The organism is Glutamicibacter sp. BW78 (assembly GCF_002332245.1).
Lineage (GTDB): Bacteria > Actinomycetota > Actinomycetes > Actinomycetales > Micrococcaceae > Arthrobacter_H > Arthrobacter_H rhombi_A.
The window spans coordinates 172,500-287,319 of record NZ_NRGU01000030.1; the positions used below are offsets into that span (position 1 = coordinate 172,500).

The following is a 114,820-nucleotide window of genomic DNA, read 5'->3' on the forward strand; positions in this document are numbered from 1 at the left end:
CCCAGAGCGAACTCCAGGTTGCTGCCCTTGGCCAGCACGCGGTAACCGGTGCCGTGGATTTCCAGCTTCTTGGAGTAGCCGTCGGTGACCCCGGTGATCATGTTGGAGATCATCGTGCGGGTCAGGCCATGCAACGAACGCGATTCGCGCTCGTTATCCGGACGCGACACCGTGAGGACATTGTCCTCCAGGGCAACCGTGATCGGGGAGACAACGGTGAAGTTGAGCTCGCCCTTGGCGCCCTTGACGGCAATCTCGGATCCGTTGACCTTCAGGTCGACGCCGGCAGGGATAGTGATTGGAAGTCGTCCAATACGTGACATGGTGCTTCTCCCTTCCCGTTACCAGACGTAGGCGAGGACTTCCCCACCTACACCCTTCTTGGCTGCCTGGCGGTCCGTCAGGAGACCCGAGGACGTGGACAGAATGGCGATGCCGAGTCCACCAAGGACATGCGGCAAGTTGGTGGACTTCGCGTAAACGCGGAGGCCCGGCTTGGAAATACGGCGGACGCCAGCGATGGAACGCTCACGGCTCGGACCGAACTTCAGGTTGATGGTCAGGTTTTTGCCTACCTCGGCGGCCTCTTCGACGAAGTCGCCGATGTAGCCTTCCGCCTTGAGGATCTGGGCAACGCGCACCTTCAGTTTTGAAGACGGCATGGACACGGTGTCGTGGTATGCCGAGTTCGCGTTGCGCAGACGAGTCAGCATGTCTGCGACAGGATCTGTCATTGTCATTTGGGCTGAGGCCCTTCCTCGCTACGGTTTCCGCTCCCGCGGACCTGCAACGTAGTTGATCTAGTTATCGTCGGTCCTGAACGGGAAGCCCAACGCCTTGAGGAGCGCGCGGCCTTCTTCGTCGGTCTTGGCGGTGGTCACCACAGTGATGTCCATGCCGCGGACCCGGTCAACCTTGTCCTGGTCGATTTCGTGGAACATTGCCTGTTCCGTGAGACCGAAGGTGTAGTTGCCGTTTCCGTCGAACTGCTTGCCGTTCAGACCGCGGAAGTCGCGGATACGCGGCAGAGCCAAGGTGACCAGGCGGTCAACGAATTCCCACATGCGATCGTTGCGCAGCGTGGCGTGGGTGCCAATCGGCATTCCCTCGCGCAGCTTGAACTGTGCGATCGACTTGCGGGCCTTGGTCACGAGCGGCTTCTGGCCTGTGATGGCCGTCAGGTCGCGAACAGCGCCTTCGATGAGCTTGGAATCCTTGGCTGCCTCGCCGACACCCATGTTCACAACGACCTTGACCAGGTTCGGGACCTGCATCACGTTCGTGTAGCTGAACTCGGTCTGCAGAGCTTCGCGGACCTCGGAGCGGTACTTCGCCTTCAGGCGCGGCTGAACCTTTACTGCTGTTTCAGTCATTAGAGTGCCTTTCCGGAAGCCTTGGCGTAACGAACACGCACAGTCTTCTTCACGCCATTCGTTTCCACGGTTTCTTCGCGGAAGCCAACGCGGGTCGGCTTCTTCGACTCGGGGTCAATGACCGCGACGTTCGAAACGTGGAGGGGAGCCTCAACGACCTCAATGCCGCCCGTGGAGGCGCCGCTTTCGGTCTGGCCGGCCCGAGTGTGCTTGGTGACGCGGTTGATGCCCTCGACGAGCACGCGGTTCGCCTCGGGGAACACCTTCAGGACCTTGCCCTGCTTGCCGCGGTCTCCACCGCGATCGGCCTTGGCGCCGGTGATGACCTGAACCAGGTCACCCTTCTTGATTTTTGCGCCCATGGTTACAGCACCTCCGGAGCCAGCGAAACGATCTTCATGAACTTCTTATCGCGAAGTTCACGCCCGACGGGACCGAAGATACGGGTACCCCGCGGCTCGGTGTCCGCCTTGAGGATGACCGCTGCGTTCTCGTCGAACTTGATGTACGAACCGTCGACGCGGCGACGTTCCTTCTTCGTGCGGACGATGACGGCCTTAACCACATCGCCCTTCTTGACGTTGCCGCCAGGGATTGCATCCTTGACGGTGGCGACAATAGTGTCGCCGATGCCTGCGTAGCGACGTCCGGATCCACCGAGAACACGGATGGTAAGGATTTCCTTAGCACCGGTGTTGTCAGCCACCTTGAGTCGCGACTCCTGCTGAATCACTTTCAACTCCTGTCGTCTCGCCGGTTCTCCTAGGGAGCCTTGCGGAACGGATATGGTCCATCTGCGACGCTCGCTTACCCCCATCTCCAACACAGGCAGGATTCACGGGGAATCCGATGCTGCTGGGGAAATCGGGCCGAGGCGAAATGCCGCAGAGCCGTGCCGCGCACCGAGCCCGGATCAGACCGGGCCGCGCACGAATGCCTGCCATGAAGGTGGATAGTCCTCGCAACAGAGCGCACAGGCTGTCGAGTCTACGCCAGAGGTGCGCTGAGGACCAAACCCGTGATATGGGGGCCACGCAAGCGGCCTCTTAACAAAAGCACGACGCCGGTGCGCTCCCCTCTCGGGGCGCTCACCGGCGTCGTGCTTTAGATCCCTGCGGATCGGGAGGAGGCTACTTGGCCTTCTCCACGATCTCGACCAGGCGCCAGTTCTTGTCCTTGGACAAGGGGCGGGTCTCAGCGATGATCACCAAGTCGCCGATACCGGCGGTGTTGGCTTCGTCGTGAGCCTTGATCTTCTTATTACGACGCATGACCTTGCCGTACAAGGCGTGCTTCACACGGTCCTCGACGTCAACGACGATGGTCTTCTGCATCTTGTCGGAAACCACGTACCCGCGGAGGGTTTTGCGGTAACCGCGAGCTTCTGCTGCTTCAGCCACTGCGTTCTCCTTCTCGCTCATTACTTGGCTTCCTCAGGTGCATCGGCCGGCTCGGCCGTCTTCGAGGACTTCTTGGCCTTCTTATCGGCCTTGACTTCCTCGACGGGGGTCGAAACCTCCGCACGAATTCCGAGCTCACGCTCGCGCATCACGGTGTAGATGCGTGCGATATCGCGCTTGACCGACTTCAGACGACCATGCGACTCGAGCTGACCGGTGGCGGACTGGAAACGAAGGTTGAACAACTCTTCCTTCGCCTTTTTCAGTTCCTCGACCAGACGGGCGTTATCGTAGCCATCCAGCTGTTCGGTGGCGAGATCCTTGGATCCGATTGCCATACCTATTCACCACCCTCACGACGCACGATGCGTGCCTTCAGCGGCAGCTTGTGGATCGCCAGGCGCAGGGCCTCGCGAGCTACCTCATCGGTAACACCGGAGAGTTCGAAGAGAACCCGTCCCGGCTTGACGTTTGCAACCCACCACTCAGGTGAACCCTTACCGGAACCCATACGGGTTTCGGCAGGCTTCTTGGTCAGCGGGCGGTCCGGATAAATGTTGATCCAGACCTTACCGCCACGCTTGATGTGACGGGTCATGGCAATACGGGCAGCTTCGATCTGACGGTTGGTCACGTAGGCCGGTGTCAGGGCCTGGATTCCGTAGTCACCGAAGGAGACCGTGGTGCCGCCGCTAGCCATGCCCGAACGATCCGGGTGGTGCTGCTTGCGGAACTTTACTCGGCGTGGGATCAGCATTTAAGCCTGCCCTCCTTCTGCGGACGCCGGAGCCTGAGCCGCCGGAGCAGCTTCGGTTGCCGGAGCGCCGGTGTTGCGGTCGTTACGACGACGGCGATCTCCACCCGGTCCACCCGGACGTCCACCGCCACGCTCGCCACGGCCACGGGCCGGGGCAGCAGCGTTCTGTGCAGCAAGTTCCTTGCTGGTCAGGTCGCCCTTGTAGATCCAGACCTTCACGCCAATGCGGCCGAAGGTGGTCTTCGCTTCGAACTTGCCGTAGTCGATGTTCGCGCGCAGGGTGTGCAGCGGCACACGACCTTCGCGGTAGAACTCCTTGCGGGACATTTCCGCACCGCCCAGACGACCAGCGCACTGGACACGGATGCCCTTGGCGCCTGACCGCATGGCGGACTGCATGGCCTTCTTCATCGCACGGCGGAAAGCCACGCGTGAAGCAAGCTGTTCGGCGATGCCCTGGGCAACCAGCTGAGCTTCGATCTCGGGGTTCTTGACCTCGAGGATGTTCAGCTGAACCTGCTTGCCGGTGAGCTTCTCCAGCTCGCCGCGGATGCGATCGGCTTCGGCGCCGCGGCGGCCGATGACGATGCCCGGGCGGGCGGTGTGGATGTCAACGCGGACACGATCGCGGGTGCGCTCGATCTCCACCTTGGCGATGCCGGCACGGTCCATGCCGGTGGTCATGAGCTCGCGGATCTTGACGTCCTCGCGGACGAAATCCTTGTAGCGCTGACCCGGCTTGTTACCGTCGGCGAACCAGTGCGACACGTGGTCCGTGGTGATGCCGAGACGGAACCCGTTTGGGTTGATCTTCTGTCCCATTTACTTTTCCCCACCCTTCTCCGGGCTTGAAACAACCACGGTGATGTGGCTGGTGCGCTTGTTGATGCGGTAGGCGCGGCCCTGGGCCCGCGGCTGGAACCGCTTCATCGTCGCACCTTCGTCAACGAAGGCTTCGCTGATGAACAGCTCGTCCTCGTTGAACGCAACACCATCACGGTCGGCGGCGACACGGGCGTTTGCCACGGCCGACGCAACTACCTTGAGTACCGGCTCCGAAGCACCCTGCTGGGCAAACTTCAGAATCGCCAGAGCCTCATTCGCCTGCTTGCCACGAACAAGGTCGACGACGCGCCGGGCCTTCATAGGCGTTACGCGGATATGGCGCGCAATTGCCTTGGCTTCCATTGCTTTCCTTCTCTCGTCTATCAAAGGGATGCTCAGCGCTCAATAACCCTTGCGGGTTAGCGGCGCTTACCCTTCCTGTCGTCCTTTACGTGGCTGCGGAATGTCCGCGTCGAGGCGAATTCGCCGAGCTTGTGCCCGACCATCGACTCAGTGACAAACACGGGAATGTGCTTGCGTCCGTCGTGTACGGCGATCGTGTGCCCGAGCATGTCGGGGATGATCATCGAACGGCGGGACCACGTCTTGATGACGTTCTTGGTGCCCTTTTCGTTCTCAGCAGCTACCTTCACAAAAAGGTGCTGATCGACGAAGGGGCCTTTCTTCAGGCTGCGTGGCATGTCTCCAGGCTCCTATCGCTTGTTCTTGCCAGTACGACGACGACGCACAATGAGCTTGTCGCTTTCCTTGTTCGGACGGCGGGTACGGCCTTCCGGCTTGCCGTTCGGGTTGACCGGGTGACGACCGCCACTGGTCTTGCCCTCACCACCACCGTGCGGGTGGTCGATCGGGTTCATAACCACACCACGCACGGTCGGGCGAACGCCCTTCCAGCGCATGCGGCCGGCCTTGCCCCAGTTGATGTTCGACTGTTCGGCGTTGCCGACATAGCCGACCGTCGCACGGCAGCGAACGTCCACGTTCCGGATTTCGCCGGAAGGCAGGCGGAGCTGCGCGAAGCGGCCCTCACGGGCAACCAGCTGGACCGAAGCGCCAGCCGAACGTGCCATCTTGGCACCCCCGCCTGGACGCAACTCCACTGCGTGGAGCACGGTACCGACCGGAACGTTGCGCAGCGGCAGGTTGTTGCCCGGCTTGATGTCGGCGTTCGGGCCGGCTTCAACCGAGTCTCCCTGGGAGAGCTTGTTCGGAGCGATGATGTACCGCTTGGTTCCATCAATGTAGTGCAGCAGCGCAATGCGGGCGGTGCGGTTCGGGTCGTACTCGATATGAGCGACCTTGGCCGGCACGCCGTCCTTGTCATGACGACGGAAGTCGATCAGACGGTATTGGCGCTTATGTCCACCACCCTTATGACGGGTAGTGATCTTGCCGGAACTGTTGCGTCCACCGGTCTTGGTGAGCGGGCGGAGCAGCGACTTTTCCGGGGTAGTCCGGGTAATTTCTGCGAAGTCGGCCACGCTCGAGCCACGCTGGCCCGGGGTAGTCGGCTTGTATTTACGGATTGCCATGTTTTATTCCTCGTTAAAGTGGTCTCCGCTTATGAAAGCGGACCGCCGAAGATGTCGATCGTGCCTTCTTTAAGGGAGATGATCGCTCGCTTGGTAGCTTTGCGGGCTCCCCATCCGAAGCGGGTGCGCTTGCGCTTACCTGCACGGTTGATGGTGTTGACGGAGTCAACCTTGACGGAGAAGATGCTCTCCACCGCCAGCTTGATTTCCGTCTTGTTCGAGCGCGGGTCGACCAAGAAGGTGTATTTGCCTTCGTCGATCAGGCCGTAGCTCTTTTCCGAAACGACCGGCGCCAGGATGACGTCGTGCGGGGACTTTGAGAAGGTGGCGCTCACTTGGCGTCCTCCTTGTTGACCAGGGCATCGAATGCGGCCTTAGTGAATACCACGTCATCGGCAACCAGAACATCGTAAGTGTTCAACTGGTCGACGTAGAGAGCGTGGACGTCCACGAGGTTGCGCACGGAGAGTGCTGCAACATCATTGGCGCGGTCGATGACTACGAGCAGGTTCTTGCGCTCGGTGAGAGCGCGCAGGGTGGCCAGTGCTTCCTTGGTGGACGGCGTGGTGCCGGCAACCAGGTTCTCGATCACGTGAACGCGATCGTGACGGGCACGGTCCGAGAGGGCTCCGCGCAGGGCGGCGACCTTCATCTTCTTGGGGGTGCGCTGCGAGTAATCGCGAGGCGTCGGTCCGTGGACGATGCCACCACCGGTCATCTGAGGTGCACGGATGGAGCCCTGACGAGCCCGGCCGGTGCCCTTCTGCTTGAACGGCTTGCGACCTGCACCTGAAACCTCGGCGCGGGTCTTGGTCTTGTGCGTACCCTGACGGGCGGCAGCAAGCTGACCTACGACGACCTGGTGCAGCAGCGGAATGTTGGTCTGGACATCGAAGATCTTGCCCGGGAGCTCGACCTTGAGTGCTGTGTTAGCCATTTGCTTATGCTCCCTTCACGGCGGTGCGCACGAGGACGACCCGGCCGCGGGCGCCGGGAACGGCACCCTTGATCAACAGGAGGTTCTTCTCGGCGTCGACTCCGTGAACCGTGAGGTTCATCGTGGTCACGCGCTCGTTGCCCATGCGGCCAGCCATGCGCTGTCCCTGGAAAACGCGGCCGGGCGTGGATGCCCCGCCGATGGAACCGGGCTTGCGGTGGTTCTTATGTGCACCGTGCGAGGCACTGGCGCCGTGGAAACCGTGGCGCTTCATGACGCCGGCGAAGCCCTTGCCCTTGGAGGTGCCCACGACGTCGACCTTCTGGCCGGATTCGAAGACGTCCACGGCCAGTTCCTGGCCCAGGCTGTACGTATCGGCATCCGCGGTACGCAGCTCAACGACGTGGCGACGCGGGGTGACCCCTGCGGCCTCGAAGTGACCGGCCAACGGCTTGGTGACCTTACGCGGGTCGATCTGGCCGTAGCCGATCTGAACCGCTGAGTAGCCATCCCGTTCCGCATTGCGGAGCTGGGTGACGACGTTGGAATCTACCTGCACGACAGTGACGGGGATGAGGTTGTGGCTCTCATCCCAGACCTGGGTCATGCCGAGCTTCGTGCCCAGCAGGCCCTTTACATTACGGGTTGCGGTCATAGTTTCTCAGCACCTCCCCTAAAGCTTGATTTCGATGTTGACGTCCGCCGGCAGGTCGAGACGCATCAGCGAATCAACAGCCTTCGGGGTCGGATCGACAATGTCGATCAGACGCTTATGCGTGCGCATTTCGAAGTGCTCACGGCTGTCCTTGTACTTGTGGGGCGAACGGATCACGCAGTACACGTTCTTCTCCGTCGGCAGCGGCACTGGGCCGACTACGGTTGCGCCTGCGCGCGTGACCGTCTCAACGATCTTCCGGGCAGAAACGTCAATGACCTCGTGGTCATACGACTTCAGCCGGATGCGGATTTTTTGTCCCGCCATGGCGTCATGCCTCTTTCTAAGTAGCACTCTCTGTACAGTTACTGTGCACTAACGGGCCCTTACGGACCGGCACACCTCGCACGGGCTGAATCCGGGTAGACCCGGGTTCCTCACCCCGCCGAAGCTCCGACCCCCGCGGTCGGGCGTGTCGCCTAGATTTGGCTTCACGCTCCACAGGAATGGGGGCGGGTCATATTTGGTCCTCGATATTTCCGTCGTATCCGCCCCTGCTCCGGGCATTATCCCGGACGGGACGCAATCTCGGTCGAAACCGGCCCCTGCCCCGGTATCGGCGAACCGATCGGCGAGCACAAGGCACAAAGAGGCGCTTGAACAACTTATCCAGTGTGTCAGAAGTTCGCTGGATTTACCAATCAGGCGAGGTTGGGGGTCTAGCTCTTCGTCTGGCGGCCGTCTACCTCTTCTGCTGCTCCGGGGCCGGCACTCCCGTTTGTTTTTCCTGCGTGGGAGCCGGAGGCGCCGAATCCGGTCCCTCCGGTTCCGGGACGGGAGCCTGCGGCACCTCCTTGTCCTTCCCCAGCCGTTGGAGTCGCCAGATAGCCAGGGCAATCAACCCGGCAGCCAGGAACGCGAGCAGCAGGATCGTGAATCCACGCAGGAACCACAGGATCATCAGTGCAGCGGCAACGGCACCCCACACCACATACAACCGTCGGTTGAGCAGGAGTCCGGCTGCCAGCAGCAGGACATGAGCCAAGAGAAGCCAGGCCTGTCCCCACCCTTGTTCCAGAGCCAGACCGAAGGGTGCCGAGCCGGAGAGCAATACCGCCGAGGCGATCAGTGGGTAGTCGGCGTCCTTGCGTCGACCAGCCCTGATTTCGTAGGCCGCAAGCAGAGCGAACAGGATGACCCAATACTGTGTCATCCAGAACCAGCCGGGTTGCCCGTAGGCCAGATGCCAGGCATGTTGGGCACAACCGGCAATCACCAGGGCGGCGACCTCGCCGCTTCGTTCACGGTGCCTGCGGGGGAATTCCGCGACGGTAGCGACTGCGGCAACGGCAATCATGAAGGTCCCGATGTAGGCCAGTGTCGTTGCTGGTCCTGCGGGGCCCTCACGGGACTGCATCACGTTGGCTTCGAAACCGTCAATGAACAACACAACGATCGCCCCGCCCGTCAAGAAACGAGCATGTAACCAGGACCAGCTGCGCGGTGCGGTAATGAGACCCGATTCATCCCGCGTCTGTGGACGCTGTAACCATCCGGCGGCATAAAGCAGGACGGCCGATGACACCGCCGAGATCATGTACACCTTCGACAGGACCACCCTACTTTCGGGATCCCCGACCCACTGGGCCAAGGCCAAGGATACCGCCCACGGCAGGAACACGATGGCCCCCGAGAGCAGCAACGGCAGTCCCCTCGTCACCGCGAACACCACACAACCGGCGGTTGCGGCCAACAAGATCGCCGCAAACCAGAGGTCGCCCCCCGGAACCGTTGCCGGGTTGGAACCTGCAGAGGTGTTTGAGCCGCCGAGGACGACTGCGGCGGCGAAGCCCAAATAGCCGGCCACGGCAATAGCCCGCGCCATCGGATGGGCGCTGTTCTCGGGGCCGGGGCCGGATCGGCCCAGCAATCCAGCCCCTTCCCTTCCTGCCAGGAGCGAGGTGACACGTCGGCGTAGGGCAGTATCGGGAGCCAGCGCTTCGAAACCAATCATGAGCACGGAGAACATGAGCAGCAAGACCAGCAATACCTTTGTGTTCCACAGCGGCTCCGTCAACCAACCACCTTGGCGTAAGGAAATCAGGCCCGAGGGAATGAGCAGCAGCCAGACCCACGCATAGGCAACCACCAGGATCTGCATCCTGGTCACGGTCCGCCACATGCTCGAGGCGGTGTTCGGCGCCGCCACATCGGTGCGCCACTTCAGCAGCCCCACGGACAGCAGACAGAAGTACTGCACCAGAAGCGAGACCATATCCACCCCGGATCCCGGGCCACCATGGATTCCGAAGTACACCAGGGGCCCCAGGAACAGCAGCACGAGGGTCGCGTTCGAAATCGTCGAGCCGTAGGTCGACGGGGTCCCATCGCCCCGCCGACGCGTCCAGAGCCGTGCCGTCTGCCCCACGGCCAGGCTGATGGCAAATACAGCCCACCGTACGTGTGCGTCAGCATGTAATTGGTAGGACAGTTCGAGGATCGAGAGGGAGAAGAACAGCTGCGCCGTCACGGCATAAGCCAGTCGTTCCTTCGCCCCGACGGCTCGGAACAAACGCCAGGCAGCGTGAGACAGTGCTGTCAGACACACGGCAAGAACCAGCCAGCGGTTCTCGATCTCGAAGCTTGCCAACCAGGTGCCGACAATGACCAGTGGTGCCACGCCCTGGGCGATGAGGCTCTTGCGTCGCGCGGCACGTCCGCTCCCCCTGGAGAGTGTTTCCAAAAGGGTGTTGGAGCCGAGGACAGACAGCACTAGGGCGGCCAGGGCCACGGCGGTCGTCCACGGGTCACCGCCGGACTCCAGCGAGCTCAGGCGGACTTCGGTGACGACCACCACGACCAAGCTGCTCAACATGAAGCCAGCTTCCAACGTCCAGGCCGCCAGTGCGGCGAGTGCCATCCACGAGATCACAAAGATGAGGATGGCGATGATCATGAGGTCTCGGGTCTCAGTTCCCCCTTCGGCCCACCGGCTGGGGTCACCGAAGAACCAGGCAGTCAGGCTCGGTCCCGATGTTGAGGTCGTGACGAGGAATCCGCTGGCGGCCCAGGCGCCGATCGCTGTAAGCCCGATCGGCAGGACGGCGAGGATTCCACGACGCAGCCTGCGGAAATGGCGGCCAACGGCCAGCCGGAGACCGGGGACCGCGCAGGCCAGCCCCACCACCAAGAAGGCCACCTGGCGCCACGGTGAGAGCACAACGCCGGGTTCCAGAAGGCCTGCCAGCCCCATGAGCAGGGCAATCCATGGAAGGAATTTTCTGCCCCGCGCGCTCAGTGCCGCCGAGCTCAGCGCCACCAAGAGGAGCAAGTAGTTGATCGAGGCCCAGCCGGTGGAACCACCGCCGTTGAATGCTTCGTTCAGCACGAGCACCAATGCCGCTGCCCCGGCGAGCAACCCTTGGATTTCGATGCCAACCAGCGCGCGAACCTGCGGGGCCACGAAGCGCCGGTACCGCTCCCCCGCATAGTGCACGGCGACGGCTTGGAGCAGGAGGACGATCCCCAGGGTACGTGCCATCCCCCAGGGGCCAGCACCAAACACGTATGCGAGCAGCACGATGGCTCCGGTGGCACAGACCCGTCCAGCGACCAGATTCAGGGCGCGTTCTGCGGCCGGGCCGAAAATGGTCACCGCCACGTAGTAAATGGTGCCCGCGATCAGGAGCAGGCTCAGGTCCTCGGCGCCGAGCGTCTGCCCCAGAAGAATTGCGGCGAGCAGGGTGGCAGGTGCGAGGAAGCGATGGGTCTCGGTGAAGGCCCTGAGATACAAGTTGCCCAGCCAGCCCGGGCGCCCGTAGGCCAACGCCGTGCCAACCGCGGCCAGCACCATGGAGAACATGAAATACCAGAACAGCCCCCGGTTCAGCACCGCACCACCCGCCCATGCCGAGGAGACCAAGAAGGTGAGGCTGAGATAGGCCACGACGCGGCTGTCCAGTCTGGCGGCAGCATAGACGAACGCGGCGGTCCCCACGAGCGACGTGACCCACCACGCCGTCACCGGGTCATGCACCACCAGGGCAGAAAGTGCCAGACCGCTCACGGGAATCAAGGCCAGCCCCGTCCCGGCGAAGGCCATGCCTGCGGGGCGAAGCCGCTCACTGAACGCGTGGATCAGTAGTCCTGCGACATAGAACATGGTGGTTACGGCGACCAGCCCGCCGAACTTGGCCAACGGCGGCATGGCCAGACCGATGAAGAGCGAGGCTGCTGCCACCAACAGCAGAGAGGCCGCGTAGAGAGTGATGTTGATGTTGCGCAGCGTGGCCTTCTCACGTTCTTGCGCGGACCGCGGTGGAGGTGGCTGCCGAACGCCCACCATGGGAGGCGTTTGTCCAGGCGCGGGAACCTGATGATGGCTCGGAGCTAGGGGAGACGGATGGGTCTGATACCGCTGAGCAGGAATTCCGTCGACGTTCGCCATAGCGTGCACCGGTTTTGGCCCGTCCTCTAGTGGGCGCGGAAGGACGGGAGGGAAGTCGCCATCTTTGGCCAGGGCGGTGGCTGGTGTGAAGTCGCCGGGGGCACCTGTCTCTACCGTCGGCAAAGACGCGGAGGCCTCTTCACGGAGAGCGGAGTCGCGTCCCTCTTGCCAGGCTTGCGCCAGTGCAGACGGCTGGATGCCGCCGGAGGTGACCTGCGCTTTGCCATGCCGGGAACCCAACAGCCAGCCAACGAAGCCACAGGCCACTAAGGCCACCAAAACCAGAACGGATCCCACGCAGACTCCCACGCCGTCGAAGATATTTATTCACAAGACTAGTGAAACCCTACCTTGACTCGTGGGGATACCGGCGGACAGCGCCCCGGCCACGGATGGGCCCTGTTCAAGATGGTCAGGCACACAGACACGAAAAGGCCCCGCTGTCGAAACAGCGGGGCCTTTTTTGACCAATGGTCAGATCATTAGGTAGTGACTACTTGGTGATCTTCGTGACGCGGCCTGAGCCAACGGTGCGGCCACCCTCACGGATGGCGAAGCCGAGGCCGTCTTCCATGGCGATGGGCTGGATCAGCACAACGCTCATTTCGGTGTTGTCGCCCGGCATAACCATTTCCGTGCCCTCGGGCAGGGTGATGACACCGGTGACGTCCGTGGTGCGGAAGTAGAACTGCGGGCGGTAGTTCGAGTAGAACGGGTTGTGACGTCCGCCTTCATCCTTGGAAAGGATGTAGACGTTGGCCTCGAACTCCGTGTGGGGAGTGATCGAGCCCGGCTTGACGATAACCTGTCCACGCTCGACATCGTCGCGCTTGATGCCGCGGAGCAGCAGGCCACAGTTCTCGCCGGCCCATGCTTCGTCGAGCTGCTTGTGGAACATCTCGATACCGGTGACCGTGGTCTTCTGGATCGGACGGATACCGACGATCTCGATGTCGGAGTTGATCTTCAGCGTGCCACGCTCGGCGCGGCCGGTGACGACCGTGCCACGACCCGTGATGGTGAAGACGTCTTCAACCGGCATCAGGAACGGCTTGTCCTTATCGCGGACCGGGTCCGGGATGTACTCGTCCACTGCCTGCATCAGGTCCTCGACGGACTTGACCCACTGCGGGTCGCCTTCAAGAGCCTTCAGCGCGGAGACACGCAGGACCGGGGCGTTGTCGCCGTCGAACTCCTGCGAGGACAGAAGTTCGCGAACTTCCATCTCCACGAGGTCCAACAGCTCCTCGTCCTCGACCATGTCGGACTTGTTCAGCGCGACCAGCAGGGTGGGGACACCAACCTGGCGGGCCAGCAGAACGTGTTCGCGGGTCTGAGCCATCGGGCCGTCGGTTGCTGCAACCACGAGGATCGCACCATCCATCTGGGCGGCACCGGTGATCATGTTCTTGATGTAGTCAGCGTGACCCGGCGCATCGACGTGTGCGTAGTGACGCGCTTCCGTCTGGTATTCGATGTGCGAGATGTTGATCGTAATGCCGCGCTGGCGCTCTTCCGGGGCGGAGTCAATCGCCGTGAAATCACGCTGGTCGTTGAGATCGGGGTACTTGTCAGCAAGCACCTTCGAAATGGCAGCCGTCAACGTCGTCTTACCGTGGTCAACGTGACCAATGGTGCCGATGTTAACGTGCGGCTTAGTCCGCTCGAACTTTGCCTTCGCCACAGGTTCCTCCTAGAACGTTTTCAGAAGACTTACCCCGCCTGCGCGGTTCGCAGGCGAAACTTAATAAAGTCTACTGGGGGCTTGTTTACTTTTTGAAATTGCGGTTTCCGTCCGGCCCCGCTATGGGAACCCTTCGTTCGCCTTGGGGAGGCCAGCCGGACATTGCTGCCCGGCTGGCAAACCCGGTGTCGCTCACCTTTCGGCCTGCGACTAGTTTAGTTCCCTGGGGTGATTACTCGCCGCGGGACTTCTGGATGATCTCCTCGGCAACTGCCTTGGGGACCTCTGCGTAGCTCTCGAACTTCATCGAGTACACGGCACGACCTTGGGTCTTGGACCGCAGGTCGCCAATGTAGCCGAACATCTCCGAGAGCGGAACGCCGGCCTTGATGACCTTTACGCCCGACGCGTCTTCCATCGACTGGATGGAGCCACGACGGGAGTTCAAGTCACCAATGACGTCACCCATGTACTCCTCAGGAGTGCGGACCTCAACGGCCATCAGCGGTTCCAGGATGATCGGGTTGGCACGACGTGCGCCCTCCTTGAATACCTGGGATCCGGCGATCTTGAAGGCCATCTCCGACGAGTCAACGTCGTGGAAGGCACCATCGAGAAGCGTTGCCTTGACCCCGACCATCGGGTAGCCGGCCAGGATGCCGAACTGCATGGCGTCCTGGATGCCTGCGTCAACCGAGGGGATGTATTCGCGAGGGATACGTCCACCGGTGACAGCGTTCTTGAACTCGTAGAAGGTCCCGTCGCTGGTGTCCAAGGGCTCGAAAGCCATCTGGACCTTAGCGAACTGGCCGGAACCACCGGTCTGCTTCTTGTGGGTGAAGTCGACCTTCGCGACCGAAGACTTGATCGTTTCGCGGTAGGCAACCTGGGGCTTGCCCACGTTGGCTTCCACACGGAACTCGCGCTTCATGCGGTCCACCAGGATATCCAGGTGGAGTTCTCCCATGCCGCCGATTTCCGTCTGGCCGGTGTCTTCGTTCAAGGAAACGGTGAACGTGGGGTCCTCGGCCGAGAGCTTCTGGATGGCGGTGGAGAGCTTCTCCTGGTCACCCTTGGTCTTCGGTTCGATGGCCACGAAGATCACCGGGTCCGGGAAGGACATCGACTCAAGCACGATCGGCGCATCCAGAGCCGACAAGGTATCACCGGTAGTGGTGTCCTTGAGGCCAATGGCTGCGTAGATGTGCCCGGCATGTGCTTCCTCGACCGGGTTTTCCTTGTTGGCGTGCATCTGGAAAAGCTTTCCGATGCGCTCCTTCTTGCCCTTGGTGGTGTTCATGACCTGAACACCCGGGGAGGCCTTGCCGGAGTAGACGCGGATGAACGTCAGCTGACCGAAGAACGGGTGCGCTGCGATCTTGAACGCCAACGCCGAGAACGGCTCGGTCTCGCTCGGCTTGCGCGTCATCGGGATTTCCTCGTTGCGAGGATCGTGCCCGATCATCGGCGGCACGTCGATCGGTGACGGCAGGTAGGAGATGACGGCATCGAGCATCGGCTGGACGCCACGGTTCTTGAATGCTGAACCGCAGAAGACCGGGTAGGCCTCAGAGTTGACAGTCATCTTACGGATGCCGGCCACCAGTTCCTCGTTGGTGATTTCCACACCTTCGAGGTACTTCTCCATGAGCTCATCGGAGGACTCGGAAACATCCTCAATCAGCTTGGCCCGGTACTCCTGGGCCCGCTCCTGCAGGTCCTCGGGGATCTCGCGGGTCTCGTAGGCGGCACCCATGGTGACATCGCCCTTGGAGTCGCCAGGCCACACGAGTGCCTTCATCTTGATCAGGTCAACGACACCGATGAAGTCGCTTTCGGAGCCGATCGGCAGCTGCATGACCAGCGGCTTGGCACCCAAACGCTTAACGATGGTGTCGACCGTGTAGTAGAAGTCAGCGCCCAGCTTGTCCATCTTGTTGACGAAGCAGATGCGCGGAACGACGTACTTATCGGCCTGGCGCCAGACGGTCTCTGACTGCGGCTCGACGCCTTCCTTGCCATCGAAGACGGCAACGGCGCCATCGAGTACGCGCAGAGCGCGCTCGACCTCGACCGTGAAGTCAACGTGGCCAGGGGTGTCGATGATGTTGATCTGGTTGTCGTCCCAGAAAGAAGTCACGGCGGCAGACGTGATCGTGATACCGCGTTCCTTCTCCTGCTCCATCCAGTCAGTCGTCGATGCACCGTCGTGCGTTTCGCCGATCTTGTGGTTCACACCCGTGTAAAACAGGATGCGTTCCGTAGTAGTGGTCTTACCGGCATCGATGTGCGCCATGATGCCGATGTTGCGGACCTTCGTGAGGTCGGTGAGCACGTCCTGTGCCACGTTGTCTCCCTTTGTCTATGGTTTCGAGTCACACGGCGGCGAGGCACCGGGGTGCCTCGCCTCGCCGTCGTACAAGAGGCGATTTACCAGCGGTAGTGGGCGAATGCCTTGTTGGATTCAGCCATCTTGTGAGTGTCTTCGCGGCGCTTAACAGCGGCACCGAGACCATTCGAGGCGTCCAGGATCTCATTCATGAGACGCTCTACCATCGTCTTTTCGCGGCGGGCCTTGGAGTAGCCAACGAGCCAGCGCAACGCCAGAGCCGTCGCGCGGCCCGGCTTGACCTCGATCGGCACCTGGTAGGTTGCGCCACCAACGCGACGGGACTTGACCTCAATGGAAGGACGGACGTTGTCCATGGCCTTCTTCAGGGCAACCACCGGATCGGCATTGGTCTTGGCCTGCACGCCTTCGAGGGCACCGTAGACGATGCGCTCGGCGGTGGACTTCTTGCCATCGACCAGGACCTTGTTGATCAGCTGGGTGACGAGCGGTGATCCGTGGACGGGATCGGAAACGAGGGGGCGCTTGAACGCCGGACCCTTACGAGGCATTACTTCTTCTCCTTCTTGGCGCCGTAGCGGGAACGAGCCTGCTGACGGTTCTTCACGCCCTGCGTGTCGAGCGCGCCGCGGACGATCTTGTAACGGACACCCGGGAGGTCCTTCACGCGACCGCCGCGAACGAGCACGATGGAGTGCTCCTGCAGGTTGTGGCCTACACCGGGAATGTACGCGCTGACTTCCACGCCGCCGGCCAGGCGCACACGGGCAACCTTACGCAGTGCGGAGTTCGGCTTTTTCGGGGTGGTGGTGTACACGCGGGTGCACACGCCACGACGCATCGGGTTGCCCTTCAGGGCAGGGGCCTTGGTCTTGTTGACCTTCGGCGAGCGGCCCTTCCGGACCAGCTGCTGAATAGTAGGCACTTTCGTGTCCTCCGGTTTCTTGGTTCTGCTGCGCCCGACGCCCACATGCGGCGTTCCGGACACTGCGCTTTTGGTCGTTTCATCGCAGCGCTTGCGGAGTCGACCGTAGGCGTGCAAAAGTGTGGCATTTGTTGCGCAAGTTCCCCGCAACCCGGACCGTGTCCATTTGCCACACATAAAAACAATTAGTCGTAGCTTATCACGCCGTCCAGTCCGACCGTAACCAGCAATCACGAGGCCTCGATCACGCCCCGCTGCTGGGCACCGTCACCATCACGGGTCGCAGGTCACTCATCATCCACCGCCCATCGTGACGTCGACGATGAATAGTCGTCTTTACATCCAGTGGACTACTCCCCTATCCATACGATGTGTTGTGATTCGCAGGGACCTGTTCGCCCAGCACCGCGTCCAGGCCGCTGCCAGGGTCCCGGTTCGTGGAAGGCTCGGAACCAGGGACAGTTTTGTCCCCGCCCCCCACAGACGACTATGGCCGGCACCCCGCGAGGGATGCCGGCCATGATGCCGATCAGCTGATCAGCTGGTGCCTAGCGGAAATCGTTGCCGAGATCGTAGTCATCCATCGGGATGGCGTGGAACTCCGGGCTCATACCCGGCTCGACACCTTCATAATCGAAGCCCGTGAAGGCGCTCGGACCCGTGAAGAGGTTGGCCTTGGCTTCCTCCGTCGGTTCCACCGAGACCTGCGTGTAGCGTTCCAAGCCGGTACCGGCCGGGATCAGCTTACCGATGATCACGTTTTCCTTCAGGCCCAACAGCGGGTCGCTCTTGCCTTCCATCGCGGCCTGAGTCAGAACACGCGTTGTCTCCTGGAAGGAAGCGGCCGAGAGCCAGGAATCCGTGGCCAACGAGGCCTTGGTGATGCCCATGAGCTCGTCACGACCCGATGCCGGAGTCTTCCCTTCGGAAACCGCCTTGCGGTTTTCGCTGGTGAAGCGGGCACGGTCTGCCAACTCGCCCGGCAGCAGCCCGGTGTCGCCGGATTCGATGACCGTGATGCGGCGAAGCATCTGGCGCACGATGACTTCCACGTGCTTATCGTGGATGCCCACACCCTGGGACTGGTAGACCTCCTGGACTTCGCGGACCAGGAACTTCTGGGCCTCGCGGGGTCCGAGGACACGCAGCACCTGCTTCGGGTCGATGGCGCCGGCCACCAACTGCTGGCCCACCGCCACCGAATCTCCGTCGGCCACGAGCATACGTGAACGCCGAAGCACCGGGTAGGCGCTTTCCTCGGAGCCGTCATCGGGGGTGATGACGATCCGCAGCTGCTTCTCGGCGTCCTCGATGGTGACTCGTCCAGCAACTTCAGCGATTGGCGCGACGCCCTTGGGGGTCCGTGCTTCGAAGAGTTCCTGAATACGGGGCAGACCCTGGGTGATGTCATCCGCGGAGGCGACACCACCGGTGTGGAAGGTACGCATGGTCAGCTGGGTGCCCGGCTCACCAATCGACTGTGCGGCAATGATGCCCACCGCTTCGCCGATATCCACGGTCTTGCCGGTGGCCAACGAACGGCCGTAGCACAGGGCACAGGTGCCGACGGCGGATTCGCAGGTCAGAACCGAACGGACCTTGATCTCCTGGACGCCCGCTGCAAAGAGTTCGTCGATGAGGATATCGCCCACATCAGCGCCGGACGCTGCCAGCACCTTGCCATCGTCGCCAACAACGTCGACGGCCAAGGTGCGGGTGTAAGCCGAGTTCTCAACGGTCTCGTGCATACGCACGGTACCGATCTCGTCGACGTAGGCAATCGGCACATTGAGGCCGCGTTCGGTGCCACAGTCCGCTTCACGGACGATGACATCCTGCGAGACGTCCACCAGACGACGCGTCAGGTAGCCCGAGTTAGCGGTCTTCAGCGCGGTATCCGCGAGCCCCTTACGGGCACCGTGGGTAGCGATGAAGTACTCGAGAACCGACAGACCCTCACGGTAGGAGGACTTAATCGGCCGCGGGATGATCTCACCCTTCGGGTTCGACACCAGTCCACGAATACCTGCGATCTGGCGCAGCTGCAGCCAGTTACCACGAGCCTTCGAGGTCACCATGCGGTTGATGGTGTTCAGTTCCTCCATGCCGGCCTGCATGGCCTCGGCTACCTCGTCGGTGGCCTTGGTCCAGACATCGATCAGCTCCGAGCGACGCTCGTCATCTGCGATCAGACCCTTGTCATACTGCGACTGGACCTTCAGCGCCTGCTCCTCGTACGGGGCGAGGATGGACTTCTTGTCCATGTTCGAGGTGATGTCAGAGATGGCCACGGTGATACCCGAGCGGGTCGCCCAGTTGAAGCCGGAGTCCTTGAGATTGTCCAGCGTTTCCGCGGCGACGTTCTTCGGGTACCGCTCGGCTAGATCGTTGACGATCTCCGAGAGCACATCCTTGCCGGTGACCTGGGCAACCCAGGGGTAGTCGGCGGGGAGCGTCTCATTGAACAGAACCTGCCCGAGGGAAGTCTCGATCAGCGCCGGGGTGCCTTCTTCCCAACCTTCCGGGGCCGGCTGCTCGGAAGAAGGCACGAAGCCATCCACGCGCATCTTGACCAGGGCGTTCAGGTGAAGGTCGCCGCGGTCCATGGCCATGATCGCTTCAGCCACCGAGCTGAAGGCATGACCTTCGCCGGCTTCCCCGGGACGCTTGGTCGTCAGGTGGTGGAGTCCAATGATCATGTCCTGCGACGGCAGTGCCACGGGGCGTCCATCGGAGGGCTTGAGGATGTTGTTGCTCGAGAGCATCAAAATCCGTGCCTCGGCCTGGGCCTCGGGGCTCAGCGGCAGGTGTACTGCCATCTGGTCACCGTCGAAGTCGGCGTTGAACGCTGCACAAACCAGCGGGTGCAGCTGCAGGGCCTTGCCCTCCACCAGCATTGGCTCGAAGGCCTGGATACCCAGACGGTGCAGGGTGGGTGCACGGTTGAGCAGCACCGGGTGTTCGGTGATGATTTCTTCGAGCACGTCCCAGACCTGCGGGCGGTACCGCTCGACCATGCGCTTGGCGCTCTTGATGTTCTGAGCGTGGTTCAGATCCACCAGACGCTTCATCACGAACGGCTTGAAGAGCTCCAAGGCCATCTGCTTGGGCAGACCACACTGATGCAGCTTCAGCTGCGGGCCGACCACGATGACCGAACGGCCGGAGTAGTCGACACGCTTGCCGAGAAGGTTCTGACGGAAGCGTCCCTGCTTGCCCTTGAGCATGTCGGAGAGCGACTTCAGCGGACGGTTGCCCGGTCCGGTGACCGGGCGACCGCGACGGCCGTTGTCGAACAGCGAGTCAACAGCTTCCTGGAGCATGCGCTTTTCGTTGTTCACGATGATCTCGGGAGCACCAAGATCCAGCAGCCGCTTCAGGCGGTTGTTGCGGTTGATCACGCGACGGTACAGGTCATTCAGGTCGGAGGTCGCGAAACGGCCACCGTCCAACTGGACCATGGGGCGCAGCTCCGGCGGAATCACCGGGACGGCGTCCAGGACCATGCCCATGGGGCTGTTGGTCGTCGTCAGGAACGCGTTGACGACCTTCAAACGCTTCAGGGCGCGGGTCTTACGCTGGCCCTTGCCGTTCTTGATGATGTCGCGCAGCAGTTCGGCTTCGGCTTCCATGTCGAAGGAGGCCAGACGCTTCTGGATCGCCTCGGCGCCCATGCAGCCTTCGAAGAACAGGCCGTACTTCTCGCGCAGGACGCGGAACAGTCCTTCATCACCTTCGAGGTCGGCGACCTTGAGGTTCTTGAAGCGGTCCCAGACCTGCTCGAGACGCTCGATCTCGGCGTCGGCCCGCTTGCGCACCTGGGCCATGGTCTTATCGGCGAGGTCGCGGACCTTCTTCTTCTCGGCAGCCTTGGCACCTTCGGTTTCAAGCCGCGCGAGGTCGTTCTCCAGGTCGCGGGCGATGGCCGCGATATCGGAGTCCCGGTTGTCCACGAGCTGCTTGCGCTCGACGTCGTGCTGGGCCTGCAGGTTCGGCAGCTCAGCGTGACGACGCTCCTCGTCAACCGAGGTGATCATGTAGGCGGCGAAGTAGATGATCTTCTCAAGATCCTTCGGTGCCAGGTCCAACAGGTAACCCAAACGCGAGGGCACGCCCTTGAAGTACCAGATGTGGGTGACCGGGGCGGCGAGTCCGATGTGACCCATCCGCTCACGACGCACCTTGGCACGGGTCACCTCGACGCCGCAGCGCTCACAGATGATGCCCTTGAAACGAACACGCTTGTACTTGCCGCATGAGCATTCCCAGTCGCGGGAAGGACCGAAGATCTTTTCGCAGAAAAGACCGTCCTTTTCCGGCTTCAGGGTGCGGTAGTTGATGGTTTCCGGCTTCTTGACCTCGCCGTAGCTCCAATCGCGGATCTCTTCCGCGGTGGCCAGGCCAATGCGCATATTTCCAAATGAGGATTCGCTGGACATATGGTCCCTGTCTCTCTCTTGTTCTGAAGAAGTCTAATGTTCTGCGGCGGGCACTAGGCCCGCTGGGGTGGGGAAAAGGAAAGCGGTCGACGACGGACGCCCGGCATGGATGCCGGGCCCCCGCCCGTCGTGCTAAACCTCGTCGACGGAGCTTGGCTCGGCCCGGGAAAGGTCGATGCCCAGCTCTTCCGCAGCCCGGAACACTTCTTCGTCCGAGTCCCGCATCTCAATGGGATTGCCATCGGTGGAGAGGACCTCCACGTTGAGGCAGAGTGACTGCATTTCCTTGATGAGCACCTTGAAGGACTCCGGAACACCCGGTTCCGGGATGTTCTCGCCCTTCACGATGGCCTCGTAAACCTTCACGCGGCCGTGGATGTCATCGGACTTGATGGTCAGCAGTTCCTGCAGCGTGTACGCCGCGCCATAGGCCTCGAGGGCCCAGACTTCCATCTCACCGAAGCGCTGGCCACCGAACTGTGCCTTACCACCCAGCGGCTGCTGCGTGATCATGGAGTACGGTCCGGTCGAACGAGCGTGGATCTTGTCGTCGACCAGGTGGTGCAGCTTCAGGATGTACATGTAGCCCACGGACACCTGGTCCGGGAAGGGCTGTCCGGAGCGGCCGTCAAACAGCTTGGCCTTGCCGGAGTTGCCGATCAGGCGATCGCCATCCCGGGTGACATTGGTGTGGTCCAGCAGTCCGCGGATCTCGTCTTCCTCTGCACCGTCGAACACCGGAGTGGCGACGGTCGTGGGGCCTGATTCGCGGGGCAGGTTGGGCAGTTCCTTCACCCAGTCCGGCTCACCCTCGATCTTCCAACCCTGCTTCGCTGCCCAGCCAAGGTGGATTTCCAGGACCTGTCCGACGTTCATACGGCCAGGAACACCCAACGGGTTCAAGACGACGTCGACCGGGGTGCCGTCCTCCAGGAACGGCATGTCCTCGACCGGCAGGATCTTGGAGATGACGCCCTTGTTGCCGTGACGCCCGGCCAGCTTGTCGCCGTCGGCGATCTTGCGCTTCTGGGCCACGTAGACGCGGACCAACTGGTTCACGCCCGGAGGCAGTTCGTCGTCGTTATCCCGTTCGAAGATCCGGACCCCGATGACGGTGCCGGATTCGCCGTGGGGAACCTTCAGGGAGGTGTCACGCACTTCGCGTGACTTCTCGCCGAAGATGGCCCGCAGCAGGCGCTCTTCAGGGGTCAGTTCCGTTTCGCCCTTGGGGGTGACACGGCCAACGAGGATGTCACCGGCCTCGACCTCGGCACCGATGTGGATGATGCCACGTTCGTCGAGCTGTCCCAGAATTTCTTCGGAAACGTTCGGGATGTCTCGGGTGATTTCCTCGGCACCAAGCTTGGTGTCGCGGGCATCGACCTCGTGCTCTTCGATGTGGATGGACGTCATCACGTCGTCGGAAACCATCCGCTGGGACAGGATGATGGCGTCCTCGAAGTTATGTCCTTCCCAGGACATGAAGGCCACCAGCAGGTTCTTACCCAACGCCAGCTCACCATTGTCGGTGGACGGGCCGTCGGCGATGATCGACTGGTATTCCAGACGTTCGCCTTCGGAGACCCGCACCCGCTGGTTGTAGGCGTTGCCGTGGTTTGAACGGGCGAACTTCATGATCGGGTAGGCGGAGTCGGTTCCGTCGTCGTTCATGACGGTGACCAGATCGGCGGACACCTCGGTGACCACGCCCGGCTTGGCAGCGGTGATGGAGTCGCCGGCGTCGACCGCCACGTACTTCTCCATGCCGGTACCCACCAGCGGGGCTTCCGAAGCCAACAGCGGCACGGCCTGGCGCTGCATGTTCGCACCCATGAGGGCGCGGTTGGCGTCGTCGTGCTCCAGGAACGGGATCAGCGCGGTGGCCGCGGAGACCATCTGGCGCGGGGAGACGTCCATGTAGTCGATTTCGGCCGGTTCGACGAGCACGGGCTCGCCGCCGCCGCCACGCTCACGGCAGAGGACCAGGTCCTCGGCGAAGCGCAGGTCATCGGTCATCGGTGCATTCGCCTGGGCGATAATGCTTTCGAGTTCCTCGTCGGCGGTCAGGTAGTCGACCTGGTCGGTGACCTGGCCGTTGACGACCTTGCGGTACGGGGACTCGATGAAGCCGAAGTTGTTGATGCGGGCGTAGGTAGCCAGCGAACCGATCAGGCCGATGTTCGGGCCTTCGGGGGTTTCGATGGGGCACATACGGCCGTAGTGCGAGGGGTGCACGTCACGGACTTCCATGCCGGCTCGGTCACGGGACAGACCACCCGGGCCCAGCGCGGACAGTCGACGCTTATGCGTCAGTCCGGCGAGCGGGTTGTTCTGGTCCATGAACTGCGAAAGCTGTGAGGTTCCGAAGAACTCCTTGATCGCAGCGACCACGGGTCGGATGTTGATCAGCGTCTGCGGCGTGATGGCCTCGACGTCCTGGGTGGTCATCCGTTCACGGACGACGCGCTCCATGCGGGACAGGCCGGTCCGGACCTGGTTCTCGATGAGTTCGCCGACGGCGCGGATGCGACGGTTGCCGAAGTGGTCGATGTCATCGACCTCGACCCGGATATCCGCCTTTACGCCCTTGCGGACGCCAGGAACGGTGGGTTCACCGGCGTGCAGAGCAACGAGGAACTTGATCATCGCGACGATGTCGTCGATGTTCAGCACCGATGCGTCAGCAGCGTCCAGCGGGGTCTCCACGCCGAGCTTGTGGTTGATCTTATAGCGACCAACCTTGGCCAGGTCGTAACGCTTGGAGTTGAAGTAGAGGTTGTCAAGCAGCGCTTCAGCGGCATCGACCGTCGGCGGCTCACCCGGACGCAGCTTGCGGTAGATGTCCAGCAGCGCCTCCTCCTTGGTCTCCGTCGCGTCCTTTTCCAGGGTCGCGCGGATGGAGTCGTACTGGCCGAACTCCTCGAGGATGCGGCCTTCGGTCCACCCGAGGGCCTTCAGCAGTACGGTTACTGACTGCTTGCGCTTGCGGTCCAGACGCACGCCGACCTGATCGCGCTTGTCGATTTCGAGTTCGAACCAAGCACCACGGGACGGGATGATCTTCGCCGTGAAGATGTCCTTGTCACTGGTCTTGTCCGGGGTGCGCTCGAAGTAGGCGCCCGGGGAACGCACCAGTTGGGAGACCACGACACGCTCGGTGCCGTTGATGATGAAGGTGCCCTTGCCGGTCATCAACGGGAAGTCACCCATGAACACGGTCTGCTGCTTGATTTCGCCCGTGTTGTTGTTCATGAACTCGGCCTTGACGTACAACGGCGCGGCGAACGTGGCGTCGCGGTCCTTGCACTCGGCTTCGGTGTACTTCGGGTCCGCGAACTCCGGTTCCGAGAAGCTCAGGGACATGGTGCCCTGGAAGTCCTCGATCGGGGAGATCTCTTCGAAGATCTCTGCCAGACCGGACGTGTCGGCGACACTGGTGATGCCCTCGGCACGCGCCGTCTCCAGACGGGCCTTCCAGTTATCGTTGCCGACGAGCCAATCGAAGCTCTCGACCTGCAATGCCAGCAGGTTCGGCACATCCAGAGGTTCGTGGATCTTTGCGAATGAAATTCGGCCAGCCGCTTCAGCGGTACGAGCCGAACTAGCGGTTTGATGATTTGAGGTGCTCGAGGCGACCAAGAGGGATCCTTCCACAGACCGTCAGGTTTCCGGCGCCAACCCCCGCCCGGGATGAGGAACCCGGAACACCACCGAACATCGGGCCCACCGCTATATGAAGGCCGATTGGAAAGAGGGAAGACGCAAAGATCCACAGTACACGTCCGTAGAGAATCTGTCTACCATACTAGATGCTCGCAAGAAATGCCCGTAGGCCGGAAAAATAATTTCCGACCCCGCCTTCAGTCTGCGCCATCTCCGAGCGAAGCAGCCCGCTTTGGTCTTTATGCTCCACGTCACGATAATTGAACATGAAGTAGTTCCCCCAGCGAAAGCGAGCACCACCATGTCCGATCCACGTGAGGCAGTCCTCGTTTCAGGAGCCCGGACCCCCTTTACCCGCCTCAAGGGCCAGCTTGCGGGCTTTAGCGCCGTAGAGCTCGGCGCTGCCGCCATCACCGGCGCCCTGGAGAAGGCCGGCGTTCCGGCCGCCGATGTGCAGTCGGTCATCATGGGCCACGTCGTCCAGGCCGGCTGCGGACAAAACCCTGCCCGGCAGTCGGCCATCAAGGCAGGCATTGGATGGGACGTGCCCACCGTGACCATCAACAAGGTCTGCCTTTCGGGCCTGGCCGCAATCACCGACGCCGCCCGCATGGTCCGCCTGGGTGAAGCAGACGTCGTTGTGGCCGGCGGTCAGGAATCCATGACCAACGCCCCGCATATTCTGCCCGGCAGCCGCAAGGGGTGGAACTACGGAAGTTTCACGGCCATTGACTCCGTCGATCACGATGGGCTCACCGACGCCTTCGACGGCCAGTCCATGGGCGTCAGCACCGAGACCCGGAACGGCGAACTCGGCATCGATCGGGCCTCACAGGACGAAGTCGCCGCCGCGTCCCACACCCGGGCAGCAGCTGCCCGTGAAGCCGGGATCTTCGACGAAGAGATCCTGTCGCTCTCCGTTCCGCAACGCAAGGGCGATCCGCTCACGGTCGACTCCGACGAGGGTATCCGGCCGGACACCACGGCCGAGAAGCTCGGTGGCCTGCGCTCGGCTTTCGCCAAGGAAGGCACCATTACTGCCGGAAATTCCTCCCCGCTCTCCGATGGTGCCGCGGCAGTGGTGGTGGCATCGCGCGAATACGCGGAAAAACATGGCCTGGAGATCTTGGCGGTCATCGGCGCTCCGGGGCAGGTTGCCGGCCCGGATACGTCCTTGCACTCACAACCTTCCAATGCCATCACCGCGGCCCTGGGCAAGGCCGGCTGGACGGTATCGGACCTGGACTTCATTGAAATCAACGAGGCCTTCGGTTCGGTCGCCTGCCAGTCGCTCAAGGATCTGGACTACCCACTGGAGAAGACCAACCTCCACGGTGGCGCCATCGCCTTGGGCCACCCGATCGGCGCCTCGGGTGCCCGGCTGGCCTTGCATGCAGCACTCGAGCTGCAACGCCGAGGTGCGGGCAAGGCAGCTGTCAGCCTCTGCGGCGGCGGAGGCCAGGGCGAGGCATTGCTGCTCTTCCGTGATGCCTGATAGGTAGGAGCATTCCGCCTTCGGGCGTCAGGGAGCGGTCCGCGGCTGGTTGTCGCGGACCGCTTTCAGTTTCTTTTCAGTTCCTGGCCTCCCCGGCCGGTGCATGGCCACGGCACCCCGGGACCGCCAACCTTCCAGTCCGGCCTCGGCTGGTCCGGCTCGATGCGGTGGCGGAACGCTGCCGGGGTGAACGCCTTGCGCCGTTGCCCGTTTCCGCATCACCCCCTCCGGCTAAAGGCCCCGAGTGATTCCTCCTTGGGTATGGGGAACCACGCGGGCGGCCGACTGGCGCCGGGCGTCGGCTCGATTGACCCGTTCGGCGAGTCCCCTCCCCCTGTCCAGCAAGACTGTCAGGTCATCGACCCGCGCGGTGACGGCTTTGCCCAGGCGCCGGCCCAGTGTCTGCTCGACGAACCGATACACCAGATAGGCGGCCACCGCCGCGGCCCCCATGGCGATCATCAGGACCACCGGCCGCGGGAGGTATCCGCTGAGCTGGTCGATGATCCACCAACCCCAGATCTCGTGCAGCAAATAGATGGGATACGTCAGCGCCCCCGCCAACGCGAGTCCAGGAAGATTGACCCGACTCAAGGGCGTCAACGTCAGCAGGGCGATCAGGGCGAAGATTCCGACGACGATAGCCCAGTAGGCCTGTTCCGGGATCTGGTATCCGACAAGGCTGGCGGCTTCCTCCGCCCCCTTCTGACCGGTCAGCACCGCAGCTTGGACCACGTTCAACCCCAAGGCAGCCCATCGCATCGGCGTGTGGCCGAACCGGTAGATGAGGAAGAGGCAAATGCCGCCAGCAAAAAGGGCAGCATGTTCGGGGATCAGTGCCTGCCGAACAAAGTTACTGGGAATCAGTGGAGCTAGGAGGCCGACCAGCGGCCAGATCACGGCAAACGCCAGAATCCGACGACACGTCACCCAGCCCAACATCATCAACAACAGGACCAGCCCGTAGAAGCGCATTTCGGCCCAAAGGGTCCAGTAGACGCCGTCGACATACGGGACGTTGAAGCCGCGCTGCATCATCGTCAGGTTCACGGCCCAGTCGGAGAAGGAAAGCCGCTTGCCCATCACTGGCCAGATGAAGAAGATGAGCACCCCGGTGGCGAGCACCGCCACCCAGTAGGCGGGAAAGAGCCGGCCGACACGTGAACCGATAAATTGTGCCGGCCGCTTCCCATAGGCCGAGAGCAGGATGACGAAGCCGCTGATGACGAAGAACAGCTGGACTCCCATGTTCCCGAATACTGACAGACGGGAGAGATTTGGCCAGGCGGCCTTGGCCGGCTCGACGCCCCAGTAGCCGTGGTGCCATGCCGTGTAGTGGTAGAGGATCACTCCCACGGCGGCTACGAGACGTAGCCCGTCAAGCAAAGCCATACGAGGTTTGCCGCGGGGAGCTTGTCCCGGATCCGGCGGAGTACTGCCAGCCTCGGCTGCCGTGGTGACAACCCCGGTGGGGGCCTGCTTTTGGAGTGTTGCCGTGCCGTAGTCCATGCCGCCCACTCCTGTCGCTCTCCGTCTACGTTATCAAGTCGTTACATGTCACGCTAGCAAAGCGGAGTAGAACTTCTTCAACAATATGACGGGCGTCACGAGGGCTGGCTCCTTCTGGCCACCGGTTAAACAGCGTTGCCCCGCCCACCTGGTCGGTGGACGGGGCAACGCTCATGTTGCTTGCTGGTTACTTGAGAGTAACGCTAGCGCCGGCGGCCTCGAGGGCCTCCTTGGCCTTGTCGGCAGCATCCTTGGATGCGCCTTCCAGGACGGCCTTCGGGGCGCCGTCAACGAGGTCCTTGGCTTCCTTCAGACCCAGTGAGGTCAGTGCGCGGACCTCCTTGATGACTGCGATCTTCTTGTCGCCGGGGCCTTCGAGGATGACGTCGAATTCGCTCTGCTCCTCGGCTGCCTCAGCGGCACCGCCGGCCGGGCCGGCAACAGCAACGGCTGCAGCGGTGACGTCGAAGGTCTCTTCGAAGGTCTTAACGAACTCGGAGAGCTCGACGATGGTCATTTCCTTGAAGGCCTCAAGGAGCTCTTCTGTGCTGAGCTTCGCCATGATGTGGCGTCCTTTCAGTGGGGCGGCACGCTATGGTGCCACGAGATTTTTGGTGGTTTGAAGAGCCTTTAGGCTTCTTCGGTGGCAGCGTCGGCAGCAGGTGCTTCCTCGGCCTCGGCGGCAGAAGCTTCGGCCGGAGCCGACGCTGCACCACCTTCTTCACGCTTGGCGCGCAGTGCATCGATGGTGCGGACTGCGGCGGAAGCCGGAGCCTGCAGGACACCGGCGATGCGGGCCAACTGGTGTTCGCGGGACTCAAGCGCACCGAAGGCGACCACCTGAGCGGCGTCCATGGACGCACCCTCGAAGTAGCCGGACTTGACGATCAGCTTTTCGTTGGACTTCGCGAAATCCGTCAGGCTCTTGGTCGCGGCCACTGCATCGCCCTTGATGAAGGCGATGGCGGTCGGGCCGGCCAGCTGGCCATCGAACGAATCGATGCCGGCTTCCTTGGCTGCGATGCCCGTCAGGGTGTTCTTCACAACCGAGAACTTGGTGTCTGCACCAAGCGCACGGCGCAACTCCTGGAGCTGTGCAACGCTGAGCCCACGGTATTCGGTCAGGACAGCGGCGCTCGACTCCTTGAAGTCGTTGATGATTTCCTGAACTGCTGAAATCTTGATTTGCGTTGCCATAACCCTCCTTCCGGGGATTGTTTATGAGTCGGTCTGACCGGTCCACGAGCCCGGAAGGGCTGGCATAAAAAACGCCCCGCGCAGATGCACGGGGCTTGGCTTTTTCCGACGGGTAATCGCCAGCAAAAGAAAGGCTTCGTTCACCTGCGTAGGCCGCCCAGAAGCTGGGACTTTCGGATGGTTTCCCATGCTGGCACGGGCTACCACCGACCGACGGTCTTTGGTTCGTCTAGTTTATCTGTAGACCTACCCGAGTACCAAATCGGGTCTGGGTGGCGCCGTCGAGGTTCCGCGGGCGCCACCCCATCCATCAGCGCAGCAGGCTAATGAGGATGCCGCCGACGGCGACGATGCCTGCAATGACCACGAAGACGTTGGAGGCCCTCCCCCGGAACCGGGCCAGGGCGGGAACCTTGTGGATGGCGTACATGGGCATCAGGTAGAGCACAGCGGCGATCACGGGGCCAGCCAACGATTCGATCAGCGACAGGATGCTTGGATTGAGGATGCCCGCTACCCAGGTCGTGACGATAAGGAAGGTGCTCACCCCGATTTTCAGGGCACGGTCGCTGATGCGCTTCTGTTGCGGATCCACCATGGTCCGGACGATCGCCGTGGCTCCTTCGGCGGCACCTAGCCAATGGCCGAAGAAGGAGGAGGCGATGGCGGCAATGGCCACCGCTGGGCCCAGCCAGGCAATGATCGGCATGTCCATGACATTGGCCAAGTGGGAAAGGACCGGCAGATTCGCATCCTTGGCATCCTGTAGCCCCGCCGGGCCTAGGGCCAGGACGCATGACCATACGAAGCCCATCGTGAAGACGACCAGCAGGGTTGCGACCCCGCGCAGGATCGATGAGGCCTTATCCACCGACCCGACGCCATAGCGTTCGCGTAAAGACACGGAAAACTGGGAGATGGCCGGGGAATGGTTGAAGGAGAAGACCAGGACAGGAATCATCAGCCACAGCGACATCGCGAAGTCGCCAACTGCGGGAAACGCACCGAACCCTTCGAAGGACCAGGACGGGATGAGCAGGAGCGTGACCGCCAAGAGCACGGCGATGAGCGGGTAGACCAGCCATTGGGTGACGACCAGCATGACTTTCTGACCGGCGACCATCACCGAGGACAGCAGGAGGATGAGCAGCCCGGCCAAGAGCCAGCGAGGCCACGGGTCCATCCCGAGCTGATTGACCATCAGGCTTTCGACGGTATTGGTGATGCCCACCCCGTAGATCAGCACAATGGGGTAGATCGCCAGGAAGTACAAGAACGTGACCACGCGGCCGGCGTTCTCCCCGAAGTAGTTCCGCACTACCCCGGTGATGTCCTGGTCCGGGTTCGGCGAGGCGCAAACGATACGGGATAGCGCCCGGTGGGAATAGTACGTCATCGGCCAGATCAACACCGTAGCGATGAGTAGCGGCCATAACCCTCCCAGCCCGGCGTTCATGGGCAGGAAGAGAATGCCTGCGCCGACCGCGGTACCGAACAGGCCCAGAGTCCAGCTGGTGTCGAACCGGTTCCAGGCCGGAACGACGGCCCGCCTGGTGGAAACCGTCTTCTCGGGAGGGACGGGTGGTTGGCTCGTTGACATGGGAGAACTCCTCCGTTGGCGGTTCTTCAACATTTGGCATGGAGCCCCGAAGACCAACAGAGTGTTGGGCCTGGGCAGCAAGGGGACTTTCATCTGCCGGTGGTGTGGGACCTCGGGATCTGACCGATGCCGCAGCATTGGGTCGCAGAAGGCTCCGCTGCCATCTTCCCCCAGAACGGACCTTGAACGCCATTTAGCCGTTGGGGGGCAGGGGCACCCCCGAGGTCCGGGTCCATTCGCCTTCGACCATGCAGGCGGCGAACCCGAGGGCCTCATTGACGTGGAGCATGTAGGAATTCTCCGCAGCATTCCAGGTATAGATGCGCTCGACCCGGGGCAAGGCGTCCAGGATCCGCCGATGGTTGGCCGCCTTGACCCGTAAACCGAGGCGGTGGCCCCGATGTTCCGGAAGAACGAGTGTCCCCTCTTGGAAGGCGATCCGTTCCTGCCCGTCGAAGACCACCAGCTCCGTATAGGCCACGAGTTGGCCACTGCCGAGGTCCCGGGCGACCGTGACCACGGAGGTGGTTCCCTGCTTCCGTCGCCGCGCCTCCATCGTGCGCAGCCGATCGCCGTCCCAGCGCGAGGGTTCGAAGCTCAGTCCACCTGCTGGAGGGTCGATGTCCATTCGCTCAATAATCCTGCAGTAATCTGCCACGTGGGCCTCGGGAACCGGCCCCGTCCAGGATTCGAGAACGTACCCGGGCCCGGCCACGGCAGCTTGCTTTTCCAGGCGCACCAACGAAGCACCGTCTGCTGCGCTGATCCCCACTCGGCTGCCACGGTCCACCAGGCCCAGCGTGAAGCCGTGCCGGTGGGCAAAGGCGGGCCCCGGCGCCGCGGTGCTGATCCATCCGGCCCCCGAATCCGGCCTCAGGATTCCCTCCGCAGGGTCCGCGGCCACCCCCTCGCCGCCGTTTTCCAGCGAGACTCCGGTATAGAGGTTCAGTACGGTGCGGTTGTCTTCCAGGCAGAGGTCGGCAACCCGCCGAAGGAGCCGGCTGCCCAGCCCGTGGGACCGCCTCGGCCCAGCCACGACGAGATCGATGTCGGCCGACTGGCGGTTTTCGGCCAGCGGCAGGAAAACGATGGCCGCAGCAATAATGTCCGCTCCCGGCTCCTCTCCGTCACCAATCATGTGGATCATATGCCTGCCGTAGGCGCTGGGTTGGACACGGGCGATTTCGACGGCGTCCCCGGTGACCAGGTCATCGTGTCCGAGCTCTTCAATCCCCGACTGTCGGAAGAGGCTGCGGATGGCCGAGAACTCGGCGCCGCCGGGCCCTTGCAGGGTGGCCGGAATGGGCAGCTCTCGAAGCGTGAGTTGTTCTGGCATGGCGGCCTTCCGCTGGTGGTCAGAGCGGCAGACAGCTACATCAAACCACTGATTGGCACTTCTCAATCAATATTCTAGCGAGTCCGGTCCTCCCGGGTAAAGGGGCCGGCCGATCCACTTTCCGCTCGCACGGGTTAACCCAAAAACCCCCGCACCGTGAGGTGCGGGGGTTCCTGCGGTTCCACCTGATCGGGGAGCCTCTGCCAATTAGGCGTCGGCGATGACCTTGGTCACGTTCGGGTCCACCGGGATGCCGGGGCCGAAGGTGGTGGCCACGGTCGCCTTCGAGATGTAGCGGCCCTTGGAAGCCGAAGGCTTCAGGCGCAGAACCTCTTCGAGCGCTGCTGCGTAGTTCTCCGCCAGCTTGTCGGCGTCGAAGGACACCTTGCCGATGATGAAGTGCAGGTTGGAGTGCTTGTCGACGCGGAAGTCGATCTTGCCACCCTTGATGTCGTTGACGGCCTTGGCGACGTCCATGGTCACCGTGCCGGTCTTCGGGTTCGGCATCAGGTTACGCGGGCCCAGGACCTTGCCCAGACGTCCAACCTTGCCCATGAGGTCAGGGGTGGCCACGGCGGCGTCGAAGTCGGTCCAGCCGCCCTGGATCTTTTCAATCAGGTCGTCGGAGCCAACGAAGTCGGCGCCGGCGGCGATGGCCGCTTCGGCCTTATCGCCGTTGGCGAAGACCAGCACGCGGGCGGTCTTGCCGGTGCCGTGGGGCAGGTTGACCGTACCGCGGACCATCTGATCGGCCTTACGGGGATCGACGCCCAGGCGGAAGGCGACCTCTACGGTCGAATCCGTCTTCGCGGAGCCGGTTTCCTTGGCCAAGGCAATGGCCTCGGTCGGGGAGTACAGGTTGTCGCCATCAATCTTGGCGACAGCTGCCTGGAATGCTTTGCTGCGCTTTGCCATCTGCTTGTTCTCCTTATGCAGTCGTGGTCATTCGTGGATCGCGCTGGACCCTGCCACTAGGACGTCGGTGGCTGCCACCGGTTGGAGGCTTCCGACGTCGTTCTTTGATGTTTGGTGGGTGTTTCCGCCGGGACGGAAACGGTGAGGCGGTCTTAGCCTTCGACGGTGATGCCCATGGAGCGGGCAGTGCCGGCGACGATCTTTGCGGCGGCCTGGACGTCGTTGGCGTTCAGGTCCTCCATCTTGGTGTTGGCGATCTCCTCGACCTGTGCGGCGGAGAGCTTGCCGACCTTATCGGTATGCGGCGTGGAGGAGCCCTTGGCAACGCCCGCAGCCTTCTTGATGAGCTCAGCAGCCGGCGGCGTCTTGGTGATGAAGGTGAAGGAACGGTCTTCGTAGACCGTGATCTCCACCGGGATGACGTTGCCGCGCTGGGATTCCGTGGCGGCGTTGTACGCCTTGCAGAACTCCATGATGTTCACGCCGTGCTGACCAAGTGCCGGACCGATCGGCGGGGCCGGGTTGGCGGCACCTGCCTGGATCTGCAGCTTGATGAGGCCGGAAACCTTTTTCTTCTTCGGGGCCATATCGGGACCTTCTTCTCATTGCGTTTCCCGCGGAACACAGGAGCGTGTTCCGGGGTGGTGGCCGCCGTGGCGCGACGGCCTTGGTCGTTTCCAGCTGCGGAAAGCGGCCGCGCTGGGAACGAAGTCTTCGGTGATCCCTACTGGATCTTCGTGACCTGGCTGAACGACAGCGTCACCGGGGTCTCGCGTTCGAAGATCGACACGAGGACCACGAGTTGCTGGGACTCGAGCTTGATCTCGCTGATCGTTGCCGGGAGGGTTTCGAACGGACCATCGTTGACGGTCACGGACTCCCCCACGGTGAAGTCGACGTTGACCTCGGTGATCGGGGCGCGCCCCGGCTTCGAGGAGCCGCCTTCCTGCGCGGGTTCCTCGGTCACGATGGTGTGCTCGAGCATGGAGAACACCTCGTCGAGGCTCAGCGGTGTCGGGTCATGGGCGTTGCCCACGAAACCTGTGACACCGGGGGTGTGACGTACGGTGCCCCACGATTCGTCGGTCAGCTCCATGCGCACCAGGACATAGCCGGGGATGCGCACGCGGCGAACGATCTTCCGGGTCGTGTTCTTGATTTCCACGACCTCTTCCATGGGGACCTGGATTTCATAGATGAAATCCTCCATGCCCAGGGTCTGGGCGCGGGTCTCCAGGTTCACCTTCACACGGTTCTCATAACCGGCGTAGGAGTGGATGACGTACCAGTCACCGGGCTGGCGGCGCAGCTTGGTCCGGTATTCCTCCTTGGCGGCCGCAACGGCCTCCTCGGGGGACAGTTCGGGAGCCCCTGCTGCTTCGTCCTCGCCCGTGGCGGTGGATTCATCGGCGTTGGAGGCGTCGTCCGCGGTTTCCTCGGACGCCTCGGCGGCCGGGGTCTGTTCCGAAACGACGGAATCGACCGGCGCCTCTACGGCGTCGGCCTCGGTTGCCTGCTCAACGGCGTCGTCGTTGGCCTGCGGTTCGAGTTCCTGCTCGGACACTGCGGTTCCTGCTTTCTTTGACTGGTAAACCAGAACATTTCATCGTGGCTGGGCCGAGGGATACCGACATCGCCCTCTTCGGGGGCGTCGGCAGCCGCTACTGCTCCGGTGGGTTGGTGAAGACCAGGATCGCGCCGTTTCCGAACAACAGGTCCAGCCCGCTAACGATCAGCATCACCAGGATCACGAAACCCAGAACGGTCAGCGTGTAGTTCACCAACTCGCTACGGGTCGGGGTGACGACCTTCTTCAGCTCGGAAATGACCTGGCGGAAGAACAAGGCGATACGCGCAAAGAAACCGCCCTTGGCGGGCTTGCCGCCTCGGGGGGAGCCCGTGGAGCGTCCCGTTGTTGCTTCGGTCACTGTGCCTCGATTCGAGTTCTTCGCATCTTGAAACAATCACGGTGTACCGCGGCCTGTCGGCCGCAACACACCGTGACGTGGATTTCGCCGAGCCCCCACATCCAAGATGTGGGTTGCCACTGCGCAGGGCAGACAGGACTCGAACCTGCAACCTGCGGTTTTGGAGACCGCTGCGCTACCAATTGCGCCACTACCCTTCGGATTGGTCGTCCGTCCCGCCGTGGTGGCCCTTCAAGCACACCGCGTCGAGGCGTAATCCAACACCGAGGGAACAGTCTACGCATTGACCACCCACAAGTCGAACCGGATCGACCTCGCGGACCGACTGTCTTGGCCTGACTTCCATGGGCCTGGTGACGCATTCTGTGCCGCCCGGCGGAGCGCGGCTAAGCTGGAATCAGCTAGGCCCCACGCCCTCGACCCCAGGAAGCGAACCCATGTCACGCATTTCCCGACGCATCGGATCGATCGCCGAATCAGCCACGCTCGCCGTGGACGCCAAGGCCAAGGCGCTTAAGGCCGCCGGGCGTCCCGTCATCGGGTTCGGTGCCGGCGAACCCGATTTCCCGACGCCCGACTATGTTGTGGAGGCCGCGATCGAAGCGGCCCGCAACCCACGATTCCACCGCTACTCCCCCGCCTCGGGCCTGCCGGAATTGAAGGCAGCCATAGCAGCCAAAACCCTGCGGGATTCGGGCTATGCCGTGGAGGACTCCCAGGTCTTGGTCACCAATGGTGGCAAGCAGGCGGTGTACAACACGTTTGCGACCCTGTTGGATCCTGGCGACGAAGTCATCGTCCCCACCCCCTATTGGACGACCTACCCCGAAGCGATCCGCTTGGCGGGCGGCGTGCCGGTGGAGGTCTTCGCAGGTCCCGAGCAGGGGTACTTGGTGACAACCGAGCAGCTCGAGGCAGCGCTGACCGAGCGCACCAAGATCCTGGTCTTCGTTTCCCCCTCCAACCCGACCGGCGCCGTCTACCCTCCGGAGATGGTCGCCGAAATCGGCCGGTGGGCCGCGGCGAAGGGCCTATGGGTCGTCACCGACGAGATCTACGAACATCTGACCTACGACGACGCGAAGTTCACCTCGATCGCCACCGCAGCCCCGGAATTAGGTGACCGGGTCGTCATCCTCAACGGCGTGGCCAAGACCTATGCGATGACCGGTTGGCGGGTGGGTTGGATGATCGGCCCCTCGGATGTCATCAAGGCGGCCACCAACCTGCAGTCCCATGCGACGTCGAACGTCGCCAACGTCCCCCAGATGGCAGCTTTGGCTGCCGTCGCTGGCCCGTTGGATGCCGTGGATGAGATGCGGACTGCCTTCGACCGTCGGCGCAAGGCCATCGTTGCTGGGCTGAATGCCATCGACGGGGTGGAATGCCCCACCCCGAAGGGCGCCTTCTACGTCTACGCCGATGTCCGCGGTCTTTTGGGCCGGGAGATTGACGGCGTCCGCCCGCAGACATCTGCCGAGTTGGCGGCCTTGATCCTGGAAAAGGCCGAGGTGGCCGTGGTCCCCGGGGAGGCCTTTGGTCCCTCGGGTTTCCTGCGCTTGTCCTACGCGCTCGGTGATGACGATCTGGCCGAAGGCATCGGTCGGATCGCCACCCTCCTGGGCCGCGCCGCCTAGGTGCACCGGTCCCCGGTCGGGCCGTGGAGCCCAGGATCAGAGAATCCGGCGGTCCACGGCCCATCGGGTGAGTTCGTGACGGTTGGACAACTGCAGCTTCCGCAGGACCTTGGAGACGTGGGTTTCCACGGTCTTCACGGAGATGAATAGTTCCTTGGCCACTTCCTTATAGGTGTATCCCCGGGCGATGAGTCGCATCACCTCCAGCTCCCGGTCGGACAGCAGGTCCAGTTCGTCCTCGGCGCTGACGCCGGCCTGGGTGCCGAAGGCGTCCAGGACGAAGCCAGCCAGTCGCGGGGAGAACACCGCGTCTCCTGCCGAAACCCGGATCACAGCGTCGGAGATCTCGGCACCGGAAATCGATTTGGTCACGTAGCCGCGGGCCCCTGCCCGGATGACGGTCACGACATCTTCGGCCGCATCGGAGACGCTGAGCGCCAGGAAACGCACGTCGCCGAGTAGTTCTGAGCATCCCGCCAAGACTTCCGCACCTCCGCCCCCACGGCCGCCGGGCAGGTGCACATCGAGGAGGACGACGTCTGGACGTCGCTCGCTGACGGTCCGGATGGCCTCTTCCACGGTGGCGGCCTCGCCGACCACCCGCAGCCGATCGTCCAGATCGGATTTCAACCCGGAACGGAAGATCGCGTGGTCATCGACCACCACGACACTGATCTGCCGAGCTGCCGCTGTCGGTTCGAGGGTATTCACCGGTTCTGCTCCTCCATCGGTTCGTGCTTTATGGCCAGGTGCACTTCGGTGCCCCCGGTGGTGCTGGAAATCGTGGCGGTACCTCCGTTGCGGTGCATCCGGCCGATAATTGATTCCCGCACCCCCAGCCGGTCCTGTTCCAGGTCCTCTGGATCGAAGCCGGGTCCGCGGTCACGGATGAAGACATCGACCCTTCTCGGCGAGGCCTCCACATAGACGGCAACCGTCCCCCCGGCATGTTTGGCAGCATTCAGCATGGCCTCGCGGGCCGCCTGCACCACGGCATCGTGCCCTTCGAGACCTTCGAGGTCCCCCACGGCGACGACGTCGATCACCGCGTCATGGGACTCCTCAAGCCGGGCAGCTTCGACGCGGATGTCCTCACAGATACCGCCCTCCGCCCGCGGAGTGTCCCGGTAGAGCCATTGACGCAACTCCCGTTCCTGGGCCCTGGCTAGCCGGAGTACTTGGGCCTCGTCTCCGGCGCGCATCTGGATCAGGGCCAGGGTTTGCAGGACCGAATCGTGGAGATGTGCGGCAATTTCTGCTCGTTCCCCGATTCGGACCCGACTCGCCCGTTCGGATTCATAGTCCCTCCAGAACCTCAGGCCCCACGGGGCGAGGACCAGCAACACCCCAGCCAGGACGATGACCGCGACGAAGACCCCGTTCCACAACGCGTCCAGGCTGACGGCGCCGGAGACCAGGAAGATCAGTCCCAGCACGACGAGGGCAACACCGCCCACCAAGCGCACCACTCCTGCTGCCCGCTCGGCCCCAGCGGCCTTGCGTAAACCTTGCCGGCGGACTCCGTCGAGTTGCAGCCAGGCCAGAACGGCACCGGCGATAATCAGCACGGCAGGCCAGATGAGCCCCCACGCCACCGGCAGGCCCTGCATCTGGGCGAAGAGCAACAGGCTCAGCAACAGCAGCCCGGCCCCGGCCAGGACCTGACGGCCTGCCAGGCCGCCTAGACGCCAGTGCAGCCAGGCACCGGTCCCCTGCGGGGCGGCAGGATCACCGGTAGCCTGCTGTTCCCCTCCTGCCCCGGTCCCGAGGAAGCCCCCGGTGTCGGTGGCCAACGAGATCGGTGCCCCGGCACGGGAGCGTTCGGCATCCTCGAGGGCGTCCTCCCGTGAGGGGACCATGACCCACAGCCAGCCATACAGGACAATCCCGGCACCGGCGAAGAGGGTCAGCAGAGCCATCCCGAACCGGATATTGCGCACCGGGTACTCCAGGTGGACCGCCAATCCGGCGCAGACTCCGCCCAGCACGCGAGGTTCAGCACGCAACAGGGGCGGGCGGCTGCGCGTTTCGGTCATGACCCCATACAAACATGCCCCGGACCGTTCGCTGGTCCCACTCAGGGGAATCGGGGGAAGGATCAGGGGCCGTTCAGGGCAGACCCCGATGGTGGCAGGAGCCCTAACAGGCAAGGATGAAAACATGAATCACGCACCTGTAGAAAATTCCTTCTTCCGTTGGCTCCGGGGGCTGGGCGTCGAGCGCGGTGAACACCACTGGATTGGTGGTGTCTCCTCGGGCTTGGCGCGGCGCTTCGGCATCGACACAGCCCTGGCCCGCGGCCTGCTGCTGATCGTCGTCATCTTCTCCGGAGTCGGGCTCCTGCTGTATGGCTTGGCGTGGGCCCTGCTGCCGGGCCCCGATGGACGTATCCATCTCCAGCAGGCAGGACGCGGGCAGTGGAGCAGCGGGATGACCGGTGCGCTGATCTTCGTGGTCATCGGACTGGTCAACGGGCCCTCCTTCTTGGGCGGATGGCGCTTCGACACCAGCGATTCATGGTGGAGCAGCCTCATCTGGACCGCCGTTTGGGTGGGGGCCATCATCTGGTTCTTCTCCACACGGTCGTCGCGTCGACAGAAGCGTCTGGATCATCAGGGCCTCCCGGCCGACGGCGTCCCGGGCCAGCCTGCGCCCGGTACGGACCCCACCCAGGGCCCCTCCGGGTCCGCTGCGACTCCTCAGGCTGGCGCGGGTGCGGACTCCGAAATGAATACGGGCATCACCCACCCAGGAAAGGCCCCCACGGCCAAGAACCGCCAGCCCCGGCCATCCCGGGTCCGCCCAGCCATTCCGGGTCACCATGTCGCGATCTTGCTGGGCGTGGCCGTTCTGGTCGCCGGGGCCGTCATGCTCACCGCGATGGAGGCGATCTTGGACTACGGCGGCCGCGAGGTCACAGTGGCTCTGGCTGCCGCACTGACGGTACTGGGCGCCGGCCTGGTCGGCGCCGCCCTGCGCTCGTTGCGTGGAGGGGCCCTGACCGGATTCACGATCGCGCTGCTCGTCCCCACCCTCCTGGTCGGCGGAATCGGCACCCAGTACGCTCCGAGCACCAGCTGGCCTGGACCAGTCGTGCAGCGCTCTGGCAACGAATACACCTACGTCTTCAACAACGGAACCCTTGACCTGAGTCGGTACGGGCAGGACATGACGGAGGACACGAAGCTGAAGGTGAACAACGTCTTCAGCAGCCTGAAGGTCATCGTTCCGGACAACCTCCCGGTGAAAATCACCGCCGACTCAGCCTTCTACTCGCTGCAGGTACCTGACGGCGAGGGGGTCCGAAAATACTCGGGGATCGCCAGTGGAGACACCATCAACATCAACCCAGAAGCCGATGGCCCGATCCTGCACCTCGACATCGACGGGGCCTTTAATTCCATCGACATCACCTCCAAGGAGGTCACACCATGAGCGATCCCAGTACCGGACATGAGCCCGAACAGGGCCCGGTAGAATCTCAGCCGGAGCAGCCGACCCGTCCCATCGGCCCCCCGGAACATCCGACGACACCGATCGGCAGTACCGGGCCGACCCCGTCTCCGAAGGAACCCGGCCCGATGCCAGGGGAACCGACGACGAACGCCGACTTCTTCACGGCACGACCCGGGCCGCTGGGCGTCCCTGCCGAAGAAGCACCGCCGATGGCCCCAGAGAACCACGGCATGCCGTTGGGGACGTTCGTCTTCGGGCTCGTGGTCATGGCCATCGGACTGTTGATCCTGGTTTCGGTCTTCTACAACATCACCCTGAGCGGAAGTACGGTGGCCATCGTCCTGTTCCTCGGTGCTGGTCTGGTGTTGATCGTCGGCGGCCTGGTGGCCGCACGCCGTTCCTCCCGGACACACCCCGCCCGCTCCTGATACCGTCACAGTCCAGCAGCACACCTTGAAAGGAATCCCCATGGAATCCGTTTATCAGTCCCTCCGGGCCATCCGCTTCCGCCGCGGGCCGAAGCGGATGGCCGGCGGCATCGCCGGCGGAATCGCCCAGGCCACCGGCTGGGATGTGACGATCGTCAGGATCGCCATCCTGCTCAGTTTCCTGCTCCCGTTCATCGGGGTGCCGCTGTATCTCGTGCTGTGGCTCATCCTGCCCTTCCACGACGACAGCATCCCACTGGAGCGCATCATCAAAACGGCCCGCTCGTAGCGTCGCCGGCTGCCCTGCCCCGCTGAACGGGGCAGGGCAGTGTGACGCGTTCCGACATCGCTGTGGTGGCCGTCTCATGGGCCAGTTGCTAGCATCGAGGTGTTGAGCTCAACGTCGCGCTCCCCTGAAGGTCCCACAGTGGGACGAGAACCCGACGAAAGCACACACATCACCATGCGCATCGGAATCCTGACCAGCGGCGGAGACTGCCCGGGGCTGAACGCCGTCATCCGCGGGGCGGTCCTGAACGGCATCAAGAGCCACCACCACGAATTCGTCGGTTTCCTCGACGGCTGGCGTGGAGTCGTCGAAGGTGATGTGGTCGATTTGCCGCGCGAACGCGTCCGTGGCATCTCCAAACAGGGCGGCACCATCCTGGGCACCTCACGCACCAACCCCTTCGATGGGGAAAATGGTGGACCCGAGAAGATCCAGCAGACCCTGGACCGGCTGGGTATTGACGCCGTGATCGCCATCGGCGGTGAAGGAACACTGGCCGGGGCCAAACGACTGACCGATGCCGGGCTGAACATCGTAGGGGTCCCCAAGACCATCGACAACGACCTCGACGCCACGGACTACACCTTCGGCTTCGACACCGCCGTCGCCATCGCCACCGAGGCCATTGACCGGCTTCGGACCACCGGAGAATCCCATCACCGCTGCATGGTGGCCGAGGTCATGGGACGGCATGTGGGCTGGATCGCCCTGCACTGTGGCATGGCCGCTGGTGCCCATGCGATCCTCATCCCCGAACAGCACACCACCATGGAGCAGATCAACGCCTGGGTCCTCGAGGCCCGGGACCGCGGGCGTGCTCCGCTGGTCGTCGTCGCCGAGGGATTCGTCCCCGAAGGCTCTGAAGAGGCCTACTCGGATCGCGGCCACGATTCCGTCGGCCGCCCCCGGCTGGGCGGGATCGGCGACCAGTTGGCCTACCGCATCGAAGCAGACACCGGCATCGAAACCCGGGCTACCGTCCTCGGACATATCCAACGGGGTGGCGTTCCCAGCGCCTTCGACAGGGTTCTGGCCACCCGGCTGGGCATGGCCTCGGTGGACGCCGTGGAGGAGAAGGCTTGGGGGAACATGGTGGCCCTGCGCGGCACCAACATCCACCGGGTTCCCTTCCAGGCCGCCCTGAACAACCTCAAACGGGTTCCGCAACAACGCTACGACGAGGCCTCGCTGCTTTTCGGCTAGCCCAATGGGACTGAAGGCCCGGCGATCAGTAGTGTGGTGATCATGGAACTGGAGACCGGAACGCTGGCCATCATCGCGTTGGCGTGGGCCCGACGACTGCACATGGAGGACTCCGCCCTCGCCTCCGTGGCGATGGGCGGTGACACCCCGCTGCGCATCAACCACATCGACGAAGAGTCCTCAACGGTGACGTTCCTGCGCTTCGGCGCCGGGTCGGTGCTCTGCGGTCCCGACTGGCTGCTCCGGGCCGCCGCCGAGACCTCGGATGAGGAGCTGGCGGCCGAAGCGGTCCTGCTGGGCCTGCTGCGCGACCACGGCGATGTGTCGGCCAGGGGGTTGGGCGAATCGCTGCTGTACCATGCCGACCAGCCGCCGGAAATCGCGGAATCGACCACGACCCTAGTCTCCGATGAGGTATCCACCGCCGTCGAGCTCGAGGAGTTGTGCCCCCGTGACGATCTTGCCGGGGTGCGTCTTTCCCACCAGGACAAATCCTTCACCCTCATCTCCGAAGAGGGCCAAGCCCCTCTAGCAGGCGCCGGGTATTCGGTGTGGGAGGGTCTCATTGCAGATCTGGCGGTTCTCACGGCGCCCTCCCTGCGCCGGCACGGATTGGGGACCTATATCGCAGCGGTGGCCGCCGACGATGCCCTCAGTGAGGGGTTCGTCGCCCAGTTCTCCGCGGATGTGAACCATAAGGGTGCCCAGCGGCTGGCCGATGCGTTGGGCCTCGTGCTTTCCGGTTCCCTCACCCGGGCGAGCCTGGGCGGAGAATAACACGGACGACGACGGAGCGCCGCGGAAGGCCTAGCGGCGCGGGCGAAGGAAACCGGTAGCCCGGCCCACGACTTGACCGGCGTCCGGAGTCACGATGGTTTCCTGGTTCACCGGGTACTCCTCTTCACCGTCCAGCACGGTCAAGACCGCTTCGGGGTCGGTATTGCGGCGTACGACGGCCAGGGCGACCGGCCCGGCTTCGTAGTGCCAGGCGACGGAAGTGACCTTGCCGACGGTCTTCTCCCCCAGCTTCACCTCGCTCCCGGCGGCAGGATGGGAGTGCATGCTGCCGTCCAGGTGGAGGAAGACCACACGCCGCGGTGGACGGCCGAGGTTGTGAACCCGGGCGATCGTCTCCTGGCCCTTATAGCAGCCCTTATCCATATGGACCGCGGTGCGCAGCAGATCCAGTTCGTGGGGAATCGTCTTTTCGTCGGCGTCCACGGCCACCCGCGGGCGCCATGCCGCCACGCGAAGCGCTTCGGCTGCCATCGTCCCGGACAGCCGGAGCTGACCGACGGCGACTTCCAGTTCGACCCGCGGAACCAGATATTCGATCCATACCCGGCCGGCCGCCGGATGGTCGGGGGTCGAGTAGGCGTAGCCGCCGGCGCTGATACCGGGCCAGGGGTCATGCCAGGCGGTGAAACCGGCCAACGACTCGATGGGGGCACCCGCGCCGACAACAGCCCAATCGGCCGTGGCATCGTGGACTTCGACGCGCAAGGTGAAGCGCATGGAGTCCAGCCATGCGGCCAGTGGAGCGGCATCGGCAGCCTCCACCAAGAGCCAGGCCGTCTCGCCATCGTCGACGACGTGGCAGGCGTATTCGATGCGTCCCTGCACGGTGAGCAGGAGTGTTTCGGCGCCTTCTCCCGGAGCCAGGCCGAGCAGCAGCTGACTCGAGAGGGTGTTCAGCCACGACAGCCTGTCGACACCGGCGACGGTGACGACCCCGTGATGTGACAGATCGACGACGGCGTCGCCCTCGTCGAGTCGGCGTTGTTCGGGCAGCGGTTCGCCATAATGGGCGGCGACACCTGCGTCGATTCCCGTGCCTTCGATGGCCCCGTCACGTCCGAGCAACGGCGATTTCCACGTCATGTCATGCCTCTTTCGTCAGGGCGGCAGAAGCATGCGCCGCCAAGGCAGTACCGCCGGCCGCGACATCCCAACGCCAGAACAGCTGTCCGTTGACCAAACCGAACATCCGTGTGGCCGCAGAAAACTCCTTGGAGTTCGAACCGCGGACCACCATATCCGTGGCCAACTCGATGCGCGGCCCGTTGATGCTGCCGTAGTACAGCTCACACACTCCACGCGGGTGGGCGATGTTCACCACGATATTGAACCCGCCCTCGGGCGCGCGGAGCGCCTCGACGTCGTCGGCGGTGCGCAGGGTGGGAACGATATCGCCGGGGATCAGGCCGGGACCGCCGTCGGAGTCCTCCAGCGGGCGGTCCAGCCCCCAATAGCCCTGTTCGGTGGCCAGCGGGCGCAGCTTATTGCCCTTTTCGTCGCTCAGCCAGCTCTCGGCCCGGTAGGACAAATAGGGCGTGGAGTCGTGGGTGAACTCGACACGCTGCACAAAGTGGGCGTCCTCGCCCTCGCCTTCGCCCAGTCGACCGGCACCTTCCCAGGTGCCAATCAGCCAGGAGAGCGGGACGAGCTCGGGGGTCAGGTCGGTAGGTAGCTCAATGGGCATGCAGCGTGGTCCTGCTACCTCTGGCCCTTGAACAGGCGCGTGACGACCAGACCGGCAAAGCCGGCCATCCCCAGCCCGGCAACCACCAGCAGGGTGATGAAGAAGATCTCTAGTGCCATGTAATTCGATTCCATGCCACCATCCTAACGCCGTGTCGGCACGAAAGGGATTCGGTGTCCGGCACGGGGGTCGCCACTTAGTGCAGGAGCAGGCGTTCCACGTAGTAGACCAGCGCCCCCGAGGCGATGACCGAGGCCACGCCCACGGCAATGGCCCCCCAGATACCCAGGACGCCGGAGGGGGCCACCGTCGCGCCCTCCGGCGAAGAACCCGGAGTGCCCGCGGCTTCGTCGGCTGCCCCGGCAGGGGCACCGGGCACCCCCGGGGCCACGGCTGAGAAGGAGCCTGCCCGCAGCACCTGGGCCTCCGAAACCACGAGCACGTGGAAGCAGACGACGACCGAACCCACCACGGCCCCCACCACCACGGCAGGGATCACGGGAACATCAGCGACCAGAACACTGGCGACCCCACCGACCAGGATGGCGGCCAGCAGGCCCAGCGGCGCCGTGAGTCGCTCGGGCCACGGAATGGCGCTGACCAGGACGGCGGAGGCAATACTCAGTCCCGAGAGCAGCATCATGGAACCGTTGGTGGCGTTGGGGGTCAGCCGATCGGCGGCGACCCATCCGCTGCCGAAGACCACCACGAGGACGCCCGCGCAGCCGCCCAGGGTCGATTCGAGGCGTTGCCGCTGGCCCGTCCCGCGCACTAGTTGGGTCACGAAGACCAAGATCACCCCGACGGCGCCGAAGGCCCCCATCCACTGCAGCGGAGAGGGCATCGGGGCCACGGTGGCCGCCGTCGCCGCTCCGATGCCGGCGAGCGCGATCACCGTGCTCACGGGCAGCGGGGCGGGCATCCCGACCAGACGGGGATATCCCCAGGCAAACACGAGGATGCAAGCACAGACCACCGCCCAGATGGCCCAGCTCCCGGCTCGGTCCGGGCCGATGTAGCTGGAGGCGACAAGTGCGGCGACCGCCACGAGCGACGCTGCGGCAAAGGTTTTGGTTCTCACGCCTTATATCCTGCCCTATATGAGCCCGGTCGTGGCCAGCACGGTGTCCTGTCCTCCGAGGTGACGTCGAACCACGACGCGCCCCGACAGGGGTCGCGGGCTGCACAAGCAGGTCCAGCGGGGATATGTTGGGTGCATGAGCGCGACCCAGAACACCGATTGGACCATCACCCTTGTCAACGGCAGGCCTGATCAGGACCTGCTGCGGCGGATCACCGCCCTAGCGGCGGAGGCCGAGGACAGCGACGGTAATCCGCCGCTGAGCGACCAGACGATCGTGGAACTGCGGACCGGGGAGGCCTCCGAGGGCCTCATGGTTGTCACCGCTTGGCTCTGCGACGACGATGGCGCGGTTTCCGGGGAGTTGGTGGGCGTCGCCGTGGCTGTTTCCACCGGCGATCCGACCCCCGGGACCCTTGAGCTGGTGGTCCACCCCGAATACCGTAACGATGGGATCGGTGCCGCACTGCTGGCCTCCCTCGATGCCCGTTCCCCCTTGGAAGCGATGCAGGCGTGGTCGCACGGCAACCATGCTGCTGCGTCCCGGCTGGCGCAGCGCCACGGGTTCGTGCCCATTCGTGAGCTATGGCGTATGCGTTTGATGCACGACGCAGGACTTCCGGCCGCCGAGATGCCTCCCGGGTACCGGCTGCGCCGGTTCGTTCCCGGACAGGACGAGGAAGCCTGGTTGGCGGCCAATGCCGCGGCATTCGTGGACCATGCGGAGCAGGGTTCGATGACCCGGGCAGACCTGCTGGCCCGGATGGACGAGGACTGGTTCGACCCCGAGGGCTTCCTGATCGCCGAGGCTGGGGACGGTTCGATCGCCGGCTTCCATTGGACCAAGGTCCACCCGCCGTTGAAGGACAGTGCCACCGGAGCGCACCAGAGCCTGGGGGAGGTCTATGTGGTCGGTGTGGTCCCCGCAGCCCAGGGCACCGGGCTGGGCAGGGCCCTGACCATTGCCGGCATCGAGCATTTGCGCTCTCGTGGCCTCCAGGCCGTCATGCTCTACGTCGATGCCGACAACACCGCCGCCGTCGGGCTCTATAACAAGCTCGGTTTCACCCGTTGGGACGTGGACGTGATGTATGCGCACGGCACGACGACCGCCGGGTAAAGTAAAGCAGGAACGCACCGTCGCGCCTGCGCCGGAATCGTGGGCGCCCCGGAGCTTGTCGCAACTCCACACATTTGTACGTTAGGACGGACCCGATGGACAGCACCTCCGTAGCCGCAGCGAGCTTTGGCGACGGTGATGTGCCATCGGCCCGGGCGACCCAGGACCGCATCGAACTACCGCTCTTCGATCCGCCGCTGGGTCCTGAGGGGGATTTCACTCTCGACCGTTTCCTGGACCGTGAGGTCAGCTGGCTGGATTTCAATGCCCGCGTACTCGAGCTCGCGGAGGATCCCGACCTGTACCTGCTGGAGCGCATCAGCTTCCTGTCGATTTTCGCCTCCAACCTCGACGAGTTCTTCATGGTCCGCGTCGCCGGTCTCAAACGCCGGATCGCGACCGGTTTGGCGGTCCCTTCGGCCGCCGGGGTGAGCCCCATCGACCAGCTCGAGGAGATCCTGGTGATGGCCAAGGATCTGCAGTTGCGTCATGCTCGGGTCTTCGCCGAGACGCTGCGTCCCGCGCTGGCCGCCGAACAGATCGAGATCACCCGCTGGAACCAGCTGGACCAGTCGGCACAAGAGGAGATGCGGCGGTGGTTCGTCGCCCAAGTCTTCCCGATTTTGACTCCCCTGGCCGTGGACCCGGCCCACCCGTTCCCCTACATTTCGGGGTTGTCGCTGAACCTTGCGGTGATCGTGCGCAACCCGGTCAGCAGCAAGGAGCTCTTCGCCCGGCTGAAGGTCCCCGATATGCTGCCGCGGCTGATTTCGGTGGACGGGCCCCGCGCCGGAAACACTGCAGGACGACTGGCCCGGTTCATCCCCCTCGAAGATGTCATCGCCCAACACCTGGAATACCTCTTCCCGGGGATGGAGGTCGTCGAACACCACACGTTCAGGGTGACCCGCAACGAGGACCTTGAAGTCGAGGAGGACGACGCAGAAAACCTGTTGCAGGCCCTCGAGAAGGAACTGCTGCGCCGTCGTTTCGGCCCTCCGGTCCGCCTCGAAGTCGCCAGCGACATCAACCCCACCATCCGGGACTTGCTGGTGCGGGAGCTCGGGGTCGAGGAGGACGAGGTCTTCGAGGTACCCGCGCCTTTGGACCTGCGTGGTCTTTCGGTGATTGCCAACATTGATCGCGCCGACCTGCACTACCCCAAGCAGTTGGCCCACACCAGCCGCGATTTGAACCCGTCGGAGACCTCGAAGGCCGCCAATGTGTTTGCTGCGATGCGCCGCCGGGACATCCTGCTGCACCACCCCTACGATTCATTCTCGACCTCGGTGCAGGCCTTCCTCGAACAGGCAGCCTCCGACCCGAAGGTCCAGGCCATCAAACAGACCCTGTACCGCACCTCGGGGGACTCCCCGATCGTCGATGCCCTCATCGACGCCGCCGAGGCGGGCAAGCAGGTCTTGGCCCTGGTGGAGATCAAGGCCAGATTCGATGAACAGGCAAATATCTCGTGGGCCCGGAAGCTCGAAGAGGCGGGCGTCCATGTGGTGTACGGGATCGTGGGCCTAAAAACCCATTCCAAGCTGTCCCTGGTCATCCGTCGTGAAGGTGACCGGCTGCGTCGCTATTGCCATATCGGCACCGGCAACTACCACCCGCGCACGGCCAGGTACTACGAGGATCTCGGCCTATTGACCACCGATGAGCAGGTCGGAGAGGATCTCTCCCGGCTGTTTAATCAGCTCTCTGGCTATGCTCCGCGTTCGACCTTCAAACGCCTGCTGGTGGCTCCCCGATCACTTCGTTCCGGACTGATCGACCGCATCGACCAGGAGATTCAGCACCGCGAGGCGGGGCGTGAGGCCCGGGTGGTCATCAAGGTCAACTCCATGGTCGACGAGGCCATCATCGATGCCCTCTACCGGGCCAGCCAGGCCGATGTGAAGGTCGATGTGATCGTCCGGGGCATCTGTTCGCTGCGCCCCGGGGTACCCGGGCTGAGCGAAAACATCAGGGTCCGCTCCATCTTGGGCCGTTTCCTGGAGCATTCACGGGTCTTTGCCTTCCATAATGATGCGGACCCGGTGATCTACATCGGCTCTGCAGATATGATGCACCGCAACCTGGACCGCCGGGTAGAGGCCCTGGTCAGAATCTCCAATCAGGAGGACGTCGCAGAGTTGCAGCGCATCCTGGACCGGTATCTGGACGAGGGGACCGCCAGTTGGCATCTTGACTCGGACGGTGATTGGACCCGCCACCACCTCGGCCCGGACGGGGAACCGCTCTCCGACGTGCAGTCGTGGCTGCTGGAATCCCGCCAGCGCTGGACGGCCCGCCGCTGATGTCACTGGTACTGCGCTCTTCCGATGACCCCCTCGTCACCGGCGGGACCGTCAAGGTGCTCGCGGGCGGGGCGATCCCCTGGCGGATCTCCGAGGGAAACCTCGAGGTTCTCCTGATTCACCGGGAGAAGTACGACGACTGGTCCTGGCCCAAGGGCAAGCTCGACGATGGTGAAACCCTCCCACAGTGCGCCGTCCGGGAAGTGCAGGAGGAAGTGGGCCTCCGGATCACCCTGGGCATCCCGCTTCCGGCGATCCGCTACCCCGTGAAAGCCGGACAGAAGGTCGTCTACTACTGGGCGGCCCACGTCCCCAGCGAGCACTTCGCGCCCGATGGCCACGAAGTCGATGCCGCACGCTGGGTTTCCTGCGCCGAGGCAAGGCGCCAGCTGACGAACCCTTCGGATATCGACCCACTGGATACCCTCGAGGGCGCCTATATCAATGGCCGTCTGGCCACGGTCCCCTTCATCGTGGTCCGCCATGCCAAGGCGAAGCCGAGGTCGAGCTGGACGAAGGAAGAAGGCAAACGCCCGCTCGCCGCCACCGGTAAGCGACAGGCATTGGAAGTGGACGCACTCCTGTCCTCCTGGCGCCCCGAACGGGTCGCCAGCAGCCCCTGGACACGATGCATCCAGACCGTCTCCCCGTATTTGAAACGCCACGACCTGGGCGTGAAGCTGGTTCCTGCGTTGACCGAGCATGAGGCCAAACGCCGACCGTCCACGGCACGCAAGGCAGTGTTGAAGCTGCTCAATAAGGGTGTCCCGCAGGCCGTGTGCACCCACCGCCCGGTCTTGCCCCTCGTGTTCGACGCGTTGGCCGAGCGGCTCCCCGGGCCCTTGGCCCGTTTCCTGCCGGCCGCAGACCCTTATCTGCGCCCCGGTGCCATGGTTGTGTTGCATCTGCCGGTGACGAAACTCCGTAAACCGGTATCCGTTGAGGTCTTTGAAACCTTCGATGACTGATACCCGGCCGTTGGGCAGGTAGTGCCCGGGCGGGGCGCCGAGTAGGCTCGGTGAACAGCTATCCGCCGTTCCAGGAGGTAATGTGACCGCCGACCACGAGCAACAGCCCGCAGTGCCGGGCTGGCGTCCGGAAAAGATCGTCCATGAGGGTCTGCGTCTGGAACATGACGCGGACCGCGGCCGGTATGCGCTCTGGCAGGGCGAGGAATTCATCGGCTTCCTCGGCTACAGCACCGACCCGCAGAGCGGGATCGTGACGCTGCAGCACACCATCATCGATGAGGCCCATGGCCGCCATGGGTATGCCCGGGCCCTGGTCACCCTGGTGCTGGACGAGCTACGTGCGGCACGGCGCCGAGTCATCGTCGAATGCAGCTACATCCAGGACTATCTGGATCGCTACCCCGAATATCAGGACCTGGTCCTCGAATAACCGAATCAGAACGACGTCAGCAGGCGGGCAGCCAACGCCGGACCCCCTAGGATCGAAGGCATGGGGATGACGATCACTGACAAAGAGTTGACCCGCGGTCGTGGAGGAATTTGGCTGACCTATCTGGTGGGGCTGCTGCTTCTCCTCGCCACCCAGCTGTACGGCTTGAGCCTGTATGCGGGGTTGCCCGAAACGGTCCCCACCCACTGGGGACCCTCCGGCGCCCCGGACGCCTTTGCGGATAAATCCCCCGGCGCCGTTTTTGGCATGTTGTGGATCGGCGCGGGGGTCATCGTCGTGCTGGCTTTCATCGCCGCAGTGGTCCCTGCGATGTCACCGGCTCGTACCCGGGCCTCCGAATATCGCCGCGTTCGTCGCGAGGGGATGATCCGGGGAACCATGAACGCCTTGGGCGTGGCCTCGATCGCCCTCGCTGCCGTGTTCTCCAGCCTGGCCCTTCAAGGCTGGCTCAGACCGGAGCACGTGGGCGGTTGGTTTGCCGTCTTCCTCGCGCCGATCCTGCTCGTTCCCATCGGCTGGGCCATGTGGCGGGGTTCGCGCTGGGGCCAACGCCGCGTCGTCGAACTGGGCATCCACCCGGATGAGGACGAAGCCGCCGAGGAACGCCGCTGGGTCGCCGGCGGGCTGTTCTACAACGATCCGGTCGACCCGCAGATCCTGGTCCCCAAACGGGAGGGAACGGGGACGGGGTTGACCATCAACATCGGCAATCCGAAGGGAAAATGGGCCATCGTGATCTTCCTGCTCGTGATCCTCGGCCTGCCCATCGCCATGTCACTGGGCATCGCGGCGGGCACCGCCTAGGCCCCCTGGAGACCGGTAGACTTTGGCCATGGCTATACCCACCCCCTATGAGGATCTGCTCCGCGATGTGCTGGAAAACGGCACCCCGTCCCCGGATCGAACCGGAACCGGCACCCGCAGTGTCTTCGGCCGGCAAATTCGTTTTGATCTGCAAGCCGGATTCCCGCTGATCACCACCAAGCGCGTCCACTTCAAATCGGTGGCCGCCGAACTCTTGTGGTTCCTCCGCGGGGAATCCAACGTCTCCTGGCTGCAGGAACAGGGCGTGCGGATCTGGAACGAATGGGCCGACGAGAACGGCGACCTCGGGCCGGTGTACGGGGTGCAGTGGCGCTCCTGGCCCACCCCTGATGGTGGACATATCGACCAGATCACCCAAGTGGTCGACGCCCTGAAGACCAACCCGCATTCCCGCCGCCATCTCGTCTCGGCCTGGAACGTGGCCGAACTGGAGAACATGGCTCTGCCGCCCTGCCATGTCTTCTTCCAGTTCCATGTCTCCAACGGCAAACTCTCCTGCCAGCTCTACCAGCGCAGCGCCGACACCTTCCTCGGGGTCCCCTTCAATATCGCTTCCTACGCCCTGCTCACCCATCTGGTAGCCCAGCAGGTCGGCCTCGAGGTCGGGGAGTTCATCTGGACCGGCGGGGACGTACATATCTACGACAACCACCTCGACCAGGTCAACGAACAGCTCGGCCGGGAACCCTACCCGGCTCCCCGGCTGCGGTTGACCCGCACCCCGGAGTCCATCCTGGACTACCGGCTCGAGGACTTCGAGATCCTCGACTACCAACACCACCCGACCATCAAGGCACCGGTGGCCGTATGAGCCGCCACTCCGCCGACGCGACCACGGACGCTACGCCGGCAGGCCAGACCGGTGCCGCCGGGCGCATTGGCATGATCTGGGCCCAGACGGTGGACGGGGTGATCGGCCAGGAAGGCACCATGCCCTGGCACCTGCCCGAGGACATGAAGCATTTCAAGAACACCACCATGGGCCACCCGGTCATCATGGGCCGGCGGACCTGGGCCTCGATCCCACCGAAGTTCCGCCCCTTCTCGGGCCGTACCAACATCGTGCTGACCTCCGAAGCCCAGACGGCATCCGAGGTAGCCGAAGCTGGCGCCTCGGTGGCCGGATCCCCCCAGGAGGCACTGGATATCGCGGCCACCGCCGAGGGCCCGGCCGAGACCTGGATCTGCGGCGGTGGTGAGGTCTACGCCGCCTACGAGCCGTTGGCCGACACCGCAGTGGTCACGGTCATCAACATCGACGCCGCGGGCGATACCCGGGCTCCCCGGTTGTCTCCCGTCTGGAAATTGACGCTCAGCGAACCGTCGCAGGGATGGCTGACTGCCGCCAACGGGACCGAATACCGCCACGAACTTTGGGAGCGCAGCTAAGTGAAGGAAGCTTTCAAGGAACTGACGACGAAGCCGGAACCGCTCTTCGCGATCGGTTTCATGCTCTTCCCCCTGTTGGCCCTGATCTGTGCCGCACTCGGGCTCTGGATGATCATCACCGGCCAGGTCATCGGCGGGATCATCGTGTTGTTCACGATCACCCAGGCCTTTGCCCTGGGTGCCTTCTGGGCCATCAACCGCCGCGCCAAACTGCTCTCCGATCAGTAGCCCAGGCCCCACGAAAAAGAGTCAGGATCCGGCTGGGAAGCCCGGCATGGGCGGCTGGGCGAAGTAACCCGGCTGGGGTTCGACCCCCTGCCCACCGTACGATGGTTGAATGACTTCTACCGTTGGATTCATTGGATACCGAGGCATGGTTGGCTCCGTGCTCATGCAACGCATGCTCGACGAAGGGGACTTCGAGGGCATCGACCCGGTCTTCTTCTCGACCTCAAACCCGGGTGGCCCCGCCCCCTCGTTCGCCGCGGGTGCGGACGTTTTGCAGGATGCGTACGACGTCGACCAGCTGGCCAAGCTGCCGATCATTGTCACGGCCCAGGGTGGTGACTACACCCAGCGCGTCCATCCCGAACTGCGGGCCCGGGGATGGAAGGGCCTGTGGATCGATGCAGCATCCACCCTGCGCATGAACGACGACTCGATCGTCGTGCTGGACCCGGTGAACCGCAATGTCATTGACGCCGGACTGGCCGGCGGCACCCTGGACTTCATCGGCGGCAACTGCACCGTCTCGTGCATGCTCATGGGCCTGGGCGGACTGTTCCGCAACGGGCTGGTCGAATGGGGTACGGCGATGACCTACCAGGCGGCCTCCGGTGGCGGTGCCCGCCACATGCGCGAACTGCTCAACCAATTCGGTGGGATCCATTCCTCCGTAGGCACCGAGCTGGCAGATCCTTCCTCCGCCATCCTGGAGATCGACCGCAAGGTCCTCGAGGCCCAGCGCAGCGGCTTGGATGCCTCCGAGTTCGGTGTTCCGCTGGCCGGCTCGCTCATCCCGTGGATCGACGCCGATCTGGGCAACGGCCAGTCCAAGGAGGAATGGAAGGCCGGAGCGGAGACCAATAAGATTCTGGGCACCACCGCGGATAACCACATCATGCTCGATGGTCTCTGCGTTCGCGTCGGCGCCATGCGCTCGCATTCGCAAGCCCTGACCCTGAAGTTGACCGAGGACCTGCCGCTGGATGAAATCGAGCGCATCCTCGCCGAAGACAACGAGTGGGCCACCGTGGTCCCCAACTCCAAGGAGGCCACCATGGAGCAGCTGACCCCGGTTTCCGCTTCGGGAACGCTGGACATCCCGGTTGGACGTCTCCGCAAGATGGAAATGGGCCCGAAGTACCTCTCGGCCTTCACCGTCGGCGACCAGCTGCTCTGGGGTGCCGCCGAACCGCTGCGCCGCATGCTGGCCATTGCCCTGGGGCGCCTCTAGTCCCTGAACCCGCCACGACGACGGCTGCCCTCCGGGAGCCGTCGTCGTCGTTTAAGCGGGGCTGCAGCCCAGCCTGTTGCCTGCACGGCTGCCCGGGTCCAGACTGGCCTGACCAACCAGTTGTGGAGGTGGCCATGTGCCGCTGGCTTGCCTATGTGGGATCACCCATCACCATGGATACGGTGCTGACCAGGCCAAATCATTCACTGTTGGACCAGAGCCTGCTCGCCCGGGATCTCCAACTGCCCTCGCTGGCCATGTCTTCTCAGTTCCGCGACCATGCCTTCCCCACCAACGGGGACGGGTTCGGCTTGGCGTGGGCGGGCGTCAACGGCACGCTGGGGCAGTACCGGGAGATCACTCCCGCCTGGGACAGCCAGAACCTTCGTCATCTTGCGGCGCAGATCTCCTCCGGATGCTTTCTGGCCCATGTGCGTGCCGCCCCCGGGGGAACCATCGCCCAGGACAACTGCCACCCCTTTGTCCATGCCGGGTGGATGTTCCAGCACAACGGTGACATCAACGGCTTCAGTGCCGTCAAACGTGAACTGACCTTCGATGTGGCCCCCGAGCTCTACCCCTTCATCCGCGGTAATAGCGATACCGAGGTCTGCTTCTTCCTGGCCCTCACCTACGGATTGGCTACCGACCCCGTCCGGGCACTGACCCGGATGATCCTCCGGATCGAGCAGGCCCGGAAGGACCGGGGCCTGGCCGAGCCGTTCCGGGCCACCATCGCCGCCTCGGATGGGGAGCGGCTGTACGTCCTGCGGTGGGTCAGCCCCGACGCCCCGGCGGTCAAGGCCCCCTCGCTCTTCCACTCCTCTGGAGCGATGACACTGCATGTCGGCGTCGGCTTCGGGGCCGGCACCGGAGAGTTGGAGATGCTGCCCGCCGACGCCCAGCTGGTGGCCTCCGAACCGCTGGAGCTGCATTGGAGCAAACGGCACTGGGTTGAAGTTCCCCCGGCCACGGTGGGGGTCTTCACCCGCGGCCACGACCCGGTCTTCACCGCCTTGGAAACTACCGGCGGCTAGGCCTGCCGCCGGCTAGGCCCCGGCCACCCGGGCCCGGGAGACGCGAAGGGCGGGGGTACCAGCGGTTCGACCCGCGGTACCCCCGCCCTTCGAGGCATAGCCAACCGGCTCGCGTTGACTCAGGTGTCGTGGCGGGCGCGTCCCACATCCTCATGTGCCGTGTCATAGAGTCGCTGCAGCGAGGCCATCCGCTCATCGCTGATCTCCCCGGCAGCATGGGCCGCCTTGCCCTGGTCGAGCAAGCGTTTGGCTTCCTTCATGTTGCCTTCGGCCAGATCCATCGCGTGTTCCAGGCTCGTCTCGTGTTCCATGCCTCAATAATGCGTCAGTTCAGCCCTAAAAGTCCACGATGACTTGCACGGGGAGGAAATGTTAATCCTTCCGTGTCCTTAGAGCTCAATACCGATGAGCAGCGACTCGTTATGCAGGGTGACCCCGAAACGTTCGCTGACGCCGTCGCGAACGGCCCGGGCGATGGCCAGCAGGTCCTGCGCGGTGGCCTCACCACGATTAGTGATCGCCAGGGTGTGTTTGGTGGAGAGCGAAGCCCTCCCCCCGGCCAGTGAAGCGCCCGGGGTGCCGGGGAGCCCGAAACCTTTGGCGAAGCCGGCTCGGTCGATCAACCAGGCCGCAGAGAGCTTGGTTCCGCCCTCGGCGGGGAAACGCGGTGCGTCCTCGGGCAGGGATGCAGCGGTCTCGGCATCGACGATCGGGTTCGTGAAGAAGGACCCGGAGCTATAGGTATCCCGGTCGGAGGGGTCCAACACCATGCCTTTTCCTGCGCGCAAGCCCAGAACGGTGGAGCGGACGGCAGCTGCCTTCGCCCGGTCGCCCGCTGACACGCCCAAGGTCCGGGCGAGCTCGGCATAGGCGATCGGTGCTCCCCATTCGGAGGTCTCCAGCACGAAGCTGACGTCCAGGACCACGTAACGGGGGGAACCCTCCACCGTGGTCGCCTTGAGGAGGGAGTTCCGGTATCCGAAGTCCAGATCGGCGGCACCGAAAACCACCAGGCGGGCTTCCTGCCGGTCCCAGGCCCGAACAGATTCCAGTGTTTTGGACACATCGGTCCCATAGGCGCCGACGTTTTGTACCGGGGTGGCGCCTGCCGAACCGGGAATCCCCGACAAGGCTTCGAGCCCTACCAGGCCGGCGTCGAGGGTGCGCTGGACGACGTCGTCCCAGGGGTGCCCCGCTTGTACCGTGACTCGGGTCCCACCGGGTGCGCTGGCAATATCCACGCCCCGGGACACCACCCGCAGCACCGTGCCCGGGTAGCCGTCGTCGGAAATGACCAGATTGGAGCCCCCGGCCACCAGCAGGAGCCGGTGGCCGGCGTCGTCGGCTTCCCGCACAGCGGTGACGAGCTCCTGCTCGGTCCGTGCCTCGAGGTAGGTACCGGCGGGCCCCCCGACCCCATTGGTGGTCAGAGTGGACAGCAGTTGGCCCATCAGAGACGGACCAGTGCCTGCGCCTTGACCAAGACCTTTTCGCCACCGGCCATGACCGTCAGGTCCACGCGGGCCGTGCCTGCCTCGAGATCCAGCGCCCCGATCACACCGGTGACGTCCAAGGCGGTGCCCTGCGCGTCGGAGGGGTTCGTGCCGGCCGGATCCTCGACGATGACCGGCTTCGTGAAGCGACTCTGGTAGTCGATGACCGCTCCGGGGTCACCGACCCAGTCCTCCACGAGGGTGACGGCGGCGCCCATGGTGAACATGCCGTGGGCGATGACCCCGGGCAGCCCGACCTCGGTGGCGAAGCGTTCGTTCCAGTGGATCGGGTTGAAGTCACCGCTGGCCCCGGCATAGCGCACCAGATCGGCTCGATTCACGTGCAGCGTGCTGCTGCCGATCTCCTGGCCTTTTTCCAGGGTGGCGACATCGATGTTGCTCATGCTGCTTCCTCTCCGCGGACGAGAATCGACGAAATGGTGGTGGCGACGGATTCCCCGCCGGCCGTGGTGATTTCCGCGCGCGTGGTGATCATCGCGCCGGTTCCCATACCGCGGACCTTGTCCACATGCAGTTCGGCCACCAGTTCATCGCCGGCAACGATGGGGCGGTGCAGGGTGAAGCGCTGGTCGGCGTGGACCACCCGGGAGAAATCGATGCCCGACTCCGGATCGGCAATCAACTGGGCATCGGCCCGTTGGGCGACGATGATCGCGAAGGTCGGCGGCGCCACGAGATCGGCGTGGCCGAGCGAGGCTGCGGCTTCAAGGTCGTAGTGGGCGCCGTGGGTGGCCTTCGTGGCCGTCGCAAATTCGCGAATCTTCTCCCGGGAGACCACATAGGTCCCTCCCGCCGGATAGCTGCGCCCTTCAAGGGCCGGATTGATGCTCATATGTCCTCGCTGTCAGGCACGTCGATGGCTGGAACTGCTCGGCCTCCAGCCTATGACACCGGGCCCCGGCAGGGGGCGAACGATGGTGGAACGTGGCTCGTGTTCCCGGCCACGCCCCCTCCGGTATGATGGATTGATCAAGTCAGCGAGTTGTGGTGAAAGGCGACATGTTCCTGGACGATGAGCAACGGCCCCTATATGAAATCAAGGCCAACCTTTTCAAGGGCCTCGCCCACCCGGCACGCATCCGGGCCCTGGAAATCCTGTGCGCCGCCGAGGGTGGGACGGCCACGGTGTCCGACCTCTTGGAGCAGATGGACATCGAGTCCAGCCATCTATCCCAGCATCTCAGGGTGCTCCGTCGCCACCAGGTGGTGACCTCCGCACGCCGAGCGAGCCACGTCTATTACTCACTCGCCCACCCGGGGATCTCTGAATTGCTGGATATTGCGCGGATCTTCCTGAACGACCGGACGAGCGCGGGACCACGATGAAGGCCATGCGGCGCATCCACTCGTTCCTGCCGACCCTGAACGATTACGCCGAACTCCCCACGACCTGGCGCGCCGACATCCTGGCCGGGGTGACGGTGGGGATCGTCGCCCTTCCTCTCGCCCTGGCTTTCGGCGTGACCTCGGGAGTCGGCGCGGCAGCCGGACTGGTGACGGCCGTCGTCGCCGGATTCGTGGCGGCCATCTTCGGTGGCTCCCATGTGCAAGTTTCCGGCCCCACGGGGGCCATGGTGGTGATCCTCGCGCCCATCGTCGCCACCCATGGGGCGGGCTCGATCGCCCTGCTCTCGGTGATGGCCGGAGTGATCGTGCTGGCCGCAGGATTCCTGGGGGTGGGCCGCGCCGTGGCCTACATCCCGTGGCCCGTGGTGGAGGGGTTCACGCTCGGCATCGGGACCATCATCTTCCTGCAACAGGTCCCGCTGGCCACCGGTACCACGGCCCCCGCCGGACTCAACACCGCGGTGGCTGCCTGGTTGGCCGCCTCGACCTCCCTGTGGCCCACGGCAGCCATCACCCTGGGGATCGTGCTGTTGGTCGCCGCATTGATGGTGTTCGGCCCCCGGATCCATCCAGGGCTACCCGCTAGCCTGGCCGCCGTCGTGCTCATCACCGTCGCCGCCGAATGGCTCCAGCTGGATATTCCCCGGATCGGGGAACTCCCCTCGGCGCTCAGTGCCCCCTCCTTCCCCGGCTTCACGGTGCCCCTCATCGCCGATCTGGCCGGCCCCGCCCTGGCCGTCGCGGCCCTGGCAGCCATTGAATCGTTGCTCTCCGCGCGGGTCGCCGCCGGTTTGGTGGGCCCCAACGGCTCCGCCACGGGCCCATACCAGCCCGATCGCGAGCTGTTTGGCCAGGGCTTGGCGTCGATCGCCGCGGGGCTCTTCGGGGGCATGCCAGCCACCGGGGCGATCGCCCGGACCGCGGTGAATGTGCGCAGCGGTGCTCGCACCCGTTTGGCCTCCGTGGTGCACGCCCTGCTGCTCCTGGTGGTCGTCTATGCGGGGTCCCAGCTGGTGGGACGCATCCCGCTGGCCGTCCTGGCCGGGATTCTCATGGTGACCGCTACCCGTATGGTCTCCCGACACACCATGGCCTCCATTCTGCGTTCGAGTCGAGCCGATGCCGCCCTGTTCGTGATCACCGCGGTCGTCACCGTGGCCTTCGACCTGATCGAGGCCATCCAGATCGGAGTGCTCGTGGCCGCATTCTTTGCCCTGCGCACCGTCGCCAAGGCCTCGGGAGTCGCCAGGGAACCGTTGGAAGGCCCCGCAGCGGAGGGCGACGAACGGATCGCCATCTTCCGGCTCGACGGGGCCATGTTCTTCGGGGCAGCAGAGAAAATCCTGCAGGACCTGCAATCGGTGACGGGAGTCGAGGTGGTGATCCTGCGCCTGTCACGGCTGCGGATGCTCGACGCGACCGGCGCCCACGCCCTGGTGGAGATCATCGGGGCGCTGGAACGCCGCAAGGTCACCGTGTTGATCAAGGGCATCAAACCCGAGCATCTCCAGCTCGCCGATACCGTCGGGGTGATCGCCGCCCTGAGGCACTACCGCCACTCTTTCGATGAGCTGGAACCGGCGATCGACCATGCCCGCAAACATGTACGTGAGAACCGCGAGGCCGACGAGGCCAGCTGAGCGTGTCTTAGCGCCCGGATTTCTGTTGGGGGGCCGGCGGGTTCTGCCGCCGATAGGCCTTCACATCTCGGCCACGGACCATCAGACCCCCCACATGGGTCAGCAGGCCGACCAGGATAATGGCGACCGCCGTGTACATCAGCGGACGGTTGGTGGTGTTGGCGCCGACCAACGCCAGGATGATGCCCAGCCCGGAAATGGACATGGAGGCGATCACCAGGAGCTTATAGAGGCTCGACGCCGATTCCCAGGGTGTGCTGATCATGCCCTCCAGTGTATCGGGGTCAGAACAAGGAGTCCTGCGCGGCGGGTATCGCCGTGGAGTACTCGCCCGGGGTGACCCTGCGCCCCTTGAGCACCGCGGCATCGGCGGCGTAGAGACGTTCCGAGCCCTCCAAACGCACACCCAGGCTCTGGCCCAGCACGGATTCGACGACGAAACCGTGGGTACTGGCGCTGAGCCATCCGGGGTAGGCATAGAGCTCCCCGGCATCCCAGGCAGCCAGCATCATCCGAGCCTGTCGGGGCGGGGCGAAGGCCTCCTCCGCGGGTTCGACCTCGAGCTCGCGGACCGCGGGATCCTCGGCGAGCAGGGCCAGCACGCGCTCCGCTGCCTCCTGGTGCACCCCGGCCAGCGAACCGGCGTCGTACACTCCAGTGGCAGAGGGGCCGCCCTGCCCCGGCTCGGTCAATCCCGAGGTTTTGGCCGAGGACCGCACGGCTTGGCTCAGACCGAGTCGTTCGGTGACCAGGTCCTCGAGTACGCGGACCACACGTCCGTCGGCTGCCAACGCCACGTAGGTGCCGTTGACGGCACCCTGCTGGGCGAGCCGGCGCCACTTATTGCCCTCCCCCGCGGTACCGACCTTGGAGGCCCCGTTGGCGAAGGTGGCGACGTAGAGCCACTGCGGGCGGGCCAGATAGGCGCGTAAACCCGGCGGGGCGATCCCCGAACGGTGAAAGTCGTGCATGAAGCGGGCTTCGTCACGCGCCACGCAGGACCCACATTGGGTTCCGCGTTCGGCACGTGCGGCGTCGGGGCAATCGACGTGTTCCCACCCCTCGGTTGCGTGGACCAACGTATGGCCCAGGCACCAGCGTCCGGGGGCCACGGCGAAGGAGCAGCTTGTTCCCGGTTCCAACACGATGTCGGCTCCTGCGCCGTGACGGGTGCGCCGGGTCCAGGAGGGGGTGGTGCCATCGGCGGGCCATTCGATACCGCTACTGAGCAGGGCCGGTGATTCCATCCCTCCAGCATAGATGGAGGGGTTCGGGATGCTGCGGCCGCGTTAACGACGAAATCCGCCCCGCGAACGGGACGGATTCCTATGGGTAGCGGTGCCGGGACTCGATCCCGGGACCTCACGATTATGAGTCGTGCGCTCTAACCAGCTGAGCTACACCGCCACGAATGTGAAATGCCCGCGTCTGCGTCGGTTTCTCTCGCGAGTCGACACGGACGCGGGCTTTCCATTCAGAGCCCCCCACCGGAATCGATCCGGTGACCTCGTTCTTACCAAGAACGCGCTCTACCACTGAGCTAGGGGGGCAACGGAGAAAAACATTACCAGCATTTCCCGCCCGGATGAAATCGGGGGCACTCCTTGTGTTGGACGCCACATAATGAGCGCACGCACGGACCTCATCGGACCGACGACTACCCCGTCACCGCGGGCCCCTGGACGGACTGAAGGCCGGGCATCCCCGTGGGGACACCCGGCCTTCAAACCTTGTCAGTCGGCGGGCCGCAGTGGGCCCTGCGGCTGCTAGTAGCTGCGGCCGCGGCCGCCTTCGAAGCTGCGCTGGGAGCTACGGGGCTTACGCGATCCGCCGGAGCCGCCACGGCTTCCCTCGTCCTTGCGGTAGCCTCCGCCGCCGCCACGGTTGCCGTCGAAGCCGCCACGGTCCTTGCGGTAGCCGCCCCCGCCGCCTTCACGTTCGCGGCGTGGCGCACGGCCGGTATCCAGCTCCAGGCGGATCAGCTCGCCACCGATGCGGGTGCGGGACAGCGAGTTCCACTGGTCCTTGGACAGTTCGGCGGGCAACTCCACCAAGGTGTGGTCGGCGCGGATATCGATCCCGCCGATCTGGCCGGAGTTGAAGCCGCCCTCATTGGCCAGGGCACCGACGATCGATCCGGGCATCACGCGTTGGCGACGTCCGACGGCGATCCTGTAGGTCGCGTTGCCTTCGGTGAGGGTGCGTGTCGGCCCGCGGGAGCCGAAGCCATCCTTGGCGCCCTTGGACATGCGTGCCTGCTTGGCCGGCGGGGTTGGCAGTTCCTCCATCAGCAGCGGGCGTCCACCCTGGGCCATATGGGCCAGGGCTGCGGCGACCTCCACTGCCGAGACGTCATGTTCGGCCTCGAACTTCTCCACGAGGTTGCGGAAGACGCCCAGCTCCTGGGAGGCCAGGGTTTCGGAGATCTGGCCGGCGAAACGCTCGAGGCGCTTATCGTTGACGATATCGACGCTGGGCAGCGCCATGGCCTCGACCGGCTGGCGCGTGGCCCGCTCGATGGCGCGCAGCATGTGCTTTTCACGCGGGGTCATGAACAGGATCGCGTCACCCTGGCGTCCGGCCCGGCCGGTGCGGCCGATGCGGTGCACATAGGACTCGGTGTCGTGCGGGATGTCGTAGTTGAAGACGTGGCTGATGCGTTCGACGTCGAGGCCACGGGCCGCAACATCGGTGGCGACCAGGATATCGATCTTGCCGCTGCGCAGGTTCTCGACCGTGCGCTCGCGCTGCTGCTGCGGGATGTCGCCGTTGATGGCTGCGGTCGTGAATCCGCGGGCCTTGAGCTTATCGGCAAGGTCCTCGGTGGCCATCTTGGTGCGCACGAAGGCGATGACGCCCTCGTGGGCTTCGGATTCCAGGATCCGGGTCATCGCGTCGAGCTTATGCGCGCCCATCACCTGGACGTACCGCTGGCGGGTGTTCTTGCCGGTGGTGGTCGAGGACTTCACCGACACCTCCTGCGGGTTGCGCAGGTACTGCTTGGAGATCCGGCGGATGGAGCCGGGCATCGTGGCCGAGAAGAGGGCCACCTGCTTCTCCTCGGGGGTGGCCTCGAGGATCTTGTCGACCTCTTCGGCGAAGCCCATGCGCAGCATCTCGTCGGCTTCGTCGAGGACGACGTACTGCAGATGCGACAGGTCCAGGGACCCCTTGTTGATGTGGTCGATCACACGCCCCGGGGTGCCGACGACGACCTGGGCGCCACGGCGCATGGCCGAGAGCTGCGGGCCGTAGGGGGAGCCACCGTAGACGGGCAGGACGGTGAAGTCACCCATGTGCTTGGCGTAGGAGGTGAAGGCCTCGGCGACCTGTAGCGCGAGTTCGCGGGTCGGGGCCAGGACCAGAACCTGGGTATTGCGGGCGGTCCCGTTCTGATCGGCCAATTCGGCCATCCGTGACAGGGCGGGGATCGCGAAGGCTGCGGTCTTGCCGGTGCCGGTCTGGGCCAGACCGACGACGTCGCGGCCTTCCAGGAGCATCGGGATGGTCGCGGCCTGGATCGGGGTCGGGGTCTCATAGCCGAGGTCCTCGACGGCTGCGAGGACGCGGCCATCGATCCCGAGGTCGGAGAACTTCACCGGGGTCTCTTCGGAGGGGGTTTCGGGCGTGTTGGTGGACATGTCGGAAGACACGGGGCATTACCTCATTCATAGGGGCGGATAACCCGTGGCTCTGACGAGGCGGGATCCGCGGCACATTCGGACTCAAACACCAGTCCGGCCGCTCCCCTATGAAGAAACTGCCCACTATTTTGCGGACTCACACACGATGAGCTCCTGCCTCAAGAATTGGGCAGGATGCGAGGGAAGCCGGATATCGGTGAGATCCCAGTCTACAGGAGGGTGCGGCACGACGACGGGCCGAACGCTGTGCGGTTGGGCACACCCAGTAAGCTGGCAGGCGTGAACAAACTTCCCCTCACCCTGCGACTGGCCGTCGGCTGGTGGACCGTGCTGGCAGCCGCCCTGCTGGGTCTGGGCATCGCCTCGTGGGGGAACTCCAAACTCTTGGACGACCGCGGCCCGTCGGGGCTCGTGGCACTCGGAGTGCTGCTGGCCCTACTGGGCCTCGGCGTTGGTTACGGCGCCTGGCGCCTCTCCCGCGGAAAACTGGCTGGGCGCGCCTGGCTGACGACCATCGGACTCATCGGCGGGGTTCCACTGATCCTGCGCGGCCCCCGACTCGGGGTCATCGGGGCGACCCTGCTCATCGGCGTCGTCCTGCTCTGGTTGCCGCCGAGCCTGGCCTATTTCAAGGAGCAGTCCAGGGCAGCACGGGCCGAGCGCAAGGCCCAGCGCCGTGCCCTGCGCAGCCTTCCTCCGAAGTAGCTCGAACACACCGTGTCGCAGCTCACGGTGGGGCGATAGGCTCGGGGCATCCCGTCACCGCTTCGAAAGGGCTTCACCCATGAGTCTGCTGGCCATCATCAACGCGCACGTCGTCCCCATCGAGTCCGAACCCTATGACGGGGCGGTCATCGTCCGTGACGGCAAAATCGAGGCCAGCGGCCCAGATATCGTCGTTCCCGCCGGCGCGGACATCGTCGACGCGAACGGCCAATGGCTGCTGCCGGGGTTCATCGACGCCCACGTCCATTTGGGTATGCACCCCGAAGGGGAGGGTGGCGCCAGTGCCGACGTGAACGAAATGACCGACCCGATCATGGCGGCGGTCCGCGCCATCGACGCGGTGGATCCTTTCGACCCCGGCTTCGACGATGCGCTGGCCGGGGGCATCACCACGGTCAACGTCAACCCCGGATCCGGGAACCCGGTCGGCGGGCTGGCCGTGGCCATCCACACACATGGCCGCTATATCGACGAGATGGTGCTGCGCTCCCCCAGCGGCCTGAAGTCGGCCCTCGGAGAGAACCCCAAACGTGTTTACGGGGAGAAGAAGCAGACCCCTTCCACCCGGCTGGGCACCGCCATGGTGATCCGCAAGGCCTTCATCGAGGCACAAAACTACATGGCCAAGGCCGACTCCGAAGCCATCGATCCGCGCATGGAAGCCCTGGCGATGGTGCTGCGCCGAGAAATCCCCTGGCGTCAGCATTGCCACCGGACCGATGATGTGGCCACCGCCATCCGTTTGGCCGATGAGTTCGGTTACGACCTGGTCATCGACCACGGCACCGAGGCCCATCTGATTGCCGACCTGTTGGCAGAACGCAAGATCCCGGTGTTGATTGGTCCGTTGTTCACCACCAAATCCAAGGTCGAATTGCGCGGGCGTTCACTGGCCAACCCGGGAAAATTGCACGACGCCGGGGTAGAGATCTCCGTGATTACCGACCACCCGGTGGTGCCGATCAACTTCCTGGTCCACCAGTGCACCCTGGCGGTGAAGGAAGGGCTGGACCCGGTGACGGCGCTGCGCTCGATCACCATCAACCCGGCCCGCGTGCTCGGCCTCTCGGATCGCCTCGGTTCCATCGAAGCGGGCAAGGACGCCGACCTGGTGTTGTGGTCGGGGGACCCGTTGGACGTGATGCAGCGGGCCCAGCAGGTGTTCATCGGTGGCCGGAAGGTCATGGAGTTCGATGCCAGGACCCGCCTTCCAGTCGTCGTCGACCGGGCTGTGGCCCGCCCGTAGTTTCTCTCCACTCTTTCGAAAGGAGCCCTCGTGTCCCCCACGAATGCACCGTCCCCCTCGACCGCCGGCGGCCCGTTGGCCGGCTACACCGTTCTGGATCTGACCCGGGCGTTGGCCGGACCTCATGCCGGCATGATGCTCGGAGACCTCGGGGCCCGGGTCATCAAGGTCGAAACCCCCGATACCGGGGATGACACCCGGATTTGGGGCCCACCCTTCGTGGGTCCCGAGGACGACCCGCAGGCCACCTATTTCCTGTCCTGCAACCGCAATAAAGAATCCCTGTCCCTCGATCTCAAATCCGAGGAGGGCCGGGCCACGTTGACCGCGTTGATCCGCCGGTCGGACGCCCTGCTGGAAAACTTCAGGTCGGGGGTGCTCACCCGGTTGGGGTTCTCCATGGAGACGTTGCAGGAGCTCAACCCCCGGCTCGTCATCCTCTCCATCACCGGCTTCGGCCATGACGGTCCGGAGGCGAAGCGCAGCGGCTACGACCAGATCGTCCAGGGGGAGGCGGGGCTGATGTCCCTGACCGGTTCCGGGCCGGATGATCCCCAACGCGTCGGCGTGCCGATCACCGACCTGCTGTCGGGGATGTACGGCGCCTACGGGGTCTTGGCTGCCCTGCTGGAACGGGAGAAGACCGGTCGCGGCCAGGTCGTGCGGACCTCGCTCTTGGCATCGGCCATCGGTGTGCACGCTTTTCAGGGCACCCGGGCCACGGTCGCCGGGGAGGTCCCGAGGGCCCAAGGTAACCACCACCCCTCGATCGCCCCCTACGGTCTTTTTGCCTGCCGCGGCGGCAACGTCCAGATCAGCGTTGGTAGTCATAAACTCTGGAAGGCCTTGACCGGGGCCTTCGGCATCGATGGAGAGGACCCCGACTTCGCCACCAATGCCGAGCGCGTCCACCACCGTGAGAAGCTCATTACCGTGATCGAGGACGCCTTCAGTGCCTATGCTCCTGCCGAGCTGTTGGAGAAGCTGAACGAGGCAGGGGTGCCTGCAGGAAAGGTCAGGACCCTGGATGAGGTTTATGCCTGGGAGCAGGTGAAATCCCAGGGTCTGCTGGTCGACGTCGAGCATCCGGTGCTCGGGACGATCCAGCTGCCCGGCCCGCCGCTACGGTTCTTCGACGCGGCGACCGCCGAGGAGACCACCCGCACCGCCCATACGTCCCCTCCCCTGCTCAACGCCGATGCCGAGTCCATCCGGTCATGGCTCGAGGAGGAGAACCCCGCCCCGTCGGCCGGGGTCCCGGACGCCACGGATTAGGTTCGGCTGCCCCGCTCTGGGGGCGGGGCAGCCGGTTCGGTTACAGCTGGCTGAAGGCGCGTTCGAGGTCGGCGATCAGGTCCTGAACGTCTTCGATCCCGCAGGACAGGCGCAGCAGGTTCGCAGGAACCTCCAGTTCGGTGCCTTTCACCGAGGCGTGGGTCATCTCCGCCGGGTAGTTCATCAACGATTCGATGCCGCCGAGCGATTCGGCAAGGGTGAAGACCTGGGTGGACTCCGCAATTTTCCGCGCGGCCGTCTCGCCTCCGGTGAACTGCACCGAAACCATGCCACCGAAGCCGCTCATCTGTGATGCCGCCAATTCGTGGCCCGGATGGTCCTTCAGACCCGGGTAGAGGACCTTTTCGACTTCGGGACGGCCCAGCAGCCATTCGGCGACGGTTTGTGCGTTCCGGCAATGCCGATCCATCCGCACCCCCAAGGTCTTCAAGCCACGAGTGGTCAAGAAGGCGTCTAATGGTCCGTTGACCGCCCCGGCGGCGAACTGCAGGAAACCGATCTTCTCCGCCAGCCCGGCATCCTTGACGATCACCGCTCCGCCACCGACGTCGGAGTGTCCCCCGATGTATTTGGTGGTCGAGTGGACCACCACATCGGCTCCCAGATCCAACGGCTGCTGCAGGTACGGCGATGCAAAGGTGTTGTCCACGACCAGCAGGGCACCGGCGTCGTGCGTTGCCTGCGCGACGGCGGCGATATCGGTGATCTTCATCATCGGATTCGAGGGCGTTTCCAGCCAGACGAGGGCGGTCTGGCTGGCCGCGATGGCTGCGGCCAGCGTCTGGGGGTCTGCCATGTCCACGGGGGTATTGCCGATGCCCCAGTCCCCGAAGATGCCTGAGATCAGTCGGTAGGTTCCGCCGTAGGCGTCGTTGCCGAGCACAATGTGGTCTCCTGGGCGGGTCAGCGCCCGGATCAACGAATCCTCGGCGGCCAGGCCGGAGGCGAACGTGAAGGCGTGGGCCCCGTTTTCCACGGCCGCCAGCTGCTCCTGCAGCGCATCACGGGTCGGGTTGGTACCGCGGCCGTATTCATAGCCGTCGCGCAATCCGCCGATGCCGTCCTGGGCATAGGTGGTGGAGAAATGTACGGGCGGCACGACGGCGCCGGTGCGCGGTTCGAAGGCTTGTCCCGCGTGGATGGCACGAGTGTTGAAGCCGTTGGTCGGGCTGCTCATGGAAGTTCTGCCTTTCGCTGGAGGGGTGGGTCAGTGGTTCAGGTGGTTCAGCAGGTCCTGTCGGGTCAGCACGCCCACGGGGCCGCCGTTGTGGGTGACCAGCAAAGCGTTGGCTTCCTGCAAGTGGAGACGAGCAGCACCGATCGTTTCTCCGGCACCAATCAGCGGAATGGGATCGCCAACATGTTCGGAGACCGCCTCGGTCAAGGTGGCTGCACCGGAGAAGAGCAGGGCGGTGAGCTCACGTTCGTCGACGCTGCCAACGACTTCTCCCAGACGCACCGGGGGCTCGGCGGAGAGGACGGGCAGCACCGAGACACCGTACTCGTTCATGATGTTGATCACGTCGCGCACCGATTCCCCCGGATGAGTGTGGATCAACTCCGGCAGGGTGCCGGTCTTGCCGGCCAACACCTCCGCCACGGTCCCCTCCTCACCGTCGGTGATGAACCCATAGGACTTCATCCACGAGTCGTTGAAGATCTTCGCCAGGTAACCGCGTCCGCCGTCGGGCAGGATGACCACCACGACGGCGTCTTCCTCGAGGTCCTGCGCCGCCCGCAGCGCGGCCACGACCGCCATACCGGAAGAACCTCCGACCAGCAGGCCTTCCTCGCGGGCCAACCGGCGGGTCATCGCGAACGAGTCAGCGTCGTCCACGGCGATGACCTCATCCGGGATCGCGGGGTCGTAGTTCCCCGGCCACATATCCTCCCCGACACCTTCGACGAAATAGGGCCTTCCGGTTCCCCCGGAGTACACGGATCCGTCGGGGTCCGCGGCAATGACCCTGACCTGACCGGTGGTGCGGTCCGCCGAAACCTCCTGGAGATAACGCCCGGTACCGGTGATGGTTCCCCCGGTGCCGGCGCCGATGACCACATGGGTCACTTTTCCGTCGGTGTCGTTCCAAATCTCGGGGCCCGTGGAGGCGTAGTGGCTGGCGGGTGCCGCGGAATTGGAGAACTGGTCTGGTTTATAGGCACCGGGGATGTCCCGGACCAGCCGGTCGGAGACCCCGTAATAGGACTCGGGTGAATCCGGGGCCACCGACGTCGGGGTCACCACGACCTGGGCCCCGTAGGCGCGCAGGACATCAAGTTTTTCGGCGCCCACCTTATCGGGGGCCACGGATATCGTCTGATACCCCTTGGCTTGGGCCACCAGGGCCAGTCCGACGCCGGTGTTTCCCGACGTCGGTTCGACCACCGTGCCGCCGGGTGCCAGTTTTCCGGATTTTTCCGCGTCCTCGATCATCTTCAACGCAATCCGGTCCTTGATGGAGCCTCCCGGATTCAAGTATTCGACCTTCACCAGGATCGTGGCCCGGACACCCTCGGTGACCTTGGACAGCTTCACCAACGGGGTGTTGCCGATGAGCTCCAGAACGGATTCCGCGTATTTCATGGAACCGACTCTACCGCCGGGCTACCGCGGTTCCCGGGTCGGACGAAACCCTAAGTCATGGACCGGGCACGCACCACCGGCTGGGTCTTGGCGCGCGTCGGTGGGATCATCGGGGGATGACCCCCAGTGCAGCTCCCGGCTACCCGGCACCGGCCGCCCTGCTGCGCCCGACCGGCCCGGTGGACGCCCCGGAGGCCTACGGCCAGTGGTCCGCTCCGCGGGGATACGACCTGGCAGCGACGCTCGGTGTCCTCCAGCGGGGCACTCATGATCCGTGCACCCGGGTGGGCGCGGACCGGGCCTGGTTGTGTTTCGAAACCGGGGAGGGAGCGGCCACCTTGCTGGTGATGCTGCACCGTAGCGGCGCCCGGCAAGCCGATGGTCCCCTTGAGGGGCCGAGGATTTCCCTGCGGGCTTGGGGTCCCGGGGCCTCCCGGGCCGTCCTGTCGGCCCCTGCCTTGCTGGGCGCGGAGGATGACTGGTCAGGTTTCGACGTGGGCCCGCGGGAAGATTTACCCGACTGGATCGGCGAGGCACGACGGCGGAATCCCGGCTTCCGCCTGCCCTCGACGGCGCGGGTCTTCGACGCCTTGGTGCCGGTCATCCTCGAACAGAAGGTCACCACCATCGAAGCCCGCCACGCCTGGCGGTATCTCGTCTCCCATTTCGGTGCCCCGGCTCCCGGTCCGGCGCCCGAGGGGTTGGCGATCGCCCCCGGGGCCCGCCGCCTGCGCCTCATCGGAGGATGGGACTGGCATCGGGCCCGGGTTGACGATTCCCGCCGTCGGACCGTGCTCCGGGCGGCCGAAGCGGCAGCCGGCATCAACCGGCTCGGCGCCCTCGACCTCGCTCAGGATCCGGGTGGGAAATTGCAGTCGCTTCCGGGGATCGGCCCGTGGACTGCCGCAGAAACCGTGCAGCGCAGCCATGGTCACCCCGATGCTGTGTCCATCGGTGATTTCCATCTGCCTGCCTACGTCGGCCATGCACTGGCCGGCACGGCGACCGACGATGCGGGGATGCTACGGCTGCTGGCCCCCTACTCTGGGCATCGCCAACGCGTGGTCCGACTGATCGGGCTGACAGGATTCCGCAAATCGTCCTTCGGACCCCGGCTGGCGCCGATGGATCACCGTGACCGCTAAGGTCGGCACCGCGGGCTAGTTCCCGGCGACCATCCTGATGGCTTCCTGACGCATCTCCACCTTGCGGATCTTCCCGGAGATCGTCATCGGAAAACTGCTGCGGATTTGTACGTAGCGGGGGATCTTATAGTGGGCGATCCGCCCGCCACAGTATTCGCGCACCGTTTCCAGGGTCATCTCCGGGGCCCCTTCGTGCAGAATGATGCAGGCCATGATCTCCTCCCCGTATTTCTCGTCGGGAACACCAATGACCTGGACGTCCTGGACATCGGGGTGTCGGTAGAGGAACTCCTCGATTTCCCGGGGCGAAACATTCTCGCCGCCACGGATGATCAGGTCCTTGATTCGCCCCTCGACCCGAAGATAGCCGTCCTGGTCCATCGAGGCCAGATCCCCGGTATGCATCCATCCGTCGGCGTCGATCGCCGCGGCCGTTTTCTCTGGTTCCCCCCAGTAACCCTTCATCACGGCGTAGCCCCGCGTGCACAATTCGCCGGTCGAGCCCCGGGGAACCACCTTTCCGGAGACCGGGTCAACGACCTTGGATTCGAGTTGGGGCATGGTCCTGCCGACGGTCTGGGTGCGGCGTTCCAAGGAATCGTCGGTGCGGGTCATCGTGGAGACCGGCGAGGTTTCGGTCATTCCGTAGCAAATGGCCACTTCAGTCATGTTCATCTCGGAGATCACCCGCTCCATCACCTCCTCCGGGCAGGTCGACCCGGCCATGACCCCGGTACGCAGGGTGGTCAGGTCGTAGTCGGCGAAATCGGGAAGGGCGAGTTCGGCGATGAACATCGTGGGCACCCCGTACAGGCTGGTGCCTCCATGGGCCTGCACGGCGTGCAGGGTCTCCTCTGGTTTGAAGGCCCGCCCCGGCAAGACGGTTGCCGCCCCATGGGAGAGCGCCCCCAGGTTGCCGATCACCATGCCGAAGCAGTGGAAGAACGGGACGGGCAGCACCACCCGGTCGTTCTCGGTGTAGCCGAGCAATTCGGCGATATGGAAGCCGTTGTTCAGGATGTTGTGGTGGCTTAAGGTCGCACCCTTGGGAAATCCGGTGGTCCCCGAGGTGTATTGCAGGTTGATCGCATCATGGGGATCCAGGGACTTCAAGGTCGCTTCAAGGCTCGCCTGCGGTGTTTGATCTGCCAGCTCCAGTAAGGACTCCCAAGTGAACTCCCGTCCGGGGTTCTGGGCGACATCCGCCGAAGCATCCCATCCGGTGGGATCAAGGCCGTCCGGGCGCGGCAGATGGATCAGATCCTGCAGCGGGTTGTCCTGTGCGGCCACGGTCCGGGCCATCGCGGTGTAGTCACTGCTCTGGTCCGAGGGTGCGACGGCCAGAGCCCGCATGCCGCATTGCCCGACGACGAAGGAGAGTTCCTCCAGGCGGTAGGCAGGGTTCACATTCACCAGAATGATGCCCGCCTTGGCGGTCGCGTATTGCAGCAGCGTCCACTCGGCACAGTTCGGGCTCCAGATACCCAGCCGGTCACCGATGCCGATCCCCGCAGAAATCAAGGCTCGGGCGAGCTGGTCGGTGGCCCGGTCCATCTGTGCATAGGTCCAGCTGCGTCCCGTTGCTACCTCGATGACGGCCGGATATTCAGGGAACCGGGCCGCCACCGATCGGAAGTTCTCCCCGATGCTCTGCTCCAGAACCGCGGGAACGTTGCCCCCGTGAGTGTAGGAATCGGCGCTAGCGGGGTTCTCGGTATCCATCATCGACGGCACCTTTCAGGGATTGCGGTCCAACTGTCTGTGATCCACAACATATCAGCCCCGAGCTGGCCTCTCGCGCCCCTCCCCGAGGGACGTCCTACGCTACTGGCCGGGGGTCTGTTCGGCGAGCTGGGCATGGACTTCCTGCATGTCGATGCCCTTGACCGCCTCGATCAGGTCATCGAACTGGGAGGACCCGATGGCGCCGGGCTGGGAAAACACCAGCACGCGGTCGCGGAAGGCCATGAGCGTGGGAATCGAGGTGATCCCCGCCGCCGCTGCTAGGCCTTGCTCGGCTTCGGTGTCCACCTTGGCGAAGGTGATGCCGTCATGCTTTTCCGAGGCGGCGGCGAAGATCGGGGCGAACTGCTTGCAGGGTCCGCACCAGGAGGCCCAGAAATCGACGAAGACGATGTCGTTGTCCTGGATGGTCTGCTGGAACTGTTCTTCGGTGATGTCGATGGTAGCCATACCTCCACGGTAGCCTCCCGTCCTGCCGCATGTCTGCCCCGGCGTCGTTCGGTGGAGGGGTTTTCCACAGCTTGGCGCTCCCCCTGTGCCGGGCCATGGCATCTACCTAGGCTCATTTCTAGAGGGAATCGACCCTGAAGGAGGAACGCACATGCCACGCTGCACACTGCTGTTCGTGATTGAAGGTGAACTTCTGCGGGAGTCCATCCGGGCCAGCTGCGAACTGGCCGATGAATATCAACGACTCATGCCTCAGGTGATGGAGGTATCCAAGTCCGAGATTTTTGCTGTCGGTGAAGCCCCACGAATCCAACGACGCATGCGGCTTCCCCATCCGCTGGACGACTGCTCCTCGGCTGCCACGAGCGCCGGCCCGATCCACGCCCTCTGGTCTCCTGCCGGGTGGTGGACCCCTGGCGATTGTCCCCCGGCTCCCCCGGATTCCAATGGTGCGACCGCGTGGCAATGGGCCCACTATGGGACCGTCATGAAAGCCAGTCGGGATGCACATCTCATCCTGTGGGATCTGTACATCAGGCACGTCGGCAACGAGCTGGCCGCCTGAAGCTCGTCACTTGACCTATCTCTGCGCGGGCCGGTTCCGGACATGAGAAAACCCCGGACTCGTGAGTCCGGGGTTTTCAGCGGTCCGCGCTGGGACCGTGGGTGGCAGATACTGGATTCGAACCAGTGAAAGCGATGCTAGCTGATTTACAGTCAGCCCCCTTTGGCCACTCGGGAAATCTGCCCGAAGTTCCGTAATGGAACGAGTAGAAACTTTACCGAAATTCCTGCCAAGAATCGAATCGGCTTTCCAACCGGGCTCCGGCGACGTGCTGAAGCCTGGCTCCCGGCGCCTTGATGGGGTGCCCCAGTGCGCCCCTGCCGATAGGCTGGAGGCCAATGCAGGAAATCAACTTGAGGAGGACTTGTGGCCAGTGAATCCACATTCGATGTCGTGAGCAAGGTCGACAGCCAGGAAGTTTCGAACGCGATGAACCAGGCCCAAAAGGAGATCTCGCAGCGCTATGACTTCAAGGGCGTCGGAGCCGAACTCGACTTCAGCGGCGACAACATCTTGTTGAAAGCCAGTTCAGAAGAACGTGTCAAGGCAGTGTTGGACGTCTTCCAGTCCAAACTGGTCAAGCGAAAGATCTCATTGAAGTCCTTGGACGCGGGCGAACCTTACGCCTCGGGCAAGGAGTACCGGATCGAGGCCTCCATCAAGGAGGGGATCGCCCAGGACGTCGCGAAGAAGATCAATAAGCAGATCCGTGACGAAGCACCCAAGGGCGTGAAGTCCACCATCCAGGGCGACGAGCTGCGGGTCTCTTCAAAGTCCCGCGATGATCTGCAGGCGACGATGGAGATGCTGCGCAAATTCGAGGATGTTGACTTGCAGTTCGTGAACTTCCGCTAGCTCTTCACCTCACGCACGCTGCGGGGCCGCCGTCCTGCTGGATGGCGGCCCCGCAGCATCTGGGCTTCAGGTTTAACGAGAGATCAGTTGATGGCCCCGGCCGTTAGTTGTCCGTCTCCGGTGGGGAGGTCAACGTCAAGGTTTCGCCGTCCGGACGCGGGATTTCAATGCCGCCCAAGTCATCGGCGGTCTCAGTACCCATGGCGAGCGTGATCGAGTGATCAACGTTGTCCATGATTTCCACGGGTGGCCGGAGGTCCTGATGGTTTCCGGGGATCGCCAGAATGGTCTTTTTCACTTGTGGCATCTCCATGTCCGGTGGGAGCAGGTGGGCCACCAGACCATCAGAGCCCTCGCCCTGATCCACGCGTACTGAGAGCCCCTGTTGCTGGACCTCCGGAATCGTGCTGCATTGGATTCCGGGGCTTCCGTAATCCACCGGGGTAGCATCCCCGTGGCCCGGGGTCGCCCAGGCGATGAAGCAGAGGTTGTCCTCCGAGTCGGTGGCTATAAATTGTGCGGTATACGACGAACTACCCAGCCAGCGAACACTGTCGCGGTTGATGTTTCCGAGGTCGGCCTTTGCGGGCAGCTGATCATCCTCACCCGGTGTGCGTTTCAGGGCGGGGTAGAGCTCTTCCGCTTGGGGTGGGGGCGTCTGCTGCGCTGTTTCGGTTGCCGGTCCAGAGGAATTACTTCCCTGGACTTCGCTCGAGCTGGCTGGCGCGGATTCGGGTTCTGAAATACAGGCGCTGCTACCGACGAGAACAGCTCCCACCGACAATGTGCTGATGATGAGTCTTGCGTGTTTCACAATCATCGTCTCCTGAGCGTTGTCGCGGACCTACCGTCGTCTCCGTAGGACCGCACCGTGCGTTAATTGCCGCCGTTTTCCAATGATTCAACACACTGAGTCTAGGAAGTTACTGCCGCCACTTCAATGATGCATTACTACGGAATACCAGTGACAGTTTTTGCTCCTGCCTACGAGTGTTTGCGTTATATGGCGCACCGTCGGGTGCTGTCAGGAGCAGCGGCGCGGGTATGGGACAGAAGCAACGGATCAATCTCGCGTGCACCCACTCGCGAGAGACCTCCGGCCACTCATGAAACCTGGCTTCGACGCGATTTTACGTCGCTGACTTGAACAGGCCTTCGCCCAGGTAGCCATCCGGGTCGGTCACCCCTGGGGGAACGGCAAAGAGACCTGACCCCGTGTGTTTCAGATACTCAACCAGTAGATCGTTCTTGGCCATGGCCATTTGCATCGGCACGTAGTGGGTACGCGGATCCACCACGTAGGCAATGAAGAACAGACCAGCGTCGAGCCGCCCCAGACCATCGGAGCCGTCCGTGTAGTTGAATCCGCGGCGCAGCATCCTCACACCCCCGTTCCGGCTCGGATGGGCCAGGGCGACATGTGAGTCCCCCGCAATCAATGGACCTGCGGAACCCTTCATATCGAAGTCGGGTTCGTCGAACTCGGCGCCGCCCGAAAGGGGTGCACCTTCTCGTTTGGTCCGTCCGATGTCCAGTTCTTGTTCGCGCAACGAGGTGCGGTCCCAGGTTTCAATGTGCATCCGGATCCGGCGAGCCACCATATAGGTCCCGGCATTCATCCACGCTTGTCCGCCCGTGGCCCCTGAGACCCACACGTGGTCGGCCACGGCCTGGGTTTCCTGCGATTTGACGTTCGCGGTCCCATCTTTGAAGCCGAAGAGGTTTCGTGCGGTGACCTGGTCGGTCGAGGTGGAGGACGTGCGTCCGAAGCCGATTTGGCTCCACCGCACACGAGCACGACCGAAGCCGATCCGCGCCAGGTTGCGGACGGCGTGGACGGCGATTTGCGGATCGTCGGCGCAGGCCTGGACCACCAGATCACCATCACTACGGTGTTCTTCCAGCGCGTCACCGGGAAAGTGCGGTAGCTCGATCAGCGCCTCGGGCATCCGATCGCCCAACCCGAAACGGTCCTTCCCTCCGTGGGTGAAGAGGCTGCGTCCAAAGCCGATGGTCACGGTGAGGTGGCTCGCGGGAAGATCCAACGCTTCGCCGGTGTCCTCCGGTGGAGCGTCATAGGCGCCCCCCGTGGCCCCCTTTGGGCCCCCGACCGGCTGGCCAGCGGTCATCGATTCGATCGCGGCCGTCCAATCCTTCAGCAGCGAGATCAGCTCGTCTCGGTCAGCTGTCGTGACGTCGAAGGCGGCCGTATGCATCCGGTCCTGTGCTTCGGTCTCGATTCCCGCCTGGTGCTCCCCCCTGAAAGGAACGACGTCTTGTTGTGCTTTCGGAGTGGAAACACGTTCCACGGCGGCGGCCCCCGTGGCACCTGCTGCAGCACCGACCACGCCGCCGATGCCTGCGGCTGCGAACAAGGTCCGGCGTCGTAGACCACGGGCCGGCGGCCCCTGCTCCTGGACCGTTGCCTCTTCGAGGTGTTCTTCCTCCACGGCTGCTACTTCACCACCGCGGCGGTGAGCCGGGATAATGGTTCCGCCAAGGCGTCGACGCCAGCGGCGAGTTCCTGGGTCTGGGTTTCGGTCAATTCGTCGAAGTACACGAACCCGTCTCCACGTTTGTACTGGTCCAGGAGCTTCTGCAGCGCGGTGAAGTTCTTTTCGAGGCTGGCATCGAGCTTCGCGTCGTCCTGGTCGAGCAACGGTTTGAGATCCTCGTAGGCGATGCGGGCCCCGTCGACGTTGGCTTGGAAGTCCCAAAGATCCGTGTGAGACCAGATCTCCTCTTCACCGGTGACCTTCCCCGTGGCCACCTCGTCAAGGAGTTCCTTGGCCCCGTTGGCCAGCGCATCCGCAGTGAACTCGACTTCCAGGGTGCGGGCCTGTAGCTCCTCGGTATCGGCGACCATCTGGTCGGCGATCTTCTGGCGTTGGGCGGAACTCATGTCCTGATAGTCGCCCTTCGGCGGCCACAGGTCCTTCTCCGCCCGGTGCCAACCGGTCCACTCCTGCCCCGGCTCCAGATCGGCTTCTCGGGCGTCAAGGATCGGGTCCAGGTCGCCGAATGATTCGGCCACCGGCTCGATGCGTTCCCAGTGCATACGCGTCGATGCGTAGAGCTTCTTGGCCTGTTCCGTGTCACCTTCCGCGAAGGCCCGGGCGAACTTTTTGGTACCTGACAGCAGCTGGTCGGTCTGATCCTTGACGTAGGCGCTGTACTGCGTGGTGGCGGTCTCCTGCAAGGCAGCCCGGTCGGCGCTGATCTCCTCGCCCTCGGGCACCGGTCCCACAGCAAAATCCGCCCGGATGCCGTCGCCGACCATGCCTGGTTTGCAAGCAGTAGCGTAATTTCCTTCCGGAGCCACCACCACCAAGTCCCGGCTCAGACCGGGCCCGATATTCTCCACCTCTCCAATAATGCGCAGACCGTCTTCTGCCAGCAGATAAAATTCGGTGACCTGGGATCCTTCGTTTTTTACCGAGAATTTAAGCGTTCCCCCGGGCACGCTTTCGGCGCTCACCTCGCAGGTGTCATCGGTGCTGGTCACCGCAATGGTGCCGTCCTCGCCACCGGCTGCGGTCGCATTGTTATCGGTGCAACCGGCCAGAGTGAGCGCGGCTACCGCTAGGGCGGCGATAGCGGGGAGGGCGCGGTTGGAGGTCATGGGGATCCTTGTAGGGTCGAGGCGAATTCGCGGAGGCGACGTAAATTTAGGCGTTTGAACCGACGGCGGTATCGGCCGATGAACTCGTCCGGGCCTTCGGGCTCCCGCGGCGCAGGCCCCGGAAGTAGAAGTAGAAAACGGGGACGACATAAGCTGTCCATGCGGTCGCCTCAAGCCAGGTGGTGGCCGGGGAGAAATTGAAGACCCCCTTGAGTACGGTGCCGTACCAACTCGAGGGCGGGATGATGTGGGAGACGTCGAAGGCCAGGCGATGCAGCCCCGGTAGGATGCCGGCTTCCTGCAGATCGTGGATGCCATAGGCCAGGACACCTGCAGCAACGATGATCAACGCCGCGCCGGTCCAGCTGAAGAACTTGGCGAAGTTGATCTTGACGGCACCGCGGTGGATCAAGGCGCCCAGGACGACGGCGACGGCGAGGCCAAGCCCTGCACCGGCGATGGGTTCCCACGTCTCGCCGGTGGCGCGGGCTGCAGCCCAGATGAACAGGGCAGTTTCCAAGCCCTCCCGGCCAACGGCCAAGGCGGCAACGAGGACGAGCACCCAGGCCTTCCCATCGGCCGCGCCGTCTACTTTATGGCGCAGGTCGGTGGCCATGGACCGTGAGGTCCGGGCCATCCAGAAGATCATCCACGTGACGAACCCGACGGCGACCAGGGAGAGGGTCCCGCCGATGGCCTCTTGCGCTTCGAAGGTCAGGCCGCGCGGGCCGAAAGTCAGCAGCGCCCCGAAGGCCAGCGATACGGCTACCGCGACGCCGACACCTGCCATAATCCGCGGTACCAGATGGGTCCGCCCGGTCTTGCCCAAGTAGGCCAAAAGGAGCACGACGATCAGAACGGCTTCGAGCCCTTCCCGCAGGCCGATCAGAAAATTCGCGATCATTATGGTGCTTCCGGATGGGCGTCAAAGTGTCTAGGTAAGCCTTACCTATGCCCATGACGATACGCAACCCTTGCCCAATGACCAAACGGGCGTTCCAGGGTCAAGGACCTGCCAACGCCCACCCGCCGTTGACGTCAGTGATCCATCCGGCTATTCCAGCGGGCGACCTGCCATCTTTTCCAGCCGGGCAATCCTGTCGGCCATGGGCGGGTGCGTAGCAAAGAGCTTCTTCGCGCCACCGAGGAAAGGATTGGCGATCATGAGGTGGGAAGTGTTGACCAGGTTCTGCTCCTCGGGCAACGGGGCCCGCTGGACTCCCGTTTCAAGCTTTCGCAACGCAGAAGCCAGGGCCAGCGGATCGTTGGTCAACGTGGCACCGTCTTCGTCGGCGTCGTATTCACGGGTCCGACTGATCGCCATCTGGATCAGCGCCGCTGCCAGCGGGGCCAGCAACGCTGTCGCGATCATGGCCAGTGGGTTGGCATTGCGGCGGTCACCTCCGCCGAAGAAGAGCATGAATTGGGCCACGGAGGTCACGACCCCGGCGACCGCGGCCGCCACCGAAGAGGTCAGGATGTCCCGGTTGTAGACGTGCATGAGCTCATGCCCCAGCACTCCGCGCAGTTCACGTTCGTCCAGCAGGTTCAGGATGCCCTCGGTGCAGCAGACGGCCGCGTTTTGCGGGTTCCGACCGGTGGCGAACGCATTCGGGGCCGCCGTCGGGGAGACGAACAACCGCGGCATCGGCTGGCCGGCACTAATGGAGAGCTGGTTGACGATTCGGTACATCGCCGGCTGCTCCTGCTCGGTCACCGGATAGGCCTGCATGGAGCGGATGGCGATCTTATCGCTATTCCAATACCCATAGGCCGTGGTCCCCAGCCCGATGAGGGCGAAGATCCAAATGAACGACGAGCGGCCCGTCCCGGAGGCGATCAGCGATCCGATGACCAACAGCAGGGCGAACATGCCGCCAAGCAGGGCGGCCGTCTTGAGACCGTTGAAATGGTTGTGCACCGGGTTCCACTCCTTGATAGTGCTTCTGACCATCGAGATGACGGCCGGGTTAACTGGTTAACGGCCCGCTTTCCCCCGGTGTTCCGGATGAGCCGCGGATCACACCGCGGGAGAGCCGGAGTAGCGGGCACACCGACCCTTGATCCTATGACACCCTCCGGGGCATCACACAGCCCCCTTGATCAATGGCGGTCGACTTAGCGTGCCCTATCTTGACTTCATCAAAATAGGGAGTTGAATAGGGGTATGGATCACACGGAGCAGCTACACGAATTGGGACTGCGCGTGACACGCCAGCGCCTGGCCGTGCTGCGCTTCTTGGAAACGAATCCGCACTCCTCCGCCGACACGGTGGCTTCCGGGGTGCGTGAGGAGTTACCCGAGGTGTCCATGCAGTCCGTCTATAACGTGCTGAACGACCTCACGGCGCTGGGGATGTTGCGGCGGTTTACTCCGCCCGGCTCCGCGGCCCTGCACGAGACGCGCGTGGACGACAACCACCACCATGCGGTGTGCATGGCCTGTGGACGGATCGAGGATGTCGAGTGCGCGGTGGGCCACGCCCCCTGCCTCTCTCCCTCCGATACGCATGGCATGAACATCCAGATCGCTGACGTGGTCTATCAGGGGGTATGCGCTTCCTGCAGGGAATCTGCGCAGGCCACCGAAGTTGCCGGTTCCGGGGCTCCGGTTCCGGAGAACGTCGCCTGAGACCGCCCAGCCATCGACCAGAAACCATCACCTGAAGGAGAACCTCTTGTCTGAGAACTTCACCACCACACAAAGCGGTGCCCCCGTCCCCAGCGACGCGCATTCGCTGACCACCGGCGCCAATGGCGTCACCGCCTTGCATGACCGTTACCTGGTCGAGAAGCTGGCCTCGTTCAACCGCGAACGTGTCCCGGAGCGCAACCCGCACGCCAAGGGTGGCGGCGCTTTCGGCGAACTGACCATCACCGAGGACGTCTCGAAGTACACTCGTGCCGCGGTTTTCCAGCCCGGTGCGAAGTCCGAGACCCTGGCCCGCTTCTCCTCCGTGGCCGGCGAGCAGGGCTCCCCCGACACCTGGCGTGACGTACGTGGATTCGCACTGCGTTTCTACACCACCGAAGGCAACTACGACATCGTCGGCAACAACACCCCGGTGTTCTTCATCCGCGATGGCATCAAGTTCCCGGACTTCATTCACTCGCAGAAGCGCCTGAACGGCTCAGCCCTGCGTGATGCCGACATGCAGTGGGATTTCTGGACCCTCTCCCCCGAGTCCGCACACCAGGTCACCTACGTCATGGGCGACCGCGGCCTGCCGACTTCCTGGCGTGAGATGAACGGCTACGGTTCACACACCTACCAGTGGATCAACGCCGAAGGCGAGCGCTTCTGGGTGCAGTACCACTTCCAGTCCCGCCAGGGCGTCCACAACATGAACAACGAGGAGGCAGAGAAGCTCGCGGGCTCCGACGCCGACTTCTACCGCCGCGACCTGTACGACAACATCGAGGCCGGAAACTTCCCGACCTGGGACGTGTTCGTGCAGATCATGCCGTACGAAGACGCCAAGACCTACCGCTTCAACCCCTTCGACATCACCAAGGTGTGGCCGCACGCCGACTACCCGCTGGTGAAGGTCGGCCACTTTACGCTGAATCGCAACCCGCAGAACTTCTTCGCCGAGATCGAGCAGGCCGCCTTCTCACCGTCGAACATGGTTCCGGGCACCGATATCAGCCCCGATAAGATGCTGATGGCCCGCGTCTTCTCCTACCCGGATGCCCAGCGCAACCGCATCGGAACGAACTACAACCAGTTGCCGGTCAACCAGCCGCACGCTGCCCACGTGAACACGTACATGCACGAAGGCAACATGCAGTACCACTTCAACGACGCGACGACCCGCCCCTACACCCCGAACTCGTACGGTGGAGCGGCAGCCGAGCCGGAGCGTGCCGGCGAAGGCAGCTGGGAAACCGACGGCACGCTCGTTCGTGCCGCGCAGACCCTGCGGAGCGAAGACAGCGACTTCGGCCAGGCCGGAACGCTGTACCGTGACGTTTTCAGCGCCGAGTCCAAGGAGCGCTTCCACGACAACCTACTCGGCCAGGTCGCAGGAATCACCCGTGACGACATCCGTGAGCGCTTCTTCCAGTACTGGACGAACGTGGACGAGAACCTCGGTCAGATTCTGCGCGATGGCTACGCAGCAGGCAATCAGGGCACGACCGATGGCGCGTCGGAGCAGTCCGGCAAGGCCTAAGCACCCCGCCACCGGTACCCATCGGTGACCCGCAGAAAAGCCCGGGATCCCTTCAAGGGGATCCCGGGCTTTTCTCGTGGCCTCGCGGAACTACTGTTGCTGGGAGATGCGCACCATCTCGTCGCGCTCCACCACTTTGACCCGCTCGCGGGACACGGGCCCGCGGCTGGTTTCCACCGTGCCTGCCGCCTCGCCCAGCGCATGCTCATGGGCGTCCAGCGCGACCCAACCCTCCCAGGTCGTATAAGCGACTTCGCGTTCCGCGAGTAGTTCGATGATCGCCTGCTCATCGGGGTGTATCGCGGCGGGCAGTTCGAGCCGATCCTCGAGCAGGTTACCAATGGTTTCCAGGGCATCACCCTTGGTGCTTCCGATCAGGCCCACCGGCCCCCGCTTGATCCACCCGGTGGCATACAGTCCCGAAATCTTCTCCCCGTCATCGTGCAGGACACGGCCGCCCTCGTTCGGAATCACGCCACGGTTCGGGTCGAATCCGACCTCCGCGAGTTCCGAGCCGAAGTAGCCGATGGCCCGGTAGACGGCCTGGACGTCGTAGTCCACGATGTCCCCGGTCCCGCGCACGTTACCGGTGCCATCGAGTTCCTGGCGTTCGAATCGGATGCCTTCAACGGCCCCGTTGTTCCCGGTGATCTCCACCGGGGCGTGCAGGAAGTGCAGATGCAGTCGCCGCGAGGCAGGGGTCCTGGTACCGGCCTCCTCGGCCTCTTCACGGTCTTCCTGCTCGATGAGCCAGTTGGTGAGGGTGTTGACCATGGTCTTGGCCTGGTTGTTGGTTTTGATCGTCTCATCGGAGGCGGCATCGAATTCGAAGTCCTCCGGGTAGAGGACGATGTCCACGTCCTTCGAATGCGAGAGTTCGCGCAACTCCAACGGGGTGAACTTCACCTGGGCGGGGCCGCGACGGCCAAAGATATGGACATCGGTCACCGGGGAGGCCGCCAGGCCCGCATGCACGTTATCCGGGATCTCGGTGACCAGCAGGTCCTCGGGATGTTTGGAGAGCATCCGGGCGACGTCCAGGGCGACGTTCCCGTTGCCGATGACCGCGATCTGCCGCGCGTTCAGGGGCCAGGTGCGCGGGACGTCGGGGTGCCCGTCGTACCAGGAGACGAAGTCCGCGGCCCCGTAGGCGCCGTCGAGTTCCATGCCGGGGATGTTCAGGTCGGCGTCCTGGATGGCCCCGGTGGCGAAGATGACTGCGTCGTACATGTCTCGAATATCGGCCAGAGTGATGTCTTGGCCATAGTTGACGTTTCCCAGGAAGCGGATGTCCCCGCGGTCCAGGACCTTATGTAGCGCCTTGACGATGCCCTTGATCCGTGGATGGTCCGGCGCGACACCGTAGCGGATCAACCCGTAGGGGGTCGGGTACCTGTCGAAGAGGTCGATGCTGACCTCGAACTCTCGTTCGGCCTTGGTCAGGATGTCCGCAGCGTAGACGCCAGCCGGGCCGGCGCCGATGATGGCGACTCGCAGCGGACGATCAGCAGCAGGGTTGGACACTGTTTTTCCTTTCGGCGGTACTCCTGGGATGTGTCACTCCGGAGAGGAATTAACACACAGCCACCTAGTCTAATTGCACTCACGCCGCCCCGCGTATTTGTGTGGGAGCGCACACACTCATGGGGCGGGTGACCGACCGGCCACCCGCCCCATGACGGACCTCAACCGCAGCGTGATAAACCGCGATCCTTGAGCAATTAGCTCCAGATGCCTTGGACCTTCCCGCTGGCGTCCTTGGCGGTCACGGAGTTTTCTCCCAAAAGCTTCCGCGCCCGATGTACGAGCTGGAGAGTTTCATTGGCGGCATCGATCCAATCCTTTTCGACGCTGGAGTAGGCATCTCCCGAGTTGCTGTCCTCCCAGTTGTCCTTGACGAATTTCGTCTGGGATTCGCGGTCGCCGATGATGCTTTCAATACGTCCGGCAATGCGGATGATGTCGCCTTCGGCGCGCGAGGCGGCGTCGCTGTCAAACTGAATGAGGTCGTCTGCCATGTTCAAATCCTTTGCTGTGGGTCCGTGCCGGACCGGTATATCGGGCTAGTGAGGCGATACCGCCCCGTCAGCAGCGCCCCGAGGCACTGCGAAGCACTGGCTACTGCTAGAAGCGGAAGTTCGAGGTTTTGGCTCCGGACGCCTGGTTTTCGGCTTCCTTGCCGCCGGCTTCGAAGTCGTCATCCATCTGGACGTAATGCTTGGCACTCTCCGCCTGGCCCTGCGAGATGCCCGAGAGGGCCTTGACGAGGTCCTGCTGGACCCGCTGGGACTCGGCCATGAAGTTCTCGTAGGAGACCGCACCGTTGCCCTTGAAGGTGGTCTTCAGATCTTCGACTCCATCGACCAGTTCCTCGACCAACCGCACCAGCTCATCACCTGAACCGCTGGCCTCCTCAGCCGCCTTGCCGATGGCATTGACATCCATCTTTCCCTTAAAGCTCATATCCCTGTTACCTTTCCTCGATGCGGGGCGGACCCTCGCTGTCCGTGCCTTGCTTGCTACCAGCTAACGGCACGGCGATAAACAGGGTCAAGCGTCCTGCATGGGGAGAACTACCCATGCTCCCGGTTTTCTGCCATTTTTCATCCATTCACCTGACATGATGGACTCACACCAACACATCGTTAGATCGAGAGGGAACCGTGGCGACTGAATTCGACAACCAACTCATCGAGTCGGTCGCCGTCCGTCGCAACCGGGTTACCGATGCCCTTCTCTATGGTGAGAATCCGACCGAGCGCCGCTGGAAGGCGACGACTAAGCAGTTCCTGTTCAGCCTCGTCGCCGCGGCACTGATCACTGCCATCTGCATCGGGGTCTCCTTCGTCTCAAACATGCTCGCAACCCGGGCCGCGGAAAAGAAGCAACGGCAGGATCAGATGCAGAGCTCTGCCATCCTTTTCTTGGCGCCTAACCAGTCAGCCTGGCCCTCGCCCAGCCCGAGCCCCGGAAGGATGGGGAACTAGCCCGTCATGGCCCAGCCCTACACACGCGTGACCCTCGTGGGAGAACGCCGCAATGCCGACCTCTTGCTGCCCGCCACCGAATCCGTGGGAACACTGATGCCACAGATCCTGGACCTGCTCGGAGACAGCCCGGGCGACTCCGTCGCCACCAAGGTTCTCCTGACCGCCACCGGGGAGCCCATCCCCTCGCGGGAAACGTTGACCCAAGCGCAGGTCGTCGACGGTGCTCGCCTCACGCTCGTCAGCAACAGTGAAGCCCCACCACCTGCCGTCGTCTATGACATCTCCGATACCGTCGTCGAGCAATCCCGGGAAGTGCGGGGTTCATGGGACCGCACCCATCTGGTGACCGCATCGGGGATCTTCGCCGCGTTGGGGCTCTGGCTCGCCCTGGATATCTTGCTGGGAAGGTACCTGCCTGAGGCCCGTTGGTGGATCCTGCTCGCTGTGGGGGCCGGGCTCCTGGCATTGGGCGCTTCGGTATCTGCTGCGTCCCGGCCCGTCTCCTCTGCCCTGATGGGCGCGGGCTGGGGTGCGGGCATGATTGGCCTGCTTCATTGGTCCGCTACCCCCTCGTTGCGACTGTTATTGGCCGCTGCGGGCACCGCCGCTTTCGTCGCCTGCTTGGCGACGGTGCTCAAACATCCACGAGCCGTCCTGTTGGGCGCCGGTGTTCTGGGGACGCTGACCGGCATCTGGGCCGTGGCCCTGCCCTTGGCCCGTTGGGCATCGGCCAGTACCGATACCGACCTCGAGGTCGGCGTCGGCGCCATCGCGGCAATTTGTTCCATCCTCATCATGGGTCTACTGCCGGCCTTGGCACTGTCACTGTCGGGTTTGTCCACCCTCGACGACCAGCGGGCCAAAGGCACCTCCATCTGGCGCCGAGATGCCATCACCGCCATCCGCTCGGCCCATGCCGGACTCACCCTGGCCACCGTGGCCGCTGCCATCTCCGCTGCCGTCGGGATGTGGTTGGTCGCCACGGATGATCGGCATCCCGTGTGGACACTTCCCCTACTCCTGGCTCTCGCATTGGCAACCCTGCTGCGCTCCCGGGCCTTCCCTCTGGCTCTGGAACGCTACGCGCTCTATGCCGCCACGGGCATCGGGGTCCTGGCCGGCGCAGGGGCACTGACTCGGTTGAACGAAGACACCGTGTGGATCGTCGGGCTGTCCATCCTGGTGCTGGCCGTCGTGATCGGCCTGGGCTTGGCGGTGGATCTGCCAGACCATATCGAGGCACGAATCCGGCAGATCTGCGAACGACTCGAAACCCTGGCCATAGTCGCCACGATCCCCCTGCTCATCGGCTACTTCGGCGTCTACGCCCAAATGCTGGACACGTTCTAGCACGGAGGACCTTCCATGACCGCATCTCAGCATCCCGGCCACCCGGCGGGCGAGCAACAACTCGACCCATGGGGGCAGCCACTCAATGATCCCTGGGCACCCACGCCGGATAGCCGACGGGGTGGCTCCGGAGGGGTTCCCGGCCCCTCCACACGGCGGGCCCGGCCCACCTCCGATACGTTGGGCGCACCGTTGGAGAACGACCGCCGCCGGCTATCCGGTGTCCGGGCCACCGGCGGATCCCTCCGGCGCATCCTCGGGATGTTGTTCGGTGGCAAACACCGCGCGACGGAAATTAGTCAATTCGCTGCCGGCGTGCAGGCCCCGGTCACCACCGGTCGACGGATCGCCGTGGTCTCGACGCGTGGCGGTGCAGGAAAAACGACGGCCGCCGCGCTCCTGGCCCGCACGTTCTCTGCCCTACGGACCGACAGCGTCTGCGTTCTGGACCTCGACCCGGGCCATGGAAGTCTCGCCCTGCGCCTAGGGATCGATGATGCCCTCGCACTAGACTCCATCGTCCCAGAACTCACCAACGGCGCCCAGCCCGGCGCCGCGCATCTGGCCGAGTTGCTTGCCCCGGCCGCCGACGGGCTTTACGCAACGGGGCCACGCTCAGGCTCACCGCAGCGGACTGCGGCTCCGCTGCTACGGGAAGCCGCGTCCACTGTCTCCCGGTATTTCCCCATCACGTTGCTTGACTGCCCCACCGGTCTGGAAGCTCCCGAAACCCAGGCCGCACTGGCTGACTGCCACGGGGCCCTCTTCGTGGTCCCGGCGACGCTCTCGGGCCTCGATGACGCTCTCACTGCCTTGTCCAGGTGGCGGATGAACCCGCTCCTCGCGCCAGTGCCCCTGACGGTGCTGGTGATGCAGCAGGACCATTCATCGGCGCTGCAAGCCCTCGACCAAGCGGGCCGGCTCTCCCGGCTCGGTTTCGATGCCCACGCCATCGGCTACGACCGGCATCTAGCCGCCGGTGCACGAGTCACGCTGCCATTGATGCTTCCGGCTCATCGGGAGGCAGGCACCGTCCTGGCCGCCCGCAACCTCGAACTGGCCAACGGGGTCCAGTAGCAGATGGCTCAGCGAATCATTCACCGCCCCGCGCGGACCTCGACACCGTTGCGTATTTTTCGTCCCTTCCTTCTTGACGGGCCCCCACCGGTCGAGGGCGAAGCACCCGGTCTGAACTTGATGTCTATCGTGCCCATGCTCGGCGGCGCGGTATCCATGACGGCCATGATGATGTTCCGTAACTCCCCCTTCGCGGCCATCGGAGCCATGATGATGATCGTGACCGTGGTGATCGCCATCTTCATGATGTTCTCCAACCGAGGTAAGGCCGTGCGGACCCGCACCCAACTGCGCGAGAACTACATGCGCTACTTGGAACGTTCCCGCGTGAAAATGCGTGCCGACGAGATCGAGGCGCTCGGGGTGGCCCGGCAAAGTGCCCCGCCACCCGAGGCTTTATTCGATATCGTGCGCACGCCCATGCGGCTCTGGGAGCGTCGCCGCGGAAACGAGGACTTCCTGGACGTTCGGCTCGGCTCGGGGGCCCGCCCTTGCCGGGATATCACGGTCAGCGAGGTTTCCGGCGCCACCCAGCAGACCGATTCCTTCATGGCCGCCGAAGCAGAAATCCTCAAACGCCGTTTTTCCACCAGTCCCGATATGCCGGTGACGGTACCCCTCGATTCGGTGGGGAACGTCAGCATCATCGGCGACCGCGAATTCGTCACCTCCACCACCCGGAACCTCCTGATTTCGGCCAGCGCGTTCCATTCCCCCGAAGATTTGGGTCTGGGCATCAGCACCCCCGAACATTTGAGGGACGACTGGCAGTGGGCCACGTGGTTGCCGCATCTGGCGGATCAAAGCCGAAGTTCGGGGGTGGAGTTGGAACGCCGGATCGCCCCCGACCTTGCGTCGTTGGCCGACGTCATGAATACCGATCTGCAACGCCGGGCCAAGATCGCCGTGGAAGCAAAAAAAGTGAATAGTCGGGCGGGGCAGGCCCTGGCACGACTCGTCGTGGTCTCGGATACCCATGGAACACAGGCACAAGAGCTCCCCTTGGCCGACCGGTTCCTCTCCCCCGGAGACCTCGGCCTCACGGTCCTGCACTTGGTGCACGATCGCAGCGAGGAACCCAGCGACATCACCATCAGGATCACCCAGACCGGCGAGGGATTCCAGGTCCAGGACTACCGCTCGGACTCGGTACATCCCGAAGTTTCCTTCGGGTCCTTGGACCCGCTATCCGTCGCAACAGCCGATGCGTTGGCCCATGAACTGTCCCCGCTGCGGCTTTCAGCCGATTCCTTGGAACATGGTGGTTCCGGACAAGGCGCCGAGAGCTTTTTGGGGATGCTCGGCCTCAGCTCGAATCTGGACCGTGCCGATATAGAACGCACCTGGAAACCGCGTGGCGACGCCGAGTTCCTTCGGATCCCCCTGGGACCAGACGACGCTGGCCGTCCCACGGTCCTAGATTTGAAGGAGTCCGCCCAGTTCGGCATGGGCCCACACGGGTTGTGTGTCGGGGCTACGGGTTCGGGAAAATCGGAGATGCTGCGTTCACTCGTCTTCGGATTGCTGGCCACTCACTCCCCCGACGTTCTGGCGATGGTCCTCGTGGACTTCAAAGGCGGTGCCACCTTCGCCCCCTTCGAGGGCGCTCCACAGGTCACGGGCATCATCACCAACCTCTCGGACGACCTTTCCCTGATCGAGCGCGTCTACGCCAGCCTCAACGGGGAAATTTTGCGTCGCCAGGAAGTCCTCAAGGCTGCGGGAAACATTGCCAACATCACCGACTACCAAGTTCACCGCAATGAGCGACTAGCCCGTGGCGAAGACATGGCACCCTTGCCGCATCTGGTGGTGATCATCGACGAGTTCGGTGAGCTGCTCACCGCCCGCCCGGATTTTATCGATCTGTTTCTGTCCATCGGGCGCATCGGCCGATCTATCGGCGTCCACCTTCTGTTGAGCAGCCAGCGCGTTGAATCGGGAAAGCTCAAGGGGCTGGAAACCTATCTGTCCTACCGATTGGGCCTGCGCACACTGTCCGAATCAGAATCGCGCACGGTGTTGGACAGCCCCGATGCCTTCCATTTGCCCCCGGTCCCCGGATACGGCTTCCTCAAGGTCGACACCACGGTCTATACGAGATTCAAGGCCGGCTACGTTTCCGGCCCGGTCGAGGACGTCAGGCAAGATGAGGCAGACGAGATGGCCCCTGCCGAGGTCGCCGATGTGCTCACGGTCCCCCGCTATGCGGGGGAGGAACCGGAAGGGGAAACGAGCACCACCCAGAAGAAGGACGTAGCTGCCAAACGCACCACCGGCCCCACCGTGATGTCCACGCTGATGGACACGTTGCGTTCGTTCCCGCGCTCGGTCCAAGAAATCTGGTTGCCTCCGCTGCCCGCCGCCGTCTCCTTGGATGCCGCAGCTGGCGGCGTCCATCCGGGCAAACATGGCCTTCAACTGGGTTCCGGAGGCGGGTTGCGCGTACCGATCGGCCTGCTCGACGACCCGGCCAAACAGTGGCAGGGTCTCTGGCATATCGATTTCACCTCAGGCGGCGGGAACCTGATGATCACCGGTGGCCCCCAGTCGGGGCGCAGCACGTTATTGAGGACCGTCGTGGCCTCCATGGCGTTGACTCACTCTCCCCATGAAGTCGGCATCTACTGCATCGACCTGCTCGGCTCCGCACTGCTACCCCTTGGCGGGCTGCCCCACGTCGGCGGCACGGCCATCCGTACCAACCGCGAAGTCGTCCGCCGCACCGTGGAGGAACTGGTAGGCATGCTCCTGGTCCGTGAACGAGTCTTCGAACACCACCAGATCGATTCCCTCACGACCATGCGCCGCATGCATGCCGATGGTCGGCTCCCCGAACTACCCAGCGCCGACATCTTCTTGGTGATCGACGGCTATGGGCAGATCGCCGACGACTTCGAAGAGATCCAGGAGAACGTCTTCGCGTTGATCATGCGCGGTGGAGGCTACGGCATCCATGTCGTGACCACCCTGAACCGCAATGCGGAACTTCGCATGGCGCAGCAGGGCTTCTTCGGCAACAAAATCGAGACCGCCCTCGCCGAACCGTCAGACTCGCAGATCGACCGGAAGGTCGCCCCCGGTGTCAATCCTGAGGCCCCCGGACGGGCGTTGTCGGACCGCAAGTTGATCGGCCATGTGGCGCTGCCCCGGATCGACGGAGTCGATGATCCCGAGGACCTCTCCGACGGCCTGAAAGACCTCGTGGCCCAAGTGGCCGAACACACCACCGAAACCGCCATGCAGGTCCGTGTTCTCCCGGCCAGCGTCGGCTGGGAACAGGCGCCCCCAACACCGGGCCAGGGACAGTTCCCACTGGGCCTGCGCGAAGTCGACCTCGGCAACCACGTCTTGGATCTGCAGTCCAAGGACCGGCACCTGATCATGCTCGGTGACGAAGAATCCGGCAAATCCAACATTCTGCGCAATGTCATCGCCACGCTGGTTGATCAGCACACCCCGGATGACCTGCTCTTCGGTGTCTACGATCCCCGCAAGGGACTCGACGACGTCGTACCCGACGACTATCTGGGTGGCTACGCCGGCAGCGCCATCGTCGGGGAACAGCTTTCCGCGGCTTTGGCAGCCGAGTTGGAGCTACGCAGCACGGGAGGTGACGATAACAACAAGCCCAGCAAGGCGAAACTGGTCGTCATCGCCGATGATTACGACGTGCTGACGGCCAGCGGTTCCTCCCCCTTGTCACGCCTCACCAAATACCTGCCCATGGCCGACGAACTTGATCTTCACGTCATTTTGACCCGCAAGGTCCGCAGCGCCAGCCGAGGCATGTATGAATCATTCTTTTCCACACTGCGCGACGCCGGAACGGCTGCGCTGATCATGAGCGGGGACCGATCCGAGGGCGGATTGATCAACAACATCCGTGCCCGGCCCCTGCCCGCGGGCCGCGGGCAGCTAGTCCAGACCGGGCGTCCGGTACAGACGGTACAGACCTACCTGAACCCCGACACGGAATAGTGTCGGAATGTGGAATAGGCCGGGGGCACCCCGGGTTGCCAAGAGTATGCCCCACGAAAGTACCCCCGAAGCCCCTGCACGCCCGGGGATGACCGGCACGACGACACGGCCGAGCCGTGCCGGGTTGGGCCAGGGGCTTGGCGCTTACGCGCTGTGGGGCCTGATGCCGTTGTACTTCATGACGATCGCGATCGCCTCCCCCACGGAGATCGTCGCCAACCGGATCGTGTTCAGTCTGGTCTTCTGTCTCCTGCTGATCACCTTCACCCGCAGTTGGAATGACCTGCGCGTGCTTTTGCACGACCGCCCGGCCCTGCGACGGCTCGCGCTCGCCGCGGTGCTGATCACGGCGAACTGGGTGACCTACGCTTTTGCCGTGCTCAACGGGCACGCGGTGGAGGCGTCACTGGGCTACTTCATCAACCCGTTGGTCTCCGCCGGCCTGGGAGTGGTCTTCCTGAAGGAACGGCTGACCCGGCTGCAATGGACGGCCCTGGGTTTCGGACTCGCTGCGGTACTGGTGCTGACCTTCGCCTACGGTTCGGTGCCGGTGATTGCGTTGACCCTGGCCTTCTCCTTCGGCCTGTACGGGTTCGTGAAGAATCGTGTGGGGCGCACCGCCACGGCCGTGACCAGCCTGACCGTCGAGACTGCCTTTCTGACGGTTCCTGCCCTGGTGTACTTGGGATGGCTGATGTCCCGGGATGAGTCGACGGTGCTCAGTAACGGCCCGGGACACTTCTGGCTCATGGCGGCCAGCGGCATCGTCACCGCGGTACCCCTGCTGCTCTTTGGCGGCGCGGCCCGCAGACTGCCGTTGAGCACCTTGGGAACCCTGCAATTCTTGAACCCGGTGATGCAGTTCATCATTGCCGTGGCGCTCTTCGGAGAGGCCATGCCTCCTGAACGGCTCGCCGGTTTCGCCCTCGTCTGGGTGGCCATCATCCTGGTGGCTGTCGACATGCTGCGCCGACCAGGTCCTCCCCGGATGGCGCGCCGCTCAGCAACTGCCACCGCGCTTAAGCAGGACGGCACCGGACCAGCCAACGGCTGATCCGGCGCCGAACGTCGCCTTGATCGCTCAGGCGTGCCGGCGAATGGCTTCTTCCAGAACATCGAATGCGTCGGCCAACAACTCGTCGGAAATGACCAGTGGCGGCAACAGGCGCACCACGTTGCCGTAGGTGCCGCAGGTCAGGATGATGACCCCTGCGGCCAGGCAATCAGCGGCGATCTTCCGGGTCACCTCGGCGTCGGGTTCCTTCCCTCCGGCCTTGACGAATTCGATGGCCAGCATGGCTCCACGGCCGCGCAGGTCCCCGATGGCAGGCACTTCATGCTGCAGTGGGCGCAGCCGGGTGTAGAAGGTCTCCTCGATGGCCCGGGCGCGGCTGTTGAGGTCCGCTTCGGCCATGTATTCCACGGCAGCCAACCCCGCGGCGACCGCCACCGGGTTGCCGCCGTAGGTTCCGCCAAGCCCTCCGGGGTGAACTGCATCGAGGAGTTCGGCCCGGCCGGTGACAGCCGAAAGCGGCAGGCCACCGGCGATGCCCTTGGCCAGGGTGACGATGTCGGGGACCACGGATTCGTGGTTCACCGCGAACCAGTCGCCGGTGCGGCAGAAACCGGACTGGACCTCATCAGCGATGAAGACGATGCCTTGTTCCTTCGCCCATTCGGCGATGCGCGGCAGGAATCCCGTGGCGGGGACGATGAAACCGCCCTCGCCTTGGATGGGCTCGATGATGATGGCGGCGATCTGGTCCCCACCGATCTGCTTTTCCATCGACAGGATCGCCCGTTCGGCGGCTTCCTTGCCGGAGATGTTCGGGTTTTCCTCACGGAAAGGGTAGCTCATCGGCATCCGGTAGATCTCCGAGGCCAACGGCCCGAATCCGCGCTTATAGGGAGCTGCCTTGGCGGTCAGGCCCATGGTGAGGTTGGTGCGGCCGTGATAGGCGTGGTCGAAGGCGACGACGGCGGTGCGTCCCGTGGCGACACGGGCGACCTTGACGGCGTTCTCCACGGCTTCTGCGCCGGAATTGAAGAACACACTCTTCTTGGCGTGCTCGCCAGGGGTGAGCTCGGCCAGCTTCTCCGCCAATTCCACGTACCCCTCGTAGGGGGTGACCATGAAGCAGGTGTGGTTGAAGCGTTCCGTCTGCTGGCTGACGGCGGCAGCGACCTTCGGGTTGGAGGCGCCCACGGTCGTCACCGCAATGCCGGAACCCAGGTCGATGAACGAGTTCCCGTCCACGTCAACGATGACCCCACCATCAGCGTCCGCGGCATAGACCGGCACTGAGGAGGCGACGCCGGCAGCAACGGTCGCGGCGCGACGTTCGGCCAGGGCCAGGGAGGCGGGGCCGGGGAACGCCCCGGTGATGTTGCGCTTTTGTTCGAGCCGGTATTCGATCTCCACGGCGGCTTCCTTCCATTGGGTACTGCGGTTGGGGCCTTGCATCGGCATTGAGCCTACGGTCAGCCGTCCAACGGACGCTAGGGTGCCTGGCACAGGGCTACCCGTGATGCGTTATGCATCCGCACAGCGCACAAACGGCGGTGCTCCCCATCCCTGGAAAGGGACGAGGAGCACCGCCGGTGAGGGAAGAGGCTAGAGCTCGGGCGCGATGTTCTCGGGCAGGTCGTCCTGGGGCTCCTCGGGGTGGCGGGAGAGGTTGATCAGCGCAAGCGCCAAACCGCCCCAGACCGTCACGATGGCAATGATCAGCATGGTGATCGCAATGGGTGTCATGGCTGGGTCTCCTTGTTTTTCGCGGCCGTATACGCATCCTCGTCGGCCTTGACTACGTCGTATTCCGGGTCGTTATTGGCCTTGGATTTCTTGCTCCAGGGAACGAGCGTCAGCAAGAGGGCGATGACGATCAGCGAACCGGCCATCCCCCATCCGAAGACTCCGTTAAACCAGGCAGGGTATCCGCTGTACTGTTCCGTGGCCTTGTCCTGCAGCTCGGAGATCAGGATGTAGCCGAGCACGATCGGCGTCAGGCCTCCGAGCAAGATCCGCCAGAGCCCACCCATTTTGAGGCTGGACGTGCGGTTGAGGTGCTCGTGCAGTGCCGGCAGCTTGGTCACCCCGACGGTCACCACGATGACCGCTGCCAAGGCCACCGCCATGATGCCGAAGCTATTGACGAAGGCGTCGGTGGTGTCCAGCAACTGCAACCCCGTGGTGGTGGGGAAGAGCACCAATGAAATCAAGGCGATGGGTACGGTCACCACCAGGGTGGAAGAAACACGCCCCCAAGCCAGCTTGTCCTGGATGGCCGCGACGATCACCTCGAGAATGGAAATCAGCGACGTGATGCCGGCGAAGACCAAGGCCCCGAAGAACAACACGCCCAGCACCGAACCGAAGGGTGCCTGCGAGACGATCGTCGGGAACGCCACGAAGGCCAGCCCGATGCCGCCGCTGACGACATCGTCGATCGCCACACTCTGGGCCTGCGCCATGAAGCCCAGCACGGCGAAGACGCCGATGCCCGCCAGCAGTTCGAAACCGGAGTTGGCGAAAGCCACCACTGAACCGGATCCGGTCAGGTCGGTTTTGCGTTTGAGGTAGGAGGAATAGGTGATCATGATGCCGAAGGCGATGGAAAGGGAGAAGAAGATCTGCCCGTAGGCTGCGGCCCAGACCCCGGGGTCCGCCAAGGCGCCCCAATTCGGGGTGAAGAAAGCGTTCAGTCCGTCCATGGCCCCGGGCAGGAACAATGCCTGCACGACCAGGATGACGAACATGACGACGAGCAGCGGCAGGAAGATGCTGTTGGCCTTCGAAATGCCCCGCCGGACACCCAGGACCATGATGGCGATGATCACGGCCCAGACGATGAACAGCGGGATCAATACCCCCGGTACGTAGTCGAAGCTCAGCCCGGGGACTTCTGCGACCTTCAGGAAGTCGCTGGAGAAGAAGGTGTCCGCGTCGTCGCCCCAGGCCTTGTTGAAGGAGAAGATCGTGTACATCGCCGCCCACGCGATGATGACCGCATAGTAGATGGCGATGACGAAGCAGATCAGCACCTGCCACCAGCCCAGCGGTTCGGCGGCACGGTGCATGCGCCGGTAGGCCAGCGGTGCTGAGCCGCGATATTTATGCCCCACCGCATAGTCCAGGAAGAGCAGTGGGATGCCTGCCGTCAGCAGGGCCACCAGATACGGGATCAGGAAGGCGCCGCCGCCGTTTTCGTAGGCAACGTAAGGGAAACGCCAAATATTGCCCAAGCCGACGGCGGAACCGATGGCCGAAATGATGAACAACTTGCGCGAGGAGAAAGTTTCTCGTTTATGGCTCTTGGCTGTCGCTGCCCCGGCCTGAGATGGAGTGGTCATGTCATACACCGTAAACTGCTGTTGCCCTCGTCACAATTACCTCGAGTCGCGTTCGTCATAACACCCAACGATCTCGGTACGCATAAGGCCAATGCACAATCACCGACTAGACTGGCAGACATGGCGATGACGCTTTCCGGACTGCTGTCCTCCCCCACCCTGAATCTGAGGCCTCTGACCGGCGTCGACGACGCCGAAGACCATCCCCTCTCTTGGGCCGCCGTCACCGAATTGGCGGACCCCACACCGTTCCTGGCCGGCGGAGAGGTCCTGCTCACCACCGGCGTCCGGCAGAAGACCGTTGCCTCCCAAACCGGCTTCGTCGACCATGCCGTCCACGCCGGGGTGGTGGCCCTGGGCTATGGGACGGGGCTGACCCACACCAAGGTTCCTGCGGCGGTCATCCGGCGTGCGGCGGAGGTGGGCCTGCCGCTCTTCGAGGTCCCCTATGAGACACCCTTCGTGGCCATCACCCGGATCCTGGCCGAAGCGCTGGCCGCCGAAAACGTGGCCCGGATGGAACGACTGTTGCAGGGTCACCAGCGACTGGCTTCAGCGCTCCTTGGCGGCGGCCTGCACCCACTACTGCGGGAACTAGGCCGGCAACTCCAGCGACCCGTTTCCCTCACCCAATATGGTGCCCGGATCCACGGCCCCTCCCCGGCTGCCGATGGCTGGCAGAGCATACCCGTTTCCACTGGGCTGCAAGATCGATGCACCCTGTTCCTGGAAGGACAGGAGGCTGGCGGGGGGCTCATCGAATACGCGCAGTCGTTGATCAGTGTCGAACTGGCCGGGCGGGCTCGGCTTCGTGAATCCCACCGGACCACCAGCGGGCAGGTGCTCACGGACCTGACCCGTGGAACGGTCGAGGGCCAGGATGCCGCCCTGCGCCTGCAAGCAATCGGCATCGCTCCCCATGCCGCCCACACCATCCTGCTGGTTGAAGCTGTCAGACCGCGCAGCCGGGCCTTATCCACCTTGCCGCTGCCGCCCGGACGGGAGAAGGGCGTCTCGGCCATGGTCGAGGACCGGCTCGCAGTGGTGCTCGAAGCCGGGGACGGCGAAGCCGCTGCCACGGAGTTTGCCGCTTACCTCTCCGGTGCCGGCATCCCTGCCAGGGTCTCCTACGGAGGTTCCTACGCCCAGGTGACGGGTCTGCGCTGGAGCTACTTCGAAGCCATCGAGGCGCTCCGTCATGGGGCCCGGATCAACCACCCCTCAAGAATTTCGTTGACGTCGCTCCTCTTGGCAGCCCATGACGTGCCCCTGCAGGCCCTTGCGGCCGAGGCCCTGGAACCGTTGACTGATTTCGATGCAGCGCACGGCTCCGACCTGATGCTCACCCTGCGGCGGTTCCTGGAGCTCAACGGCAGCGTCGGCACGGTCGCCGAAGCACTGGGTCTGCACCGAAACACCGTCAGGTACCGGCTGCAACAGATCGCCGACCTCAGTGGTTATGACCCGTCGAACACCCCGGACCGGGTCCAGTTGTGGCTGGCGCTTTCGGCCCGCGACGTCTACTGACTCCCGGGACCGATAGTATTTAGGCATGGCTGAAATGTTCGTGGAGAAGTTCCGTTCCCTGATTCCCAAATATCTTGATGACCAGTGGGTTTCACAGGATGGGTTGACCTCCGAAGAGCTCGGGGACGAGCTCTCCGAGGCCGGCGTCGAGATCCCCCAGGTGCTCCAGGAGTTTTATTTGGCGGTCGGCGCTTGCGATGACCTCATGGAGGCCTATTACTTCTTCTTCGACCCGGATGAGCTGGAGATCGAGGACGGCTATTTGCTGTTCATGGAAGATGAGGATGAACAACATGTCTGGGGTTTCCGCGCCGACCAGTTGGACATCCCGGATCCGATCGTCCACCGCCGTCGTAATTCCAATGGATCGTGGGACAGCGAGGAGGGGACCTTCAGCGAATACGTACTCGACATGTTCGAGTGGGTCTTCGAGGAGCTGGAACCCGAACTGGAGGTCTAGCACACGTGCCGGCGCACCCCTATGGAAGTCATGAGCCGCCCGGGTACAACTGCCCCTTCTGCGAGCTACTGGCCGGAGGACCGCTGTCGGAAGACAACCTGTGTGTGCCAACCGACCTGGTGTACAGCGACCCGACCGTCGCCGTCATCATGGCCTGCGATGGATTCGGTGACTACGGCGGGCATGCCATGGTCATTCCGGCCGCCCATCTGGAGTCCCTCTACGATCTGGGCGATAGCGTCGCTGCAGCGATCATGATCATGACGCGCAAACTCGCTTTGGCCATGAAACTGGCGTGGAATCCGGAGGGCACCTCGACCCGTCAACATAATGAGCCGGCCGGAAACCAACATGTCTGGCACTACCACCAACACGTTTTTCCGCGCTATTGGGACGATAACCTCTACCGCCAGCTACGCCATCGGGTACCCGCTGATATCAGGGCCCGCAAGGCCACCGAGTTGTCGGCAGCCCTCGCCGAACTCGGCTGAGCCCCACCTGCGGTGCGAGCCAGCCCGCGCAGTTAGTTCTCCCGCGAGACCACAGCCTCGGCAAAGGCCGCCAGCGAGGACTTCACCGGCCCTTCGGGCAAGGGAGCCAGCGCCGCAATGGCGTCGGCAGACCATTGGCGGGCCACCGCCCAAGACTTCTGGGTGACGTCATGGGCCGCTAGTGCCGCCACGGTGCGGGCCAGGTCCTCGTCACTGGACAGATCGCCGTCGACGAGCGTCAATACCTCGGTCGCGGACCTGTCCCCCGCAGCTGCGGCTTCACGCAGGAGCAGCACCGGAAGGGTGGGGACGCCTTCTCGCAGATCGGTTCCGGGGGTTTTACCCGAAGCCACCTGGGCCCCGGTGACGTCAATGACATCATCGGCCAGCTGGAAGGCCACCCCCACCTTCTCGCCATAGTCACGCATGACCTCAACATGTTCGGCTGCCCCGCCGAACAGCGCGCCAAAGACGCCCGAGGTGGAAATCAGCGATGCCGTCTTATCCCCGATCACGTCGAGGTAGTGCGCCACCGGATCCTCCCCCTCACGGGGACCGACCGTTTCGTGCAATTGCCCCAGGCAGAGCCGCTCGAACGTCTTGGCCTGCAGTTCCACGGCCTGGGGCCCGAGTTCGGAGCCGATGACCGATGCCCGGGCGAAGATCAAGTCACCGGTGAGGATGGCCGTTGAATTGCCCCAAACCTCGTGGGCGGTGGGGGCCCCGCGCCGGTAGGAGGCCGAGTCCATCACATCGTCATGGTAGAGCGTGGCCAGATGGGTGAGTTCGACGATGGCAGCCGCCTTGATGGTCTCAGCCGTGACTCCTTCACCCAGCAGTGACGTCAGGATGACCAGCAGTGGGCGGACACGCTTGCCGCCGGCTTCGACCAGGTGACGGCTCGTGGCGTCGATGAGCGGATCGGAATTAGCGACGGCGGCGCGCAGCACCTTCTCGACCTTGGCCATGCCCTGGGAAATGGCGGGGCCGAATTCTTCGTCCTCGGCGACGGCTCGGAATCCCGGCGGCAGGTTGATGCCGGCGGCGATGGCCGAGGTTTCCGCGAACAGGTCAACGGATTCGGGCACACCGTGTCCGGCGGTCGTCCAGTTGGTCGGGGAATCATTCACGGTTCTAGGACCTGCTTGTCATCTGGGTGGGTCGTTTCTCGGGCCGTGCCCTGGGAGCCTGCCGGTTTTCGGTGGGCGGGGCCAGCCGTTCCAGCACATGGATCACTCTATCCTCAAAAGCGCGTCCACCCTCGTCGGTGAGATTGGCGAGCATCCTGACGACGAACCGCATCAGCGCCGGGGTGCTCATGCCGGTGCGCAACGCCAGCTTCATGATCTTCGGGTTGCCAATGAGGCGGGCAAACAGGCGACCGAGGGTGAAATGGCTGCCCCAGGCGTTCCGCACCATGTCGGGGTAGGAAGCCAGCAGTGCCTCCCGAGCTCCCGGTGTCGTACCGTGCAGACCCGAATGGGCGTCGATCACCAGTTCGGCGGCCATGCGCGCCGATTCCATCGCATAGCTGATTCCTTCTCCGTTGAAGGGCGAGACCATGCCTCCGGCATCGCCGAGCAGCATCAGTCCCGGGGTGTAGTGCGGGGTGCGGTTGAACCCCATCGGTAGGGCGGCCCCGCGAATGGGTCCGACCTGATTCTCCTCGGTGAATCCCCATTCTCCAGGCATGCCTGCCGTCCAATCACGCAGCACCTGGCGGTAGTCCATCTTGCCAAACTCGCGGGTGGAGTTCAGGATGCCCAATCCGACGTTGGAGGTTCCGTCGCCGACCCCAAAGACCCAGCCATAGCCGGGCAGCGGGCGCCCCGACTTATCCGGTAGTTCGAGCCAGCCTTCCATCCAGTCGTCATCGTGTCGTGGGGAAGTGAAATACGTTCTGTAGGCCACGCCCATCGGACGGTCATCGCGCTTATGCAGTCCGCTACTGACCGCAGTACGTGTTGAGTTCCCGTCGGCGGCCAGGACGATATCGGCGTGGAATTCACGGGTCTGGCCCGTTTTGCGGCCCCGCTCGTCCAAGATGTTCGCGCTGACGCCGGTGACACGGCCCGTCACGTCCCGGACCACGTCGGAAACGCCGTGGCGTTCCAGCACCCGGGCGCCACCGGCCTGAGCGTGACGGGCGAGTGTTTCGTCGAATCCTTCGCGGGTACGGATCAGTCCGTAGTCGGGGAAGTCGCTGAGTTCGGGCCAGGGGATCTCCAATGAACGTCCACCCGCGACCAAGCGCAGCCCCTGGTTCCGGCGCCAGATGCCCGTCTCGGAATGGTCGACTCCGAGACGGGCGAGTTCGCGCACGGCGCGCGGGGTCAGGGCATCCCCGCAGACCTTCTCCCGGGGGAAGGCGGTCTTCTCTAAGACCGTCACCTCGATGCCGGCACGGGCCAGATAGCTGGCTGCGGTCGAGCCGGCAGGCCCGGCCCCGACGATCAATACAGACACGGGTGTTCCTTTGTCGACAAAGTGGCTAGCCGGCCGGACGGGCGGCGGACTGGGGGGCCACCGGTTTGGTGGCCCGGTGCACGGCGACGATGCCGCCGCTGAGATTGCGGTACCTGCAGTTTTCCCACCCGGTTTCGGCAACCCAGCCGGCCAGGCCTTCCTGGTTCGGCCAGGCACGGATCGATTCCGCGAGATACACGTAGGCGGCGGGGTTGGAGGTGACCTTCCGGGCCACGGTCGGCAACGCCCGCATCAGGTATTCGGTGTAGACGGTCCTGAAAGGCGCGAAGGTGGGATGGGAGAACTCGCACAGCACCAGGCGCCCGCCCGGTTTGGTCACGCGCAGCATCTCGGCCAGCGCCTTCTGGGGATCGCTGACGTTGCGGAGGCCGAAGCTGATGGTCACTGCGTCGAAGCTATGATCGGCGAATGGCAGATTCATCGCGTCCCCTGCCACGAAATCGATATCCGGGCGGCGCCGTTTACCGACCTCGAGCATGCCCAACGAGAAGTCGCAGGCCACAACTTCGATCCCGGCATCGGCGTAGGGTTCCGAAGACGTCCCGGTTCCTGCCGCCAGATCCAGCACTCGCTGACCGGGCTGGGCCCCAACGGCGTCCACGACGATCTTGCGCCACAGCCGCGCCTGCCCCAAGGAGAGAATGTCATTGGCCAAGTCATAACGCGGTGCAACGTCATCGAACATGGCTTGGACTTCTTCTGGACGTTTTTCCAGCGATGCACGACTCATGTTCTCAGTATCTCAAAATTCGACGTCAGGGCGAAAAGCGCCCCACGGCCGCGGGTAGGCTGGAGCCATCATGAACATTGATCTTCCCGGCTCCGTCGCGCCGGAAACCGGTAGCGCGCAGATGCAGGACGCACCCGCGCCCCGGCTGCGCAGTATCACCATCCCCCGCGCCCCCGGGCAGGAAAGCTCGCTGCTGGACCTGCTCGTCCGCGACGATTCCCTCGTCTGGGGCCGGCGTGGCGAGGGCCTGGTCGGTTTCGGGGAAGCGGTCCGCTTCGTCGCCGACGGGCCGGATCGCTTCCGCAGGCTCCGGCGGTGGTGGGCCGACGTCTCGACCGCCGCTGAGGTCCAGGACGACGTCGACCAGCCGGGAACCGGGCCGGTCGCCTTTTCCTCCATCGCCTTCTCGGGCACCAGCGCCCATGCTTCACGGCTGATCGTCCCGCGCGTGCTGGTGGGGCGATCCGGGGATCACGGTTGGTTGACCCTGATCACCGACGACCCCGAGGCCGAACTCAGTGCTGCCACGGCCGAGGCCGAACTGGCTGGACTACTCGAGGAGACCTCCATCGAGCGCGACCTCAGCCCCGGCAGTGACCAGCTGGTCCCCGGCAGGGTTTCGGAGGACCAATATGAGGAGTCGGTGCGTGCCGGTGTCCGGGCCATTGCTGCCGGAGAACTCACCAAACTCGTCCTCGCCCGGGATGCCGTGGCCGAACTGGGCTCTCCGCTGGCCGTTTCCCAGGTGCTGCGGGAGTTGGCCCTTCGCTATGCCGATTGCTGGACCTATTCGGTCGACGGACTGATCGGTTCAACCCCCGAGATGCTGGTGAAGGTCTCCGGGAACACCGCACGGGCCCGGGTCCTCGCCGGAACCCTGGACCGGGCCACGGCACCGGCCGGTGACGACGGGTACGCCGAGCGGATGCTCTCGGGGAACGAGAAGCAACGCCACGAACACCGGTTGGCCATTGATTCGTTGACGCTGGAGCTGGGACCGCTGGTCACCGGGATGGTCTCCCCCGAGGAGCCCTTTGTCCTGGAACTACCCAACGTCTGGCATCTGGCCTCAGATGTCGAAGCGCAGTTGCGTGTCCACGACGATGGGACCTCACCGTCGGCCCTGGATCTGGCAGAGGTCCTGCACCCGACTGCGGCGGTTTGCGGCACACCGACGGCGACGGCCGCTGACCTCATTCTTCGGTTGGAGAAGATGGACCGCGGCCCTTACGCAGGACCTGTCGGGTGGGTCGATGCCATGGGCAACGGGGAGTTCGGCATCGCCTTGCGGGGTGGAGTCATCGAATCCCCGACGAGCGTGCGCCTCTATGCCGGTTGTGGCATTGTGGCCGCCTCGGATCCGGCCGCCGAGTTGGCCGAGTCGTGGGCGAAAATGCGCCCCATGCGTGAAGCGCTCAATTTGTAATCTTTTTGTCACCAAAACAACTTGTTTACTGGAGCGACACCACTGTAGCTTGTGATGAACATCTCATTCAGCCCATTCCCGGGCTACACTGGCCATCCCGGCGAGGATGTCCGTCGGTTCACTCGAGAAGGACACTTACATGCGGATTCACTCCAGCTTCACTAAAGCTCTGGCCGTTTCGGCCGTTGCCTTGATGTCATTGACGGCTTGCGGCGGCTCGGACGGCGGAAGCGAAACGTCCGCCTCGGCTGGCGGCGATGATCTGGGACTGGTGACCGCGGGCACCCTGACGGTCTGCTCGGACATCCCCTATAAGCCCTTCGAATATGAGGAAAACGGTGAATACACCGGCTTCGACATGGACATGGTGGGCGAGATCGCCAAGGCCATGGACCTGAAGCTGGCCATCAAGGACGTCGGCTTCGACGGTCTGCAGTCCGGCGTCGTGCTCGCCTCGGGACAGTGCGATATGGGGGCCAGTGCCATGACGATCACCCCGGAGCGCGAGAAGAAGCTCGCCTTCACCGATGGCTACTACGACTCCGAACAGTCGCTGCTGGTGCCCAAGGGCTCGGATATCAAGTCCATCGATGATCTGGCCGGCAAGAAGGTGGGCGTCCAGCAGGGCACCACGGGCGAGAAGTACACCCGCGAGAACGCACCCAAGGACGCGAAGATCAAGGCCTATCCCTCGGACGCCGAGATCTTCCCGGCCTTGCAGTCCAAGGGTGTGGACGCGGTGTTGCAGGACCTCCCGGTCAACCTCGAGCACACTCAGGGCGATAAATTCGAGATCGTCGCGAAGTTCAAGACGGACGAGCAGTATGGCTTCGCCGTGAAGAAGGATGGCGGCGAGGCCCTGCTCAAGGAGCTCGACGCCAAGCTCGCCGAGCTCAGGGACAACGGCAAGTACGACGAGCTCTACGACAAGTACTTCTCCACGAAGTAGTAGTAGCCCAGACGGGTTCGCCCCGGGGGTTTCTCCCCGGGGCGAACCCCTGACAACACCCGGAAGGCAACATCGTTGAAACCCTCCACCCGCAGGCGCCTCTTCCGTGGCAGCCTCTACGTCATCCTGCTGCTCGTCGTGGTGTCGCTGCTGTTCATCGCAGACTGGAAGGAGATCAGATACAACTTCCTCGACGTCGACATCGCCAAACAGCTTTTCCCCCAGATCATCATCGTGGCTGCAAAAAACACCGTAATCTACACGGCCGTTGCCTTCGTTGGTGGACTGTTCCTGGGCCTTCTGCTCGCCCTCATGAAGCTCGCCCCGATTGGCCCCTACCGGTGGATCGCGACCGCCTACATCGAACTCTTCCGCGGGCTGCCGGCCCTACTGGTCATCTTCGGCATGGCGTTCGCCGTCCCCTTGGCCTTTGGCTGGAATCCACCGGGAGGTAGCGCCAGCGCGGGTTTGATCGGTTTGATCCTGGTCTCCGGCGCCTACATCGCCGAGACCATCCGTGCCGGCATCCAAGCGGTTCCTGCGGGCCAACGTGAGGCCGCCAGTTCTTTGGGGATGGCGCCGGGCTGGACCATGGTCTCCGTGGTGCTTCCTCAGGCCTTCCGCATCATCACCCCTCCGTTGACCAACGAATTGGTCATCATCATCAAGGACACCTCACTGCTGTTCATCGCGGGCATGGCGCTGGCAGACCGGGAGCTGACCACCTTTGCCCGCGATGCGCTGTCGCAATACGGCAACTCCACCCCGCTAATCATGGCGGGTCTGATGTATCTGGTCATCACGCTGCCGCTGACCCAGCTCGTGGCCAAGCTCGAACGCCACCAAAACAGAGGACGGTAAGGCCCATGAACTCACAGGAATCAGTGGCGGTCCATCCGGCCATCGAGGTCCGCGGCCTGCATAAGAGCTTCGGTGACAACGAGGTCCTCACCGGTATCGACTTCCATGTCGGCCAGGGCGAGGTGGTTTGCGTGATCGGGCCCTCCGGTTCGGGCAAGTCAACGTTGCTGCGTTGCGTGAACCGGCTCGAAGAACCGACCCAGGGAACCATCTTGGTTGAGGGGATCGACATCACCGACCCGGAGACGGATCTGAACAAGGTCCGTACCCGGATTGGCATGGTCTTCCAGCAGTTCAACCTCTTCCCCCACCTGAACGTGTTGGATAATTTGGTTCTGGCCCAGCGCCGGGCCAAGAAGCGCGGAAAGGCCGAAGCCCGTCGGGTCGCGCAGGGGAATCTGGAGAAGGTCGGGCTCGCAGATCGCGGCAAGGCATTCCCCAACCAGCTCTCGGGTGGCCAGCAACAGCGCGTGGCGATCGCCCGGGCGCTATCGATGGACCCGGATATGATGCTCTTCGACGAGCCGACCTCGGCGCTCGACCCCGAATTGGTGGGTGACGTGCTGGCCGTCATGCGCCAACTAGCCGACGAGGGCATGACCATGATGGTGGTGACCCACGAGATGGGATTCGCCCGCGAGGTCGGTGACCGGGTGGTGTTCATGGACGGCGGAGTCGTCGTCGAACAGGGCAAACCCGACGACGTGTTGGGCAATCCTCAGCACGAGCGCACCAAGGGTTTCCTCTCCAAGGTCCTCTAACCCCACGTCACTGGTCCGATAGCGTGGCTCCTGCTCTGGCGGCAGCCACGCTATCCGTTGGGCTGCTGGCCTCCCCGGTGCTCTGACGGCCCCGCGTTTCAGCGACGGCTGCCATGATGCTCTGGTGTAGTCCGCGCACTCCGGCCCGGTCGATCCTCACGTCGACAATGCGGCGGCGCACCTCCGAGTCGGCCGTCGGACCGGCAGCCAGGACGGCTTCCAGGGCCCGGCGGTCCTCAACACGGACGTAGTCCAAGCCGTAGGCTGCGGCCAGTGCGCGCAGGTCCACGCTGTGTGGGGTGGCGAAATAGCGTTCCACGGTCCGCGCATAGGCCGGCTGCTCGGCCAGGGCACCATGTTCGAGCGTGGAGAAGATCGCCCCACCCCCGTCATTGAGCACCACCAGGTCCATCACCGGCACCGTCTCGCCGGCACCGATGAACAGGCCTCCAACATCGTGGAGGAAGGTCACATCCCCCACGAGGACCGTGGTGCGTTCCCCGACGTATTGCTGTGTCCCCAGGGCGATACCCGTGGCGGTGGCTAGGGTCCCGTCGATTCCTGCGAGCCCGCGGTTGGCGTAGACGGCACGACCGGCACGGCCGGGGATGCCGGCGAGGTCGACATCGCGGATCGCATTGGAGGAGCCGAGGACCAACGGCCCGGTGTCGGCGCTCCAGACCAATTCCGCCAAATCCAGTCCGGTCAGCTCCGTCGCCGACGTCGCCTCCGCGATGATGGTGGTGGCCCGTTGTGCAGCCGTGGTCCATTCGTTGAGCCAGGTAGCGGGTCCCCGACCGGCGAAGCCCGCCAGCTCGCCTAACTCGGTGATCACCCGGTCTCCACGGTGTCCAGCATCGAACCAGGCCACCGGCTCTGGGACGTAGAGTGCCGGGGGCAGCTCGCGGTGGGCCAGCAGCCGTCCCACCTGACGATTCAACGTCGGCCTGCCAAAAACCACGACCCGTTCAATCCTGGCGTCGAACTCGGGGATCAGTACCCGATAGGGACCGATCGCGTTGGGACCGAAACGGGCGTTCGAACTCGGCTCAGCCAAAAGCGGTAGGCCCAATACCCTGGCGAATCGTTCGGCTACGGCGGTGGCGTCATGCCCGGCGATGACCACCGTGCGGCGACTCTCGAGCTCCACCTCCCGGAACTGTTCCAGCACTTTGCCCGACGGCAGGTCCTCGGCCGCTGCGGTGTCCTGCCCAGCTACTGTGCCGCGCCCGGGGGCATCCATCAGGTCTTCACGGCTCTCGTCAGTGTCCGGAATGAGCGGGTCCCGGAAGGCGAGGTTGATGTGTACCGGACCTCGGGCAGCGAGTTGGACGGCGGGACGCAGCGCCCTCGAGGCCGGAGTGGGGGTGCTGACGTCCACGGCATGCACTCCGGTTTTGGAACCTGCAAGGGGTAGCCCTTCGCCAGCCAACAGGGCACGTCTGACGTCCGGTGACGGATCCTGACCAGCGGGGATATCCACGCAGTACCGCACATGCACCCCGAACAGGCCGGCCTGGTCGGTGGTCTGGTTGGCCCCCGTTCCACGCAACTCCTCCGGACGGTCGGCGGAAACGACCACCAAGGGCACCGCCGCGTGGTTGGCTTCCATCACGGCAGGGAGCAGCTCCCCCACCGCGGTGCCGGAGGTGGTCACGATCGCTACCGGTCGGCTCGTGGCCAGCGACATCCCCAAGGCGGTGAAACCGGCGTCCCGTTCGTCGATACGGATGTGCACACGCACCTCTCGCCGGGTCTCGGCCTCAGCCAGCGCATACGCCAGCGGGGCACTACGGGAGCCCGGGCACAGCACAACTTCACGGACCCCGTCCTCGGTGAGGGTCCCTACGGCGAACCGTGCCGCGTCCATGGAGGTCAGGAGACTTTCCGACAACGTCATCACCCCATCCTATGACTGGCGGGGCCCCAAAAGCCCGGCACAGCGCCGTAGGCGTTCCCTCCACCAATGCTGCCGTTCAGGAGCCGCAGCATGCCGGCGCAGCAGTTCTTGATCGGCGACCACGTCGCGGACCTGAAGCGACCCCTCATGGGCTTCATACCGGTTGGTGCAGACATCGTCGGCAAAGAGGGACACCGTCCCGAGCCCACAGGCGTGGGGCAGCGCGGGTAAAGCTGCTGCCAAGGCCACCCCGGTACGGATCCCGACGGAGGAATCCAACGCCGAGGAGACAACGGCAGGCAGACCTGCTTCGGCCACGATCCGCAGGGCCGCACGGACCCCTCCCAGAGGCTGGGCCTTGACGATGATCAGATCAGCGGCATCTGCCCGAGCCACCGCCAGTGGATCCGATTCCTTGCGCACCGATTCGTCGGCGGCGATTTTTACGCCGAGCCCCCGGTGCAGGACCTCCAGGCGCAGACGACGCAGCCCGGCGATGCCGGCGACGGGCTGTTCAGCGTATTGCAGGTCGAAACCGGCGAGCGCTTCGAGGCCCTCGAGAGCTTGTTCGTGGCTCCACCCCGCATTGGCGTCAACCCGGAGTGCCGCATCCGGCAGCAAACGACGGACTTCCGCGACGCGCGCCACGTCGTCGTTCAGGCTTTGACCTCGTTCGGCGACTTTGATTTTGACCGTGTGCGTGGCATCAAAAGAGGTCAGCACCGCTTGGACACCTGAGGCCGGAACCGCGGGGACGGTCGCGTTGACCGGGATGCTGGTCCGCACGGGTGCGGGGAATCCTTGCCACCCGGCTTCGAGGGCGCAGCGCAACCACGGTGCCGCCTCCGCGTCGTCGTATTCGAGGAAAGGGGAGAATTCTGCCCACCCGGCAGGCCCGTCCAGGAGCAGGACCTCGCGGTGAGTCACTCCCCGGAAACGCACCCGCAACGGCAGCGACACGATATGGGCCGAGGCCATGATTTCCTCGAGCGAGGGGAGACCCTCGGTGGCATTGATCTCGCGTGACTCCGGCGCGGGAACGCCTGGGGTGCGCGATGCGTTATCCGGTGTAGCCATCACACCATCGTATCGGCGGCGGGTCCGCCCGAACCCGCCCGGCTCATGGGATGCTAGGAGCGATATGAACGAGACCAGGGAAATCCCCATTCAGGGCGGACCGCCCCACCGTGCAGCCCGCAATCCTGGGTTGTGGATTCTGGCGATGCTGTTGGTCGCCGGACTGTTCAGTGTGGCTTATGGGGCGTTCGTGCTCACCGCCACGGGACAGCAGGCCGACGATGATGCCCTGCGGGGTGCGACGGCCTTCCTGGACAGCGATACGGCCCGTGCTGCGGCCCTGTCATTCTTGAACCAGCTGCCGTTGATCTCCGGCATCGTGGCGTTGGTGGCGTTGCTGGCTGCCGCCATCCTGCGGCGCGACCTGCAGGCACCAATCGTGGCCGCCCTGTCCTTCGGTGCGGCCGTCGGCAGCACCCAGGTGCTCAAGCACCTCGTGCTCGTCCGACCGAACCTCGGTATTTCCGAGGCCACCGGGAACTCGTTCCCTTCGGGACACACCACGGTGGCTACGTCAGCGCTGATCGCTGTCTTCCTGGTGACGTCCCCCCGGTGGCGCCCCCTGATCGCCACCTGTGGCGGACTCTATGCTGCGGTGACCGGTATTTCCACGTTCGCACTGGGCTGGCATCGGCCCTCCGACGTGGTTGCCGCCTATTTGGTGGCCGGCTTCTGGGGGTTGCTGGCCGGGCTGATCATCCTCCGCAGGCAGCCGGGGTGGAACCGCTGGAAAGGACCAGACTCCTCCTGGTCCTCCTCCGGAATCTGGCCTACTCTCTTGTGGTTTCCGGGGATCCTCGGGTTCCTTGGTTCGGCGGCGGTGTATCTGTTCGTCACGCATCTGGGCCCGACGGCGGGGACCTCGGCGCGCAGTTGGTTCCTCGTCGCGGGGGCACTGCTGATCATCGGTGCTGCGGGCAGCCTCTTCGGACTGCTATGTGGGGTTTTTTCCCATCAGACCCGGGGGCGCGCCCCCCTGTCCTAAAACGGGAGACTACCCTCCGGGGGTCCGCACCCTGCGGGAATCAAGACTTCCAGGTGGTGCCTGGCGCGGGATGAACCAGGCGAAGAGCCCGCTCCCGGCGAAGGAAAGCACCGCGATGGCGAAGACGCCGGCACCCAGGCTGGCAACGGCCGTGACCGCCGACAGGAGGACAGGCCCAGACATCACTCCCAGATCCGAGATGAGCCGCCAGAAGCCCAGGAACTGCGGCCTACCCACCGATGGTGAATGATCGGCGCCCAAGGTCATGACCAGACCCGAACCGATCCCATTGCCCAGCCCCAACAACATCGCCACCAGCAACAGGGTCAAGGGCTGATGGGTGAAGGGCATCAGGGACAGGGCAACACCCATGACCACCATGCAGGGCACGGCAATCCAGGTCCGACCCCGCCGGTCCATCATGGCCCCTGCCGGATAGAACACCAGCATGTCCACCGCCCCGGAGATGCCATAAATCAGTGAGGTGGCAGAGGCGTCCATGCCCAGGTGCTCGGCCCAGAGCGGGATGACTGCCTGGCGCGTGGCCCGCACCGCGGAGATCACCATGATGGCCGTCCCGATCGTGGCATAGGTGCGCCAGTGCGCGGCCAGAATCGTCCCCAGGGTGACCGTCGCGGCCTCCGGCGCCGGGCGGGCACCGGTTCCGGCGGTTCCCTGATGCCCCGTCCCGTCGGGGATCTGGAGTTCAGGGATGCCGATGCAGACCCCGGCGGCGGCAACCATGGCCACCAACCCGACCCAGTAGGCCCCGTGCAGGCCGAGGAAGTGCATGGTGGCTGCACCGACGAAAGGGCCGATGAACAGCCCAATACGCAGGGTTCCACCCAGTCCCGACATGGCCCGGGCCCGGTAGGTGATCGGCACCGCATCGGTGAGGTAGCTCTGCCGGGCGAGGTTGAAGACGGAGCCGGCCATCCCGATCATCAGCACCCCGGCAGCATAGAGGACCAGGTTGACGGCGCTCAGGCAGGCCACCATGCCGGCGCTGGCCCAAAGCGCTGCACCGATCATGGCGGTGCGCTCGCCGAGCCGGGCGATGAGCAGGGACGCGGGGATGTTGGTGATCAACGATCCGACACCGATGAGTGTGATGACCAATGCTGCTTCGGCAACCGTTGAACCGTGGCCGCGGGCGCTCAGCGCGATGACCGGCAGGATGCTGCCCTGGCCCACAGCATAGAGCAGAGACGGCGCGTAGATCCGGAAGATCAGCGTCCGTAGAGAAGTCCCCCCACCGGGGAGCGAGGTCGAGGTGATGTCTCTACTCCCCTTGCGGCCCGGTGGTGTCCCTCACCCGGCGAAGCAGGTGCCGCGACTGCGCCGGGGCATAGGGCAGGGAGGGAATGACCCGGGCCGGGTCGGTGGAGCGGTCTTCGAGCGCGACACGGCACAGCTTGATGGCCGTGCGAAGCTCCTCCCGCTGGTCCCGTACGAAATCCAGGTCCACGAACTCCCCATGTCCGGGCACGACCACCGGGTGGCTTCCACCCAGGGCCATGAGCCGTCCCAGGGCCTCGTTCCATGAGTCGGGGAAGGAGCCCCCGAATTGGGGTTTGGCCCCCTCTTCGACGAGATCGCCGGCAAAGAGGACATCCCCGGAAGCGATGAGCAGATCCCCTTCGGTATGGGCGGGGCCGAGGTGGAAGAGCGTGATGGACCATCCGCCAAGATCCAGTTCCACGCTGTCGGTTCCCACGGTTCGGTTCGGGGCAAGAATTTCGGTGTGTGGACCGCGGGCCGCAGCCATGGCCGGGTCCACTTCCAACACCAGGTCGCGTTGTGCGGCGCCGTGGCAGGCGATCGACGTGGCGGCTACGGCGTGGCCCCAGATATCGACCACGCCCTGGGCGCGGAAGTAGGCATTGCCGAAGAAGTGGTCACCGTGTGCGTGGGTATTGATCAGCACCAGGGGCAGGTCGGTCAGGGTGCGGACCGCCGCGTACAACTCGGCGGCTTCGGCCGGCCCTGCCCCTGAATCGATGACAGCCGCCCGTCCATCACCGATCACCAGACCGGCATTGACGGCAAAGCCTTCCAGACGCAGGGCATAGCTACGCTCCCCCGCCCGCCGCCAGGGAACTGCTGTGGTCTGGGCACTCATGATCCATCCTTGTCCCGGCGCCCGTGGGCGGGCCCCGGTTCGCCGCAGTGACTGTCGATGTTCCGACTCTATTCCCCCTTGCCCACGGGGCGCGGATCCGCTGGCACCCGTCGGGGCGGCCCCGGTGGGTAGGCTCGAGAGGAATAAGGCACCGGCGAGGAGCCGTCGGGAGCATCCAGAGGACCGGGGGAAACACCGATGAAACGCATTTCGTTCAAACTCATGATCTACGGGGTCGCGATCCTCATCATCGGTGTGGCACTGCAGCTGCTCTCGATGAACCTCCTGCAGTTCCTCTTCGACAAGGTCGATCCGCAAGACATGGTCACCGCCAACGCCTTGAGGGCGTTAAGCACGATTTTCAGCACCGCCGTCATCCCCCTGGGCACCACGTTCATTGGCGCTTCGGTGGTGGTGCGCATGCTGGGAAACCATCTGCATCTCGACGAGCGCAAGTCCCCCGCCGAGACGAGCAATGACGCCGGGGCCGAAGGAACCGAGGTCCCCGACAGCACGGCCACCTCCGAGGGCGACGACGACTCGGTGGAGACCTTCTCCGATGACTTCTACCGCCGCTAGATCCCACCGACTGCAGAAGATCCAGGGTTCAGCCCCACCTGTGTGGCCAGGAGCCTGACGGTTTGTTCGAAGATCTCCCCGGGGTCGCCGAAAGTAGCTGGCCCGTAGTGACCAAAAACTTCGAAGGTGACCGCTCCGAACAGACCCGACCAACAGCTGAAGCCCCGGGCCACCAGTTCTGCGGGCATGGCGATTCCATATTCTTGTCTGATCGCCTCGAGGTCCTGGCCGAGCCGCACCGGGATATGTGTTTCTTGCTGCCCATCGGAGCCACTGGCCGCCGTCGTGATGGTCCCGTTGTTCCAGGCCTCGTCAAGAATCGTGAAGAGGGCAACCACGACCCGGGTACCTGCTTCGTTCGTGAGTGCGGCCGGTGCTGTATAGCCCGGGACCGGGGTCCCGAACAGCAAGGCGTAGCGGGCGGCATCGCCCAGCGCCCAGCTGCGAACGGCCCGGGCCAGCACCTCGAATCGCTCCAGCGGGTGTGCCGGGGCATCGGCCACTGCCGTTTCAACCTGCTCGCCCAGATCCGAATACGCCTCGACGATCAGCAGGGTCAACAGTTCGTCCCGGCTGGAAACATAGCGGTAGATGGCCGAGGAGACGATACCCAACTGCCGGGCCACGGCTCGTAGCGATAACGCGGCGGGCCCCTCGGCAGCCAGTTGTTCACGGGCGATACGCAGAATTTCGGCCATGGTGCGCTCCCTGGCTTGTTCGCGCGGCGTCAAGGTCCTAGTCATGATCTCATCAAACGACACCTCTGGGAGCACTGTCAACTTAAGAGAGCACCGCTCTTGACCTCATCATTCCTTGACGGTAGCTTTGCACCAGAGAGCACTGCTCTCATTTCCGTTCCACGAAAGAGCATGCCATGTCCCAGCAATTCCTGGTCACCGGATCCGGCCCCGTCGGTTCCACCCTCGCCCTCCAACTGGCCGATGCCGGCCATACCGTGGTGATGGCCACCCGCTCAGGCAGCGGGCCGGCCCACCGGCTGATCCACAGGGTCCGCGCCGACGCGACGGATGCGTCGCAACTGGCCGGGGCCGCCACCGGCGCCTCGGCGATCTTCCATTGCGTCCACGCCGCCTACCGGGCCGACGCCTGGCGAGCTATGCTGCCACAGGCCGAAGAGGTGGTTTTGAAGGTCGCCGGTGAACAGGGGATTCCCGTCGTCTTTCCCGAAGGTCTGTACGCATACTCCGAGCCGGACCAGGTCATGGACGAAGACTCTCCGCGCGAGGCAGCTGGAGGCAAACGGGGGATCAGAACTGGGCTGCTGGCTGCTCGGCAGGCCTCAGGGACTTCGACGGTCAGCATGGTTGCTTCGGATTTTTTCGGGCCACTGGTGGAGAACGCCCATGCCGGATCGCGTATGTTGGAGGCTGTTTTCTCGGGCAAACGCCTCTTCGCGATCGGCCATCCGGGCCAGCCCCACTCTTTCACCTTCGTCCCGGACCTCGCTGCGGCGATGATCCGTGCCAGCGAACGGCCGGAATTGTGGAACCGGGTCCTCCATGCCCCGACGGCGGTTCCCACGACACAACGGGATCTGGCGGCCGCGTTTGCGCGGGCAGCAGGGGTCGAACCACCCCCGGTTTCAGGGTTGCCAGGGTGGTTGCTGCGCTTGGTGAGCGTCGCCGCTCCCGGCCTCCACGAAATGACCGAGATGGCCTACCAATTCGATCGACCGTTCATCATGGACTCCCACGCCAGCCAGGAAGCGCTCGGTCTCGAACCCACCCCCCTGCCCGCGGCCGCGGCAGCGACCGTCCACTGGTGGCAACATTCCCGGCTGGCACTGGCCTGAAGCCTTTCCTCCCGGAAGGCTTCCATCGACTGCCACGGACTCGGCAGATGCCCACGGTCGCCGGATCAGTGAGCTGCCGAGATGGAACTGGCGCGGAAGAAGGTATCCCCCGCGCCGGTTCCTCACCTCAACTTCTGCAGGCCGGGGCCTACAGGTCCGCGAGCACCGAGCCGGGGTTTTCGATGGCGTCGGCGATATAGCGCAGGAACCCACCCGCGATGCCGCCGTCACAGACCCGGTGGTCGAAGGTCAGGGTCAATTCGGTGACCTTACGGACGGCCAGCTCCCCGTCCACGACCCACGGACGGTCAATGATGCGCCCGACGCCGAGAATGGCAACTTCCGGATGGTTGATGATCGCAGCTGAGCCATCCACCCCGAAGACACCGTAGTTGTTCAGCGTGAACGTGCCACGAGTGAGCTCGGCGGGAGTGCATTTGCCTTCACGGGCCACCCCGGCCAGCCGGCGAACCTCGCTGTCGAGCTGCCGGGCGCTGAGGTCTTGGGCCTGGGCAATGCTGGGCACCATCAGACCGCGATCCGTCTGGGCGGCGATGCCCAGGTTGATCCCGTCGAAACCGATAATTTCCTGTCCCCCATCGGAGGCGTCCTGGATCCGGGTGTTCAGTTCCGGGTACCGGACCAAACCGGCGACGGTGAAGCGGGCGATGAACGCCAGCAGCCCGGGAGTGTTCTGGGGATCTGCCGCCTTGAGCTTGGCCCGCATGCGGACCAGTTCGGTGGCGTCCACGTCGACCCATACCGTGGCCTCGGGGATTTCTCGGCGCGAGGTGCTCATGGCTTGGGCAATGGTCTTACGGACACCCTTCAACGGTGTGCGTGAGCTAATGCCCAGCCCCGAACGGGGGTCGGCTCCGACCACGCCGTCGACCGAAGCCGCAGCCGCGGAGGCTGCCGACACTGCCGGCGCCCCGCCCGACGAGGCGTCGATGGCCCCCTGGACATCGGCACGCATGATCAGCCCGCTCCGGCCAGAACCGGTCAGCGTTGCGACGTCGATCCCGTGGTCCCTCGCCAGTTTGCGGACCAGCGGGGAGATCACGGTCGGTGCCGTGGCTCGGAACTGCGACGGAGTCTCAACCGGTAGCGCCGCCGGGGCCGCGGCGGTGGAGGGCGCCTTCGCCATGGCGGGCACCGAGGAGCGCGGACGGCGGGTCCGCTTGGTCGATCCGGCCCCGCCGGGGGTGCCGTAGCCGACCAGGACGTTGC

110 protein-coding genes and 4 tRNA genes (2 of these 114 only partly in view) are annotated in these 114,820 nt (G+C 64.0%); 42 read left to right on the plus strand and 72 right to left on the minus strand.

Annotated features, from left to right (window positions below):
• The 23 genes from rplF to CIK75_RS05340 all read right to left on the minus strand — a co-directional run.
• A protein-coding gene (gene rplF, locus CIK75_RS05230) for a 50S ribosomal protein L6 (RefSeq protein ID WP_087000322.1) crosses the window boundary here: on the minus strand, nt 1–323 show its 5' portion. The gene continues 214 nt to the left of window position 1, outside the view; only the first 323 of its 537 coding nucleotides appear in the window; its start codon is at nt 321–323; its stop codon lies off the left edge, out of view.
• A gap of 18 nt (nt 324–341) precedes the next feature.
• Nucleotides 342–740 carry a 30S ribosomal protein S8 gene (rpsH, locus tag CIK75_RS05235; protein ID WP_087000320.1) on the minus strand — a complete coding sequence of 133 codons (399 nt, stop codon included), beginning with the start codon at nt 738–740 and terminating at the stop codon, nt 342–344.
• Between the two features lie 60 nt (nt 741–800).
• On the minus strand, nt 801–1,373 hold the full coding sequence (gene rplE / locus CIK75_RS05240; RefSeq protein ID WP_087000318.1) for a 50S ribosomal protein L5: 573 nt from the start codon (nt 1,371–1,373) through the stop codon (nt 801–803).
• A complete protein-coding gene (gene rplX / locus CIK75_RS05245) occupies nt 1,373–1,735 on the minus strand; it encodes a 50S ribosomal protein L24 (RefSeq protein WP_087000316.1) in 363 nt (120 codons plus the stop codon). The genes rplE and rplX overlap by 1 nt, the downstream gene beginning before the upstream one ends.
• Nucleotides 1,736–1,737: 2 nt before the next feature.
• Nucleotides 1,738–2,106, minus strand: coding sequence for a 50S ribosomal protein L14 (gene rplN / locus CIK75_RS05250; protein ID WP_087000314.1), 369 nt, complete (start codon nt 2,104–2,106; stop codon nt 1,738–1,740).
• Between the two features lie 397 nt (nt 2,107–2,503).
• Nucleotides 2,504–2,794 (minus strand): 30S ribosomal protein S17, encoded by a 291-nt coding sequence (gene rpsQ / locus CIK75_RS05255; RefSeq protein ID WP_087000312.1) that lies wholly within the window; start codon nt 2,792–2,794, stop codon nt 2,504–2,506.
• A complete protein-coding gene (gene rpmC / locus CIK75_RS05260; protein WP_087000310.1) occupies nt 2,794–3,111 on the minus strand; it encodes a 50S ribosomal protein L29 in 318 nt (105 codons plus the stop codon). Before rpmC ends, rpsQ begins: the two co-directional genes overlap by 1 nt.
• Before the next feature lie 2 nt (nt 3,112–3,113).
• The gene (gene rplP, locus CIK75_RS05265) at nt 3,114–3,530 is read right to left on the minus strand and encodes a 50S ribosomal protein L16 (RefSeq protein WP_087000308.1); all 417 of its coding nucleotides are present in this window, start codon (nt 3,528–3,530) and stop codon (nt 3,114–3,116) included.
• Complete coding sequence (rpsC, locus tag CIK75_RS05270; protein WP_087000306.1) at nt 3,531–4,352, minus strand: 30S ribosomal protein S3; 822 nt, start codon at nt 4,350–4,352, stop codon at nt 3,531–3,533.
• The gene (rplV, locus tag CIK75_RS05275) at nt 4,353–4,718 is read right to left on the minus strand and encodes a 50S ribosomal protein L22 (protein WP_087000304.1); all 366 of its coding nucleotides are present in this window, start codon (nt 4,716–4,718) and stop codon (nt 4,353–4,355) included.
• A 56-nt stretch (nt 4,719–4,774) separates the two neighbouring features.
• Nucleotides 4,775–5,056: a 30S ribosomal protein S19 gene (gene rpsS, locus CIK75_RS05280; RefSeq protein WP_087000303.1), complete on the minus strand. Its 282-nt coding sequence runs from the start codon at nt 5,054–5,056 to the stop codon at nt 4,775–4,777.
• Nucleotides 5,057–5,068: 12 nt separating this feature from the next.
• On the minus strand, nt 5,069–5,908 hold the full coding sequence (gene rplB, locus CIK75_RS05285) for a 50S ribosomal protein L2 (RefSeq protein WP_087000301.1): 840 nt from the start codon (nt 5,906–5,908) through the stop codon (nt 5,069–5,071).
• Between the two features lie 29 nt (nt 5,909–5,937).
• Nucleotides 5,938–6,243 carry a 50S ribosomal protein L23 gene (rplW, locus tag CIK75_RS05290; RefSeq protein ID WP_087000299.1) on the minus strand — a complete coding sequence of 102 codons (306 nt, stop codon included), beginning with the start codon at nt 6,241–6,243 and terminating at the stop codon, nt 5,938–5,940.
• The gene (gene rplD, locus CIK75_RS05295; protein WP_087000298.1) at nt 6,240–6,845 is read right to left on the minus strand and encodes a 50S ribosomal protein L4; all 606 of its coding nucleotides are present in this window, start codon (nt 6,843–6,845) and stop codon (nt 6,240–6,242) included. The genes rplW and rplD overlap by 4 nt, the downstream gene beginning before the upstream one ends.
• Nucleotides 6,846–6,849: 4 nt before the next feature.
• A complete protein-coding gene (rplC, locus tag CIK75_RS05300) occupies nt 6,850–7,500 on the minus strand; it encodes a 50S ribosomal protein L3 (protein ID WP_087000296.1) in 651 nt (216 codons plus the stop codon).
• An 18-nt stretch (nt 7,501–7,518) separates the two neighbouring features.
• Nucleotides 7,519–7,827 (minus strand): 30S ribosomal protein S10, encoded by a 309-nt coding sequence (rpsJ, locus tag CIK75_RS05305; protein ID WP_013349689.1) that lies wholly within the window; start codon nt 7,825–7,827, stop codon nt 7,519–7,521.
• 415 nt (nt 7,828–8,242) lie between these two features.
• The gene (locus tag CIK75_RS05310) at nt 8,243–11,845 is read right to left on the minus strand and encodes a hypothetical protein (protein WP_096223376.1); all 3,603 of its coding nucleotides are present in this window, start codon (nt 11,843–11,845) and stop codon (nt 8,243–8,245) included.
• A gap of 595 nt (nt 11,846–12,440) precedes the next feature.
• Nucleotides 12,441–13,631, minus strand: a complete 1,191-nt coding sequence (gene tuf, locus CIK75_RS05315; protein ID WP_087000290.1) for an elongation factor Tu — start codon at nt 13,629–13,631, stop codon at nt 12,441–12,443.
• Nucleotides 13,632–13,863: 232 nt separating this feature from the next.
• The gene (gene fusA, locus CIK75_RS05320) at nt 13,864–15,978 is read right to left on the minus strand and encodes an elongation factor G (RefSeq protein WP_087000288.1); all 2,115 of its coding nucleotides are present in this window, start codon (nt 15,976–15,978) and stop codon (nt 13,864–13,866) included.
• Between the two features lie 83 nt (nt 15,979–16,061).
• Nucleotides 16,062–16,532 (minus strand): 30S ribosomal protein S7, encoded by a 471-nt coding sequence (gene rpsG, locus CIK75_RS05325; protein WP_087000286.1) that lies wholly within the window; start codon nt 16,530–16,532, stop codon nt 16,062–16,064.
• Nucleotides 16,532–16,906, minus strand: a complete 375-nt coding sequence (gene rpsL, locus CIK75_RS05330; RefSeq protein ID WP_087000631.1) for a 30S ribosomal protein S12 — start codon at nt 16,904–16,906, stop codon at nt 16,532–16,534. Before rpsL ends, rpsG begins: the two co-directional genes overlap by 1 nt.
• A gap of 548 nt (nt 16,907–17,454) precedes the next feature.
• The gene (locus CIK75_RS05335) at nt 17,455–21,345 is read right to left on the minus strand and encodes a DNA-directed RNA polymerase subunit beta' (protein ID WP_096223377.1); all 3,891 of its coding nucleotides are present in this window, start codon (nt 21,343–21,345) and stop codon (nt 17,455–17,457) included.
• Between the two features lie 132 nt (nt 21,346–21,477).
• Complete coding sequence (locus tag CIK75_RS05340; protein ID WP_096223409.1) at nt 21,478–24,984, minus strand: DNA-directed RNA polymerase subunit beta; 3,507 nt, start codon at nt 24,982–24,984, stop codon at nt 21,478–21,480.
• Nucleotides 24,985–25,309: 325 nt separating this feature from the next.
• Here CIK75_RS05340 and CIK75_RS05345 point away from each other — a divergent pair, with 325 nt between their 5' ends.
• Entirely contained in the window at nt 25,310–26,503 is a 1,194-nt protein-coding gene (locus CIK75_RS05345; protein WP_087000280.1) for an acetyl-CoA C-acetyltransferase, read from the plus strand.
• A 231-nt stretch (nt 26,504–26,734) separates the two neighbouring features.
• Here the strand turns inward: CIK75_RS05345 and CIK75_RS05350 are convergent, their stop codons facing one another.
• From CIK75_RS05350 to CIK75_RS05395, 10 genes are all read right to left on the minus strand, one after another.
• A complete protein-coding gene (locus tag CIK75_RS05350) occupies nt 26,735–28,012 on the minus strand; it encodes an acyltransferase family protein (RefSeq protein ID WP_096223378.1) in 1,278 nt (425 codons plus the stop codon).
• A gap of 187 nt (nt 28,013–28,199) precedes the next feature.
• Nucleotides 28,200–28,574 carry a 50S ribosomal protein L7/L12 gene (rplL, locus tag CIK75_RS05355; protein WP_087000275.1) on the minus strand — a complete coding sequence of 125 codons (375 nt, stop codon included), beginning with the start codon at nt 28,572–28,574 and terminating at the stop codon, nt 28,200–28,202.
• A gap of 68 nt (nt 28,575–28,642) precedes the next feature.
• A complete protein-coding gene (gene rplJ, locus CIK75_RS05360) occupies nt 28,643–29,209 on the minus strand; it encodes a 50S ribosomal protein L10 (RefSeq protein ID WP_096223379.1) in 567 nt (188 codons plus the stop codon).
• 310 nt (nt 29,210–29,519) lie between these two features.
• The gene (locus tag CIK75_RS05365) at nt 29,520–30,809 is read right to left on the minus strand and encodes an aromatic amino acid transport family protein (RefSeq protein WP_096223380.1); all 1,290 of its coding nucleotides are present in this window, start codon (nt 30,807–30,809) and stop codon (nt 29,520–29,522) included.
• 193 nt (nt 30,810–31,002) lie between these two features.
• Complete coding sequence (locus CIK75_RS05370; RefSeq protein ID WP_096223381.1) at nt 31,003–32,145, minus strand: hypothetical protein; 1,143 nt, start codon at nt 32,143–32,145, stop codon at nt 31,003–31,005.
• Nucleotides 32,146–32,352: 207 nt separating this feature from the next.
• The gene (rplA, locus tag CIK75_RS05375) at nt 32,353–33,060 is read right to left on the minus strand and encodes a 50S ribosomal protein L1 (protein ID WP_087000266.1); all 708 of its coding nucleotides are present in this window, start codon (nt 33,058–33,060) and stop codon (nt 32,353–32,355) included.
• 152 nt (nt 33,061–33,212) lie between these two features.
• Nucleotides 33,213–33,647, minus strand: a complete 435-nt coding sequence (rplK, locus tag CIK75_RS05380; RefSeq protein ID WP_087000264.1) for a 50S ribosomal protein L11 — start codon at nt 33,645–33,647, stop codon at nt 33,213–33,215.
• Between the two features lie 137 nt (nt 33,648–33,784).
• The gene (gene nusG / locus CIK75_RS05385; protein ID WP_087000262.1) at nt 33,785–34,624 is read right to left on the minus strand and encodes a transcription termination/antitermination protein NusG; all 840 of its coding nucleotides are present in this window, start codon (nt 34,622–34,624) and stop codon (nt 33,785–33,787) included.
• Nucleotides 34,625–34,721: 97 nt separating this feature from the next.
• A complete protein-coding gene (secE, locus tag CIK75_RS05390; RefSeq protein WP_087000260.1) occupies nt 34,722–34,988 on the minus strand; it encodes a preprotein translocase subunit SecE in 267 nt (88 codons plus the stop codon).
• 124 nt (nt 34,989–35,112) lie between these two features.
• Nucleotides 35,113–35,185 (minus strand) — tRNA-Trp (locus tag CIK75_RS05395).
• Between the two features lie 240 nt (nt 35,186–35,425).
• Here CIK75_RS05395 and CIK75_RS05400 point away from each other — a divergent pair.
• Complete coding sequence (locus CIK75_RS05400) at nt 35,426–36,625, plus strand: pyridoxal phosphate-dependent aminotransferase (protein WP_087000258.1); 1,200 nt, start codon at nt 35,426–35,428, stop codon at nt 36,623–36,625.
• 36 nt (nt 36,626–36,661) lie between these two features.
• On the opposite strand, the gene CIK75_RS05405 is transcribed toward CIK75_RS05400, so the two are convergent.
• Together CIK75_RS05405 and CIK75_RS05410 are read right to left on the minus strand one after the other, a co-directional pair.
• On the minus strand, nt 36,662–37,336 hold the full coding sequence (locus CIK75_RS05405; protein ID WP_087000257.1) for a response regulator transcription factor: 675 nt from the start codon (nt 37,334–37,336) through the stop codon (nt 36,662–36,664).
• Nucleotides 37,333–38,661 carry an ATP-binding protein gene (locus tag CIK75_RS05410; RefSeq protein ID WP_096223382.1) on the minus strand — a complete coding sequence of 443 codons (1,329 nt, stop codon included), beginning with the start codon at nt 38,659–38,661 and terminating at the stop codon, nt 37,333–37,335. The genes CIK75_RS05405 and CIK75_RS05410 overlap by 4 nt, the downstream gene beginning before the upstream one ends.
• 124 nt (nt 38,662–38,785) lie before the next feature.
• Between CIK75_RS05410 and CIK75_RS05415 the strand changes: the two genes are divergently transcribed.
• The 5 genes from CIK75_RS05415 to CIK75_RS05435 all read left to right on the plus strand — a co-directional run bounded on the left by CIK75_RS05415 (nt 38,786) and on the right by CIK75_RS05435 (nt 42,778).
• Nucleotides 38,786–40,060: a PspC domain-containing protein gene (locus CIK75_RS05415; RefSeq protein ID WP_158225900.1), complete on the plus strand. Its 1,275-nt coding sequence runs from the start codon at nt 38,786–38,788 to the stop codon at nt 40,058–40,060.
• Nucleotides 40,057–40,509, plus strand: coding sequence for a YrzE family protein (locus CIK75_RS16485; protein ID WP_241895301.1), 453 nt, complete (start codon nt 40,057–40,059; stop codon nt 40,507–40,509). The genes CIK75_RS05415 and CIK75_RS16485 overlap by 4 nt, the downstream gene beginning before the upstream one ends.
• A gap of 40 nt (nt 40,510–40,549) precedes the next feature.
• Nucleotides 40,550–40,798, plus strand: coding sequence for a PspC domain-containing protein (locus tag CIK75_RS05425; RefSeq protein ID WP_087000249.1), 249 nt, complete (start codon nt 40,550–40,552; stop codon nt 40,796–40,798).
• Nucleotides 40,799–40,972: 174 nt separating this feature from the next.
• The gene (locus CIK75_RS05430) at nt 40,973–42,001 is read left to right on the plus strand and encodes a 6-phosphofructokinase (protein WP_096223411.1); all 1,029 of its coding nucleotides are present in this window, start codon (nt 40,973–40,975) and stop codon (nt 41,999–42,001) included.
• A 42-nt stretch (nt 42,002–42,043) separates the two neighbouring features.
• Nucleotides 42,044–42,778, plus strand: a complete 735-nt coding sequence (locus CIK75_RS05435) for a GNAT family N-acetyltransferase (protein WP_143413274.1) — start codon at nt 42,044–42,046, stop codon at nt 42,776–42,778.
• Between the two features lie 30 nt (nt 42,779–42,808).
• On the opposite strand, the gene CIK75_RS05440 is transcribed toward CIK75_RS05435, so the two are convergent.
• The 3 genes from CIK75_RS05440 to CIK75_RS05450 all read right to left on the minus strand — a co-directional run bounded on the left by CIK75_RS05440 (nt 42,809) and on the right by CIK75_RS05450 (nt 45,564).
• A complete protein-coding gene (locus tag CIK75_RS05440) occupies nt 42,809–43,882 on the minus strand; it encodes a folate-binding protein YgfZ (protein ID WP_087000245.1) in 1,074 nt (357 codons plus the stop codon).
• A gap of 1 nt (nt 43,883) precedes the next feature.
• Nucleotides 43,884–44,483, minus strand: coding sequence for an FABP family protein (locus CIK75_RS05445; RefSeq protein WP_087000243.1), 600 nt, complete (start codon nt 44,481–44,483; stop codon nt 43,884–43,886).
• 196 nt (nt 44,484–44,679) lie between these two features.
• Complete coding sequence (locus CIK75_RS05450) at nt 44,680–45,564, minus strand: hypothetical protein (RefSeq protein ID WP_096223385.1); 885 nt, start codon at nt 45,562–45,564, stop codon at nt 44,680–44,682.
• A 136-nt stretch (nt 45,565–45,700) separates the two neighbouring features.
• Here CIK75_RS05450 and mshD point away from each other — a divergent pair, with 136 nt between their 5' ends.
• The 10 genes from mshD to CIK75_RS05500 all read left to right on the plus strand — a co-directional run bounded on the left by mshD (nt 45,701) and on the right by CIK75_RS05500 (nt 55,119).
• Nucleotides 45,701–46,684: a mycothiol synthase gene (mshD, locus tag CIK75_RS05455; protein WP_096223386.1), complete on the plus strand. Its 984-nt coding sequence runs from the start codon at nt 45,701–45,703 to the stop codon at nt 46,682–46,684.
• 95 nt (nt 46,685–46,779) lie between these two features.
• The gene (locus tag CIK75_RS05460) at nt 46,780–48,990 is read left to right on the plus strand and encodes an RNA degradosome polyphosphate kinase (protein ID WP_096223387.1); all 2,211 of its coding nucleotides are present in this window, start codon (nt 46,780–46,782) and stop codon (nt 48,988–48,990) included.
• Nucleotides 48,948–49,958 carry an NUDIX hydrolase gene (locus tag CIK75_RS05465; protein ID WP_241895302.1) on the plus strand — a complete coding sequence of 337 codons (1,011 nt, stop codon included), beginning with the start codon at nt 48,948–48,950 and terminating at the stop codon, nt 49,956–49,958. Before CIK75_RS05460 ends, CIK75_RS05465 begins: the two co-directional genes overlap by 43 nt.
• A gap of 82 nt (nt 49,959–50,040) precedes the next feature.
• Nucleotides 50,041–50,391, plus strand: a complete 351-nt coding sequence (locus tag CIK75_RS05470; protein WP_241895303.1) for a GNAT family N-acetyltransferase — start codon at nt 50,041–50,043, stop codon at nt 50,389–50,391.
• A 66-nt stretch (nt 50,392–50,457) separates the two neighbouring features.
• Entirely contained in the window at nt 50,458–51,216 is a 759-nt protein-coding gene (locus CIK75_RS05475; protein ID WP_158225901.1) for a DUF1648 domain-containing protein, read from the plus strand.
• A gap of 28 nt (nt 51,217–51,244) precedes the next feature.
• A complete protein-coding gene (locus tag CIK75_RS05480) occupies nt 51,245–52,048 on the plus strand; it encodes a thymidylate synthase (protein ID WP_086999002.1) in 804 nt (267 codons plus the stop codon).
• Complete coding sequence (locus CIK75_RS05485) at nt 52,045–52,626, plus strand: dihydrofolate reductase (RefSeq protein ID WP_086999005.1); 582 nt, start codon at nt 52,045–52,047, stop codon at nt 52,624–52,626. The genes CIK75_RS05480 and CIK75_RS05485 overlap by 4 nt, the downstream gene beginning before the upstream one ends.
• Nucleotides 52,627–52,854, plus strand: a complete 228-nt coding sequence (locus CIK75_RS05490; protein WP_342744379.1) for an NF038396 family protein — start codon at nt 52,627–52,629, stop codon at nt 52,852–52,854.
• Between the two features lie 109 nt (nt 52,855–52,963).
• Entirely contained in the window at nt 52,964–54,082 is a 1,119-nt protein-coding gene (gene asd / locus CIK75_RS05495) for an aspartate-semialdehyde dehydrogenase (RefSeq protein ID WP_086999008.1), read from the plus strand.
• 134 nt (nt 54,083–54,216) lie between these two features.
• On the plus strand, nt 54,217–55,119 hold the full coding sequence (locus CIK75_RS05500) for a class II glutamine amidotransferase (protein ID WP_086999011.1): 903 nt from the start codon (nt 54,217–54,219) through the stop codon (nt 55,117–55,119).
• Between the two features lie 119 nt (nt 55,120–55,238).
• Here the strand turns inward: CIK75_RS05500 and CIK75_RS05505 are convergent, their stop codons facing one another.
• The 4 genes from CIK75_RS05505 to CIK75_RS05520 form a co-directional block, all read right to left on the minus strand.
• On the minus strand, nt 55,239–55,430 hold the full coding sequence (locus tag CIK75_RS05505; protein WP_086999014.1) for a hypothetical protein: 192 nt from the start codon (nt 55,428–55,430) through the stop codon (nt 55,239–55,241).
• Nucleotides 55,431–55,508: 78 nt separating this feature from the next.
• Nucleotides 55,509–56,573: a UDP-N-acetylmuramate dehydrogenase gene (locus CIK75_RS05510; protein WP_086999017.1), complete on the minus strand. Its 1,065-nt coding sequence runs from the start codon at nt 56,571–56,573 to the stop codon at nt 55,509–55,511.
• Nucleotides 56,570–57,016 (minus strand): MaoC family dehydratase, encoded by a 447-nt coding sequence (locus CIK75_RS05515; RefSeq protein WP_086999020.1) that lies wholly within the window; start codon nt 57,014–57,016, stop codon nt 56,570–56,572. The genes CIK75_RS05510 and CIK75_RS05515 overlap by 4 nt, the downstream gene beginning before the upstream one ends.
• Complete coding sequence (locus CIK75_RS05520; RefSeq protein WP_086999023.1) at nt 57,013–57,465, minus strand: MaoC family dehydratase N-terminal domain-containing protein; 453 nt, start codon at nt 57,463–57,465, stop codon at nt 57,013–57,015. The genes CIK75_RS05515 and CIK75_RS05520 overlap by 4 nt, the downstream gene beginning before the upstream one ends.
• Before the next feature lie 167 nt (nt 57,466–57,632).
• Here CIK75_RS05520 and CIK75_RS05525 point away from each other — a divergent pair, with 167 nt between their 5' ends.
• Together CIK75_RS05525 and CIK75_RS05530 are read left to right on the plus strand one after the other, a co-directional pair.
• Nucleotides 57,633–57,959: a metalloregulator ArsR/SmtB family transcription factor gene (locus tag CIK75_RS05525; protein ID WP_086999025.1), complete on the plus strand. Its 327-nt coding sequence runs from the start codon at nt 57,633–57,635 to the stop codon at nt 57,957–57,959.
• Between the two features lie 5 nt (nt 57,960–57,964).
• Nucleotides 57,965–59,620 carry a SulP family inorganic anion transporter gene (locus tag CIK75_RS05530; protein WP_086999028.1) on the plus strand — a complete coding sequence of 552 codons (1,656 nt, stop codon included), beginning with the start codon at nt 57,965–57,967 and terminating at the stop codon, nt 59,618–59,620.
• A gap of 7 nt (nt 59,621–59,627) precedes the next feature.
• Here CIK75_RS05530 and CIK75_RS05535 read toward each other — a convergent pair whose 3' ends face one another.
• From CIK75_RS05535 to CIK75_RS05555, 5 genes are all read right to left on the minus strand, one after another.
• Entirely contained in the window at nt 59,628–59,885 is a 258-nt protein-coding gene (locus tag CIK75_RS05535) for a hypothetical protein (protein WP_086999031.1), read from the minus strand.
• A 19-nt stretch (nt 59,886–59,904) separates the two neighbouring features.
• Nucleotides 59,905–60,867: a DUF2797 domain-containing protein gene (locus tag CIK75_RS05540; protein ID WP_241895304.1), complete on the minus strand. Its 963-nt coding sequence runs from the start codon at nt 60,865–60,867 to the stop codon at nt 59,905–59,907.
• A gap of 86 nt (nt 60,868–60,953) precedes the next feature.
• Nucleotides 60,954–61,027: transfer RNA gene (locus tag CIK75_RS05545), tRNA-Met, on the minus strand.
• A 71-nt stretch (nt 61,028–61,098) separates the two neighbouring features.
• Nucleotides 61,099–61,170 (minus strand) — tRNA-Thr (locus CIK75_RS05550).
• A 216-nt stretch (nt 61,171–61,386) separates the two neighbouring features.
• Nucleotides 61,387–63,261, minus strand: coding sequence for a DEAD/DEAH box helicase (locus CIK75_RS05555; RefSeq protein WP_086999034.1), 1,875 nt, complete (start codon nt 63,259–63,261; stop codon nt 61,387–61,389).
• Between the two features lie 282 nt (nt 63,262–63,543).
• On the opposite strand from CIK75_RS05555, the gene CIK75_RS16205 reads away from it, so the two are divergent.
• The 3 genes from CIK75_RS16205 (at nt 63,544) to CIK75_RS05570 (ending at nt 66,511) form a co-directional block, all read left to right on the plus strand.
• Nucleotides 63,544–63,969: a hypothetical protein gene (locus tag CIK75_RS16205; protein WP_158225902.1), complete on the plus strand. Its 426-nt coding sequence runs from the start codon at nt 63,544–63,546 to the stop codon at nt 63,967–63,969.
• Nucleotides 63,970–64,048: 79 nt separating this feature from the next.
• Entirely contained in the window at nt 64,049–65,236 is a 1,188-nt protein-coding gene (locus tag CIK75_RS05565) for an amidohydrolase (RefSeq protein WP_086999039.1), read from the plus strand.
• A 30-nt stretch (nt 65,237–65,266) separates the two neighbouring features.
• A complete protein-coding gene (locus CIK75_RS05570; RefSeq protein WP_086999042.1) occupies nt 65,267–66,511 on the plus strand; it encodes a CoA transferase in 1,245 nt (414 codons plus the stop codon).
• Nucleotides 66,512–66,551: 40 nt separating this feature from the next.
• Here CIK75_RS05570 and CIK75_RS05575 read toward each other — a convergent pair whose 3' ends face one another.
• Both CIK75_RS05575 and CIK75_RS05580 read right to left on the minus strand, forming a co-directional pair.
• Entirely contained in the window at nt 66,552–67,709 is a 1,158-nt protein-coding gene (locus CIK75_RS05575; protein WP_096223388.1) for a cystathionine gamma-synthase, read from the minus strand.
• Nucleotides 67,710–67,739: 30 nt separating this feature from the next.
• Nucleotides 67,740–69,116, minus strand: coding sequence for a cystathionine beta-synthase (locus CIK75_RS05580; RefSeq protein WP_086999048.1), 1,377 nt, complete (start codon nt 69,114–69,116; stop codon nt 67,740–67,742).
• A gap of 116 nt (nt 69,117–69,232) precedes the next feature.
• On the opposite strand from CIK75_RS05580, the gene CIK75_RS05585 reads away from it, so the two are divergent.
• Nucleotides 69,233–70,261, plus strand: coding sequence for a 3-methyladenine DNA glycosylase (locus tag CIK75_RS05585; protein ID WP_241895306.1), 1,029 nt, complete (start codon nt 69,233–69,235; stop codon nt 70,259–70,261).
• 15 nt (nt 70,262–70,276) lie between these two features.
• On the opposite strand, the gene CIK75_RS05590 is transcribed toward CIK75_RS05585, so the two are convergent.
• Both CIK75_RS05590 and trxA read right to left on the minus strand, forming a co-directional pair.
• Nucleotides 70,277–71,983, minus strand: a complete 1,707-nt coding sequence (locus CIK75_RS05590) for an AMP-binding protein (RefSeq protein ID WP_086999085.1) — start codon at nt 71,981–71,983, stop codon at nt 70,277–70,279.
• Between the two features lie 102 nt (nt 71,984–72,085).
• Nucleotides 72,086–72,454 (minus strand): thioredoxin, encoded by a 369-nt coding sequence (gene trxA / locus CIK75_RS05595; protein ID WP_086999051.1) that lies wholly within the window; start codon nt 72,452–72,454, stop codon nt 72,086–72,088.
• A 151-nt stretch (nt 72,455–72,605) separates the two neighbouring features.
• Between trxA and CIK75_RS05600 the strand changes: the two genes are divergently transcribed.
• Entirely contained in the window at nt 72,606–73,019 is a 414-nt protein-coding gene (locus tag CIK75_RS05600) for a hypothetical protein (protein ID WP_086999054.1), read from the plus strand.
• 102 nt (nt 73,020–73,121) lie between these two features.
• Here CIK75_RS05600 and CIK75_RS05605 read toward each other — a convergent pair.
• Nucleotides 73,122–73,203 (minus strand) — tRNA-Tyr (locus tag CIK75_RS05605).
• 182 nt (nt 73,204–73,385) lie between these two features.
• Between CIK75_RS05605 and CIK75_RS05610 the strand changes: the two genes are divergently transcribed.
• The gene (locus CIK75_RS05610) at nt 73,386–73,874 is read left to right on the plus strand and encodes a YajQ family cyclic di-GMP-binding protein (RefSeq protein WP_086999056.1); all 489 of its coding nucleotides are present in this window, start codon (nt 73,386–73,388) and stop codon (nt 73,872–73,874) included.
• A gap of 103 nt (nt 73,875–73,977) precedes the next feature.
• Here CIK75_RS05610 and CIK75_RS05615 read toward each other — a convergent pair whose 3' ends face one another.
• The 5 genes from CIK75_RS05615 to htpX all read right to left on the minus strand — a co-directional run bounded on the left by CIK75_RS05615 (nt 73,978) and on the right by htpX (nt 79,417).
• Nucleotides 73,978–74,688 carry a hypothetical protein gene (locus CIK75_RS05615; protein ID WP_158225903.1) on the minus strand — a complete coding sequence of 237 codons (711 nt, stop codon included), beginning with the start codon at nt 74,686–74,688 and terminating at the stop codon, nt 73,978–73,980.
• A gap of 316 nt (nt 74,689–75,004) precedes the next feature.
• Nucleotides 75,005–76,324 (minus strand): iron uptake transporter deferrochelatase/peroxidase subunit, encoded by a 1,320-nt coding sequence (gene efeB, locus CIK75_RS05620; protein WP_198962395.1) that lies wholly within the window; start codon nt 76,322–76,324, stop codon nt 75,005–75,007.
• A 5-nt stretch (nt 76,325–76,329) separates the two neighbouring features.
• The gene (efeO, locus tag CIK75_RS05625) at nt 76,330–77,496 is read right to left on the minus strand and encodes an iron uptake system protein EfeO (RefSeq protein WP_086999062.1); all 1,167 of its coding nucleotides are present in this window, start codon (nt 77,494–77,496) and stop codon (nt 76,330–76,332) included.
• Between the two features lie 46 nt (nt 77,497–77,542).
• Nucleotides 77,543–78,400, minus strand: a complete 858-nt coding sequence (efeU, locus tag CIK75_RS05630; protein ID WP_086999065.1) for an iron uptake transporter permease EfeU — start codon at nt 78,398–78,400, stop codon at nt 77,543–77,545.
• 150 nt (nt 78,401–78,550) lie between these two features.
• Complete coding sequence (gene htpX, locus CIK75_RS05635) at nt 78,551–79,417, minus strand: zinc metalloprotease HtpX (protein ID WP_086999068.1); 867 nt, start codon at nt 79,415–79,417, stop codon at nt 78,551–78,553.
• A gap of 246 nt (nt 79,418–79,663) precedes the next feature.
• Between htpX and CIK75_RS05640 the strand changes: the two genes are divergently transcribed.
• Nucleotides 79,664–80,128, plus strand: coding sequence for a Fur family transcriptional regulator (locus tag CIK75_RS05640; RefSeq protein WP_086999070.1), 465 nt, complete (start codon nt 79,664–79,666; stop codon nt 80,126–80,128).
• 46 nt (nt 80,129–80,174) lie between these two features.
• Nucleotides 80,175–81,671: a catalase gene (locus CIK75_RS05645; protein WP_086999073.1), complete on the plus strand. Its 1,497-nt coding sequence runs from the start codon at nt 80,175–80,177 to the stop codon at nt 81,669–81,671.
• A gap of 90 nt (nt 81,672–81,761) precedes the next feature.
• Here CIK75_RS05645 and CIK75_RS05650 read toward each other — a convergent pair whose 3' ends face one another.
• The 3 genes from CIK75_RS05650 to CIK75_RS05660 form a co-directional block, all read right to left on the minus strand.
• On the minus strand, nt 81,762–83,195 hold the full coding sequence (locus tag CIK75_RS05650; RefSeq protein ID WP_096223389.1) for an FAD-dependent oxidoreductase: 1,434 nt from the start codon (nt 83,193–83,195) through the stop codon (nt 81,762–81,764).
• 197 nt (nt 83,196–83,392) lie between these two features.
• Nucleotides 83,393–83,689, minus strand: coding sequence for a hypothetical protein (locus CIK75_RS05655; protein ID WP_087000854.1), 297 nt, complete (start codon nt 83,687–83,689; stop codon nt 83,393–83,395).
• A gap of 106 nt (nt 83,690–83,795) precedes the next feature.
• A complete protein-coding gene (locus CIK75_RS05660; protein ID WP_087000852.1) occupies nt 83,796–84,134 on the minus strand; it encodes a WXG100 family type VII secretion target in 339 nt (112 codons plus the stop codon).
• Nucleotides 84,135–84,334: 200 nt separating this feature from the next.
• On the opposite strand from CIK75_RS05660, the gene CIK75_RS05665 reads away from it, so the two are divergent.
• Genes CIK75_RS05665 through rarD form a run of 5 tightly spaced genes read left to right on the plus strand, consistent with a single transcriptional unit; the run spans nt 84,335 to nt 92,123 of the window.
• Nucleotides 84,335–84,658, plus strand: coding sequence for a hypothetical protein (locus tag CIK75_RS05665; RefSeq protein WP_087000850.1), 324 nt, complete (start codon nt 84,335–84,337; stop codon nt 84,656–84,658).
• Between the two features lie 6 nt (nt 84,659–84,664).
• Complete coding sequence (eccD, locus tag CIK75_RS05670) at nt 84,665–86,011, plus strand: type VII secretion integral membrane protein EccD (RefSeq protein WP_087000848.1); 1,347 nt, start codon at nt 84,665–84,667, stop codon at nt 86,009–86,011.
• 15 nt (nt 86,012–86,026) lie between these two features.
• A complete protein-coding gene (locus tag CIK75_RS05675) occupies nt 86,027–87,088 on the plus strand; it encodes a hypothetical protein (protein WP_087000846.1) in 1,062 nt (353 codons plus the stop codon).
• Nucleotides 87,089–87,091: 3 nt separating this feature from the next.
• A complete protein-coding gene (gene eccCa / locus CIK75_RS05680) occupies nt 87,092–91,069 on the plus strand; it encodes a type VII secretion protein EccCa (protein WP_087000844.1) in 3,978 nt (1,325 codons plus the stop codon).
• A gap of 46 nt (nt 91,070–91,115) precedes the next feature.
• Complete coding sequence (gene rarD / locus CIK75_RS05685) at nt 91,116–92,123, plus strand: EamA family transporter RarD (RefSeq protein ID WP_087000843.1); 1,008 nt, start codon at nt 91,116–91,118, stop codon at nt 92,121–92,123.
• A 27-nt stretch (nt 92,124–92,150) separates the two neighbouring features.
• On the opposite strand, the gene gabT is transcribed toward rarD, so the two are convergent.
• The 3 genes from gabT to CIK75_RS05700 form a co-directional block, all read right to left on the minus strand.
• Entirely contained in the window at nt 92,151–93,533 is a 1,383-nt protein-coding gene (gabT, locus tag CIK75_RS05690; protein WP_087000860.1) for a 4-aminobutyrate--2-oxoglutarate transaminase, read from the minus strand.
• Nucleotides 93,534–93,683: 150 nt separating this feature from the next.
• Complete coding sequence (locus tag CIK75_RS05695) at nt 93,684–93,824, minus strand: methionine/alanine import family NSS transporter small subunit (RefSeq protein ID WP_087000841.1); 141 nt, start codon at nt 93,822–93,824, stop codon at nt 93,684–93,686.
• The gene (locus CIK75_RS05700) at nt 93,821–95,422 is read right to left on the minus strand and encodes a sodium-dependent transporter (protein ID WP_087000839.1); all 1,602 of its coding nucleotides are present in this window, start codon (nt 95,420–95,422) and stop codon (nt 93,821–93,823) included. Before CIK75_RS05700 ends, CIK75_RS05695 begins: the two co-directional genes overlap by 4 nt.
• 120 nt (nt 95,423–95,542) lie before the next feature.
• Here CIK75_RS05700 and CIK75_RS05705 point away from each other — a divergent pair, with 120 nt between their 5' ends.
• From CIK75_RS05705 to CIK75_RS05715, 3 genes are all read left to right on the plus strand, one after another.
• Nucleotides 95,543–96,949: a PucR family transcriptional regulator ligand-binding domain-containing protein gene (locus tag CIK75_RS05705; RefSeq protein ID WP_087000837.1), complete on the plus strand. Its 1,407-nt coding sequence runs from the start codon at nt 95,543–95,545 to the stop codon at nt 96,947–96,949.
• A 25-nt stretch (nt 96,950–96,974) separates the two neighbouring features.
• A complete protein-coding gene (locus CIK75_RS05710; protein WP_087000835.1) occupies nt 96,975–97,409 on the plus strand; it encodes a hypothetical protein in 435 nt (144 codons plus the stop codon).
• A gap of 104 nt (nt 97,410–97,513) precedes the next feature.
• Nucleotides 97,514–97,900 carry an HIT domain-containing protein gene (locus CIK75_RS05715; RefSeq protein WP_342744408.1) on the plus strand — a complete coding sequence of 129 codons (387 nt, stop codon included), beginning with the start codon at nt 97,514–97,516 and terminating at the stop codon, nt 97,898–97,900.
• A gap of 32 nt (nt 97,901–97,932) precedes the next feature.
• On the opposite strand, the gene CIK75_RS05720 is transcribed toward CIK75_RS05715, so the two are convergent.
• The 3 genes from CIK75_RS05720 to CIK75_RS05730 are packed head-to-tail and all read right to left on the minus strand — an operon-like array spanning nt 97,933 to nt 101,117.
• Nucleotides 97,933–99,030, minus strand: a complete 1,098-nt coding sequence (locus CIK75_RS05720; protein WP_087000831.1) for a polyprenyl synthetase family protein — start codon at nt 99,028–99,030, stop codon at nt 97,933–97,935.
• A gap of 4 nt (nt 99,031–99,034) precedes the next feature.
• Nucleotides 99,035–100,507 (minus strand): geranylgeranyl reductase family protein, encoded by a 1,473-nt coding sequence (locus CIK75_RS05725; RefSeq protein WP_342744407.1) that lies wholly within the window; start codon nt 100,505–100,507, stop codon nt 99,035–99,037.
• Nucleotides 100,392–101,117 carry a demethylmenaquinone methyltransferase gene (locus tag CIK75_RS05730; protein WP_087000827.1) on the minus strand — a complete coding sequence of 242 codons (726 nt, stop codon included), beginning with the start codon at nt 101,115–101,117 and terminating at the stop codon, nt 100,392–100,394. Before CIK75_RS05730 ends, CIK75_RS05725 begins: the two co-directional genes overlap by 116 nt.
• A gap of 70 nt (nt 101,118–101,187) precedes the next feature.
• Between CIK75_RS05730 and CIK75_RS05735 the strand changes: the two genes are divergently transcribed.
• The 4 genes from CIK75_RS05735 to CIK75_RS05750 all read left to right on the plus strand — a co-directional run bounded on the left by CIK75_RS05735 (nt 101,188) and on the right by CIK75_RS05750 (nt 105,114).
• Nucleotides 101,188–102,543: an isochorismate synthase gene (locus CIK75_RS05735; RefSeq protein WP_241895309.1), complete on the plus strand. Its 1,356-nt coding sequence runs from the start codon at nt 101,188–101,190 to the stop codon at nt 102,541–102,543.
• A gap of 139 nt (nt 102,544–102,682) precedes the next feature.
• Nucleotides 102,683–103,492 (plus strand): basic amino acid ABC transporter substrate-binding protein, encoded by an 810-nt coding sequence (locus CIK75_RS05740; RefSeq protein ID WP_087000825.1) that lies wholly within the window; start codon nt 102,683–102,685, stop codon nt 103,490–103,492.
• A gap of 75 nt (nt 103,493–103,567) precedes the next feature.
• Complete coding sequence (locus CIK75_RS05745) at nt 103,568–104,353, plus strand: amino acid ABC transporter permease (protein WP_087000823.1); 786 nt, start codon at nt 103,568–103,570, stop codon at nt 104,351–104,353.
• A 5-nt stretch (nt 104,354–104,358) separates the two neighbouring features.
• Nucleotides 104,359–105,114 (plus strand): amino acid ABC transporter ATP-binding protein, encoded by a 756-nt coding sequence (locus tag CIK75_RS05750; protein ID WP_087000821.1) that lies wholly within the window; start codon nt 104,359–104,361, stop codon nt 105,112–105,114.
• Between the two features lie 7 nt (nt 105,115–105,121).
• Here CIK75_RS05750 and CIK75_RS05755 read toward each other — a convergent pair whose 3' ends face one another.
• Both CIK75_RS05755 and CIK75_RS05760 read right to left on the minus strand, forming a co-directional pair.
• A complete protein-coding gene (locus CIK75_RS05755; RefSeq protein ID WP_087000819.1) occupies nt 105,122–107,014 on the minus strand; it encodes a thiamine pyrophosphate-binding protein in 1,893 nt (630 codons plus the stop codon).
• Between the two features lie 9 nt (nt 107,015–107,023).
• Nucleotides 107,024–108,091 (minus strand): o-succinylbenzoate synthase, encoded by a 1,068-nt coding sequence (locus CIK75_RS05760; protein ID WP_087000817.1) that lies wholly within the window; start codon nt 108,089–108,091, stop codon nt 107,024–107,026.
• Between the two features lie 64 nt (nt 108,092–108,155).
• Between CIK75_RS05760 and CIK75_RS05765 the strand changes: the two genes are divergently transcribed.
• On the plus strand, nt 108,156–109,076 hold the full coding sequence (locus CIK75_RS05765) for a phosphatase PAP2 family protein (protein WP_158225904.1): 921 nt from the start codon (nt 108,156–108,158) through the stop codon (nt 109,074–109,076).
• A 9-nt stretch (nt 109,077–109,085) separates the two neighbouring features.
• Here CIK75_RS05765 and CIK75_RS05770 read toward each other — a convergent pair whose 3' ends face one another.
• Entirely contained in the window at nt 109,086–110,270 is a 1,185-nt protein-coding gene (locus CIK75_RS05770) for an MFS transporter (protein ID WP_241895311.1), read from the minus strand.
• 88 nt (nt 110,271–110,358) lie between these two features.
• On the minus strand, nt 110,359–111,198 hold the full coding sequence (locus CIK75_RS05775) for an MBL fold metallo-hydrolase (protein WP_087000811.1): 840 nt from the start codon (nt 111,196–111,198) through the stop codon (nt 110,359–110,361).
• Nucleotides 111,199–111,396: 198 nt separating this feature from the next.
• Between CIK75_RS05775 and CIK75_RS05780 the strand changes: the two genes are divergently transcribed.
• Complete coding sequence (locus CIK75_RS05780; protein WP_087000808.1) at nt 111,397–111,777, plus strand: hypothetical protein; 381 nt, start codon at nt 111,397–111,399, stop codon at nt 111,775–111,777.
• Here CIK75_RS05780 and CIK75_RS05785 read toward each other — a convergent pair.
• The gene (locus CIK75_RS05785; RefSeq protein ID WP_087000856.1) at nt 111,774–112,520 is read right to left on the minus strand and encodes a TetR/AcrR family transcriptional regulator; all 747 of its coding nucleotides are present in this window, start codon (nt 112,518–112,520) and stop codon (nt 111,774–111,776) included. The two genes, CIK75_RS05780 and CIK75_RS05785, sit on opposite strands and share 4 nt — an antisense overlap.
• Nucleotides 112,521–112,651: 131 nt before the next feature.
• Between CIK75_RS05785 and CIK75_RS05790 the strand changes: the two genes are divergently transcribed.
• Entirely contained in the window at nt 112,652–113,590 is a 939-nt protein-coding gene (locus tag CIK75_RS05790) for an NAD-dependent epimerase/dehydratase family protein (RefSeq protein WP_087000807.1), read from the plus strand.
• A 148-nt stretch (nt 113,591–113,738) separates the two neighbouring features.
• Here the strand turns inward: CIK75_RS05790 and CIK75_RS05795 are convergent, their stop codons facing one another.
• Nucleotides 113,739–114,820, minus strand: the 3' portion of a protein-coding gene (locus CIK75_RS05795) for a dihydrolipoamide acetyltransferase family protein (protein WP_087000805.1). The gene runs 358 nt beyond the window's last position; 1,082 of the gene's 1,440 nt are visible here — the last part of the coding sequence; its start codon lies beyond the right edge, outside the window — the gene reads right to left on this strand; the stop codon is at nt 113,739–113,741.

Coding starts and splice junctions, on each gene's coding strand:
- rpsH (WP_087000320.1), bottom strand. CDS start 740: ATGACAATGACAGATCCTGTCGCAGACATGCTGACTCGTCTGCGCAAC.
- rplE (WP_087000318.1), bottom strand. CDS start 1,373: ATGACTGAAACAGCAGTAAAGGTTCAGCCGCGCCTGAAGGCGAAGTAC.
- rplX (WP_087000316.1), bottom strand. CDS start 1,735: ATGGGCGCAAAAATCAAGAAGGGTGACCTGGTTCAGGTCATCACCGGC.
- rpsQ (WP_087000312.1), bottom strand. CDS start 2,794: ATGAGCGAGAAGGAGAACGCAGTGGCTGAAGCAGCAGAAGCTCGCGGT.
- rpmC (WP_087000310.1), bottom strand. CDS start 3,111: ATGGCAATCGGATCCAAGGATCTCGCCACCGAACAGCTGGATGGCTAC.
- rplP (WP_087000308.1), bottom strand. CDS start 3,530: ATGCTGATCCCACGCCGAGTAAAGTTCCGCAAGCAGCACCACCCGGAT.
- rpsC (WP_087000306.1), bottom strand. CDS start 4,352: ATGGGACAGAAGATCAACCCAAACGGGTTCCGTCTCGGCATCACCACG.
- rplV (WP_087000304.1), bottom strand. CDS start 4,718: ATGGAAGCCAAGGCAATTGCGCGCCATATCCGCGTAACGCCTATGAAG.
- rpsS (WP_087000303.1), bottom strand. CDS start 5,056: ATGCCACGCAGCCTGAAGAAAGGCCCCTTCGTCGATCAGCACCTTTTT.
- rplB (WP_087000301.1), bottom strand. CDS start 5,908: ATGGCAATCCGTAAATACAAGCCGACTACCCCGGGCCAGCGTGGCTCG.
- rplD (WP_087000298.1), bottom strand. CDS start 6,845: ATGGCTAACACAGCACTCAAGGTCGAGCTCCCGGGCAAGATCTTCGAT.
- rplC (WP_087000296.1), bottom strand. CDS start 7,500: ATGACCGCAACCCGTAATGTAAAGGGCCTGCTGGGCACGAAGCTCGGC.
- rpsJ (WP_013349689.1), bottom strand. CDS start 7,827: ATGGCGGGACAAAAAATCCGCATCCGGCTGAAGTCGTATGACCACGAG.
- CIK75_RS05310 (WP_096223376.1), bottom strand. CDS start 11,845: ATGGTGGGCGTTCGGCAGCCACCTCCACCGCGGTCCGCGCAAGAACGT.
- rpsG (WP_087000286.1), bottom strand. CDS start 16,532: ATGCCTCGTAAGGGTCCGGCGTTCAAGCGCCCCCTCGTTTCCGATCCC.
- CIK75_RS05335 (WP_096223377.1), bottom strand. CDS start 21,345: ATGTCCAGCGAATCCTCATTTGGAAATATGCGCATTGGCCTGGCCACC.
- CIK75_RS05345 (WP_087000280.1), top strand. CDS start 25,310: ATGTCCGATCCACGTGAGGCAGTCCTCGTTTCAGGAGCCCGGACCCCC.
- CIK75_RS05350 (WP_096223378.1), bottom strand. CDS start 28,012: ATGGACTACGGCACGGCAACACTCCAAAAGCAGGCCCCCACCGGGGTT.
- rplL (WP_087000275.1), bottom strand. CDS start 28,574: ATGGCGAAGCTCAGCACAGAAGAGCTCCTTGAGGCCTTCAAGGAAATG.
- rplJ (WP_096223379.1), bottom strand. CDS start 29,209: ATGGCAACGCAAATCAAGATTTCAGCAGTTCAGGAAATCATCAACGAC.
- CIK75_RS05365 (WP_096223380.1), bottom strand. CDS start 30,809: ATGTCAACGAGCCAACCACCCGTCCCTCCCGAGAAGACGGTTTCCACC.
- CIK75_RS05370 (WP_096223381.1), bottom strand. CDS start 32,145: ATGCCAGAACAACTCACGCTTCGAGAGCTGCCCATTCCGGCCACCCTG.
- rplA (WP_087000266.1), bottom strand. CDS start 33,060: ATGGCAAAGCGCAGCAAAGCATTCCAGGCAGCTGTCGCCAAGATTGAT.
- rplK (WP_087000264.1), bottom strand. CDS start 33,647: ATGGCCCCGAAGAAGAAAAAGGTTTCCGGCCTCATCAAGCTGCAGATC.
- CIK75_RS05400 (WP_087000258.1), top strand. CDS start 35,426: ATGTCACGCATTTCCCGACGCATCGGATCGATCGCCGAATCAGCCACG.
- CIK75_RS05410 (WP_096223382.1), bottom strand. CDS start 38,661: ATGACCGAAACGCGCAGCCGCCCGCCCCTGTTGCGTGCTGAACCTCGC.
- CIK75_RS05415 (WP_158225900.1), top strand. CDS start 38,786: ATGAATCACGCACCTGTAGAAAATTCCTTCTTCCGTTGGCTCCGGGGG.
- CIK75_RS16485 (WP_241895301.1), top strand. CDS start 40,057: ATGAGCGATCCCAGTACCGGACATGAGCCCGAACAGGGCCCGGTAGAA.
- CIK75_RS05425 (WP_087000249.1), top strand. CDS start 40,550: ATGGAATCCGTTTATCAGTCCCTCCGGGCCATCCGCTTCCGCCGCGGG.
- CIK75_RS05430 (WP_096223411.1), top strand. CDS start 40,973: ATGCGCATCGGAATCCTGACCAGCGGCGGAGACTGCCCGGGGCTGAAC.
- CIK75_RS05435 (WP_143413274.1), top strand. CDS start 42,044: ATGGAACTGGAGACCGGAACGCTGGCCATCATCGCGTTGGCGTGGGCC.
- CIK75_RS05440 (WP_087000245.1), bottom strand. CDS start 43,882: ATGACGTGGAAATCGCCGTTGCTCGGACGTGACGGGGCCATCGAAGGC.
- CIK75_RS05445 (WP_087000243.1), bottom strand. CDS start 44,483: ATGCCCATTGAGCTACCTACCGACCTGACCCCCGAGCTCGTCCCGCTC.
- mshD (WP_096223386.1), top strand. CDS start 45,701: ATGAGCGCGACCCAGAACACCGATTGGACCATCACCCTTGTCAACGGC.
- CIK75_RS05460 (WP_096223387.1), top strand. CDS start 46,780: ATGGACAGCACCTCCGTAGCCGCAGCGAGCTTTGGCGACGGTGATGTG.
- CIK75_RS05475 (WP_158225901.1), top strand. CDS start 50,458: ATGACGATCACTGACAAAGAGTTGACCCGCGGTCGTGGAGGAATTTGG.
- CIK75_RS05480 (WP_086999002.1), top strand. CDS start 51,245: ATGGCTATACCCACCCCCTATGAGGATCTGCTCCGCGATGTGCTGGAA.
- CIK75_RS05485 (WP_086999005.1), top strand. CDS start 52,045: ATGAGCCGCCACTCCGCCGACGCGACCACGGACGCTACGCCGGCAGGC.
- asd (WP_086999008.1), top strand. CDS start 52,964: ATGACTTCTACCGTTGGATTCATTGGATACCGAGGCATGGTTGGCTCC.
- CIK75_RS05500 (WP_086999011.1), top strand. CDS start 54,217: ATGTGCCGCTGGCTTGCCTATGTGGGATCACCCATCACCATGGATACG.
- CIK75_RS05505 (WP_086999014.1), bottom strand. CDS start 55,430: ATGGAACACGAGACGAGCCTGGAACACGCGATGGATCTGGCCGAAGGC.
- CIK75_RS05515 (WP_086999020.1), bottom strand. CDS start 57,016: ATGAGCAACATCGATGTCGCCACCCTGGAAAAAGGCCAGGAGATCGGC.
- CIK75_RS05520 (WP_086999023.1), bottom strand. CDS start 57,465: ATGAGCATCAATCCGGCCCTTGAAGGGCGCAGCTATCCGGCGGGAGGG.
- CIK75_RS05525 (WP_086999025.1), top strand. CDS start 57,633: ATGTTCCTGGACGATGAGCAACGGCCCCTATATGAAATCAAGGCCAAC.
- CIK75_RS05530 (WP_086999028.1), top strand. CDS start 57,965: ATGCGGCGCATCCACTCGTTCCTGCCGACCCTGAACGATTACGCCGAA.
- CIK75_RS05535 (WP_086999031.1), bottom strand. CDS start 59,885: ATGATCAGCACACCCTGGGAATCGGCGTCGAGCCTCTATAAGCTCCTG.
- CIK75_RS05540 (WP_241895304.1), bottom strand. CDS start 60,867: ATGGAATCACCGGCCCTGCTCAGTAGCGGTATCGAATGGCCCGCCGAT.
- CIK75_RS05555 (WP_086999034.1), bottom strand. CDS start 63,261: ATGTCCACCAACACGCCCGAAACCCCCTCCGAAGAGACCCCGGTGAAG.
- CIK75_RS05565 (WP_086999039.1), top strand. CDS start 64,049: ATGAGTCTGCTGGCCATCATCAACGCGCACGTCGTCCCCATCGAGTCC.
- CIK75_RS05575 (WP_096223388.1), bottom strand. CDS start 67,709: ATGAGCAGCCCGACCAACGGCTTCAACACTCGTGCCATCCACGCGGGA.
- CIK75_RS05580 (WP_086999048.1), bottom strand. CDS start 69,116: ATGAAATACGCGGAATCCGTTCTGGAGCTCATCGGCAACACCCCGTTG.
- CIK75_RS05585 (WP_241895306.1), top strand. CDS start 69,233: ATGACCCCCAGTGCAGCTCCCGGCTACCCGGCACCGGCCGCCCTGCTG.
- CIK75_RS05590 (WP_086999085.1), bottom strand. CDS start 71,983: ATGGATACCGAGAACCCCGCTAGCGCCGATTCCTACACTCACGGGGGC.
- trxA (WP_086999051.1), bottom strand. CDS start 72,454: ATGGCTACCATCGACATCACCGAAGAACAGTTCCAGCAGACCATCCAG.
- CIK75_RS05600 (WP_086999054.1), top strand. CDS start 72,606: ATGCCACGCTGCACACTGCTGTTCGTGATTGAAGGTGAACTTCTGCGG.
- efeO (WP_086999062.1), bottom strand. CDS start 77,496: ATGACCTCCAACCGCGCCCTCCCCGCTATCGCCGCCCTAGCGGTAGCC.
- efeU (WP_086999065.1), bottom strand. CDS start 78,400: ATGATCGCGAATTTTCTGATCGGCCTGCGGGAAGGGCTCGAAGCCGTT.
- CIK75_RS05640 (WP_086999070.1), top strand. CDS start 79,664: ATGGATCACACGGAGCAGCTACACGAATTGGGACTGCGCGTGACACGC.
- CIK75_RS05655 (WP_087000854.1), bottom strand. CDS start 83,689: ATGGCAGACGACCTCATTCAGTTTGACAGCGACGCCGCCTCGCGCGCC.
- CIK75_RS05660 (WP_087000852.1), bottom strand. CDS start 84,134: ATGAGCTTTAAGGGAAAGATGGATGTCAATGCCATCGGCAAGGCGGCT.
- eccD (WP_087000848.1), top strand. CDS start 84,665: ATGGCCCAGCCCTACACACGCGTGACCCTCGTGGGAGAACGCCGCAAT.
- CIK75_RS05675 (WP_087000846.1), top strand. CDS start 86,027: ATGACCGCATCTCAGCATCCCGGCCACCCGGCGGGCGAGCAACAACTC.
- eccCa (WP_087000844.1), top strand. CDS start 87,092: ATGGCTCAGCGAATCATTCACCGCCCCGCGCGGACCTCGACACCGTTG.
- rarD (WP_087000843.1), top strand. CDS start 91,116: ATGCCCCACGAAAGTACCCCCGAAGCCCCTGCACGCCCGGGGATGACC.
- gabT (WP_087000860.1), bottom strand. CDS start 93,533: ATGCAAGGCCCCAACCGCAGTACCCAATGGAAGGAAGCCGCCGTGGAG.
- CIK75_RS05695 (WP_087000841.1), bottom strand. CDS start 93,824: ATGACACCCATTGCGATCACCATGCTGATCATTGCCATCGTGACGGTC.
- CIK75_RS05700 (WP_087000839.1), bottom strand. CDS start 95,422: ATGACCACTCCATCTCAGGCCGGGGCAGCGACAGCCAAGAGCCATAAA.
- CIK75_RS05705 (WP_087000837.1), top strand. CDS start 95,543: ATGGCGATGACGCTTTCCGGACTGCTGTCCTCCCCCACCCTGAATCTG.
- CIK75_RS05710 (WP_087000835.1), top strand. CDS start 96,975: ATGGCTGAAATGTTCGTGGAGAAGTTCCGTTCCCTGATTCCCAAATAT.
- CIK75_RS05730 (WP_087000827.1), bottom strand. CDS start 101,117: ATGAGTCGTGCATCGCTGGAAAAACGTCCAGAAGAAGTCCAAGCCATG.
- CIK75_RS05735 (WP_241895309.1), top strand. CDS start 101,188: ATGAACATTGATCTTCCCGGCTCCGTCGCGCCGGAAACCGGTAGCGCG.
- CIK75_RS05740 (WP_087000825.1), top strand. CDS start 102,683: ATGCGGATTCACTCCAGCTTCACTAAAGCTCTGGCCGTTTCGGCCGTT.
- CIK75_RS05750 (WP_087000821.1), top strand. CDS start 104,359: ATGAACTCACAGGAATCAGTGGCGGTCCATCCGGCCATCGAGGTCCGC.
- CIK75_RS05755 (WP_087000819.1), bottom strand. CDS start 107,014: ATGACGTTGTCGGAAAGTCTCCTGACCTCCATGGACGCGGCACGGTTC.
- CIK75_RS05760 (WP_087000817.1), bottom strand. CDS start 108,091: ATGGCTACACCGGATAACGCATCGCGCACCCCAGGCGTTCCCGCGCCG.
- CIK75_RS05765 (WP_158225904.1), top strand. CDS start 108,156: ATGAACGAGACCAGGGAAATCCCCATTCAGGGCGGACCGCCCCACCGT.
- CIK75_RS05775 (WP_087000811.1), bottom strand. CDS start 111,198: ATGAGTGCCCAGACCACAGCAGTTCCCTGGCGGCGGGCGGGGGAGCGT.
- CIK75_RS05780 (WP_087000808.1), top strand. CDS start 111,397: ATGAAACGCATTTCGTTCAAACTCATGATCTACGGGGTCGCGATCCTC.
- CIK75_RS05785 (WP_087000856.1), bottom strand. CDS start 112,520: ATGACTAGGACCTTGACGCCGCGCGAACAAGCCAGGGAGCGCACCATG.
- CIK75_RS05790 (WP_087000807.1), top strand. CDS start 112,652: ATGTCCCAGCAATTCCTGGTCACCGGATCCGGCCCCGTCGGTTCCACC.